Origin of the sequence: Thermofilum uzonense (assembly GCF_000993805.1) — an archaeon.
Classification (GTDB): domain Archaea; phylum Thermoproteota; class Thermoprotei; order Thermofilales; family Thermofilaceae; genus Thermofilum; species Thermofilum uzonense.
In genome coordinates this window covers 684,500-798,782 of the sequence record NZ_CP009961.1, presented here as the reverse complement: position 1 = coordinate 798,782, position 114,283 = coordinate 684,500, and the positions used below count along the sequence as shown (strand labels likewise).

The window sequence follows — 114,283 nt, the reverse complement described above, 5'->3', positions numbered from 1 at the left end:
CCGGGCTTGAGACATCGATGAGCATTCTCGGATACGCGTTCGCGAGAAAGGGGTACTGGTTCATAGCCGATAGAGAATACTTCTCAAATATCACTGGTAGACACAGCTATATTCACTTATGCGTCTCTACTCTCCCCGTGTCTTCTCTTAGATACCCAGTTGACATCCTGGCAGCCGCCGATGCAGAGACAATTTTCACGCACTTCGACGAGCTCTCCATAGGGGGTGTTTTAATCTATGACAAGGGGGTTCTTGGAAAAAAGCTAGAGGACATACCAAGCATCGAGGATACTACACGTGAAAGAATAGCCGGGAAGATAAAGGAGCTGGGGATACAGCCGACAGTGTCCTCCATTGTTAACCATCTTGAAAGCTCGATGTCTGTGAAAGCGGTCGGAGTGGATTACCAGGTCCTTCTCAGAGGGCTAGCCGCGAAATACACGATTGATCCAAAGCTGTTGTCCAGGTACGTGAGTGGGATAATTGTAGCTATGATTTCTCTCGTGCTAGGTCTGAGAAAGGAGGTGTCCCAGGATGCTGTCTCAAGATTCTTCCGCGGCAGGCCAATTATAGCCGAGCAGAACAACGCCCTGATAGATAGTATTTACGAGATGTATTCTGAGCTGGCCGGGATTGTCTCACTTGATACTCCAACGGCTAGGCCGGGGAAACTAATGGTTGTTACTGGTAACGACATAGTGGCAATTGGAAAGATAGTGGCTGGTGTTAGGCTCCAGAGCTATTATCCTATAACACCGGCGGCAGACGAGAGTTTCCTCCTGGAAAAATATCAGGTGATTGAAGCCGATGAGAGTGTTATAGGTCCCATAATTGTATTCCAGACGGAAGATGAGATCGCTGCAGTATCTTCTATAATTGGGGCTTCTCTCACCGGGGCTAGAAGCAGCACATCGACAAGCGGGCCTGGCTTCGACCTCATGGTTGAAGGCTTATCTTATGCTGGGATGAATGAAGCGCCAATAGTTATAACGTACTATCAGAGAGGGGGTCCGAGCACAGGACAGCCAACAAGGGGGAGCCAGAGCGACCTCCTCAACGCTGTATTCGCGGGGCACGGTGAATTTGCACGAGTAGTTCTCTCCTCAGGAGACCACGTTGAAGCCTTCTATGATACAATCGACGCCTTTAACATAGCCGAGAAATATCAGGTTCCTGTTATCCACATCTTAGACAAGTTTCTAGCAAACTCTTTAGTCACAATTACGCCACCAGACCCTGGGCGCGCGGAAATCGAGAGGGGCTTGCTTTCCTCTGGAGGCCCCAACTACAAGAGGTTTGACTCCTCGAAGCTAATCTCCCCGAGGGCATTCCTGGGTGCAAAGGACACAGTTATGTGGTATAGTGGTGATGAACACAACGAGTATGGGCACATTGAGGAGGATCCAGTAAACCGCATCAAAATGTATTCTAAAAGAATCGAGAAACTTGAACTAATAAGGAAGGAGCTCCCACTTGAGAAGAAGATCACTCTCCAGGGACATGACAACCCCGATTTTATACTGGTTGGATGGGGTTCCACTAAGGGTGTCTCGCTTGACGCTATCCGTGCACTCGGCAAGGAAGGCATGAGAGGAGCCTACGTCAACTTGAAGCTTCTATGGCCATTCCCAGGCGAGGAGTTTAGGAGTATCCTAGAGAGATTCGACAAGGAAAAGATCATCTTTGTAGAGCACAGTTACGGAGTAAGCCTTAGGCATCTCGTCGCGATGTCAACTGGCCTTATTATCGAGAAGAATATTGCGAAGTTCACAGGAAGACCCCTTACACGAGAAGAGGTGGTAGCGGGGGTTAAGAAGATCATCATGGGTGAAACTTTAAGGATGGTGGCGTTCCATGGAGCTTAAATGGAATTACAGGACAAACGTGTGGCCAGACTGGTGTCCCGGTTGCGGGAACTACGGAATACTCACAGCGGTCTACAAAGCTCTAGAAGAACTGCAGCTTGACCCATCTCAAACAGTGATTGTTTCCGGCATCGGTTGTTCTTCCAAGATTCCACACTTTGTAAACGTGAATGGAGTTCACACCTTACACGGGAGGGCGATTCCATTCGCGACGGGAATAAAGATAGCAAACCCGAGCTTAAACGTAATAGTGCACGGTGGGGACGGGGACTTGCTGGGTATAGGCGCGGGCCACTTCGTAGCTTTAGGTAGGCGAAACCTCGACATAGTCGTCATCCTACACGACAACGGCGTGTATGGCTTGACAAAGGGTCAAGCATCCCCTACCCTACCTTTAGGTGTAAGGACAAAGGCTCTCCCAAAGCCCAACGTCCAGCAGGCAGTAAACCCCGTCCTACTGGCGCTCGCATCAGGCTACACCTTTGTAGCTAGAAGCTATGCATTCGACACCCCCCACCTGAAGAACATAATAGTACAAGCTATAAGGCATAGGGGCTCAGCCCTTATAGATGTGCTCCAGCCATGCGTGGTGTTTAATGACGTATTCACAGCCGAATACTACAGGAAGGTGACCTATAAGCTCGAGTCAGACCCCTCCTGGGACCCATATGTGAGGAACCCTGAAGAAGCAGATGAGAAACGCCTCAAAGCCATGGAGTTAGCCTTAAAACTTGAGAATAAAATACCTATAGGAGTCTTCTATGCTAATCCATATGTTCCAACATTCGAGGACAGGCTTGCTGAATCCCTGAAGATCTACCCTCAATACAACCCGGCCAACTCGCCAATAGAAAGAGGCAAGAAGCCGTTGATGGACAAAGAGACGTTAGAAAGAGTTTTCAGTGAATTCATAGTAGAGGTTAAGGAGTAAATCCTCTAAATTACAACTCTCTAAGTGTTTATTGCGGGAAAATTAAAACTTCCATGATCCGGGAAGCCCTCCAAGGCCAGCTCACGATCCATGCGCCAAGCCTACTAGATCGGTGACCTTCTCGAACCCCTCCGCCACCATGTACTCCTCGATACCCTTTACCACCTCGCGGAAGATAGCTAGGTCCTTCGATGCAATGATCGAGCCTATGCCGACAGCGCTAGCGCCTGCAAGAAGCATCTCTACGGCCGCACGCCACGAGTCAACTCCGCCGACGCCTATAATGGGTACTTCTCCCACATACCTATAAACGTCATATACGACCTTTACAGCTATAGGCCTTATACCTGGCCCTGAGTAACCCCCAAACCTGTTGCTTAGGACAGGCTTCCGAGCGTAAATGTCGATAATCATTCCCCTGACAGTGTTAATGGCCGTCAAACCGTCGGCTCCCGCCTTTACAGCTAGCCGTGCCACTTCCAGGTAGTTGTGGTGAGGGGAGAGCTTGACTAAAACTGGTGCCTTGATCACCCCCTTGATAGCCCTGACGATATCCGCGACTAGCTGGGGATTCTCCCCTATCTCTGCACCCATCCCCTTTACGTGTGGACAGGAAACGTTCAGCTCGAGCGCCGGGGCTCCACACTCGACACCTTTCACAGCCACACGCAGGAAATCCTCCAGGCTGCTACCGCCAACGCTCAGGATAAAGGGTACCTTGAGTTTTTCACGCATGAGCCTCAGCTCTGAACAGAAGTCCTCTATTCCCGGATTAGCCAGTCCAATGGCGTTCAGGTAGCCGTGCTCAAGCTCGACAAAGGTAGGATTCTCGTACCCCTTCCTAGGCTCAGGCGTAATAGTCTTAGTGGTTATCCCCCCTGCTCCGGCCTCTTCCACGCGCCTTGCTAGTGCCGCACTTGTCCCAAGGATGCCCGACGCTAAAACCGTCGGGTTTAAGAGCCTGAGACCCGCGACCTCAACCTCTAGGGACAGCAAGCCTTCCACCCTTAGATGTCATGAACTGACCGGCGATATATACGGGTTCCCCTCGGATATACACCGCGTAAGTCTTCGTGGGGAGACGCCAGCCCTCGAAAGGAGAATACTTGGCCTTCGACTCGAAATCTTCTCCCCTGACAACCCACTCCTCCTTCGAGACAACGACAACGTCCCCCTCGAAGCCCTCCCCTAGCACACCCTTCTTAACCCCTAGAAGTCTCGCCGGCCTCCTCGAGTAGAGTTCTAGGACTTCGAGTCCCAGGCGTCCCTCAAGGATCTCCCTGAATAGCAGGTGTAGCGCCGTCTCAAGTCCTGGGAAGCCTGGGGATGGCTTCTCGCTAGTCTTCTCCTCTATCCTATGAGGCGCGTGATCTGTGACGATTGCATCTGGGAGCATGTTCCTCAGGCTAGTGTAAATGGAGGCTCTTTCACCCTCAGGCCTCAGAGGAGGATTTACCACTGCGATTCCTCTTTTTTCTCCCCTGTAGAGCTCATCCGATAACAAGCAATGATGAGGCGTAACATCGAATGTTACACGGCCTCCAGGCGTAACCTTAGCCTCTAAAACACTCATAAGAGCTCCACTCGTGCTAAGATGTGTCACGTGGAGCCATGCATTACTTTCTCTGCTCAGCATCAAGGCATGCTTTACAGCTGACTCCTCGGCCTCGGGAGGCCTAGCATCGCTGTGCAGCTTTGACTCCCTGAAAAGAGAGGGGTTTTCGGCGTGAACAACAACGGGTAAGCCGTACCGGCTAGCGTATGAAAAGACGTTACGCGCGCCAGGAGAGTACAAGTCCTCAGGGTAAAGCTTGAAACCGACAAATAAGCCCCTACACCGTTCGAGTTCCTCTACCAAGGGGTTAAAGCCTGCATAGAATGCGAAGTCGACTAGCGAGCGAGCAGAGGCACGCTGCAGCTTCTCCTGCAAGACGCTGCAGTTATTAGCAGGGGGCACATTGTTAGGCATATCAACAACCATCGTAACACCCCCCTTCACCGCAGCCCTTGAACCACTCCCCCAATCCTCCTTGTACTCGAGCCCAGGCTCTCGCATGTGGACATGAATATCAACCATCCCCGGCAGTAACAGGAACTTCTCCCCGAACTCCACTCGCGACACGCTGTTCGGAGCCAGGCTAGGCTTCGAAATCCCCACTATAACACCATCGTCAATCGCAACCGCAGCCTCCAAAAAAGATCCTTCAATCAACGCTTTACCTATGAGAACCAAATCGACAGTAGTATCCCCTGAGATGCGCATCATCCAGCTGTAACAATCCTCACTAATAAATTAATATGCGAGAAAACTTCCAAGTAAACTTGAAGAGAAACCATCTTAGCGTATTCCCAGTTCTCTGATTTTCTTGTAAGCCGTGTCTAGTCGCGTTCTAGCACCTGAAACAAGAAAGCGGTAATCACTGTTCGAAGGTTCTCTGAGTGGATAGATAGTTTCTCTAAATTCATTATGTAACTTATTTAAGAATTGCTCTAATTGGTCTTAGAACTCTTTTCAGGGGGTCGAGCATCAATCCAAATATTGCGAGCGTCACTGTGCCAAGCAAGTTTTCATCTTCAGATTCGCCCAGAATTACGGGTGTGTAGTATTCCCCGTAGGGAGGAAGCTCTATTATAACCTCGGAGAGCTGACGAGATATTGTCGAGCCATCGGCTAGGACAAGCTCAACTGATCTTTTTGGAGTAAGTCCTAATCGTTCCCATACGCTACGTTGGAGAACAGTGTAAGTTGCGCCGGAATCGACAAGAAACCTGACCTTCTCCTCTTTACCCTCCCACTTAACTATGCCCTCAACGTAAACTATACCCATATCCACTTCTCAAGGTCGGGTAATAACAGATAAACTTTATTTAGAAAAGAAGACTGAGTGACGTTGCCAGTACATATTTCTCGGTTACACTTTTGTCTGGTCTTGCCTTTTTATCGTAGATGAGAGGCTAACCTTAATAGACTAAAATTCTAAACCCCTTTAACCTCGAGTAGTCTTGATTGAAGAAAAAGTGTCCTTCAATTTTATTTCCAGCGAGTACGTGGGGGAGCCAGTGTCTGTCGTCCTCCCACATCTCCTCAAAGGGTATGGATTTCAGGGAGACCCATAGGGGCAAGGCCTCATCGGTCTCAATGGGTTGTCCCTCAAAGTTGTTGGTGGTGTAGACAAAGACTTCCCAGTCCGGTGTAGGGCTGGTCGAGTAAAAATAGAGGACACCAGCGTGTCTTAGATCATAGACGCTGACCCCGACTTCTTCTAGTACCTCCCTGGTAGCAGCCTCATAGGGGGATTCACCGTCATTTATCTTTCCTCCGATTCCGTTTATTTTCCCTGCGCCGAAGCCTGCCTTCTTCCTTATCAGGAGGAGCCTACCGGAATTAAAGATGAATGTTAGCGTCGCTCTTATCGTCAAGCGTGATCCTAGGAATTTTAACTTGTAAGGATAAAAGCTTTAGCTATGTGTTTGTGATGGCTTTCCCTCCTTCCCCACCGATAACAATGCGTCTACCGATTGTATTCATGTTTGCCATGAGGGCAATCCCTCCCAGAAAAAATTTATTAGCTTTGACAGAGTAAGCTGTAGCGGGCATTTGCCCAGGGATCTGAGGGACTTTGGGAAAAACAAGCAGTCATGGGTTATTCTAGCGCTAGACTACGCTCCCCGTGCTGACCCCCTATCCGAGTGGCAGGCGCTTATCGAAAAAACGATGCATCTTCTTGCAGGGGTCAAGCTAGGTCTCCCTGCCTTTCTAAGGATAGGTCCCGACGGCACAAAACAACTCATAGAAGAGTTCAAAGGAAAGCTATACTTCCTGGCCGACTTCAAGCTCGCGGACATACATGAGGTTGTCCAGGAGGAGCTCAGGCTGATTGAAAACCTTGGTTTTGACGGGGCTATTATCCACTTATTCCCCCGCTGCATCGAAGAACCCCTGCATACCCAACTGGAAGTCTTTGGCCTCGTCTCTATGAGCTGCAAGGAAAGCCTGGTAGATCACCACCTCGATGAGCTCACCGGCTACGCCACCAAGCTGGGGCTTAAGGGGGTGGTCGTTGGAGCTACGAAGCCAGAATCGATAAAGCGCGTCAGGAAGATGCTCCAGGACGCTGTGATACTTTCCCCGGGTGTGGGAGTTCAGGGCGCGGCTCCGGGCTCCGCTCTCGCCGCCGGAGCGGACTTCGAGATAATAGGGAGGTTCGTAATTTATTCGGTAGACCCCCTCTCGGAGCTAGAGAAAGTAGTGAGGGCTCTGAGGTTGGTGAGGCATGAAGGTTGAAGAGGCGTTGTTGAGGATAGGTGCCGTGCAGAGGGGTGTTTTTAAGTTATCCTCTGGTAGGACGAGCAACGTATATATTGATCTCCGGAAGCTTCCATCGCATCCCTCGGAGTTTCATCTTGTCGTCGATGAGATGGCCCGTAAAGCATGCATGCTTGAACACAAAGTAATCTGTGGGATAGCTGTGGGTGGCCTGCCGCTTGCAACTGGTGTAGCTTTAAGATTGGGTAGGCCCTTAATATACGTGAGAAAGGATAGGAAGGATCATGGCACGATGAAACAGCTCGAGGGTGACTATAACCAGGGGCAAAGGGTTCTGCTAATCGACGATGTTGCGACTACTGGTGGCTCACTTATAGAGGCTGCACGTATTTTAAGATCCTCGGGTCTCGAGGTTGCAGAGGCCCTGGTTGTCGTCGACCGAGAGGAAGGGGCACGGGAGGCCTTGAGGAGTGAAGGGATCGAGCTTTACAGTCTTACGACTCTTAAAAGAATATTAGAGGTGGCTGGGAGTGTTTAAGGGCCGGGATGTCTTATCAATACTTGACTTCACGAGGACAGATCTGGAAGAGTTGTTCGCCGAGACTGACAAAATCCTAGCCAGCCCCCACAGCTACGAAAATGAACTAAAGGGGTTCATCATGGCTACAGCCTTTTTTGAGCCCAGTACGCGTACAAGGCTAAGCTTCCATACGGCTATGCTCAGGCTAGGTGGTAGCTACATAGACCTGGGCGAGCTGGAGCGTAGCTCAGTTGCGAAAGGTGAAAACCTGGCGGACACTATCAGGATGCTAGACTCTTATGCCGACATCATAGTTGTCCGCCACAGGCTGGAGGGGGCTGCCAGACTCGCGGCAGAGATAGCCGAGGCCCCAGTTATAAACGCTGGTGACGGCAGGAAACACCACCCTACACAGGCCATGCTCGACCTCTACACCATCCGTAGGGCGAAAGGCGTCATCGACGGTTTAAACTACGGCGTCCTTGGGGACCTACGGTTCGGGCGTGCTGCGGCAAGCTTCATACTGGCGCTATCAATATTCAAACCTAGGAAATTATACCTTATATCTCCAGAAATCCTCCGGGCACGCCGCGAGGTCCTGGAAACACTGGTATCCTCAAAAATTAGTTTTGAGGAGGTGAATGACCTTGAAGCCGTGTTACCCGAGCTTGACGTCCTCTATGTGACCCGTGTCCAGAAGGAGCGCTTTCCCGATCCAGCTGAGTATGAAAAGGTCAGGGGGAGCTACATTGTTACGGCGAAGATGCTTGAGAAGGCAAAAAGGGATCTGATTGTTATGCACCCGCTCCCACGCGTCGACGAGATAGCCTATGATGTCGACAATACGAGGCACGCGCTCTACTTTAGGCAGGCGGAGCTCGGAGTGTGGGTGCGCATGGCTCTACTCAAACTCATATTGAAGGGGTGATCGATGTTGGAGGATAGGCTAATCGTGAGGAAGATTAAGGACGGCACCGTCATCGACCACATACCGGCTGGCAGGGCCTTCGACGTCTTAAAGATACTCGGTATAAAGGGTAAAGAGGATGTGACAGTAGCCCTAGTCATGAACGTTGAGAGCAAGAAGCTCGGGAAGAAAGATATAGTGAAGATTGAAAAACGCTTCCTCAAACGGGAAGAGGTAGACAAGATAGCTCTAGTGGCCCCGACAGCTACAATCAATATAATAAAGGACTACCAGGTCGTCGAGAAGAGAGACGTCCAGATACCGGACGAGATAGTAGGCCTCCTAAAGTGCATAAACCCTCTCTGCATAAGCAATGCCAGGGAGCCCGTGACTCCAAGGCTCAAGGTTGAGTCCAAGCAGCCCCTCAAGCTAAGATGCGTCTACTGCGATGAAGTATTCGGGGAAGAAGCCCTAGAGCAACTGGTGTCCAAGTAGTGCACATCCCAGCCGAAGTCGTTGAAGCTGAGCACAAAGGGAACAATGTAATCCTAAGGCTTCGCGTTAACCTTGCCGTTCCAAGCCCAGGCCAGTTCATAATGCTGTGGGTTCCAAACATAGGGGAAATACCGCTAAGCGTGGCGGACTATGAAGCAGGGGAGCTACTCCTAGCCATAACTCGAAGAGGGAAAGTGACAGGTCATATCTACGAGAATGTGAAGGTAGGTGAAAGGCTTTTCGTTAGAGGCCCCTATGGCAAGCCCTTCACTCTCCCACCAAGTGGAACCAGAGCACTTCTAGTGGCCGGCGGTAGCGGTATAGCACCCATTCACTTCCTTGCAAAGAGACTAGCTGAAAGCCACGTAAACTGTACAGCGGTAATAGGCTTCAAAACGCTTAGAGAGGCGCTACTCGTCGAATCCTTTAGGCGCAACTGCAGGACAATTGTCACGACCGATGATGGTACACTTGGAATCAAGGGCCTCGCGACCGAGGCTACAGAAAGGCTACTCGACTATGAGAGCTTCGACCGTGCTTATGCATGCGGGCCCGAACCATTAATAGAAAAGGCTCTCACGCTCTCATCATCGAAGAACATCCCCTTCGAAGCCTCAATGGAACGTTATATGCGCTGCGCGGTAGGTGTATGTGGCTCCTGTGTATTGGAACCAGTCGGTCTACGTGTATGCAGGGATGGCCCTGTCTTTCCTGATGAGGTGTTGAAGCAAATATATCATAAATAAAAAATTATGAAATCAATTTTAGAGAAGAGAAACATTTAGGCAGTGTTCTCTTTACTGCGCCTCGTCCTCGAACTCTATAGCACCCACTCCGTACCCCTTTATCGAGACTTCCACGCTGACTTTGTGTCTGCCCTTCTCGTAGGGGCCTCTTACCCGCACCTCGAGCTCGCTGCCCACCGGGACCTCCAGGGGGGCCTGGGGGGTAGGATCTGAGGTCACAGGTTTACCGTTAAGGAGGATTTCAACGCTTTGTTTCTCAACAACCTTGCCGTCCACCTGAACCTTTATAGGAGAGTCTACCTGCGCGGTTGCAAGATTGTTCCGAAGTTTAAACGACAAGACACCATCAGAAACCTTCATGCTCCCCTTAACGTAAAGCCGCCTGAGAAGGGCTTTAGGTATATAACCCATTTTCTCAACCAATTATCAGGCGTCTACAATCTTAATAAATCTTTATTTTCCAAAAAAGTTTTAAATCAACTACCCGGTGAAGAAGGTGTGCAAGACCTAAGAAGAAAGTTTATTCTAAGTGGACATAGAGGTGCTCGGGCACTCGCGCCTGAAAACACTCTCCCCAGCTTCCTGAAAGCCCTTGAGTGCGGGGCGACAGGGATAGAGTTTGACGTCAGGAAAACATTGGACAACATACCAGTTATAATCCACGACGATGAAGTCGACCACCTCACGGGAGTCAAGGCAAAGGTCAGCCAGCTCACCTTCCAGGAGCTTTCAAAGCTTAAGGTCCACGGGAAGGCAAGGATCCCCACGCTACGCGAGGTCCTAGCGCTGGCAAAGGGTAGACTCTACGTCGACATAGAGATCAAGGTCCCCGGCGTCGAGGAAGAGGTTGTAGAAGCTCTAAGAGAGCTAGACATGGTTCAGGACGCCATAGTAACATCCTTCCTACCCTCAACACTCGAGAAGATAAAACAGCTTGACCCCCGCATAGAGGTCGGTGTCCTCCTCGAGGAATGGGACGACGAGTACTTTGAGATCGCCCAAAAACTAGGGGCTACTGCCATCCTACCCGCATACGAGATCATCACACCTGAGCTCGCCAAAAGCATTAAATCTAAAGGATATGCCATCATAACCTGGACAGTGAACGAAACCTCAATAGCTCAGAATCTTTTGAGCCTGGGCGTTGACGGCATAATAACCGATGATCCCTGCTCTCTCCGAGACATTGTACTGTCAGGGCGGTTGGCGAGTAAATAGCATCTCAGGCATTTTGTCAGGATTCACTGCGAAATTAGCCTCAGAAGTCGCCAGAGCTCAGGCGTTTGAAGACCCTTTTTCTCGTTGAGCCATCTAAGATAGGCCTCGTCCACGTTCCTCGAATTAACTATATAATTGAAGATGTACTCAACATATTCCCTAACATCTTCCTCTGTTATGTTGTCGGGGTCAAGCCTTTCAGGAGGAGGATAGGGCAGACCCCATGTGTCCACAGCTCTAGGAGCCACTTTAAAAGAGTTCGCTACAGTTACCCAACCTTCCCTCGTCTCCACATAGCTATCTGTCAGAGTCTTCCTCCACTCTTCGAGATTTATTTTCCCGCCAACCCTGACCCGAAAAGCAAGAGAGACAAGCTGGGAGGCGTTAGCAATAGCATCGGCCGCGTCGCGTAGATAGCAGAGTATGCGCTTCACACCTATTCTAGGCAGGCTTAGGATGAGGGGTTCCTCAATCCATAACCAGCTTGAGGCAAACTCCCCTAAAACCTCGCGAACATACTCGAAAACCCTGTGTACTCCTAGAACACCTTTAACATATAAGTTCAGTACGCGTTCAAGCTCTTTTGGGTATGGTAATTGCAGTACTTCAGGACTGAGCTCTTCCTCTAAAAGCTTGTTAGCTAGCTTAAATCTCCCCAGCCTGATCCTAGGACTGAGGAGAACGACTCCGCTCATTCGCCAAGCAATTTAGCCTTTAAAAGATTAAAAGGATTTCTAGTAACTGGGGTTCCTTATATCTGTTAGAATTCTAGCTTGTCATTCTATGCTGTTTTTTCTCGTACTCTTGCATAGAGCTTAGTCTTCTCGAAAAGCTGTTCTAGAGTCATAATGCTGACTCCATACTTGCGTAGCTGGTTATATCGCTCAGGGTCAGCCGTTAGGATGATAAACTTCTTCTCGGAAGCTATTGCTACGTTGACGATGTCTTCAAAATAAGGAGTTAGGTTATAGTGAAGCAAATCGCTCTGTATCTGCGCGATCATCTCAGAGACTTTATCCTCGAATTGGTCTATGACCGTGTATATCTTGCGCAACTTGGGAAGAATTCCTGTTATCTCAACCTTCCTCTCATGCGATAGATAAGTGAGGAGCTCTATTATCGATATGATAGACACGTGTAACCCGCTCTGCGTCATTGGGGCGGGCTCCCGGTTACCCTTCTTAGGGGTTATTGTTTCTGGCCTGGTGGCTGTGTTTTTTCTTCTCGGTGAGTGGTATGACTCCTTGGTGTGTGGGGATGTAGGTCTCGATTCTCGTCGGTGTCGGCGGGGTGTATCCTGCCTTGTGGGCAATGTTTAGCGCTGCGTTTATGTCCGCGTTGGCCTCGAGGCCGCATCGATGGCACGGGGAGGCCTTGGAGGCTTACAGCCGGGCGTTGTCCCTCGCCGGGGGCCTCAACCTACACCCGGGGGGAGTCCAGGGCTATGCAGGCCTGGCAGGTTGACCACGCGGGGAGGGCGTACCAGGCCCTAAGCGAGGCGGTCGAGGAGGTAAACCTTCGACGCACACACATCGCCCCTCTAAGGATCTACGCTGACATCCTCCCAGAATACAGGAAGACACTCAACGGCATTGATGCAATGCTCAGGGAGCTAGAAGAACATCAAAGCAGGATCGAAGGCCTCCTCGAGGAATAGGAGACAGAGAAGACATACTAGGGATATTGAAAGGAAAACAAGCCGAGAATGGCAAGGTCACACCCACCGCTTCCATTCACAACAAATAATCCTTCAATCATTGTAAGAGAAAAGGGGTACAGGTCTATCTACTTCACGGGTCAGCTTGGTAGACTCTATTGGAGAACGGGGCTACCAGAGTACGGGTCACTGTTACTTAATTCTATTACCTGGGCAAGTTCACCTCCACTATAAGAGCATTGTCAGACGGGACACTTCTATTCGAGCCATACACGAGGAGCGGGCAACTAGTGCTTTACTTGTTGAATGAAACACGTGACAGGAGAGTTATACTTAGAGGAAACACCTAGGAACCTGGAATGCGGCACTCGAAATCTGAAGCCGTAACCCCTTAAGACTGCTTTTTACTGTAGGAGGTGTAAAGCGCCTCTATAACGCTTTTGCCCGAACTCATCATTATATTTTTCTAGATACATCGATATTTTCACTTAAAAATATTAAGACTTATACATAAATGCTAATAAATAATATTGCATATAACTATATTGAAAAACATGAATACACCCCTCAGCCGCAGAGATTTTATTAAAGCCGCAGGGCTCGCCGGGCTCACAGTTGCAGCGTCCTCACCCACGCTGAGGCTGCTAAGGCCCTCGCAGCCCCAGACTGAGCTTCAAGCCGAGCAAGAGAAGATTGTCCCAAACATATGCATGATGTGTCCCGCCGCCTGCCAGATCCTGGTCCGGGTAAAGGATGGAAAAATAGTGAAGATAGAGGGTAATCCCAAGGGGCCTACAAACCTTGGGAAGATATGCGCTAGGGGTCAGGCAGGGCTCTTCAGGGTTTACAACCCTGACAGGCTTAAAAAACCTCTCCTACGAGACAACCCTGCACAAAGGGGGACGTTTCAAGGTTTCCGGGAGGCCTCCTGGGATCAGGCTTTCGAGGCAGTGGCTTCTCAAGTTAAGAAGCTGATAAGCGAGGGAAGGGTCAAGGAGATATTCATGCTGGGAGGCTGGCCTACATGCCTATACCTGGAACCATATATGAAGGCCTTCGCCGACACTATTGGAACACCGAACGCTATCGGCATACCAGGGGGTGCCTGTTACTTCCCAAAGGCATTCGGATGGAGCACAGCACTTGGTGTCGGGGCTCATTCACAGATCTTAACGGACTATGAGAATGTAAAGTACCTTATAGTGATTAGGAGGAACTTCTTCGGCAGTCTAAGCGTCGTTCACGGCACGCGAGCAGGGAGAAAGCTAGGGAACTACAAGCTAGTGGTGGTCGACCCGAGGTTTAGTGAGACTGCAGCAAAGGCTGATGTTTGGATACCTATAAAACCCGGGACGGATCTAGCCTTCCTCCTTGCGTTGATCCACGTAGTGATAAAGGAGGGGCTCTATGATGCAGAATTCCTTCGCAAATTCACAAATGCACCTATGCTGGTTGCTGAAGACGGGTCACCGCTAACAGCTGGAACCGAGGGCGGCAAGACGAAATACCTTGTCTGGGATCTCGCCCAAGGTAAGCCCGTTAAGCACGAGGAAGCCATCCTACCGGCACTCGAGGGAGAATACAACCTAGACGGGAAGAAGGTAAAACCTGTCTTCCAGCTCCTCAAAGAGAAGGTGGAGGCATATACTCCTGAGTGGGCTGAGAGTATAACGGGTGTACCAGCCGCTACCATAAGATCTATTGGAATAGAATTCGGCAAGACAAGGCCAGCCGCGGTGGATACCGGGTGGCACGACCCTAAGTACAAGAACAGCGTAATGACGTGGAGGGCCGCCGCCATACTCAACGCTCTTGTAGGAGGACTTGTAAAGGATGGCATACTTATAACCGGTGCTGGGAGCATAGCGACGCCTCCACCCGATGTAAGCGAGGAGAGCGTGATGAGGATCTGGGGTACGAAGCAGGGCGTGGCTATGGCCTCGAAGGGCTTCACCTTCCAGGGATTCCTGGATGCTATCTTGAATGGTGACCCCTACAAGGTATCGATGCTCTTCATGTTCTCAACCAACATCGCACTGACGGGACCCGACGCTACAAAGTGGCGTGAAGCTATGAAGAAGCTAGAGAAAGTCGTCGCCATCGACATATACCCTGTTGACGCGGTTCTCTACGCTGACATAGTCCTACCCGAGTCCACGTTCTTGGAGCGCGACGACCCCTTATACGCCATAGCCTACGCTCCTGCCCTCGGATTCCAGACGCGAGTCGCAGCTGTACAGCCCGTTTACGACACTAAACACCTCGTGGACATAATCGTCGGGATCTTGAGGAAGCTTGGAGACGACTACTACACCAAGTTCTGGGTCAACCTCGCAAAGGCTCTCGGTGCGGCAGATCCCAACGCCATGGCTGCAAAGCTGAAGGACGCCTACGAGAAGAACGGGGTACGCGGAATACGCGCGGTACAAGCCTCTGCGAGGAACCTCGACCCAGCGAAACTCGAGTCTGATGGACTCATAGTCTTGAAAGACTCATCGACTCTTCGAAAAGAAATGATAAACAAGGCTCTTGCAGGTCAGCTTCTCACCCCTACCGGGAGGATAGAAATATTCAGCTTCGCTTTGAACAACATAAAGGCAAAGAAAGGCTACCAGCCCTACTGGGATCCGATCGTAGCCTGGGCCGAGCCTGAGGTACTAGGCAAGGCCGATGGGAGGCAGACCTTCTACCTAACCTATGGCCGCGTCCCAACAATGACCCACACCTCCACAGCGGACGAGCCATTGTTATCCGTCCTTACACCCGACTACAAGCGAATGGCCTGGATAAACAGGAAGGTCGCCGAGAGCCTCGGGATCAAGAAGGGCGACAAGATAAAGCTGGTTAGCATAGCGAACGGCGTGTCCGTGGAGGCCGTGGCTTTCCCAACGGATCTCGTCAGGGAAGACACGATATGGGTCTCAAGCGATTTCGGACATACTAGCGAGGCCTTGCACTACACTAAGTTTGGCGTCCCCTATCACTTCCTCACCTCTGTGAAGGCCGACCCCGTTGCGGGCGGCGTGATGTCGCAAGAGGTGATTGTCAAAGTTGAGAAGGCTTAGAGGGTGAGAAAAGATGGTAAGGTATAGTATGGTTATAGATCTGAACCGATGCATCGGTTGCGGTGCTTGTGTTGCTGCATGCATAGCTGAGAACAGGCGTGAGCAGGCGATGAGGGCTATAAGCGAGGGACTCACAGCTCTCGAAAACTTCAAGAAGAGGACATACGTCAACACCTACATACAAGGGACATTTCCCAACGTCAGCGTGTACTACACCCACATGATTTGCCAGCACTGCGAGAACCCGCCATGTGTCTCCGTATGCCCTACAGGAGCAAGCTACAAGACCCCAGATGGCGTTGTGCTGGTTGACAGCCAAAAGTGTATAGGCTGCGAGTACTGCGTTCAGGCCTGCCCTTACGGGGCCAGGTTCTGGGACGAGTACAAGCGCTCGATAGACAAGTGCACCTTCTGCATTCACAGGGTATCCGCTGGTCAAGAACCAGCATGTGTTTCAACATGTCCAACCAACGCAAGGGTGTTCGGAGACCTAGACGACCCTGCAAGCGAGGTCTCCAAGCTTGTAAGCTCGGGGGCCGCGGTTCCACTCAAGAGCGAAGAAGGAACGAAGCCCAAAGTCTTCTACATATTCCCTATTAGGAAGAGGTGATAGGCGTGATAGAGGTACAACACGCGTGGGATATAAGGATCGTCCTTGACCTAACGCTTGGAGGCATGGGAGTAGCCACGTTCATCTACGCCTTCCTATCATACCTCAAGGGCGAGAAAGAGTTCAGCCTCAAAGCAGCATTCGCTGGGATGGCATCACTCGTTCTGGGTCTCCTCATACTCGTAACCCACCTTGGAAAACCGGAGGCAGCCATATACACGATGATCTCACCAAACCTCTACTCAGTAATGACCTGGGGAGTATTCTTTAACATTTTAGCACTAGTCTTCGGCGGTTTATTCGCACTACCCGCAGTAGTCAAGCTCCCATACTCCTCAAACGAGAAAATAATGACTACGCTAGGAGCGATAGGGTCAATATTCTCGTTCCTAGTGATGTCTTACACAGGAACTCTACTCGCGAGGTCCTCGATCCACCTGTGGAGAAGCCCAGCCACACCCCTCTTATTCATACTTCTCTCTCTTTCCAGCGGAGCCGGTCTATACTTCCTGGTATCACATACTTTGAAGAAAGAAGCACCCCCAATACTGTTGGACTTCTCAGCCCTCACCACCCTCCTAGCACTAGTGACCACGACACTATACATCCTTCTCGCAGACATATCAAGCGAGGCCTACAAGTTCTCCGTGCATCTAATGCTCACCGAGTTCCTCCCAGTAACACTGCTTCTCTACCTTGTGGGCTACGCAGCACCCCTTGTCCTCTACCTGCTTTACAAAGGCAAACCCTCCAAGACACTCCTTATATCTATCGCTCTACTCCTAATCCTACAAAGCTTGCTAGCCAGGCTACTACTCGTATACACGGGCGCTATGGAGCTACCCTGGTGAAGAAAAAAGAAATAAAAATTATTTTTTTAACTCTAGGTGTTAAGATTGATACATGACATTCTCTTTAAAGAAAGAGGGCTAATCTACCGTGTTTTAAGCCTGGCGCTCTACACCCCTCTAGACCAGGAAGCACAGGAAGAGTTACGGCTCGCAGTAGGCCAGCTTAGCAGCATCACGAGCCTTCAGAACCTCAAGGATGCCGTAAACGGCTTTAGGAACTCCTGGCTAGAAGCCTGGAACATGCCTCGCGAGAAGCTCCTAGAAGAGTATACAAGGCTCTTCACAAACGACTACCCCGAGCTCAAGTGTCCCCCATACGAGACCTTCTGGGTCACAGGCGAGCGCGTAATATACGGCCCCACGATAAAGGACCTAGAGGAGATCTATAAAACTGCAGGACTCGAGCCACAGCCTGGAGTAAAGCTGCCCATCGAGCACGTGGCACTCCAACTTGAGCTAATGCACTACCTTGTATCCTCAAGCCTAACCCAGGAGCAATTCCTCTGCTTACAGGAAAAAATGTTCCAAAACCATATACAGCTGTGGGGCAAGCCCTACGCGGAATGCCTAGAAAGAACGGCACGTCTTAACTGCTATAAGGCCACTGCACTCCTCCTTAGAGACTTCATAAACCTCGAAGAGACTCTCTTTAAAAACCACTCGTTCTGCGAGGAGGCCTGACTCATCTGTTGTCCGTTTAGCTCAAAAGTCGAAACCTATCTGCCCATCACCCATATCCTATCAGAACAGTTGAGCTACTTTCGAAAAATATTAGTCTTTGTGGAATAGAATAACTATCATGGTTAAGATCGACGACCTTGAGGTTAAATACAAGGTCTGGCTCGCAAAGGACGGTAAACCCGTAATTGGGAGCGGTGGGGCCAGCCTCCTCAAGGCTATTCTAGAGACAGGGTCAATAAACGCAGCGGCAAACGCCTTAGGATACTCATACAGCTTTGCATGGACCTATCTCAAGAAGATAGAGCAGAGGACAGGACTAAAAGTTGTCGAAAAGACAAGGGGTGGAGAAGAAAAAGGAGGAGCCACCCTGACCCCAGAGGGCAAACGCCTGCTAGAGCTCTATTTAAGGGCTGAAGAGGCTGTGAGAAAAGCCCTCGAGAACATTTAAGACCCTCAACCGTTCAGAAAAATAGTAGTACGAATACTCCAAAGCTCTCTGACCTAGTGATTTTACGCTTTGTCCTCAGGCTCAACCAGAACCGCAGTGCCTGTAGCAGTAACAACGATGAAGCCCTCCAAAATCTCACTAGTCTCGAAATCAACCCCGATGACAGCGTTAGCTCCTAGCTTCAAAGCCTCTCTAACAAGGTCCTGGACAGCCTCCTCTCTAGCCCTCCTGAGCTCACCTATATATGACTCTCCACGACCCCCTACCACCGCCTCAAGCTCAGCAGCAAAACGCCCCAGAGCCCCCCTTGTCCTGACACTAATCCCTGTAACAAGCCCCAAGACACGCAAAACCCTGTAACCCGGGATGCCCGGAGTCGTTACAATTATAACTTGCCTATCCGATGACACGAATAATAATCACAGGGCCTGGCTTATACTTTGCTACAATAATAGAATCGACGACCTTCTCAACACTTCCTCCAAGAACCTATCCTCATCAACACGCTTTAACGACCTTGCCAAGATGAAGAGTGTGGAGATTTACCCCTGGACTAGCTTAACAACCGCATAAACTGATCCCGGAGGCTCAGCCCCAAATCACGGGAACTTTATCGGTTCAAGGGAGATTCAGCTACGGCCGCTCTCCTCACGCATCAGGGAGCTCCGGTTGGTCATCATTGAGGATAAAGGGTTAAAGGGCCCTATATTTATGTACCGTTTAAATAACAGTTTTTCTCTTATGGTGCAGGTGGAGTATTGCAAGAGTACCGAGCACTGCCTTACTGAAAAACACGCCTACAGTTTAATTATGGACAAAGGATAAACTTTGGGAGCTATGTTGACGTCGATGCAGGGACAGGCTCTCGACCGACGCCTCTACGCTATGCGGCTAGTGGAGGCGACCCTGAATTGGTTAAGATGTTTTGGAGCGCGGATCTTGATGCTCAATACAATGATGGAAAGAAGGCAGCCGAGCTCGCCAGAAAGAAAGGACATCTAGAAGTGCGGATCCCATAGCAGGCTGGAAGAATGCTAAGTAGAATTGTTAGAGCGTAAAATGACTTGAACTCCAGGTGACTGTGGTTTATTGAAACGGGTGGCTCCGCTAGAATAACCAGCCAAGAATAAACTTGGTGAGATAGGCTTTTTATCTACAGGTATTTTAGTGCCTCGGTGGGGTGATCCTCAGCCCTCTTCAGGCCTTTTACGATCGCCTTTATCTTCCCATCGTGGTCTATGACGAAGGTAACTCGTTGCGCGGTCTTCCCAGACTTGCCGAGGACTCCAAATAGCTTTATGATTTCTAGACTCGAGTCGGAGATAAGCGGGTATTGCAGGGAGTATTTCTCGGCGAACCGCTGCAGAGTGGACAGCTTGTCGGCGCTAACGCCTATCACTTCAACGCCTCTACTGGTAAACTCATTAAGAGCTTTGTTAAAGGCTTCAACCTCGCGTGTACATCCAGGGGTAAACGCCTTTGGAAAGAAGAATATTACTACTTTTCGTCCTTTGAGGTTTGAGAATCTAATCTCTCCCCTGGTCGACTGGGCAGTGAAGTCCGGAACATAATCACCTACATTTAAAGGCATGACAAACCCGGGAAAAAACCGTAGAGGCGTCAGATAAATGTTACTTGGATTGGCGTGAAAGTCATTTTTACATTTTTATGCAAGGAACCCTGTACTCATTTGTCAGGGCTCTGACAGTTCCCAAGTTTCCGGTGGACCTTCACCACCTCCCTCAAAACCCTGGATCGGAACTCTCTCGTCTTGGAACTGGTTGGAGTGTGAGCCACGATGAGGACGATGTAGTACTGCTTGTCTGATTGCTCCTCAATGTACAGGTTGAACTCCTTTACAAACGGAGATATCGCGCTTCTGAGCTCTGATAAGACAGTATCCGGATCACAATATATGGGAAACTCGTATCTTACTTGTATCGTTTTACTCTCCTCCAGCTCTTCCGCTACGATGCTCGAGTTTAGTAGAATAGAGTTAGGTATCTTTACGAGTTGCCCGTCAGTATCGAGCATCTTTGTGAACATGAACCCTACCTCGATTATTGTGCCCTTAAGGCTTGGAAGAAGCTGGTCTCTGCTGAAAAACTTATACGCGGGAAAGGCAAGCACCGAAATCGTAACTGGCCCCGTAATCCTAACGCTCTGACCAGGCTTCAGAAAACCAGAGGCTAGTATCAGGATTCCTGAGAAAAAGTTTGAGAGCACCGGCTGCAATGCGAGACCTATTATCAAGCCGGTGAATGTCGCGCTCGCAAGCAGTGACTCGCCACTGACGCCTAGAAGCGCGGCGTCGACGAAGCCTAGAATAATATATCCAAATAGGATTGTAACGTTCCGGACGTAATAGGCTTCGGGTCGATGCTTTTCCTTGAACCAGCCTAGAGTAGCCGTAGCGACTGACTGTATTATAGCTGCGCCCACAAGGGTGGCTATGGCCGCGTATACAAGGTGGCGGTGAGCCTGGTAGATGGGAGCAATATCTTTAAAGAGAGAGCCTAGTAGGCTCTCAAAGAGCCTCACAGAGAGTATGACGATTAAGATGAGGATGATAAGGGAGAGTATTCTTCTTTCAAGTCTCATACTGATTTCCTAAAAACACGGATTCAACTATAAAAATAAGACTTGTATATTGGCGTGTGCAGTTTTCTCTCGTATCGAACAGCTAGTTTTTATTTGGGCCCCTCTACCTACAATCTTGTGAAGCTGAGTATATTCTCGGTGCGAGACGTAGAATATTCTTACGGAGTAATAGAGTTCGAATCTCACGAGGAGATTCTCGGAAAAGTGCTGGGAAAGGACAGTGATAGGTTGAAGAGAGAGCTTGAGGAAGAAATGAACACCGTCTTCACCTCGTTTAGCTTGGCAACTGGTACACTTAACTATAAAGGAGAAGTCCTCGACCTGGCTTACATGAGGCTAGAACGGGAAGACGGCTCCAGCTTTGAAATCGAGATATACGAGAAGTCAGCCAGAAGCTTTTCAAACACAAGTCCCGAGGATCACTACGAGTTTGCGGCTAGGCTTATAAAGGCGTTGAACCCGGATGTAAGCATTAGAGGTCCGAGATTGATAGGCTTAGCATAGTGGTTGCTATGAGCGTTGTGGTGACCGGTGGGGCCGGCTTTATAGGTAGCCACCTCGTAGAGAAGCTGCTGAGCCTAGGTTACCAAGTGACAGTTGTAGACAACTTCTCCTCGGGCCATATCGAAAACCTCTCAGGCATTTCTTCAGAGATCAGATTAATCAGGGGTGATCTCCGCCTACCAGAGGTCTCTGAGGAGGCAATAAGAGACGAAGTGGACACCGTCTTCCACTTTGCGGCGAATCCGGAGGTTAGGGTTGGAGACCCAAAGGAACACTACGAGAACAACATTCTTGCAACATACAATCTCCTGGAGGCGATGAGGAGGAGAGACGTCAAGCGCATAGTGTTTGCTTCCACAAGCACAGTCTACGGTGACGCAGCTAGGCTTCCAACGCCCGAGGACTACTCCCCCATGAAGCCTATCTCGCTCTACGGGGCGTCCAAGCTTGCCTGCGAGTCAATGATCTCGGCCTATACTTACACTTATGGCTTTACAGCCGTCGCTCTGAGATATGCTAACGTAGTAGGCCCAAGGGCAAAGAGGGGAGTCGTAAAGGACTTTGTGGCGAAGCTCAAAGCGAATCCCCATGAACTTGAGATCCTTGGGGATGGGACCCAGCGTAAAAGCTACATCTGGATCGACGACGCGGTAGAAGGAACAATTACCGCTTGGCAGAAGACCCTTAGGGGGTTTGAGGCGTACAATGTTGGGAGCGAGGACTCAATAACCGTTCTCGACGTGGCAGCTATTGTAGTGAAGGAAATGGGTCTGACGAATGTCAAATACAAGATCACGGGGGGTGTAGATGGTGGCAGAGGATGGGTGGGGGATGTGAAATACATGCACCTCGATATTAGAAAGCTCAAGGCCCTGGGCTGGGCTCCAAAATTCAATAGCAGTGAGGCGGTCAGAAAAGCCGCCAAGGCGGCAATAGTGGAGCTTACACGTTAAGGCTTAAGAGAACGGCAAATGTCATCGTAAGTTTTTCCATGCTCATCGCGCCTTCATGCTTTAGACTCTTCTTCAACTCTCCGCCCTTCCTGATTAGAAAGACTATCGTAGGTGAAACGTGTACATCGAAGATCTCAAAGAGCCTCCTTGCGGGCTCAGAGCCACACTGCCCGGCAAACCAGTCACAGAGGGCTATCATGAAATAAGTGTCCCTTGCTTTTTCCGCGTTCTGTTCTACAAAGGTGAACCAGGTCTTGTCGAACTTTCTGCATGCGGGGCAGAGGGTATTGTCGAAATATATAACGTGTACACCGTTCTCGCTCAACCAGAACCTTTCAAGCTGGATCCATCTCTTCTCGGTAGTCGAGTAAAGGTAGAGACCGTTTGGCGTTGCGGGACCAGGATAGGGATAGATGTTTGTCATACATGCGGATTCAAATAAATTTTGAATATATCTATTTTACTATGGTAGGCTAATGTAGAGCTTTAACATGGGTTGGTAAAACGCGTTTGCGACAACTCCCTTCAATAGGAAGTCTAGCGCAATGAACGCCAGAGAATACAGTAGCATCTTCTTCACATCATCCTCAATGATCAACTTCCGCTTCTTGAAAAACAGGAAGGAAATTCTAGAGAGGCTCGTCCCTAATAGGACGTACCCAACAACGCGTAGTATCGCGTAGATCTGCCAGGAAAGTAAAGCAACTTCAAGGAAGTGTCCAGGCATAGCATGGAGCAGCAGTATACCCACATAGAAGTTCATGTAGTCTAGAAGGTAGGCTCCCATGAAGAGCCCTGCAAAGCCAACCGTTAGAAAGGATGCCATTGAAAACACTACGATCTCTATTATCTTAGGAACGATGAACAACGAGGGGTCACCTTCGGCTCCCTTACCCGTTGCTATCCAGGAAAACATTTCTTTAACATAGTCAGCCCCCTTGGCCACAAGCCCTGCTCCCTCAAGCCCATTCGAATAAGCGTAGTGTATCATCAGAAGAGAGGCTAGTATGGCCCAGGAGAACACTAGCAGGCTTGCCGTCCACAACTTTCCCTTATACACTTGGTAGGCAAAGCCTGGGTATACCGCTAGAGTAAGAATTAGAGGTAGCAGGATCGGATTAAATCTAGCTAGGACAAGCCCGACGTAGAAGGCTATGGCTGTAGCCGATAGAACAGATATGAAGCATATAAGGGTGTTCCAGCAGAATTTTTTAGGGTCTTCCAAGCTCTTGCCCCCTAACAAATCTTATATTTTCCTATATATTTTTTCATTTAAAGTGTGACCTGTTCATGCATGCCGTCCTGGTCAAAGGACTCGTGAAGGATTATGGCTCCTTCAGGGCTCTCAATGGTATAAGCTTTGAAGTCCAAGAAGGCGAAGTCTTCGGCCTCATAGGTCCCAATGGCGCCGGCAAGACAACCACGTTCAGGATACTTGCAGGCCTGCTCCAACCCACCTCCGGTGAGGTTCTAGTCCTCGGCGAGAAGCCCGGGACATTGAAGGTTAAGAGGCAAATAGCATACCTCCCCGAGGACGCAGGCTCATACAGGAATCTCACAGGCTACGAGTTCCTAAGGCTCGTCGCAGAGCTCTATTATGGGAGAACAAGGGAAGCGGAGGAGGCTGTTGAACTCGGGATTAAGATCTCGGGTCTAGGTGAGAAAATACACGAGAAAATGAAGACCTACAGCAAGGGTATGAAGAGGCGTGTACAAGTTGCACGGGTATTGATGCTGAGGCCTAAACTAGCCATAATGGATGAGCCTACCGCGGGCCTAGACGTGATTCAGGCAAAAGAGATACGCGACCTCATCAAGGAGAACGCTAAGAGCTTCGGCGTCACTATACTTCTCTCAAGCCACAACATGCTTGAAGTAGAGGACGTCTGCTCACGCGTGGCAATGCTTAACAAGGGCCTCATAATAGAGGAGGGTCCCGTTAAGGAGCTCATCTCCAAGCACGGGGTCAGGAATCTAGAAGAAGTGTTCTTCAAGCTAGCAGGTGGTGTCACGTGATCAGGCCCCTTCTTATCAAAGAGGTAAAGGACACGCTTCGCGACCCTAGAATCTTAGTACCTTTCATCCTAAGCGCCCTAATAATGCCAGTGGTGGGCCTTGTGATCATGGTTCCAATGCGTACGGCAGTGCAGGAAGCAGTACAGATGACTCAGAACATAGGTGTCTTAAACCTTGACAACGGGTACTACTCGAGACTGCTCCTCGAGTGGTTATCACGCAAGGGCTACACTATAACCTACCTTGAAAAAGGGGGTAACAACATATATTCGGAGGCGTCAGCCAAAGGACTAAAGCTTATACTAGTAATCCCTAACTCGTTTTCATCGTCAATTGAGAACGAAAAGCCTCTAAACGTCACGCTTATCGCGATAGTAGACGAGATCTCCTTTACCTCGGGTATCCAAACCGGGCGTCTACTCGAATCTTTGAAATCCTTCTACCTCGAACTACTGGCGAACAACTCAGGGATCAATCCTCAGCTTCTCCAGAATCCCGTCGAGTCGGTACCCCAGACCTACATCTCAAGCAAGAAATTATTCCTACCAGCCGATCCTGGATCTCTCTTTGGGCTAGTAATGGCAGCCCTCTTCATTCCTATAATAGTTATGTCCATAGCCATGGTGGTCATGCAGATGTCAGCGACCTCCATGGCCGTAGAAAACGAGGAAAAGACTCTAGAAACCCTTCTTACGATGCCCGTACCTGCGCGGGACATACTAACGGCGAAACTGCTCGGAATGTTCGTAGTCTCTCTCTTAGGCTCACTCTTTGAGATGATAGGGATAGGCCTTTACTTTTTAATAGTGCTTACAAGCTTTCCTACGGAACCACAAATCACGGCTCAGCAAGCTGCTCCTCCATATTCCCCAGCTGCCATTGATTTACTACCCTCAGGGAGCCTAGTCCTCCTGGTACCCAGCTTACTTATTTCACTATTCTTTGCAGCAGCCCTAGGAGTAGTAATAGGCGCCCTAAGCAAAGACGTTAGAATAGCCAACACAATCCTAGGGCCTCTCTCCATGCTAATCTTCCTCCCAGGATACTTTGTTATATTCGCTCCATCCCAAATGCTAGGCCCCGTTGTTAAGGCAATACTCTATATCTTCCCACTAACCCAGCCAACAATACTAGCCAAGGATATCGTGGCCTCAGTTCCACCCGCACAGACTCCTCTCTACCTAGTCCTCTCCATAATCCTCACCATACTTCTCGTCTACCTAACTTCACACATCCTCTCCCTAGAGACTCTCTCGAGAATACAGTCTGCCGTTGAGCAAGTCACAGCTAAGCTCAGAAAGAAACGTACTAGCATATAAAACTAAAGCTTTACAGCTATATATTCTTCTTATAGAAATCAATACTTTCTTTTAATCTTATGTTTATGTATTTAGACTTTTTATTCTTATTTTACATAAACCTTTAAAGCTTACGGGAAAAAGATTTATAGAGTATAAAGTTCAGAAAAAAATGAGCAAGCATGCAAGCAAAAACTCAGAAATCAATTGCACTGCTTCTCATAGTAGTTCTCGTCCTTGGTTTCGCTGTCGGCTATCTTGTCCACTGGGCTACAGCTCCACAGCCATCCGCTCCGGCAGGAGAGGTAGTCCCTAAAAGTGAGTATGACAAGCTAAACCAAGAGCTACAGACTCTGAAAAACCAGCTGCAACAACTACAGCAGCAACAAGGCGGCAAACCCGTAGAGATAGTGATAACAGCATGGACGCAGGGACCTGAGCGAGAATCAATATATCGTCAGCTGAACCTGGTAGAGGCAGCAAACAGGCTTAACACTATATTCAAGGTCGTCGGCGTCCCAGCCACTGTAAAGGTGGAGGGCGACTTCTCTACAGCGAGCTGGACGGACTACAGGAACAAGGTTTTCCTCGCGTTGCAAGGTGGCACTGGTCCCTGTATCTTCCAGATGGAGCATCACTACTCAGCCTTGCTTAGCGAAAATGGCTGGATTATTCCTTTAGACGACTATGTCAAGAAGTACTGGAACTGGACATACTATGACATAATAAGCGGTCTATGGGACGCCGTTACATACAAAGGGCACATATGGGGTATACCTCAGGACACCGAAGCCCGACCAATCTTCTACAACAAGCTACTACTAAAACAGCTCGGCTGGACCGATGACCAGATAAACTCACTCCCCGACAAGATCAAGAGCGGACAGTTTACTCTACAAGACCTACTGCGCGTAGCTGAGGAGGCTGTCCAGAAGGGCGTGGTACAGCCAGGCTACGCCATATGGCATAGGCCCAGCGCTGGACCCGACTGGCCTATAGTATACTTGGCATTCGGAGGCACGCTCCAAGACCCCACCACGGGCAAGCTTGTCGCTGACATGAAGGCTTGGAAGAAGACCTTCGACTGGTTCTACGAGGCCTCCATGCAGAAGGGCAAGGCTATTTCAGACAAGATAACTTCCCTAGACTTCAACAGGGACATTCACCCCACAATAGTCTCTGGGAAGGTCCTCTTCTGGATGGGAGGCATATGGAACAAGGCACAGTGGGTAGGCTCCTTCAACTTATCAGAGGATAGATTCTGGCAAATGTTCGGCTTTGCCTTGTACCCCGCCGGTGAGCCAGGCTTAAAGCCGGTAACACTCTCACAGCCTCAAGCCTACTTCGTATCAAAGTCCTGCAAATACCCCGAGATAGCCTTCCTTATAATCACCCTCGCCACCGATCCATACCTGAACTCGCTGCATGCGGTTAAAAGTGCACACCTAGCGATACTATACGACCAGCTCTCAGATCCCGTATACACTAAGGACAAGTTCCTAGCCGCAACGGGTTACATGGTACAATACGCCAAATACCAGCCTTTACACCCGAAGTGGAGCGACTACAACACCATAATCTTTAACGTCATAAAGGGAATAGAGACAGGGCAGTTCAACTCTGATCAGGCTCTCCAGGTCTTCAGACAGAACCTACAGAATACTCTAGGTGACAGTGTAATCATTAGGGATTAAAAAATAAAAATATTTTTTTCTGGGTGGTTCTCTACATGGCTTTTGGTAGACGCTGGGTTCGAATCGCGGTTCTAGCATTAATGCTGGTGCCGGCTACAATCGTCATCGTGCTTTTCATGCTTATCCCGGCCGTTCTCACAGTGCTTATATCTCTAACAAACCTTGACTACCGCTTTATATGGGAGTGGATCGGCCTCGCAAACTACCAGAAGTTTATAACTGACATCAACACTCCAATATTTGTAAAGAACACTATAATATTCGTGACAGGGACCTTGACTTTTAACGTTCTAGTTGGACTATTCCTCGCCCTAGTATCCACACACGTCCACGACACCCTGGGAACCCTCATGAGAGCATTATGGTACCTTCCCAGGGTTATGCCCTCCGTCATCTACGCGTTTATAATGATGTGGATCTTCTCTCCCATGGATACCGGCTTCCTAAACACAATACTGAGGGGTTTGGGAGAGCGTCCAGTGGCGTGGACCTTCCACTACTACTGGCCCTTCCTTATAATAGTTAACGGCTTCATAGGCTGTAGCTTCGGAATGGTTATATTCAGCTCCGCTATAAAATCCATACCTCAAGACTACATCATCGCGGCCAAGGTTGACGGGGCCTCACAGCTCACAATTGTTAGGAGGATAATACTCCCCCTTATCAAGTGGCAGATAGCATTCGTAGTAGCCTACCAGACTCTCTCGCTACTCGCGTCCTTCGAATACATACTGCTCACCCTTGACGGCGGCCCTGGATACTACTCCACAGAGGTGATGATACTTCAAGCGTATCATCTCGCCTTTGGTCAATACCTTGCGAGTATGAGGTACGGCTATGCGACGGTCTTTGTCACCATACTGCTTGTCATCGGCCTAATACTTTCGGTGGTTTACTGGAAGGTTTTCAGGCTAAGGGAGTTGATGGCGGAGCCTAAGATGGAGTAGGTGGTGGATGTGAGGTTGAAATTATCAACTGTACTCCTGTATTTTACGGCTATAGTATTAACACTCATAATAATTGTACCTTTAGCTCTACTCATAGGATTAGCCTTCAGCAAGAGCCAAGTTACGATAGAGGGATTCACGCTAGACAACTTCAACTTCATAAGGAACGGAATATTATTCCAAGAGAACCCTGTCTATAGTAAGCTCTACCCCAACGTGTACACCGTTACAGTTAACACAATGATACTTGCATTCGGAAACATGCTCCTCGTAGTATTGATATCCTCCATGGCGGCATACGTTATTTCGCGCTACAGTTTCCGGGGCAGGAGCACCCTTCTAGGAACCTTCCTCGTGATTCACGGCGTCCCCGCATCGGTTCTCTTAATCGCCCTCTACTTCCTATTGCGCCAGCTTAACCTCCTCAACACCCTAGCAGGGGTTATATTGGTCAGGATGTCCGTCGACCTACCCTTAGGTGTGTGGGTTTTAAAGGGCTTCTACGACAGCATACCATGGGACATTGAGATAGCAAGCCTTGTAGACGGGACCAGCAGGCTGGGCGCCTTCTACCGTGTAATGCTACCACTGGTCACACCGGGAATCTTCGCTGTAGCCCTCTTCTCTTTCCTGAGCGGGTGGGGCGAGTACATTTTCGTGTACACGTTCATACAGTCCCAGACAAACTGGACCCTCTCCCTTCTCATAAGGAGCCTGGTGGGGGAGATGGGCGGCATAAACCTCGCGCTCATAGCCGCGCTCTCAGTGTTCTACCTCATACCCGTGATCGTGCTCTACGTCGTTGGTGAAAAGTATTTGGTTAGGGTCACAATAGGTGGTGTAAAGGGGTGAGTTTGAATGGTTAGGGTAAGACTGGAAAACGTGTCCAAGATCTTTAAGGGAGGCGTCGACGCAGTTAAAAACCTAAACCTAGAAGTCAAAGACAAAGAGTTCGTTGTCCTGCTTGGGCCAAGCGGCTGCGGAAAGACGACGACACTCCTGATGATAGCAGGAGTCTACAAGCCCACAACAGGCTACATCTACTTTGATGACGTAGTGGTGAACGACCTTGAACCAAAGGACAGGAACATAGGAATGGTTTTCCAGAGCTACGCGCTCTATCCGCACATGACAGTCTACGAGAACATAGCTTTCCCCCTGAAACTCAAGAAACTATCAAAGCAAGAGATCGATGAGAGAGTAAAGGAGGTCGCAAAGACACTCCACATCGAGGATCTCCTTAACAGGAAGCCTGGACAGCTCAGCGGTGGCCAACAGCAGCGCGTCGCTCTAGCAAGGGCAATAGTGAAGCGTCCACAGCTTTTCCTGATGGACGAGCCCCTAAGCAACCTCGACGCCAAGATAAGGGTAGAAGTAAGGGCGGAGCTCAAGAGGCTCCAAAGGGATTTAGGCATAACCACGATATACGTCACCCACGACCAGGCAGAGGCAATGAGCCTAGCAGACAGGGTTGCAGTCCTCAACAAGGGTGAGCTCCAACAGTACTCGACCCCCGAGGAGCTATACAGGAACCCGGCGAACACCTTTGTGGCAGGCTTTATCGGAAGCCCGCCAGCGAACCTGCTCCAGGCCGACGTAGTCTTCGAGCCACAGCCAAGGCTAGAGGTTGCTGGAGCCGTATTTCCACTGCCACAAGACATAGCACAAGTTCTACGCGAGAAGGGCGAGACAAAAGTAACCCTAATGGTTAGACCAGAACACCTCGTCGTACGTAAAGGTAAAACCTTTACTGTCTACTCGGTGGAGTGGCTAGGACGGGAAGAGTTCGCTTTCCTCTCAGCCCCGGACGGGACACTGATAAGAGCTGTCCTCCCACCCGAGGAACGTTTCAACATAGGGGACGGCGTCGAGGTATCCTTCGACTACGGAAAGGTACACTTTTATAGGCGGAGCGGCGAGTTGATAATCTAACACGTCCTCGAAAAATAACCTTTATTTTTTGATAAAAAATACCTTTATACGATGCGTAGAGTCTTACTCCTGTTAACGCTCTTTATATTCCTTTTTTCACTCAAAACCTTGCTTGCACAGGACAACTGCGTAAGCTTATCATACATGATTCACGACGCCATACCCCCGAACACCTATCACTTCTATGAGGTCTACTTTTCTCGCCCCGGGATCGTCGACATAACAATGTATCCTGAGCTAACCTCGACTGCCCCTGTACAGATGGTCGTTCTGGACACGGAGCAAAACAGCCAGATAGCGTCCACGAACCCTCAAACGTTTCTATCCCAGATGCTCTCGGCGAGAACAACCACGCCCAGAAGGATAGGGCTTGCAATACTAAACCCGTCAAGTTTAACAGCAAGGATAAGCGGCAGGCTCACAGTTCACCTTTGCGGCGCGCCAGCCCTAGCCTGGGCCCTCGAACGCATGACTTCCACATCCCAGACCAGCCTCGGAGCGGCAGCCCCCATAGGAATAATAGACACGGGGATATCCTTTATAAACGGAACATACACAGCCTATGCCTACAATTTCACCGCGGCAAGAGCTGAGATCGGCTTCACAGACGGCTTCGCCGCAACCAGCTTCAGCACCTCAGGTACAAGCCCCGGTGCTAGCGTCCAGCTCAACCTGAACCTTGAAGTGGTTACACTTTCAGGTTCTCTGCAAAGGTACTGGTTACAGGAGGTGCTTGTAATTGAAGGGAATAAGGTCTACGTCAACATAAACATATGGAACATAACGATGGTGCATAAGGACGCCACGTGTACACTATCCCCGTTGCTCGCAACAGCTATTACCGGTAAGGGCACAGTCCGCTTTTATAGCGGCGGATCTGGGGGCTGCGAAGGCTACCTTTACGCTTACGCAGAGCCGACAACCAAACCCTTGGGCCCTACAAGCCTCGAAGTCAGCCTTGCGAGAACAACAGGTACAATCACAATCATGTTCCTGAGAGATGGAGTATTAGTCGACCAAGTGTCCTTAACACCCTACTCTGGTGCCTATAAGGCAAGCCTTACAGTAAAACCCCTCCTATGGGAGTGGAGCCCAATAGACGCTGAGCTTGTATTCGCGGGAAAGTCAGCAGACTATCCCTTAGCCCTGCTCAACTCTGGCCAAGTAACCCTAAAACTAGAATACCTACGCGATAGCCAGTGGTCAACCCCCCTCACAGCCTGGTCAACCGGGGGAAACACGTACGAGAAATCAGTTGCCTCAGCATCGCTTGTAAGGCCGGGAATAATGATTGTGAAGCCAGGATCTACCGAAGCCAAGCTCCTCTGGTCCTCCCTTGTACTCGTCAAAACACCCCTAGGGTTAAACTTCTCAACCAGCACCGATATCTCGCGTTTCATAAAGCCCATAATAGACCTGGGCAACGGTACCAGGCTCGTCCAGCCCACAGTTTTCGTCGAGGGTAAGCCCTTCAACGCCACAAGGGTTTGGCCTGGGGCTGTCGTTGAGATCAAGTATCTTATACAACATCTAGTTTATCTAACACTTCCACACAAGAGGAGTGAGCTCTGGGTCTACGATGGAACAAGGGTCGCCTCCCTGATTCCAGAGGTTATTGATGCTGGAGAAGGAGTAAGGTACAAGCTCGAGAAGATAACATTCTCGGGCGCCGAGGTCAACAGTAGCTACGAGATCAAGAGGCCGGGCGAGCTCATAGGCTACTATCGTAAACAATTCCTAGTAACAATAAAATCCCTCAACGAGACCACCCTATGGGTTGATGAAGGAACACCACTCAAGGCCATGTTACCTGAAGTTATTAATCTAGGGAATAATACTAGGCTCGCAAAGCCCGCGGTAAGATACAAGGCAAACACCTGGAATCTGAGCGAAGCCAAGATCATAGGTCCCGGAACATATGAAGTCACCTATACGAGGCAATACTTCTGCACAATATCCCTCCTAGCAGGCGTCACAGCCGAATGGGTCGACCAGGGCTCCACAATCCTCCTGCACGCCTCACCCACCGTCATAAACGGCGTACTTTACGTGCCAACTACGTTCATCATAGACGGTGAGAAAACAAGTAGAAAAGAAGTCGTGGTTGACAGGCCTTTAAACATCAAGGCTCTTTACGAAGCCGTAGCAGATCTGGACGTATCAAGCCTAGGCTTCCCGGCACTCTACGCTGAAGCAAGCCTCAGCTGTGCTTTAAAGTCGTCCCGGAACTCCTCCCTACTCGTATACCGGTTACGCGTCGTTATACCTGAGACCTCTACAGCTGACTGCAGCGTATCGTCAATCGTAGTGCCATTATGGCCCATTCTGCTCGCTTTAACCTTCTCAAGTATAGCGGTCATCCTATTCCGCAAGAAAAAGAGGCTTGATAAATAAAGCCTTGAGTTAAACCCTCAAATCTAAGCGTTAAATTTTTAATAGACATCATTAAGCATTATTTGAGCAACCATGCCGTGCAAGTCTAAAAGTAAACAGAAATCTGAAAATGATAAGGGAAAAAACACTAAAACCAAAAAATTCTCGAATTCCAAATAAAATCCATTTTTCTCCTCTTTAACCTCCGGGCGTCCCGTGGAATGGTACCTCCTTCCAAAGCATATCCCATATCTCAGACTCTTTTATGACCTCTCTCTTAACAATAATCTCGAGAATGTTTACAAGCATTCTGTGATGCTTGTACTCGTCATTCAGGATGTAGCGGAATATATTCTCAACCCTAGGATCCTTCAACTCACCCATATAGGTTTTAAGCTCCTTTATCATCTCCTCCTCCAGCTTTATGTGTGTCTGAACAATAACCCTCAACTTCTCAAAGTCCTCCTCGCTGATAGCAGGCGAGACATTAGTCAGGATGTTAAGTATACCCTTATACATCTCGGCGTGCTTGCGAGAGTCAAAAGCTATACTCCCCAGAATAGTCCTGATAACCTCGCTCTTCAAACCCTTAACACCACTCTCGAGATCCGAGGCATTCTTGTTCTCAAGCTCTATGCTCTTCCCCAGGCTTTTGACAAGCTTCTCGCTCATCACTTAAATCTTGGAAAAAGCCTTTTATAAATCCTAACAGTCCAGACGACTTTAACGCCAGTGCATGTTTTACGCGTTAAGACTTCAGTCCTCCCTGCGCAACCCTATATGCTTGACCGCTAGCCTCAATATACAATACAAGCCACGTTATAGGCGCGAACACCGGGATAAGAGACGAGATAAGAGCGAAAGCTCCTCCCAAGGTGAACACGCCGGAACCCAAGTATGTTCCAAGCTTCAAGGCTGTAATACCCAATCCAATATACCCCATCACACCCAATATAAAGGAAAGCCATAGAGCGATAAACCTCCCCGGAAGCTGCAAAACAGTTAACAAGGCGAAAACCCCGAGCAACACGTAACCAAAAGCCAAGCCCCAGACAGCCAAAGGCACAAGACCACTCAAGTCCTGCCTCCACCGGCCAAGAGACGCAAGCCCAGGCTGAATCTTCGAGACAAGCCCATAAATAGCTATAACTAGGAAGACCAGCATTACCACGAGAGCTATAAGCCGTGGATATGAAACCTCATATGGAACTTCACGCATATGCATGGGCATGTAGAAAGGCATAAACATCCAAAAACCTGCAAGCCAGGCAAGGCCCAGAAAAACAATATAAGCTACAAGCATTAAAAGCGAGCCCTCAGCAAGACCCCTAAGCCCATCCGCAAGCTCTTTGTCAATATTCTGAGCCATAATGGTGTAATTCTAAGCCAGAATAAAAAACCTTATGACTCGTAATCAGCAAACACACGGACACTGTGCAATAAAGCTTCATTAACCCATGTGTCCAGACTCCTATCTACTGCCCTCTTCCACTTCAACATGAAACTCGCAATAGGGGTCTCCCCTAGCTATACACTTCACCTCCCTGGCAGAAACCTCCTTCACATTCCACCGACCCGCTAGGAAGCCTGCTATAATGCCCCTGACAAAACCACTCCTTATATCACCAGCCCCCTTGAACAACTCGCACTCAAAGCTATCATAAACCCTGACGACAGCCCTATGGGCATTGTCGTCAACCCTGACAAACTCTAGGACACCGTAGCCAAGCATCTGGAACACCGCGCTCACAGCCTTGAGCTGGGTGTTAGGATCACGGAAAATACTATAATAGTCTACGAAAGCTTTCCGTCCAGCCTCGAAACCCATAAGGTAGAGCATAGCGGCGAAGGCAGAGCCAAACCTCTCCCATCCCCCCTTTATAAACCCTTCATAGACAGCTCTCCGCATTATAATCGAGCGTTCGCCCATAAAGGTTAACGGGAAGCTAAAGGTGTCGAAAACAACGCCCTCCGCTATGGGAGGTGTATACGTAACTTCTTCAACAAACCTCAGCCTTGACAGTTCGCCTCTCAAGCCCTCTGCGAGGTCTTCCCGGCCTTTTAAATCAACTATAACAATGATCCTGACCTTCAACCTGGGCGGAGTGGAAACCTTCAACTCTAGGATCGGGATATTCCTGGAAGCAAATATCATTGAGACTTCCTCGAGCAGCCCTGTAGCCTTCAAAGCCTCAGGACTAAGTATCAAGTGGTAGATGTAAGGCCGCGTACCAGGCTCGATAGCATATCGGCCCATCTCATAAGGTAACGTTTTGTTAAGCATAATTTCGAATTTAATTATAATTCATATTTTTATATACTTAACTTTTTAAAATGAGTATTATCCAATCAAAAAATAAAAACATTATCAATACCTTTTTCTTTATATCTCTGCCCCCTTAGAGGGATTCTATAACTTACTTAGTGGAATTCGCCCCTGCTGAGCAATAGGATAGCCATCACTACCGTAAAAACATTAAGGATCAACCCGAAAAACGTACCCTCCCACGACAACGTCATAAGTCCTGCTCAGAACGATTGCCCCCGATCCATCCTTTACCACGAGGGTGGCAGGCTGAACTATCGGATACAACTTCACGTCCAGCCTTGCAACGCCAGTGGCGTCGGCCACACCACTAGCCACGAGTGTAGAGCCCCTCCAAATCTCAACAGACCAGCCTGGATCAAGGCCCGTGACATTAACGTACCTCGGATCCCCAGTCGCGAGAACGAGGTCGTCGAAGAACGCCGTGCCGCCGTCAACTAATAAGCCGAAGTAGTTCGGAGACAGGGATGAATCGCTTACCTGAAGAGTCGCTAGCCCAACGCCACTCTGATCATAGAGTGTTGCGCTAAAGGAATTAACGCCGCCGCTCCGCGAATACCCGCAGTACAGGATGTACCAGCTCGAAGAGTAGCCTGCCGAGACTTGGTTGAGATCGGATATTCCACTTGTGGTTCCGAGCTCCACCTTCAGTATCACGTTCCCTTTGCTAGGCTGGATAACAACGCCATAGAACCCTCTGGTAGTCTGGGAGATATCGAGAAAGGCGAAGCCCCTATCAATCCCGTCGTTTTGGTTTACCCCTCCAAGCACGACGAGAGTCCTTATATGTGAGTAGCCGCCTATCGCCTGCGACCAACTATAAATGGAGGTACGGGAAGGACCTTTGTTGTCGTCTACTCCCTGCAGAGCGTTGGAGCCAGCCCAACCCTGACCTGTGGCTATTCTCCATTTGCCTCCCATTGCTTGCCAGCCGCTGGGCGGTGTCTCGAATGGTGTATAGAAGAGAACGGCGCTCGTGTCCGGGAGGATGTCTAGGGCGCGCACCGTGAATGTCTTAGAGTCGTCGTACCTGCCCGTGTAGCTGTTGTATGCCTTTATGGTCCAGGTATATGTTCCCTTGGTTCCGGGAAGAGTTAGAGCCAGCCTCACGGTTACTGTTGAGCCTGCTTGTATGGTTGTAGTGGTGGAGGCTGCAAGGCTACCAGCCTGGTCGTAGACCTCGACCCTACATGCCCCGCTCGAGTTCTCAGTGTTGGAGACCCCCACTACGAGGCTCGCAGTGCTGCCTGGCTGTCCGTAGATTGTACTGTTATAACTAGTTATCACGAATACCGGAGCCCCTCCGGAGGGTGGAGGAGGTGGAGGTGGCGGCGGTGGGGTTGTAGGAGTAGTAAGGGATGAGTTGAACACTGGGAAGATCCAGCAGTTTCCTCTCGCAGAGCACACCTTTACCCATAACAATAGGTTGTCCCCCGGCACAGACAAGCTTATCTCGGCCGGCTGGCCTGGGGCTAAATCGAGCTGTCCCTGCCACGCGGGGGTCTCATTCACGTATATAGCCCTCACGCGTATCCCGACACTACCTGTATTCACGAGAGTTAGCTTGACCGTCGAGGAGGAGAAAACTGCGTTTCCAATCACGATTTTCTCAGAGGCCGCAAGCCTAGACTCCAGGGCCGTGTTTGAAGCCTCATGCTCCCAGGAAAGGTAGCTGGGGAAAAGATAAGTCCAAGTAATCGCGAATCCTGCCAATACGATGACGGTTAGAAGTAAGGCTGCGATGATTTCCGCCTGTCCCAGCATGGTAGCCTTAACCATATTTAATTTCGAGGTACCTGCTATTAAATCCTTATTTACAAAAATAGTATTTTTATAAGAGAGATAAAAATTTAAGGTGCGACAAATGTGTATGTGGCCTCTGAGCCTTGCTTAGCCGTAACCTTTGCTATATATGTTTTACCAGATGTGAGAGTGCATGTTCCTTGTACTGGTACCTGTGTGGTTGAACCTTTAGGCAAAGCATAGTTGTTACTTCCACCACAGACAACTGTATAGTTTAATGTAAGGACGTAGGCTCCCACAATACTTGTGTCTACGTCACCTACATTAGCCACGTATATGTAGACCCCAGTAGTATTAACTTTGACGGCGTCAATCTTTACTCTTTCCTGTAGCTGTGTTGGTGCCTGGTGGGGGGTTATTGTGCCCATGTATCCTGTCAGCCAGATATAAGTCAGGACTGCCGCTGCTACAGCAATAACTATTAAAAGGAGCGTTGCTATCACAGGGCTTATAGCCCTCCTTTTCATACCCATCAATTTATATAATTTAATCAATGGATATAAAATTAACGTTTATTATGATAAGCGACCGATTCAGTTAAAAACCCTGAACACACCATATTATTTGTGCTGCGTAGCGGGATCTCAACTGCCCTTGGAACCATATTCTTCATAATCATAGCCTCGATGTTCCTAGCACTAATGTTCCGTATGTACACGACGTTCACATCAACCCTGAGCGAGATAGCCTCGCAGAGCTCCGAGCAGCTCGCGGAGGGACAGCCCAGCATAAGCCTGAAATACGCAGGCCTAGTAGACACGACTACTAGTATAAGAGTCATTGTCGGGGATACTACACAGTCTGGCCCTGTGTTAACTGTTTCATGCCTTAACCTCTCCTCTCGTAGTATTCCCGGGGGCGTGGTCTTCCCTTTTCCTAGAAATGCTTGTGTCGCCCTCGTCAATGTCAGTGCAACTTCAGGCGTCCTGGGATCCGTGGGAAACTTCTCGCTCAGCTCTCAAGGTCCATGCTTCGTGGAATTATTCGAGAGAGTAGGCGGGTCTTGGAGGATGACTGAAAGATTCTTCTTGAACAGCAGCAGCGTGGAGGTGAGCTTCAAGAACACGACCCTGGTATTCGCATACGACTATAACTCTACAAGGAGTTTCAGCGTTACGTTTAGCAATGTCAAGGGCTACTCCCTCCAACTGCTCCAGCAGGCCCAGGTTGTTGTTTCTAATACCGGGTACCTGCCCCTCGAGGTCTACGCGGTCTACGTCAACGGGCCAACGGGGCCCCTACCCGTGGTTCAGCAGCGCGTGGTTATCCCGCCTGGAGGGGTTCAGGTTTTCCAGCTGAGCTCTGGGTTGGTGCCCGGCTACGAGTACGAGGTTCGGGTAGTATCCAAGCTTCGAACTTACATTGCAAGGATACGGGTTGGGGGGTAAGCCTTGGAGGGCATTATAAGCGAGTTTGCAAGGAGGATTAGGGCCTTGTACCTTTTGAGGGGTGTTGCGGAGGCACTCGTCTACTTGGCTCTTGGATTACTGATGATTGTCTTGCTCCTCACGGTGTTGGCCTTTATTCACTCATTTACGGAGAAGGCCTTATCTTTTCTCCATGTGGCGCGCCTCCTAGTGGAGTGGCCCTAGATTCTCGGGGTTATAGCTGGGGCAAAGTATAGCTCCTGTAGGAAAAAGTAGAGTACGACAATTGTGAGCATCACTACTATATGGAGCAGGCTAGCCTTGACAGTCCCCCTAGCGATTTTACCCGAGACGATCCCTCCTGCAAAAGCTTGCATGCAAGCCGAGATATAGAAGATGCTCTTGAAGAGCTCGGGTGGAGGCGGAGACACGAAGCCTGGTAGCCTTACCCTGTAGAGCGGCTCGACGAATACCGAGGTTATTATAGTGGCTGTTAAAAGGAAGACGACGAGAGCGACATAGGAGACCCAGACGTACGGCGACATGTTAGCCCTCCTCTCCTCCTCGTAGCTGTTCAGAACCCCGTTCATCTCGGCTGCAGCGTCCAGTACGTCCGCTACACGGCCACCCGACCTCTGAGCCACCACCAGCAGGCTTGTAGCCCTTTTAAGGGCTGGCTCCGGGATCTTCACAGTTAAACGTTCTAGGGCCTCCTGTAGGCTTAAGCCTAGAGCTGATACGGAGAGCGCGTCAAGTATCTCTCTACCGAGGGGGTTTCCCACAGCCCTTGCGGCGACCTCGAGTGCTCTTGGGAGAGGCATGCCTGCCCTAACCCCGTCGGCCGCGCCTTTAAAGAAGGTGGGGAGCTGCCTGTTAAGGGAGTCAACATACCTGAGGTTAAGCCAGAGGATGACTGCGACGGGCGCCAGGCCGAGCGGAACTGAGATGCCTATTAAGGTGTAGAGCGTTATAGACCAGGGCAGGACAATTTCCCGCGTAAGCTCAACATAGACGAGCTCCCGGCCAACATTTCCCCAAAGCGTTGCAAGTACAATGAGCGGAAGGGAGCCTAGCGTTAGCGAGAGGAGTGCGATGATGGCAAGTCTTCTTCCGCGTAGGGGTAGGTAGGGCATAGGCTACACCTTTGATAACGCAGAGTCCAGCATGACTAGTGTAGCTGCAGCGAACGTTGGAGTGCCGATCAGCACGAGGACAGAGATGAGAAGGTTTACTGGTAGGCCTGCAATTGTTCCTCCAAGCATCCCTATAATTGCCAGCATAACTATGAACATTAGGGGGGCGGCTACCATTAGGGTTACATAGGTCTCTGAGATCGCTGCCACTGTATTCGTAACCCTGCGTAGCTCGCTTCTCTTAAGCTCGAGGAGCCTCTGAGTAGAGAAGGACGCATAGCTGTACAAGTTGCCCCCTGTGATGTATGCATCCCTTAAGCCTGAGAGAAACAGTGATAGCGCAGCTGAAGGACTACGCCTCGCCGCTCTCTCCAGGGCTGTCAGGACATCATAGCCGAGAAGCTCCAGGTCTGTGAGGAGGAGGTCTATCTCCCGTCTTATCTCCTTGTTCTCCTCGAGCTCCCTTACAGTCCTGAGTGCCTCGGTAAACGTGAGGCCTGAGGAAGCAAGCACCGCGAAATTAGCAAGCGTGTAAGGTAGCCTCGCCGTTATAGTCCAGCCCCTCGAGTGCCTCCTGTACAGGGGGTAGTAGAGGGTGAATGCAAGGAATATCAAAGTGTAGGGGATGAGGAGCACCAGCGTAAGGAGAAAGGCTACAGGTAAGGAATATCGGAGAATGTACTCGTGGATAAACAGGGAGATAGTCATCGCAAATGGTGTCGAAAGAAGGTATGCTAGGAGCCACTTCCCCAGGTATACTTCCCATACGTCAGTGAAGCCTGCAGTGTAGTATATGTCCCTGAAGGCTTTTAGCCTTTCACCAGTCAACCGGGTAATGGTTTTACCTAGAAGGTAGGGTAGGCTCAAAGCGTGTACACCCCTCTCTCGATAGCGGTGTAGACAGTCGTGGGACGCAGGGCATAGTCCCTCACAAGCCTGCTGACACGCTGGAAGTCGGTTATCTTCCTCTCAACGAGCCATTTGATTATCTCTTCTCTCCTCTTCAGCTCCTCGACCAGCAAGCTTAACGGGACACCCTCTTCCTCGGCTATCCTCGCCAAGACGGTGCTTTCGCCAACCCTCATAATCTTGTCGCTGACCTGGTCATACCTGTAAACAGGGTTCCAGGCAAGTTTATCCCCCGTTAGGATCTCGCTGACCTCCACAACCCTCCTGAAGATCTTATCCTCCGTGACAAACCTCCTAACCGTAACGAAGACATTCATCAAGGGGATGAGCGGGACAGGTACGTTCATGGGCTCAGATGTAAGCCGCTTCACCGCGTAGTCCGCGTTCTCCGCATGCATGGTGCACATTCCCGCATGCCCCGTCGCGATAGCTTGGAACAGCGTGAAGGCCTCCTCGCCTCTAACCTCCCCCACGATCACGTAGTCCGGGCGCATCCTCAAAGCTGACTTCAACAGGTCGAAGAGAGTCACATCACGGGCCCAAGGGTCGGAAGCAGGCCTCGCGACGAGTGGAACCCAGTTCTCATGAGGGAGGTTCAGCTCCGGGGTCTCCTCGATGGAGACTATCTTAGCCTCTGGACGTATAAAGGTGGCAATGGCATTTAACAGAGTGGTCTTCCCACCCGCTGTGGCCCCTACTACGATAAGGCTCTTCTTGTGCTCGACCAGGAGCCATAGGAAGGCTGCAAGCTCTGGAGACAATGTACCGCTCACCACGAGGTCCACGATCGAGAAAGGCACCTCCCTAAACTTCCTCACGGTGAACGTGCCTCCCCTGCGCGCCACCTCCGAGAGAGCAGCGTGAAGCCTATAGCCCTCAGGCAGCGAGCCCTCAACTATTGGCTGAGCCACCGATATTTGTTTCCCGGCCTTCAGGGCCAGTCTTACCAGGACGCTCTCCATCTCGGATGCATCCGCGAAGACGATGTTTGTTGGAAGGGATTCGAACCTGCTGTGCCACACGAAGACAGGCAAGCCTATACCGTCGCACGAGATATCCTCTATCTGCGGGTCCCGTATCAGCAAGTCTATCTTGCCGTACCCTAGCATGTCTCTTCTCACATAGTAGAAGACCTTGTCGAAGGCCTCCCTTGGTATCGGAAGCCTATACCTCTTTATAATCCTTTCAACGCGCTCACGCAACACCTCTTCTGCTCCACGCTTCCTGAGCTCCTCCAGGCTAGGCCTCTGCTCCTCCACAAGAATCCTCTTGAGCTCTTCTATCACAGCCTGATCCTCCCTAGTTAAAACCGGCTCTACAACCCTATACATTAACCGCCCAGTCCTCTGGTTTCTAGTTATAACTGCGTAGCCTAGCGGCGGGACAACCTCGTAGAAGTCCAGGATAATCTCCTCAGGCGGTACAATTATGGCACGTGGAGCCGACCCGGATTCAGTACTCGACACAAATTATTATATGTCGTACGTGTTAAAAACATTAACTTATATGAAAGAAGCTTGGTTTCCCATCAATACTTATTGCTATTATACTTTGGTACAAAAACATTAATCTAAGTTTCCTAAATAAGACGTTAAGAATATCAAAGTGATATTAAATAATGTTATTTAAGTTGATTATACATGCTGAGGAAGGAACAGGAGGGCACACCCCACTCCACATCTTTAGGATCTAGAGGCGTGCCCCGAGAGGCAGTTGTAGCCTTGCTATCCCTTATCCTCCAAGAGAGGATCGATGAGATAAAACCCTCATATTCCAGCGAGCTCGGCTATCACTATCCTGATATCCTCCGCGTAGCTGTAAGGTACAAGGTTCAGGACTCGGAGCTCCTCGAGGAACTCGCGAGGATGGGCGTGGTCGAGAGAGAGTACCAGGAACAGGCAATCCTTTGCCCCAAGTGCCGGTCCCACATGGTGGCTCCTAAGCTCAAATGCCCACAATGCGGCTCGGAGAGGCTTATCAAGACGATAGCTGTCAGCCACGTGAAGTGCGGCACCGTAAACGTCGTTGAGAAGATAGAGGGATCCGCATGTAAAAAATGCGGTGAACCATTATCAAAGGACAACGTTGTACTCCTAGGAATAATGTATAACTGCAGCGAGTGCGGGGCACGCTTCGAGGTTCCACACCCGCTCTTCAAGTGCAGGGCTTGCGGAGCACTATTCGACCACAGGGACGCAATCGTCCTCCCAGTCTACGCCTACAAAGTCAGGAAGGATGGAATCCAACAGGCATTAAAGAGCCTCATGATGATGGAGGTTAAAAGCGTCGCGGAAAAAATGGGTCTCACGGCTAAACTCTCCCAAGCCGTCCCAGGTAGAACGGGTTTCACCCACCGCGTGGATATTCTAGTCACAGATGGCAAGAAAAACATATCATTCGACATCGTGCCCGAGTCGCCAGAGTCTATGTCAGAGGTGCTGGCGTCAGTCGCCAAGGCCCAGGATATGCGTGACGACCACGTGGTTCTCGCGCCCTCAGGGCTGATAAGCAAGCTCGGATCACAAACCAGCAACGTCGAGGGCTACACCAGCATCGAGGATCTAAAGACAAAAGTTGCTAAAAAGCTGGAAAAGCTGAAATAGTTAAACTCTACCAGAACTACCTCCCGATCCGAATCGAGCAATCCGAGTAATTATTCCCCGAGCAGATCTTCTAGACTATATCCTCTAATTCGAGAGTATACAAGTAGCTCCTTGCTTCAAGTTCTTTGAGAACCCTCGTAATCCTTTACATGTCTCACCACTCCGAGCCCTCGAACAGCGTGGTTGCCGAGAAGCCTCTCGTCCGCGGTGTACATCAAGGCACCCAGAGAGTCGGCTAAGACTATGTAGGCGGCGTCATACACAGTCACCCCAAGGTCAAGGCTTGCCTGCAAGCTCCTGGCGATAAAACCAGGCTCTAGATTGTGTAGCACCACCCCGCTCTCCGCTATAAGCCCAAAAGCCCTCTCAGCCTGGCTTCTCCGGACTAAGCCGCGGATAACGTATTTCCTCAGCGCGCTCGCCACCTCGACCAGGAAGAAGGCGGGAGCATGCACCTCCACTAGCCCATCCAACAAGTCGTCCCTCAGCTTGAACGCATGATCACTGTAAGCCTCCAAAATAACCCACTTGACAGCTACACTCGCATCAGCCACTACAAGCCTAGTGGGCATCCCGTTCCTCTCTTATGAACTCAGCCGCGAGATTGCCCTCAATCCTCCCAATGTCCTCCCTCAGACTGTCCATCTCCCGCCTCAAAGCCTCAGCTTTTTTCCTCCTAACAAGCTCCTCAAGGTAGGCGCGTAGCTCGCTGGCATAATCTAAACCTAGCTTCTCGATCTCCTCCTTTAGCCTCCTAGGGACTCTAAAGCTGATTACAGCGCTCATCCTCCTCATGTTTACATTTTTGTGTAGACAATTTAAAGTTTACGAATTCTTCGCTACAAGAGAGAGGCATTACTTTGGACCTTTACGGTCAGGCCAAGCTCAAAAATTGGGAAGAAAAGCTTTTGAAATTGGGGCAAGGATCAGCACTTAAGACTTGTCTCTGACCAGGATTAGACCAGTATCTATACCATGCCTGGTCTCGATACCCTTGCCGACCTCCACTATTTCTCCGCCCTTGAGCCTGACCTTCAACCCCTCGAGCGCCTCGGCTGCTGAGGGCTTAAGGTCGAGGCAGATAACGAAGGCCTTGTCCGAGGACTCGAAAATTATTCTCTCGAGGATCTCGTATTCGAAGATGCGGTCAGACATCGAGACAAGGAAAGGCGGTCCGACTTCTCGCATAGCTGTATAGACCGTGTACAAGTTCCCAAACTCCTCTAAATCCACTGTTAGAATCCTTACCCCTTTCACCGACTTGCCGAACTCTTCCCCTCTCTCCTTTCTCGCCACAATATATATGGGTGACAACCCTGCCCTCGAGAACCTGTCAATTATAAACTGTTATAATTGTCAAGCCAGGCTCCAGCTCCATTAAACTTTTAGGCCTCTCCAACGAGAAAGGACGAAGCCTACTCGCAACCCCCGCAGCCACAATCACGACGGGAAGCATTACCCTCTCCTAACCCGGCGCACCCCTGTTATAAATGGCTTTAGATGCAAAACGAAGACTCTGAGCCCAAGGCCTCACAACTCTTTCAACCCCCTTCACCCGCCTCTCCATCATCTCCCACCCGTATCTCCATAGCTCCTCCAAGTCCCCTCCAGGGAGGGCCTTCATGTTGAGAACAGGTATCCTCGCTACATCCCCGGCCTCCAGGGCTACCTGTTGTCTTAGAACGTACGCACTAACTTATTGCATTATTTGTGTTTATAGGTATAGCGAGATTCTGTTTTATTCTTCCGTTTCTCCCACCCCTCCTTCTGGAGTAATAGCTTCTGCTACGTATTCGTTCAGCCACTCTCCATGCTCCACAAGCCTTCTATAGTCCTCTTCCGAGATGCCAAGAGCCTCTATGAGCTCTCTTTCCAGATGATCTTTATATTCGCTGGCTATCCTCCTTGCCAGCTCATTCAGATCGCTGTTTCCCTGCAGATGCATTCCATCAATAAACCTCCAGATGCCAGCTAGATTTGGTATCGGCAGGTGCCCCATGTGGTATGCGTGATGCCTATAATACCCGCCTCTAGCAGTCCAAGCCCACAGCTTGATCAGGTTTCTCGCCAATCTACTGTTAAGGTATAGGAGAAGCTTAGCAGCTCTGTGGATGTTCTCCTCTACCAGGAAATATACCGTTATGGAAGGCACCAGCAGCCTATCCACCTCCTTCCCGCACAGGCTTATCCTGACCCAGACGGGCAGGTGGCAAGCCTCTATGTATCTCGCGATCTCCTGCCACGCAATTCGATACTCCCTAAACTTCTCCTGGCCTACCCTGAAGATCGCCCAGGGAGGCAGGCTAGCCCTATAGTCATCCCTTCTCAGCAGGCGGCTAAGGTGCTGCGTGAAGTGCTGCGTCGCCCTCGGATAGTTAGGTAGCTTCAGGCCGGATATGGTGTATTTAATACTGATTCCTTTATTAGCAGTCGAACTCTCCAGCGGCCCTTAAGCCATTCCTAAACACTTCGCTCTTAGTAGAACCAGAACCACTCACATCAAAGTTGAAGAACAAGGACAGCACTCCCCCCCCCCACCCTGACAGTGCTTGCTAGACGTGAAACGTTTTTTGGACGCCGAGGCCAAGACATGCCTGAAGGAGTGTCCCGTAATCCTCCGGGTCTTCTCGATAAAGTCAACAACTTCCTCATTCACCACGTACTCACCCCGCTCTAAGAGCTCCCAGTACCGCTTATTCTTCAGGTCACCAAACTCCAACGCTAGCCTCTCCCTTTCCTCCTCGCCGAGACCTCTCAACATTCCAAAAGCCTGGAGTATTGCACGCGCCCCTCGTAACGCGGCCTCCCAGACACGTATTCGTGGTAAAACTCACTCGTGAACCCCTCTATCCGGTACTTCTCGCATGCAAGCCTCCACGCCTTCTCGTGGGGGTAAGCACCACAACACCGTCAAAGTCCCAGAGCACTGCTACAATCATATATAACTGGATAGTAGTATAAAGCTTTAAATAAATAAATTTAATTTTCATAAGAAACGTTTATAACTAGAAATCGAGCAACGCTGTCATATTCACCCGGGAGACCCTCCATGTCAAGCAACCGACGCTCATAGAAGCCCTATAAACTTAATCAGGTTATCTTGCCGTCCAGAGATCAGAACATATGCCTAATCCACGGCGCGCTCCTCGACTAATTCTAGAATATGAAGCGTTAACGCCCGGCCCTCTGCGTTAGCCAGACAGACTGGTAACTTTTTAATACGGAGACACCCCCTCATGAATGTGGGCATTCGAGAATTTCTAAACAAGTTGACGCTAGAGGAGAAGGCCGGTGTTCTCGTGGGAGTAGGAGGCACGCACATGTTTCCCGGCTCACGGGTCCCTGGTGCGGCAGGCGAGACACACCCTGTGCCGAGAGTCGGGATTCCAGGCTTCGTGCTTGCCGACGGGCCCGCGGGCGTCAGGATAGAGGGGGGATGCTGCACCGCAACCGCTTTCCCCGTCGCGGTCATGCTGGCGTCAACATGGAGTCCCGAGATCGTCGAGAAGGTTGGCCGGGCGATCGGCGAGGAGGCCCTCGCCTACGGCGTGGACGTGCTCCTAGCGCCGGCGCTTAACATACACAGGAACCCTCTTGGTGGCAGGCTTTTCGAGTACTTTTCCGAGGATCCTCTCCTCTCCGGCGTGATGGCGGCCGCCTACGTGAGGGGGGTACAGTCCACGGGCGTGGGTGCATGCGTTAAGCACTTCGTCGCGAACGAGCAGGAGACTGGGCGTTGGGGCCTAGACACTGTTGTCTCAGAGCGTGCGCTGCGGGAGATATACCTCAGGGCTTTCGAGATAGCCGTAAAGGAGGGGAGGCCCTGGGCTGTTATGAGCGCGTACAACAAGCTAAACGGTGTTCACTGCTCTGAAAACGAGTGGCTTTTGACGAGGGTTCTCAGGGAGGAGTGGGGATTCCAGGGCTTCGTTATGACGGACTGGGGCGCGGGCGAAGACGTCTCGAGACAGCTACGGGCTGGGAACGACATGATAATGCCCGGCGGGGAGGATAAGGTGAAGGAGCTCTTGGAGGCGGTTAGATCGGGTAAGCTAGGCATGGAGGTGGTTGATAGGAGCCTCGAAAGGGTTCTAAGAGTACTCGCAGACTCCCCAGCCTTCAAGGGCTACAAGCCCTCGATGAAACCAGACCTAGAGGAGCACGCTAGGATAGCATACGAGGCCGCCGCCGAGGGCCTAGTACTCCTGGAAAACAACCAAGCCCTCCCGCTCCCAGCCGATGCCCGGATAGCGTTCTTCGGTACGGGACACGTGGCAACGGTTAAGGGTGGCCAGGGCAGCGGGCACACTCATCCACCCTACGTGTCCACCGTCCTCAACGCGGCTAGGGAGAGGGGGCTCAGGATAGACGAGGAGGTCGCAAAGACTTACGAGGAGGCCTTGAAGGATGAAATGCCGAATATCGAGCAAAGCTTCAAGGACGAGCCCGACAAGCCCACGCTCTCCGAGAACTTCCTCTCGGAGAGTATCATAGAGGCCTCAGCCGCGAGGAGCGACGCCGCAGTCGTAGTCTTCTCACGAGTCTCAGGGGAAGGCTACGACCTAACCCCGGAAGAGTTCTACCTAAGCAGCGACGAGCGATGGCTGCTGGAGAAAGTCTCCAATGCGTTCAGGAGTGCCGGCAAGAAGGTCATCGTGGTCCTCAACATCGGTAACCCCGTAGAGGTCGCGAGCTGGCGCGGTCTAGCCGACGCCATACTGCTTGCATGGCAGCCGGGGCAGGAGGCTGGCAGGGTCATAGTGGACGCTCTAACGGGGCGGATAAACCCATCAGGGAAACTCCCAGTAACTTTTCCTAGAGACTACGCTCACGTGCCATCCTGGACCTTCCCAGGGGAGCCACCAGACAACCCGAAGAGAGTAGTATACGAGGAGGGAATATACGTTGGCTACAGGTACTACGACACCTTCGGCGTCGAGCCCGCATACCCCTTCGGCCACGGGTTGAGCTATACCACCTTCGCGTACAAGGACCTTGACGTCACGCTCACACGGGGCGAGGTGAGGATACGCTTCCAAGTCACAAACACGGGGAAGCTTCCCGGGAAGGAAGTAGCACAGGTCTACGTAAGGGCGCCCAAGGGCAGGCTCGACAAGCCGTTCCAGGAGCTTAAGGGCTTCAAGAAGACCAGGCTCTTAAACCCCGGCGAGTCAGAGCTAGTAGAGGTAACGGTGAAGCTGTCCCATCTAGCAAGCTTCGACGGCAGCCGCTGGCTCCTCGAGAAGGGAACCTATGAGGTAAGGGTGGGCTCCTCCAGCCGGGACATAAGGCTAACCGGATACTTCACTATACCGAGCGAGGAGAGGCTCACAAGGCTCGAATGACCCGGTTTTGATCAAGGGTTTTTGAATGGGCCTCCGCATTCTCAGGTCATCTAGCACTTCCAGCTTCAAAACTCTAGCAAACGGCAAACCGATCGCTCGGATGTCGTGTTACGTTTAGGCAGGCTAGGTGGAAAGGTAGAGGCTCCCATATAAACAAGTTGTAGTTCTATGATTCTTGTGGCCAGCCTGCCCCCGAGTCTCTATAGAGAATTGTCTAGCTAAACTAATAATTACTAGAAAGGCGATAGATCTAGATGTGTCAGCCGAGATAAAGCTCAAGCCCATAGGCTACGTTAGGCACGCCCACACACAGGAAGAAGTCAAAAGCACCTGGACGGGCGTAGAGGGCTACATCGAGCTGCTACCCGAGTACGCCGAGGGACTAGCAGGCCTGGAAGGCTTCTCGCACATCATCGTGATATCCTACCTCCACGACGTCAAGGACGAGCAGAGGAAAGTCTTACGCGTCAGACCCAGGAGGCTGATAAGATTCGGCATCCCGCTCGAGGAGCTGCCCGAAGTGGGGGTCTTCGCGACAGACAGCCCTCACAGGCCAAACCCCCTAGCCCTGTCAATACTAAAGCTGAAATCAGTCCAGGGCAACAGGCTAATCGTCGAAAACCTGGACCTCTTCGACGGCACCCCGGTTCTCGACATCAAGCCCTACGATGAGGGCAGAAGGATAGCCGACCTAAAGCTTCCCGAGTGGTACATCAGGCTAAGGCAAAGGCTCCACGAAATCCTCGGGGACAAGGCCCCAGCCACTATATAGCCAGCCCATAGCACGTCTTTTACGCCCGCGTGTACATCTCTCCACAGGAATCCAACGCTGGATGAAGAAAAATCCAAGAGATAGATCGATAGTGCCCTCAGAACATTGGAATCCACCAGGATAGACCATGAACACGGATCCCACCACTGGTCCCGCTTCAAATCCCACCAAGGAGCCGAGAAGGCCCTTAAAGCCCTCCTATGGGAAATATGAGCCCCAACGACAGGGCACCCCCATCCCTCGCAATGAAGCTACAAGAGATTCAGGGTATTATTCCAGAATCGTTCCCTGAGCTTTCCTCTAGGCTCAACAAGTACTAGATACCGACAAAGTATCCGCACGCTGGAGCGGGGTTCCGTGATGAGCACTTCACGGAAAAAGAGTTTCTAAAAACCCTCAGGATGTAGGAAGAGCCTCTTAAGTGGACTTAGGACACATGGGGGTCCTTAAAAGGAAGATAAAGAGACGCGAGGAGCTACTCGCGCTAGCACGGGAACTCGACATCCATTACGTGCCTTCAAGATACCCTAATGCTCACCCAGCCGGGACACACCACGAAGCATACGACGAGGAAGTATCCTCGAGAGCTTTAAGGGCAGCCGAACACATATTAAAGGTGGCCGAACATGAAGTCAGAGGACGCTGAGGAGCTTGAAAACATCGTGGAGAGACTACGGGCAAAGTACAAGCTACATGCAGTCATACTCTTCGGGTCACGCGCTAGGGGGGACTGGGGGCCTTGGAGCGACTACGACTTCCTTTTAATAGCGGAGTTCGACCAGCCGTACCTAAGACGGATGGCTGAAGTACTAGAAGCTGTAGCCGACACCGAGCTTCCGGTCGAGCTACACCCCTACACCCCCGACGAGGCACTATCAATGCTCGAAAAAGGAAACCCCCTCATAGTCGACGCTCTAGAGGAGGGAATAGTGCTCTACTCGAGCCCCACACTCCACAAACTCAAAGACAAGCTGGAGGAACTCAAGCAGCGGGGCCTCTCCAGGACAAATACAACAATAAGATTCCCACCCTGAGCCTGTAAAACAGATCCCCACGAATAGACGCCTGAAGCCAGGCTTATCGTAGCAGTTCCACGTGCCAGTCGTGTAATCCTGCTAGGTGAAAGCAGGTCCCGCCCTATGATTACTAACCATGGCAGGTCTCATTGTTACCTATTATGAAATATCAGAAAAACCATGAAAAATTAAACCATAAAAAATTTTAAGGCAATGCAGCAAGGCGGCATCATTCAAAAATTTTTTATGTCTCAACTTAAAAATCTTAAATATGGGCTACTGGGCCCTGGTAGGAACCATCGAAAACTGGGAGCTAGCCCTCCAGAAAGGAGTATGGGGAGTAAGCGAGAAAGCAAAACCCCTCTGGCAGCGAGTACAGCCAGGAGACAAGGTAGTCTTCTACGCCGTCAAGACGGGAATACTCGGCTACGGGACAGTACAGCAAAAATTCATCAGCAACGACCCCCTCTGGCCGCGCGAAAAACAGGAAGGCCGAGCCCTCTGGCCCTACAGGCTCACGATAAAAATCGAGGAAAAATTTGAGAAGCCTAAACCAAGGCCCAAAAACATGTTCGTGGCCTTCGCCATCAACAAGCTAACAGAACAAGCATTCAACGAGGCAATACACTAGGGGTTCCCGTTGCCTTCCCAGTCCTCAGGCATTACGGGACACCCCGTCGTCTTCTGCTCGAGCTGTGGGAAGCTTTTAAGGCCGCCACTATTCTGGTGCGACGATTGTAATCGGGGTTTCACGGGCCTAAGCCGGTTAAGGTTAGAGAGCATGGGTATTTAATAACATATACAGCATTGTAACGTCTGGCATGACGCGCGTCCTTAAGGAGTAAAGCTATTATAGCAGAGTTTGACTCTTTAACCTATGAGTACGGTCAACATTAAATCCGAGTTTAACAGGCAGATGAACCAGGAGCTTAGGAATGCGTACCTCTACCTGTCAATGGCCGCCTACTTCGACTCCCTCTCCCTAAACGGCTTCGCCAACTACTTCAAGGTACAGGCGAGGGAGGAGCTAGAGCACGCGATGAAGCTATACCAGTTCATCATAGACAGGGGATGGGAGGTAGAACTCGAAGACATACCCAAGCCCAAGACAAGGTGGAGCAGCATACTCGAGGCAGTCGAAGACTTCCTCAAAGCCGAGCAAGAAAACACGCAGAGCATATGGAGAATGGTCGACCACGCCCGCCAAGCCGGCGACAAGGCCGCCGAAAACCTACTCCAGTGGTTCGTAAGCGAACAAGTAGAAGAGGAGAAAATCGCCAGCGAACTACTAGCCAAGGTGAAGTTGATCAAGGACAACCCAGCAGGAATCATAGCGCTAGACCGCGTCCTCGCCGAGAGAAAATAAAGCTAGCCCCCCAACCTTTCCCCTAGCTTCCCAGAGCTCAGACTGAAAGCTCACAATGTGCTGTGGTCTCGCGGCCACCGAGCAAGCTTCACGCGTCACACCTGAGCGTATAGGCCTCCCGAAAAATCCTCTGCTACTTCCATAAGGAGAGTCCTAAGCTATCCGTATGGGTGAACTTTACATTAGGTTTGCCGATTCCGTTAGATGAGCAGACATCTAACAGTCTCCGCAAAGATACCAAGAAAGGTTGTAGAGGCTATGAGAAGGTATGGGATAAGACCAGGTCCAATCATCAGGAAGGCTTTGGAGGAGGCTGTCAAGAGGAGGATCTTGGAGGAAATCGACACCAGGCTTGAGAAGTTCTCAGAGTTACTCGACAAGATCCCAGACGAAGAGGTAGCCAGGCTGATAAGAGAAGACAGGGACACCCGTTAAACACATCAGTGTCTCCGTGTAAAGCCAGGAGGGGACGGCACTAGGAAGAAAACTGAAAAATTCTCTGTGAAAGCACTCCGCAACGAAATCACGCCCGTATTTTCCAAGACGTTAGATAGATGCTTGTAGGGGAGACTATCTTCTTTATGGACAGGAATCCCTAGAGGTCAGAATAGGCTAACTCTAATAAAGACAATAAAAATGCCTGAGCCGTTTACAGCCCTTTGGACTTTCGACACACTAGAACACTCACTCTTGTATTTCAATAGACTATATTAAGTTCGAGGTCTGGATATGCTTCGATGAGCCCGTTTGTTAGGCTTTCGAAAGCTTTCCTCTCAATCTCTTTATCTATTTTAAAGCCTAACCTAATTGAATGTTTCACAGCATTCTCAAAAATAACGGTGGCTGATTCCCCCAGATCTTTTTTCAATACTATTAAAAACATTCCTTTAATACTCGACGCGGTTAATCCACTCGGTGTTTCTCCTAAAACCCAATACACAGCTGTTGGTGACAAGCTGCACTCTTTGAAAATCTTGAAAAACGCACGCCACTCATCTAGCTCTGTGGAGTTATACATTAAGACGAGGCGCCCATTCTGAGACAAGGCTTTAGAGGAGTTACATATCACACGATACATTCCCTCAAAAAACTCCTTTTTCTTGTAAGGAGTCACCTCTGATGCCTCTACTTCCTTCAAGTCCCCGTTGTTTGCGAGCTGTGAGCCCTCCAGGGCTGTATAGAGCTTCAAGGCGAAATAATGCGGGAGGCTTAGGGCTGCATAGCTCTTTATTCGTCCATAGGGAGGATCCACCACCACTAGATCTACACCCACGGGGGGAATCATTGAACGTGCATCGCCTACTTCGACCCTCCAATTCGAATAGCTGGGACCGCCGTGAGCCTGCACGTAGTTCCATGCCTTTAACTGGGCATTGATCGCCGACGCGATGGTCCCTCTGGCTAGAGTCCTCAGTTTTCCCGGCATGTGAGCTAGAGGATTCACAACCGCTGTATATTCTGGGACCCAGAGAGCCTTAATCCCTCCTGAGGGTACAATCTCGCCGAGTTTCGGGTACCATCTAGCCAGGAGATTAGAACTCTGGGTGGCTTGGCTCAGGGCAGCTGTGACTAACTTCTTTTCAAAGGTATCCTTTATTTTTTCCCTGGAAAGCTCGAGAAAAATCCTGAAGGAAGCCAACTGTCTACCAGAGAAAAGCTCCTTGGCGGTCTTAATACCGGCTTTTACCAGGCGTTTCGACTCTAAAACATCTATTTTTTCATTCAGAGCATCCACGACATCCTCGTTAGATTTCTCGGCATGCTCTCTAGTCGACTCCAGCCATCTTTTAAGGGAGGGGTTTTCAGGCACGCTTATGTACTTTCGAGTGTATTTGCCGTTGCTTATCCATCTAACCTCAACGGCGAAGGCCTTCCAGCCTGTTATCTCCTCTGGGAGGCTGAGGCGAGGCTTTATCGTAGGCTTATGGCTTACCTTGTACGTGTGACCGCACCTCCCGCATTTAACAACCTCGTCCTTACTCTCATTTATGGTAAAGCACCTCGGACAAATAGTGACGTATGTGTTGCTCATCCTTGAGAGTAACACCGGGATTCTACTCCTGGAGACAAATATATGCGTGACAAGTCCTCCCTCGAAGAACCATAACTGTGAAACCCTTCTCAAAGATTCATCTAGGAGCCATAAAGCCTTATCCTTAAACCCACTTGGAACACCACTACTAACGATTCCAACACTGGTACCCGCCGCCAAAGCCGCGACAGGATTAACATCAAAACCATATACATCCCACCCGGCCAAAGCGGCCTCTGCTAGACCAGTCCCTCCACCCGCTAACGGTTCAAAGAACACTTTCCCCCTGGTAAACGGCCTCATAAGCTCAGGCTTAACTAGTGCTCTCTCTACATAAGAAGAATCCTCGAACACGTAAGAGGCAAGTATTAGCCTATATACCGCAGAGTATCTACGTGACCACCATTTATGAATACCATGTATGGGTATACGGCGACCCTTCTCGTGCAAACACGCCTCTAAGGCCAGACTGATAAGCCTCGGAGGAAGCGAGTCTAAAAGCACAACCTTAACCCCAATAACAACAAGATAAAATTAACTTATAACTTCGCGACAAAGAGTCATAAAATGGTTCAAGCTCTAAACACAGTGATATTATCTGATTCTTGCATCGACCCTTTAAAACGTTTCAGAGTGTTCCATAAAGAAATATATAATAATAACTTTCTGAAAATAAATTGTAGATGCTTTCACCCGATTACTTTAACCAAATTATAAAAGTATCTACGGAGAGCTTACAACTCACTCGGAATCTAGACAGAATCATTGAGAGTGATCCTCCGTTTTCATATCACTGTGTTCAAGTTTTCCCAGGTTTTGTACCAACACTCAAACATGATAGTATTATAACTAGGAAGTTAGGATATGATGTTTATACGACTTATTACGATTACTATATAGTTCTTTTATCAGAAATAGGTTCAGTAAGGGCTATAAGGTTTTCCGGTAGAGTTCAAAGGTTAAACGTTAACGAATCATTTCGTGTAGAAAGGCTTGAGCGAAAGAAAGATGATAGGTCAAAGATTGGAGAGGAACTTACAGGCACCTTTATAACTTATGGTAACATAGAAAATGTTAAACTGGTCGAACTGCAAATTTACATAAGTCTTCTCATGGGATTTATAAGACCGCTCGTACTAGATGAGGGACATAGAACCGCCATAATTCCTTCCCCTCTATCCTTGATAGCTTATGAAGAGCATAACTCTCATAAGAGTTCTCTTGTATACTTATCTCCAGCATCTGTTATTGTTCAGCTTGACGAAAAGGTTCAAAAAACAAGAATTGAGTTATTTAATAAGTATGTTAACGGAATAATGACTAACGGCTTCATGTTCAGTTTTGATGGATCTTTCTTTTATAGAATAGGACCCTTTAGGATCCTGATCCCGTTAACTTATAACGAAACAAAAGATATGTATCAGGCGAAGGCAGTAAAGAATTTCAAAGGAATTTTCTTTTTTAAACGTTCTCCACCTTATATGATCCCAGGTTCAGAACCCAATGCTTATTTCTTGGCTCTGGAGGAGGCTCCGTTTAATTTTGACTCTAAAATTCTAGGCATTCTGGGAAAAGTACTAGAATTTAAAATAAAAACGCCAATCCACTCGCCAAAGAAGTCTGATGTGAAAATGGAGATTATGAAGGAAAAAATAATCTACCCTTTCATCTCTATCAACTCAAAAGCGCTCCAAGAGGCTCGAAGTAAATTTCATAGCTTTGAACGTAAACTAACAGGCTCGAATGCCGTAGAGCCTATAAATAAGCCGACTATTTCAGATCATGTAGAACACGATAAGTTTTTTTACAAAGAACCTACATCCAATGAACTTTTTTATTTAACGCCTCCTTTCATCTCAAAACTTGTTCACGAAAATATACCCTTAGATGCAAAGAATTTATTGGTTAAAGTTAAAGAGACTGTTGAATTACAACTCCAGGATTTATGGGAAATTACTAATCCCTTCAGCGAAAAGAGTGGGATTCACGAGCTAAAAGTCATTCTTGAAGCGGGTCTATACTCAAACAAATGGCGGAAACTATACTCTGAATACATTGATTTTGCAAAAAAACATAAATTGAAGTTTCTATTATAAAAAATGGACGTGCTTTGAATATGAGAAACGCTCTCATAGCTACAGATGAGCTTGTGAATGCATATCACGCTATTATTGAGGGGCTTGAAGCTCCAAAGATTGCCGGTGTTGATCGTCCTATCAATACAGGTCAATGGTACCCTATAAACGACGTTGAATACATTCTCACAAAGGACGAAGTCACAGAGTTCTTGCTCGCGAATGGCTACGAACAAGGGAAAGCCCAAACGATATTCAACGAGCTCTTAGCAAGGGGCTTCCTGGTAGAGTTAAACTCCTACGATGGAAGAGAAACAATAGGTTATAGAAGCCTCCATATGGACGTTCTGGTCAGGAGTTCCGAGATTAGAACCGCCCCTTGGGCTAGCCGTTACCTATTATCGACGCGTTTTGCGCTTGTTTTCACGCCGATGCCTAGCCAGACCGACAGGCAGATCCAAGTATCCGCGAAGCGGGACTTTTCTAACGGGCTGAGCCGCGACCTCTACGAGGCAGCGCTGCGCTTCTTTAATGGTGATGATTCCCTTACAGAGATGTTCTTCAGGGCTCTCCATGAGCACGTGCAAGGCCTAGATGCTTACCAGGTGTATGCGCTCAGAGAGCTCCTAGCCTCAGGTGAGAAAGACGATGTCTTCGTTATCTCGGCTCCCACGGGAAGTGGCAAGACGGAAGTGTTCCTTCTCTTTGCACTAGCCTGGTTACTCAGAAAGCACTACATCGAAAAGAGCAAGGACAAAGTGCTGCTGATCTACCCAAGGAAGGCGCTAACCGTAGACCAGGCTTTTCGAGTGATCAGCCTTCTCGACAAGGCTGTGAGCCTCGGCCTTCAGCTCAGGGTTGGTATAAGTGACGGCGATACTCCTAGGAAGGCCAATTTAAAGGAAGAGATTAATTTTCGTGGGATCAAGTGCCCGAAGTGCGGCGACCCCCTCAAGTTAACGTCGCAAGGGCAAGTGAAGTGCGATAACTGCGGGCCCTTCAGCTTCGTGAAGGCAGTTCGCGAGGAGGTAAAGGACGCGGATATCATTGCAACGAACCCCTGGGCACTCGAGGTGAGGACCCTCGACGGCAATCCTAACGACCTCAACGCGCATGCGCTAAGGGACGTAGGCCTTGTTGTGGTAGACGAGGCTCACGAGTACACCGGCATAAGAGGCGGAATCTTCGCGGCACTGATTAATCTTCTGAGGTTCATAAGGGAGCAAACTGATGGAGGGCGAGGCCTCAGGATAATCGTGTCGTCGGCGACGATACCGTCGCCGGAGGAGTTCGCCTCAAAACTCACCGGAGTACCTGTCAGCAAAGTGCGCGTGCTCACCTACGAAACAGTTCTGGGAGAGTATCCAAGCGCGATCTCAGGAAGAAGATTAGTGATTCTAGGTCTCTTCTCTATGAAGCCACAGTACTCATGGAACACGTACTGCCAGCTTTGGGCCGTGCTGACGACCTTCCTGAGTCACTCGTATGAGCAGCGAAAGCACGCTGCAGACGTGCCCACCCTGCAGTCCGTGATCTTCGTCAACAACATCAAGGAACTGAGGCGGGTTAAAAGCGGATACCTTAACAATCTCTCGCTGGGAGAGCCTAGGGACCACTTGGACCCGCAACGCGTGGAGGAACCAACGAATCCCTTCTGCTATTGGCACTATGCTCCCGCAGGAGCCAGAGATCAGTTAAGGCAGGCAGCAGGAAGCGGAGATCTGCAAAAGCATCTCGAAAAGCGTCTAGCGGAGATCTACAGCGAGCTGGGCGAGCAGGAGAGGGCCTCAGTGATAAGGAGACTGAAGGGCCAAGAGGGGCTCACCGTTCTGTCGACATCCTCGCTTGAGATAGGAGTCGACTATGAGGGCGTCGCGTTTATCCTCAACGCAGGCCTCGAAAACCCCATCTCACTCGTCCAGAGAATCGGCAGAGGCGGCAGGAGCGACAGGACCCTAAGGACGGTCGCAGGGATCATCCTGGGCAGGCCAATCATAACGGAGGCATTCCTCCTTTCCAGCAAGGATTATCGCGAAACATTGGCTTCGCTAAGCGTAGCAGGCGATAAGTACAAGCTACGAGTAACCACCAGTAACCCACGCGTCCAGGAGAGAGAATTGATTATGAAGTGTGTGGCGAAGCTGGCTCTAGAGGGTGAGAGCACCTATGCCAGTAAAAAAGCCATCGGTAATGAAGAGGAGCTAATAGACTTCCTCGAGAAGATACTGAACTGCCTCGAAAAAAATAGAGAGTGAGAAACATGGCTAGCACAGGGAGAATTATCGAGACATTATCTCAGATCATATCTCACATCAAGGAATCCTTAGGGACAGACCAAGTAGACATCTTCGAATCTATTGAAAATTCGCTAAGAGAGCTAGACTATCAATGGAATAAAGTGAAGGAGTTATCTGAGGAATTAGAAAACGACATTAAGGAGTACAGAGAAGAACTTGAGAAGATGGGGCTTCTTGATAAGCTTCTCAGTCTCTCACGCGAGGTCGAGAAGCTTCTAGAAAAGTTTCGACACCTAATCGAAGAATACTGCCCAGGCTTGGATGTGGCTCCATTACTAGAAAACCGGGATTCTCTGAACAACTTTAAGAAGTCTATGATAGACATCGAGGACGAAGTAGACAGGCTTTATGCATATGTAAGTAACATTCGCAGAGAAGTGCGTAAAAGCATTGAAAAAATTTCTGAGTCATTTGAAGGGCGAAAGAGTACACAAACAGAAAAGATTCTTCGCAGCTTGATCGATAAGCTAGAAAACCTAGAGGGCCTCATCCGTGATCTACTAAAAGTAAATCGAATATTGGTTGATCAGCTGACCGATGCTGGGCAGTACCGCGGTGGTGGGCACTCTGTAGCTCTCGAGATAGCAAGAATTCTTCGTGAGATTCTCAGAGCAAAGGGGTTATGGGTTCACGACATGATTTCAAAGCTCACTGGCTTGAGAAGTCTAGCTGGCATCTCATCAGCCGAGGAAGTAGACTTCGAAATTGAAGGCTACACCAGAGGGAGTGAGGAGGGAGGAGAATCGAGGCTCCCGCTTGACGACTTTCTTGCAAGGTATCCACCCTTTGAGCCCATACACGTCGAGGTAGACGGAGTATTTGGCAGTAATGTGTGGTTCATAAAGGCTAAGAATGTAACCTTCCGTGATCATAAGCTGAATAGAATAATAAGTGAAGAAAAAGTCCTATATGGTAAAGTGCAGGAGGGGGGAGGATGGCTTAGACTCACGAAAATCAGGCCAGTGAATCTGAGAAGGGTCCATGATAATAATATCTTTATTGAGATAAGAGTTCCCATTGGAAAGACTACCAAGAGGGTATTCGTTAAGTATGGTTCGGGAAGGCTGTTCAGAGAGCTCGAGAAGAAGAGTATTGATGTCGTCCAGGAAGATTACAGAAAGTTGATTACAAAAAGCAAAGCAGGGGACAAAGCTTACAGGGTTAACGACCTCGGCTACGTCTGGTACTGTAAGCTTGGGCTAGCGCTTTCGACAGATCCCTATGATTTCCGAAATTGTCCCTTCGAGAATGACTGCCACATAGGTAGAACGTTACGCAGTAAGGGGGATAGGTGTCCCAACTGGCACTACAGCAGAAGGCTCTTCCCAAAAGTTTACGTTAAGGCAGAAAGGAGCCTCCCTAGGCTGCCCAGGAGCTCATCGGAGCACCAGGACGCTGCGACACCTTTCATACCGGTTAGCGTTCGAGAGGCAACGATAGTCGAGCGCTTCACCAGCGCGCAGTGGTTCATGCCTAGCCCGGTGGCCTACGGAGCCCTGGTCGAGGTAGAGTTCGAGAAGCCCATTATTAGGAAGCTTACTAGGACGAACGTCGTGGGCTTTAAGCTACCTCGCGGACTTGTCGAGGCGGCCTTGTCAGAGCTGATAAGCGAGGAGGTAAAGCCAAAGCCGAGCGTGAGGCTTTCAGTAACGGGCGACAAGATAAAGGAGATAGGTTTGGACAAGCTTCTCATCTCGAAATTCGCATTTTATAGGCTTACAGATGGGGGTCGTCGCCAGTTAAGCCTCTTAGAAATGAAAACAGAGTCAATAATTAAGACATTTGAAAAGTTCTATAACGAGCTTCGATCAAATGAAAAGTTGAAAAAAGAGCTAATAAAGTACCTCACCAATGTCTTCGCGCATACCCTTGCTCACCTTCTGTATGCATTTGTGTCCAGCGAGCTCGAAATTGAGTCGCAGGACTTGATCTACGTGTACGGCGTTCAGGATGACTACATAGTGGTTCTTGTGGCCGAGAACAGCCCCCACGGCGCGATAGACCTACCAGGCCACGTGGAAGCTCGTTTCGGTTCCGTGGAGAAGCTGGTTCAAGAGTTCCTCGAGAAGGCGTTATGGCATCTAGATGGACACGAGAAAGACCTGATGAATGCGTTCAAGGGAGGAGCAGCATCAGCCAAGTACCCCGATAAGCAGGATCTACGCAAGGTGGCGAAGGCTATAAGGGTGCGGTATTCCCAGCTCATACAGCACGGCGTTGTAATGGATCTACCCACCTTTGCATATCACCTGCAGCTAAACGATGAATCTCAGAGCGAGAAGATCGCAAATGAAATAGGACTTAGCCAGGATGAGGTTCAGGAACTCCTGGAGAGGTTCCTGGAGAACATAGTATACGAAGACATGGGATTTGTTCAGTGCATTGATGGTTGCACAATGTGCGTGATGCTTGACAGGGGCTGCACCGAGCCGCTAATCCAGAACCTCCTGCTTTCCAGGAACTTGACGAGGTGGCTTCTGAGCGTACTAACGGGAAAGGAGAAGTTGTACGGAAGAGGGAGATCCCTGCTTGAGCCCCTTCTCAGCCTCGCCGAGAGGGAGCTTGTAGTGCTGTCCCCGTACGTTGATGATGACGGGGCGAGGATCCTGGAGGAGGCGGCCCGTAGAGGGGTTAAAGTGAGACTCGTCACGCGCGCAGATACTATTCAGATGCTGGGCGACCGCTACAAGGGGTTAATCGAGGTTCGCCAGCTAGATCAGCCAAGGCATGACAAGTGCATCATCATAGACGAGAGCTTGGTGGTGTACACCACCCAGAACTTCACCGGCCTCGACTCCATCAACTGGTTCGAGCTTAAGGCTAATAGGGCTGACGCTGCCGCTCTCAAGAAGGAACTCATTGGCAGCTAGCGGCGGGAGCCGCGCTTCACAAAAACAAGACCGCGATTTGAAGACCCCTTGTGTTGCGTCAAGGTCTAAGTGGCTACTCCACTGACACATTCTGCGGGGCGACGTGGCGCACCAGCCGTCAACCTGAATACCATCAAGCACGGGAGGAGATACTGCGAGCTCGCACGACGTAGATAGTGAGCCAGGCGAGCTTGAGTCGCGCATCACTTAGCGCGTAGCCTCAGCCTAATAAATTCTCCAGCATAATCACGTATAACGATAAGATTCTATGATCGTTAGACCTCTTTGATCCTCTCTTTAAGAAGTCTCTTTACCTTCTTAACAACTTTTTCATCCTTCACGTGCTGTAAACTGCTCCTAACGTAGTTTTTTAAAAGCCTTGTGAGTTCTTCATCACCGCCTTTTTCATCAAAGGGGGAGAGCCAAAGAATCTTCATTTTAAACCTGAATGGGAACTCAACATCTCCTGAACTTTTTTCCTCCGGCCAAAATAGATTCGAAAAGTCGAACTCGAAACTCGTTACAAGTCCAGCCCCAACTATACCAGTTTCGCTAACATAAAATAGGACAATTTGAGGTTTTTTCCCATGCATTAGTTCTTCAAGCATTTTATTTAGGGAAGCAGCATGAACATTTTTTATCTCTCCGCAGAAATCCCTTAAACTACTGATATTAAGACGTGTACCCCAATACGTATAGCCATTCTCGACATACTCTGAATATTTGAGACTCCACTGCCAGTGTTCAGGTTTACCTGATGAAACCCATAATTCAGCCTCGTCGACAGTTTCATCGATATTCTGTAACCAATGCCTTAATAGCCTAGATGGTTTCGTAGAATTAACGAATACCATAGCAATATTTTTTATTTATAGGTCATTATAAGTTTTTTTTCGCTAAGTTAAAAGATGGATATGATAATTGATAAATCTACAAGAATATTACATTACTAGAGACCACAGTTGTTCATTAGCGAACAAGTAGAAGAGGAGAAAATCACCAGCGAACTACTAGCCCGGCATAAAGCCACTGTGAAAACCATCATCAGCGAGGTAATTAAAAAGTCCCTAGAGTTAATTACTATCGCCTACCACAAAGCCCACCTTGACATTTGCCAGGATCAACCCAGCCCTAGTTACGGACGACTTGAAGCTATGACTCATAGCGAGTTCAGCCATGCTCACGCTTACCGTGTACTCTTACCACCTAATCTACGAGAAAATAGAACTTGAAGCCTCCAAGCAAAAGACATAGACAGCTTAAATGCCCCCGAACCCTTAAGCCAGACTAAAGCTACCGCTCCCTCATCGTAGCTCACAAGCGGTTAACACATCATATCGCTTTGAGCTGCAATAAGTGGGAAACCTAGTTTGAATCGCGCGGCTCTATTCTTCAAAGCCATGCATAGATCAACATAGATGCGCAACCCTCCCCTCCTCGAAGAGCAAGACCACTGTCGCTGGCATGCATACCCAGCAATCCTATACTGTTTAATTTAAGAGTCTAATCAACCCTTAAGTTTACATAAAAAATAAATGACTCGAAACCTTTAAATTACCAATGTCTAAGCCAGAAAGATTTATCGAGTCGCCAAGGCTCCCCGTCAGTATTATAAACGAGGCCTCCGCCAAGGAGAAGCAAGGAGGAGGCAGGCCCCCACACTGGGAAATGGTCTTCTGGTGGACACGCAAACCCCTCGCAAGCGCCAGGGCCGTTCTAGCCGCAGCAGCCCTCCCAGCTGACTTCGACGAGCAATCCTTCACCAGGTATATACTACGCGTCAAGGTGGATCTCAGAGACAAGAATGTCGGGAATGTCCCACACCGCGAGAACCCTCAACTCCCCGAGGAGATAAAGGACAAGATATCCAAGATGAGGGTGCTAGACCCCTTCGCGGGCTACGGCTCAATCCCCCTAGAAGCACTAAGGCTTGGCTTCGGCGAGGTCGTAGCCGTCGAGCTCCTACCCACAGCCTATGTGCTCCTTAAGGCGGTCCTCGAGTACCCAAGATGGGCCGTCGAGGAAAAACTAGGCGACAAGCTTGTAAAGGACGTCGAAGAGTGGGGCAAACGGGTTGCCGAGCACCTCAAAGAAGACCCTGACATAAAGGAGCTTTACGAGCCAGACGTCGCCGTCTACATCGGCACCTGGGAGGTAAAGTGCCCCCACTGCGGCAAGTACACCCCCCTGGTCGGCAACTGGTGGCTCGCCAGAGTCCGCAAGGCCGCCGAGCAAGAGGCCGGGCCCGAGGGGGAAGAGGAGGGTGCTAGGAAAGGCCTCTTCACCAGGCTCGCCTGGATGGACTGGGACCACTCGATCAAAGTTGTCGACCTGAACAGAGAGCTAGGGGCGAAGGCCCTGAAGGCAAAGGTCAACGCGAAGCAGGGCTACGTGGAGGTCGGCGGGAGGCGCTACACGGTCAGGAAGCCCAACGTCGACGCGAAGCGCGAGGTTGCGACGTGCCTCCACTGCGGGAACCAGATCCGCTTCATCACACCGGCCGGCAGGCACACCGTCGAGAGGCCCAAGGGCCAGGACTACGAGTGGTACGTCAAGTGGGCCCTCAAACAGTGGAACACCCTGCTCGAGCGCTACCTGGAGGGCAGGGCGAGCCTCGAGGAGGTCAGGGCGGCGCCCGCGAGGCCCATCCTCCTCGTCAAGGTCAGGGTCGAGGGGGGCGACCTGAGCTTCGAGCCCTGCAAGCCCGCGGACACAGAGAAGTTGTGGAGGGCGCTCGAGAAGCTGAGGAGTATGTGGGGAGACCCAGATATACCAACGGAGCTATTTGCACCATACCAAATGGGCACTGCAGGTACCTTTGGAATCACTCTTTGGGGTTTTGACAAGTTTTACAAGCTCTTCAACCCGCGCCAGCTCCTGACCCTGGTCAAGCTCGTCAAGCTGGTCAGGGAGGCTGGGAAGAGGGTCGAGGAGGAGAAGCTGGCAGAGGGCTGGAGCAAGGAGGAAGCGTTCGAGTACTCCGAAGCGGTGACAGTGTATCTAGCAACGGCGGTATTGAAGCACACAGTGTACAATACCATGATGACCTGGTTACACTCAAGCAATCCTTGGGGTGTAGATGTATCACCTTCTCTGGCTGATAGAGGAATTGCCATGCAATGGAATTGGTGCGAAATACAGCCCTTTGCTGAGAAGAGACTGTCAGGTGTTCTTAAGACACCCGTTTCATTCGCTAATGCTGTCAGGTCAGAAACACGAGCCTTAGCTTACCTTATTACCGCCGTTTCTCGCAGTCCGGGTAAGATTAGGGTTTTGCTCGATGACGCTGCTGTACTCAGCGGGCTTAAGGACGAGAAGATCGACATCGTGGTAACCGACCCGCCTTACCGTGATGATGTACCCTATTCTGAGCTGAGCGACTTCTACTACGTGTGGCTGAAGAGGGCGCTGTGCGACGTGGTGGATGGGAGGCTCGCGCCCCGCTTCCTTGGCGAGGCGTTCTTCAGGGAGGTGGGCGGGGGCTATAGGGAGGTGAGGACGCAGTGGGAGGAGTTCGCGATGAGGGAGGTTGGCCTGAGCCCGGGCAGGCTCAGCTTCTTCGAAGGCGGCAGAGCAAGTAAGGAGGCGGCTCGTGAGCACTTCATCGAGCTGCTCCGCCGCTCGTTCTCCAGGATGCGCGAGCTGCTCGCGGACGACGGGCTGCTGGTGACGTACTACGCGCACACGAACCCCGAGGCCTGGGAGGAGCTGATCTCCGCCGGCTGGCGCGCCGGCTTCCGTGTCAGTGCAGCGTTTCCGGTGGCGACGGAGTCGGCGCAGCGCGTGACGGCCAGGGGCAAGGCGGCGCTCGACACCTCGATCGTGGTGGTGTGGAGGCCAGGCCGCGCCGGCGAGGCGCTCGCGGACGAGGTGTACAGGGAGGCCGTCGCGTCGGCGGAGCGGCGAGCCGAGGAGCTGCTCAAGGCTGGCTGGTGGGGCGTCGACCTGTTCGTGGGCACGCTTGCGGCCACACTGGCCCCCTTCACCTCGAGGAAGAAGGTGGTAGGCGCAGAGGACATCGGCAGGCTGGTGGCCGAGAAGGCCTACCCTGCGGCCGCGAGGGGCCTGGCCAGGGCCCTAGCCAGAGCCGCGGGCGAGGAGGGCGGGGTGGAGGAGGTGAGGAGCGGCGAGGCGCTGTACTATATGCTAGCGAAGCTCCTGTTGCCGCGCAGCGCCAGGGCCGGGAGGAGGGTGATGGATCGGAGCGCGGCGCACATTCTCGGACTCGGGACGGGCGTCGACGACAAGCGGCTTGCTGCGTTGGCGATCGTTGAGAGGGGCGGCGAGGACTTCCTCCTGCTGGAGCCGAGGGGGGGCGGGAGGGACGACCTGGTGGAGCTCTTCCGCAAGCGGGGCCTCGACCCGGCGGAGCCCTCGCTGAGGAGCCCTGTCGACGCGCTGCACATGCTCGAGTACTACGCCGTGAGCTACGGCGTCGAGGAGTTTAAGAAGCGCTACGAGCGGCTGAGGGCCCTGGGGGCCCACCACGTCGGCGAGGCCGTGAGGCTCGCCAAGGTTCTCCACAGGCTGCTCCCCCCGACGGACCCCGAGAAAGAGCTATGCGGCCGCGTGCTCTCCTACCAGACGGGCACTGGCACGCTCGAGGGGTGGTTGCATGGGGCTTAAGGAGTACGCGAGGGCCCGGAGCGATCTCTTCGACGAGGCGCTGGACGCGCAGCTGGCGCCCTCGCTCGCTGACGCTTACCTGGGCCGGGGCCACGAGCTCTACAGGGATCCGGAGCAGTTCTTCGCGGCAACGTACCTCTCCGACTCGATGAAGGGGATCCTGCGCGAAGTAGCCGAGGCGGCGCTGGGGAGGGGGGCGCGCCGGATCTTCCCGCTGTTCTCGCTGTACGGCGGCGGCAAGACACACCTGCTGCTCGCGATCGTACACGCGGCAAGGAGGCACGAGGCGCTCGGGAGGCTGGACCCCGAGCTGGGAGCGCTGTACGCCAAGGCCCGGCCAAGGGTCGTCGTGCTGGACGGGGAGTCCGACGAGCTGTGCCCGAACCCCTCGAAGCCGCTTAGCCTCGCCCCCTACCAGGTGAGGACGATCTGGGGCTCGCTGGCGCACCAGCTGGGCCGCTACGCCCAGCTCAGGGAGGAGGACGAGAAGGCCTACGCCCCCACCGCCGAGGCCCTGCACAGGCTCCTGGGCGAGGAGCCCGCGGTCATCCTGGTCGACGAGATCGCGAAGTACGCGACCAGGTTCCTCGAGTCAGGAGACGAGGGGCTGAGGGGCTACGGGAAGAACGTCATCGCCTTCGTCGAGAGCCTCGCCAAGGCGGTAGAGGGGACGAGGGCCGCGCTGGTTGTGACGCTCCCACTCGAGGTGAGGGAGGGCGAGGAGAGGTACGTGGACGCGTACAGGGAGGCCGTCGGGATGATCCGGAGGGGCATAGGCAGGGTCACGGCGGCCTACGACGTCCCGCTGCGGCCCGAGGAGATCATGCACGTCTTGAAGAGGAGGATCTTTGAGAGCATTGACGAGAGGAGTGTGCAGGAGCTCCGCAGCAGGTACTTGGACCTCTACAGCAGGGAGCAGGACGTCTTCGGGAGGAGCGCGGTCGACGCGGCGTCCAAGCTCGACGCCACGGCGCCGTTCCACCCGAGCTACCTGGAGACACTCTACGACATCGTGACGAGGAATCCCGAGTTGCAGCGGACGCGGGACGCGCTAAGGATCTCCAGGCTCGTCGTGAGAAGGATCCTGCAGAGCGGCGAGGACCCTGACTTCGTAATGCCGTGGCACATCGACGTGGCGGACGACAAGATCAGGGGCTTCCTGCTCACCCAGTCCTTCGCTTCCTTCGCCCCTGTAGTCGACAAGGACCTCCTCGGCAGGGCGAGGCAGCTGGATCCGACGGGCCTCTTGTACAGGGTCGCGCTCTCGATCTTCTTGAGGACGTACGTGTACGGGACGGCGCTGACCCCGGAGAGGGTGTTCCCGACGAAGGAGGACGTGGCGTTCATGGTCTACGAGGAGTCCCTCGCCAGGGGCACCGGGCGTAAGCCCGTGGACGTGCAGAACCAGCTGAACATCGCGGCGAGCGAGCTGCTCTACCTGCAGGAGAGGGATGGGCGGTATTGGTACAACCCGATGCGCTCGGTCATCGAGATTGTCGAGGACGAGGCCAAGCGCGTGAGCCCTGTCACAGCCCGGGAGAGGCTGGTCGACGCCCTGAGAAAGCTCGCCCGCGAGCCCCCACCTGGTGCGCCGAGGGAGGGGGCGCCCCGCCTCTTCGACGCGCAGGTGAGGGACGAGCCGCTGCCCCTCGACGAGCCAGCACACTACCTTGTAATCTCCCCCAGGAGGCTAAGCGACGACGAGGTGAGGAGGATAATCTTCGAGCGGAAGGAGGGCGGCGTCAAGGTCTACAGGAACACGGTCGCCGTGCTCTACCCGAGCGACGAGAGGAGGGTTGAGCACCTGCTGGGGCTCTGCGCTAAGCTTGTGGCCTGCAATAGCGTGGAGAAGCAGCTGAAGGAAATTTACCTGGACAAAGACTCTAGAGAGCTGCAGGGCAAGAAGCTCAGGGAGCTAAGCAAGAAGCTTGAGGAGCAGCTGTACAGCGAGATAATCTCAGCCTTCGACACGGTGGCGTTCCCGAGCGGCGAGGAAGTGGTCAAGGCCAGGGCCAGCCCCCGCGCCACGTCGCTCGCTGTCGTAGCCGAGGACACCTTGGCGAGCCCCGACGTGGGCAAGGCGAAAATCGACGCGCTGAGCTTCGACGAGCTCGACCACCTGCTGAAGAGCACAGGGGTTGCGCTGTCCGAGGGCGAGAAGGAGCTGACGGTTGGGAACATCCTCAGCTACTTCTTCACGAACCCGAGGCTCCCCTTCGTCAGGAGGGAGCTCGTGTTCCAAGCCCTGATGGAGGGAGTCAGCACGCTGAGGATCGGGCTCCAGAAGGACGGTAGGCTCTTCTGGGCCCGCGTGTACAGGCGCGAGGAGGCCCCAGAATACCCGTCAGGCGAGGTACCCGAGAGCGTGCTGGAGACCGACATCGTCCTCCCCCGGAGGCTGGCCGCGTCCAGACTGCTGGAGAGCTTGAAGCCGGGCGTGGCCGAGAGCCAGGGTAGGAAGGTGAGGGTCAGCTACGCCGTGCTGGTCAAGGGGCGCGAAACGCCGCTGGACCAGCTGCCCCCCGATAAGGTTGTGGACGTGCTCCTGACTTCCCCGTTGGTAAGGATAGAGGAGGAGATCGGGGACAGGGTCTTGGTCACCGTGGCGAGGAGCGCGGTCGAGGCGGCTCCAGGCGAGGAGGTGGCCGTCGAGGTCTTCGTGGAGCCCGTGGAGCCCCTCAAGCAGCCTGTGTCGCTGCGTGTTAGCGAGGGCTCCGTGGAGCCGAGCAGCGGGGTACCGCCCTTCAAGGCCACGTGGAGGCTCAGGGCCCCCGAGGCGGAGGGAGAGTATCGCTTTGAGGTCACCGCCACCTCGCCGGAGCTCGAGCGCCCGGCTCTTGGCGCGCTCGCCGTGTTCGTGAAGGCCGAAAGGGTTCCCCTGATCAGGAGGCTCGTCGCCAAGGAGCTCGAGGGGCTCGAGGATCTGCTGAGGAGCGGCGAGTTCGGGCCCCTGGAGCTGGAGGAGGGGCATGTCCGCCTGGAGCGTGGCGATCTGTCTGTCGAGCTTACCGTGAGGCGCGTCGACCCGGCGGTCTTCCCCGCGCTCGTGAGGGAGCTGATGAGGAGCACGGGAATCTTCGCGCCGAGCGAGCTCAGGGCGCTGCTCAAGCTGGGGAAGCCCGTCGAGTACACGGATGAGACGGAGAGGAAGTTATCGAAGTACAGGGGTGTGAGTTCGCTATGAGCGAGGCGGAGAGGCTTATTGTGTACGCGGAGAAGCGGGTCAAGCGCCGCAATAGTGTCGACACTGTGCAGGTGTGCCGCTTCTACCCGAACGTCTACCTCGGGAAGCCGGAGCTCGCCGCTGCGTGCCCGTGGAGCGAGCTGGTGCTGCTGGCTGAGCGGCTTGGGGGGCTCGTGCGGCCTAAGAAGCGCTCGTTGAGGGTGGGGGAGGGTACCTACAAGAGGCTCGCGGTCTACGCGGCCGTCCGCGAGACGCTGAGGAGCGAGGCGAAGGTGAGGGAGCTGGAGGAGGTGGTGAGGGGCCTGGACGAGTACGAGCTGTTCTTCTGGTTCACGAGGTTCTTAGCGGCCTTCGAGAGGGGCAGGGTAGCGCTTCGGAGGCCGGCTCGGGCGTTCAAGGTACTGCACGGGTTGGACTAGGATGGCTGTAGATCTGGTCAGGGAGGTTTTCAGGGTTTACTCGCATTATAACCCTGTATTCTTCTCGGCACTGGTTAAGGCGAATCCTCCGGTAACGCCGTATCTTCATCAGGCGGAGTTTCTCGCCAGGGTTTTATTCCGGCAGCCGCTGAGGGTGTTTGTAGCCGACGAGATAGGTCTAGGTAAGACGATTACTGCTATCCTGGCAATGGAAAGGCTCATGGAGCTCGGATACGCTGAAAGGGTTCTTGTTCTTGTTCCAAGAGTGCTTGTTAGGCAGTGGATCCTAGAGCTTGAGAGGTTTAATTTAATACCTAGGAGGATCGAGAGGTCTAACTTCAGGGGTCTTAATGAGGGGAGCTTCTCTAGAGGAGTTTATGTCGCATCCCTCGACCTAGTTAAGAGGTCAAGGTATCGGGATGAAGTACAGAGGGTGAATTGGGATCTCGTTATAGTCGACGAGGCGCATAGGCTCAGCTTACCCTCTACTGGTCGTGAGACGCTTAGGTTAAGGTTTGTATCCAGTATATCGTCAGACGTTAAGAGGAATATGCTTTTTCTATCTGCGACGCCCCATAGAGGGGATCCGAGGGACTACTTGAATAGGCTCCGTCTCCTAGATCCTTACCTTGTAAAAGACTTTAAGGCCCTAGATAGACCAGAGTTCCATGCGAGTGCCCGCAACGTATTGATCTTTAGGCGGACGAAGATTGACGTCAACAATGTGTATGAGGGGAGGGAGGTTTTTCCCCCGTGTAAGGTTGTGGCTGTCGTTGTGCAGGCCACAGGGGACGAGGTCGAGTTTCACTCGAGGCTTATCAAGTTCCTCAGGACAAAGATACTTGACTATCACAAGCTTACAGGAACCGATCAGAGGGCCTTGGGCCTACTGAACGCCTTGATATTCAAGAGGGCTTCATCTAGCCCTTATGCCGCGATTAGCACTATGGAGAAGATCCTAGCGAAGAGGGCGGCCTTAATCAATTTGGGGCGTCACGACTTCCTCCGGCCTGGAAAACTTAACATGAAGCAGTTGAGACTGGCTAGGGCAGTCTTGGGTCTGGGTTTTGAGGAGCTTGAGAGTGATACTGACCCCGACAAGATAGTGGAGGATTTCGCGGAGTCTTGTTCAGCATACTTTTCCGAGAATGATGTCAAAGAGATGAAATCGCTGGTAAACCTTGCGAAGAATATTCTAGAGAATGACAGTAGGCTTAGTGCCGTGATTGACCTTGTAGAGCAGCACGTGGGTTCAGGAGAGAAGGTTATAGTGTTCACTGAGTTCCGTGACACCGCAATGCATGTTTCAAGGATCTTAGCTAAAAGATTAGGACAGGAGAAAGTCGGGCTTCTTACGGGTGACGACGCTCGGAAGGAGGACAGACTATCAAACGTGAAAAAATGGCTTGAGAAGCCCGGTGGGAGGGTCTTGGTTGCAACGGATGTCGCCTCTGAGGGCCTAAACCTCCAGGTAGCCAACATCCTCATTAACTACGAGCCACCCTGGTCTCCCGTTAAGTTAGAGCAGAGAATCGGCAGAGTGTGGAGGCTAGGTCAGAGGAGAGAGGTGAAAGTGTACACTGTTTTTCTTGCAGTGGATAGTGACATGGACGTTTTGAAAGTTTTGTACAGCAAGCTCATAGCGATGGGGAGAGCTTTAGGCAAGCTTGACAAGCCCCCCGTAGGGGAAGAGGCGCTTGTGATAGATCTTGAGCAGCGCGCACAGCTTCCCCCACCAGTGGTTAGGCGTGGTCAACGGGTTTCAAGGGTTACCGAGTATCGTCTCAGGAGCGAGTACCTAAAGGGTGGTGAAAAGGCTTTAGAGAGGCTTGTCGAGCAGATCTACAATACTATAGTTCAGCTCCAAGAGGATCTCAAGAAGGTTGGAGGCTTAGAGAGGCCAGACAGGGATCTAATAGCAGAATTTATGTATAAGGGCACGGGCTTTGCCACTGTGCAAGAGGCGAAGGAAGCCGCAGGAGATCTTATAAGGTCTCTCTCGCGACTTAGACCCGACCTTGTCCACGAGTATGGAGGCGATTATGCTGTTAAATCGATTGGCGGGACTCCAATCCCATTATCCGAGACGTGGAGGGCATTGTCCGCTCTCATGAGGGCTCTGGGGGAAGTCTCCCTGCAAAAGCCGGTTTTTCTCGTTGCAAAAGGGGAGGCGGAGCGCGAAATACGGGTTTACGAGTTATCGTTTAAGGATGTAGAGGGGAGGGTTGTTTACAGTGAACCAGTTGCTGTTGATGATGCTGGGTCTGTGATCAGGGGTGCTGAGCTGTTAAAACTCCTGTCTTTGACATTGCGTGAACTTGTCTTGGAGGCCCAGGAATTCCAATCATCAGAACATAGCGATGATGTGAAATTAAGGAGAACGGCTCGAGACGTCCTTGAGACCCTTCTAAGCGACTACAGGAGGTATCGGGAAAGCCTCGTCAAAAGGGGGCTAAGGGTGGGTAAGGATACTGATCCCTTCAATAAGTATACTCTGGGTGACCCTAGGCTTATCGGTGTGATACGATTCACTAGCCCCGGCGCTCTCGCCGTTGAAGCGGAGATGAGTATGGAGGAGCGCAGGCAGGTCGAGCAGGAGGCGATGAGGGTGGCGATGGAGTACGAGAGGAACCGGGGGCGGGAGCCTGTGGACGTGAGCCAGCACGAGCACTACGACATCTACAGCAGGGACCCGGGGACTGGCGAGGAGCGGTTCATAGAGGTGAAGGGTCACAAGGGCCCCTCGCTTCTCGCGGAGCTGACGGAGGAGGAGTATAGGATGGCCGAGTCGCAGAGAGAGAAGTACTGGCTTTACATCGTGACAAACATTGGAAGCGGGAGGCCCCAGCTAGTGGCGATCCAGGATCCCCTCTCGAAGATGCGTGTACAGCAGAAAGGCGTTATAAAATACCTTCTGCTCCCGGGTGAAGCTAGTGGTTGAGGTAGAGGTTTTACAGGGTCAAAGGGAGATAGGTGGGAATTGCGTCAAGATACGCGACGGGGACAAGAAGCTGTTGTTCGACCAGGGCCTGCGTTTCTCCCTCTTTAAAAAGTTCTACGGGGCACGCCTGAGGCCTTCAGGCCCCATGGAGTTTAGGGAGATTGGGGTGCTTCCACCCTACGGTGAACTGGAGGATGTTGATGCACTCTACGTGACACACTACCATCTGGATCACCTTGGCCTCCTGGGCGACCTCCCCTCAGGCCTCGAGGTCAGGGTTCCCTCACGCTTAGGGCTTACATTGCTGGAAGAGTGGTATAGAGACTCCCCGGACTGGTTAGCCTATATTCCTCCAAGATATGATCTACAAGTCCATGAGGCAGAGCCACTTGTACATGACGTGAACGATGTTATTGCTCTCCCGATCAGCCACAGCGCGTACCCGGCCTCATCCTACCTTTACCTCGGGAGTGATGAGACAGTCCTGTACACAGGGGACTTTCGCTTTGAGTCTTTCTCACGTGTGGGAGAGGAAGGCCGTGGCTTCTTCGAGTTCTTTGAACGGGAAAGCGACATGCGTGTCGATAAACTGATAATTGAAGGAACGAATATAGGTAAGCCTGTAACTCCACTGGGCAAGGATGAGCTTATAAACATATTGCGGAGAGTGTTTTCGCTAAACGCTCCACTTCTAATTGCTCTTCATAGGCTTGAACTAGATCTCCTAGCGTTCATCCTAGATGAGGTAAAGGCTTTTGGGAGGCACGCTATTCTAGCTTCATCAAAGCTTTTAGATGTCTTAGAGGCATGGGCTCCCGGGCTAGGCATCCCCATGGATAACGTTTCCAGGCCTCTCAGCCTAGCCGATAAGGTGTCAAGGATTCACCTCATAAGCCCTGATGAGATTCGGGATCTCTCAAAGTTCGTAGTGATAGCTGATCTCCTCGATCTTGTCGACTTCGCGAGGGCCATTCCAAGCGAGTTGAGTCTGAAGGGCGGCTTTGCACTGCTTATGCTTTCTGAGCACGAGTCGGAGGAAGCGACAGAGGAGGCTGCGGCGCTCAGGTGGCTTGGCAGGCTGGGCGTCCAGACGTATAGGTTAAGGGTCTCAGGCCATTATTACCCGCATGAGCTGGTGAAGCTGTTTAAGCTGGTCAAACCTAGAGAGGTGATCCCGGTTCATACGGAGGCTCCCGAGCTCCTCATTGATTTATGGAAGTCTTTAAAGTAGTCCCCCGATGTCTCTCAATATGCTGGGAATTCAGGATTATAATGGAGTTTTATTCATTTAGAAGATAGTTATACTACAATATAACAATGATATATTCTAATATAAGATGAATATCTTACCTTATAGCTTCGTTATAATTATTTTGCTCTCGTTTGTTCCTGTACTGACCTGTTTGATACGAGCGGGCACAATGGGTCGGGTGCCGTTAGTCTTCCTGTGGATATGTATGCTCTTGCTCTGCAGCCCCCGCATATGTCTCGGTATGGGCAGGACCGGCATGGTTCTTCCAGGTTTTCGCGGTTTTTGATCTGGTTGAATAGTTGTCCGTGCCATATGGCGGCCGCGGGCTTCTCCAGCAGGTTGCCGGCTTTTAGTGGTAGGAACGCGCATGGCCATACGTCACCGTTGGGTTTTATGTAGAACATTCCTCGCGCGGCTATGCAGCCTGAGACCCATTTCTTGGCTATTTGTGGGTTGAGTTTCGCCTTGTCGGCTAGGAGTGCGTAGTACCAGGGCATTGCTACGGGTATTATGAGGCTCTGGACTTCTTCCTGTGTCTTAGCTGCTGTTAATGCTAGGGTGTAGAATTGTCTTGGCGTCAGGGAGAGCCACTTGTTTTCGGTGCCTCGGCCTGAGGAGACGAACGTGTAAAGGAATACGACGTGTGCTCCCAGCTTGTCTGAGAGCTTGAGTAGTTGGGGGATTTCGTCGAGGTTGAGCTTGTTGGCTGTTATGTTTATCTGGACGTAGAGTCCTTGTTTTTTGAGGTTTATTATCCCCTTGACGGCTTTCCTCCAGGCGCCCGGGACGCCCCTGATCTTGTCGTGGATTTCGGGCCTGGTGGAGTCGAGGCTTACCGCGGCTCCCAGGACGTCGAGCTTGGCCATCCTCGCGGCTGTCTCCTCGTCTATGAGGGTGGCGTTCGTCGCGTAGACTACCCCGAAGCCTAGCTGCCTCGCGTAATGGGTGAGCTCCCAGATGTCTTTCCTGAGTAATGGTTCTCCGCCCGTGAACACGAGGGTTCTGAATTCCCTTACTGTGGTTAAGCTTTCGATGACCTTCATGGCCTGCGGGGTGTCGAGCTCGCCGGGGCTCCGCCTGCCGGCCGCGGCGTGACAGTGCGCGCACCTGAGGTTGCACATCGTTGTAACCTCGTAGACTGGGTGTGGCGGGTAGCCGAAGCAGCCTATCCCTGTGGCGCCGTTGGCCGTCTCGACTAGGGGCTTCGCGTCCCTTATCCAGCGGGCGTTGAGTCTCCAGCCGGTCGCCTTTGCCACCGTGGCCGCTGAGAGGAGCTGCTTCGCCAGGAGGGTTGGGGGCACGTACCAGGGTAGCACGTGGCGTGTCATCTCAGTGCAACCCCTACGGCGCTAAGCAGGCTGAAGAGGATTGTGTGCCTGGCTACAAGGGGGTCGGCGTCTGTGGGTGGCGGCTCACGGAGTACCTTTAGGGCGCCGGCAAGCATGGGGGCCGAGAGGAGGGGGAGGAGCAGGGTGGGGCCGAGCGATAGGGATAGGGCTGACTGGATGATGTAGGCGGCGGCTATGTAGAGGAGGAACAGGGCTCGGGAGGCTTTCTTGCCGATTATCGTCTCGAGCGTCTTGACGCCCGCCGCACGGTCGGTGTCTATGTCCCGGATGTTGTTGGCCATGAGCACCGCTATCGTGAGGAGGATGGGCGGGAGTGAGACTAGGAGGGGTTGGAGGGATAGCTCGCCGCAGGCCATGTAGTAGACGCCTGGAGAGCTTGTGAGCCACCAGCCGAGGAGAAGGTTGAGGTGCCCCAATCCGCGGTACTTCAGCTTAAAGGGCGGGCCTGTATACGCGTAGGCGAGTAGGACGCCAAGGGAGGCGAAGAGGGGCGTGTAGGGTCTCCCGAGGAATGATGCTGCGAGCGACATTGTAATGGCTCCAGCCGCGAGGGCTAACCATTGGGCCGCGTGTCTTCTCAGCGAGACACCCTCGACGAGTGGGTGCTTCCTGTAGGTGGCTGTGCCGACCCCGGGCCTGTCTACACCGTAGACGTAGTCGTAGTAGTCGTTGACCATGTGGGAGAAGATCTCAATAATGGAGCCGCCGAGGAGACCGTATATCGCCCAAAGGGGGTTGAATCCGGGATGGGGGGCGGCTAGGGCTAGGACTGGGAGGCTGTAGATGATGTACATTATCACGGCCCAAATCCTGATCGCGTCTAGCAGCATACTGGTGTCGTTATGGTTAAGGAGCCCTCTCATTATATCTCTTGTGGATAAGCCTCTCACGGGTCAAGCCCTAAGGGATGCATCCTTCTGGGTAGTATCTATGGTTGCCTCCAGAGGATCGGGGTCGCGTCTAATAGGATGAAGAGGGCAACGCGAATTGCTGCTCTTGAGAGGGTATCCGGTACGGGTTTGTTTTGAAGTATTTTAGGTGTGGGCGGGAGTAGGGGTGCGGCGCGAGTGTTAGTGCTAGTGCTGGCTGTGTAGTGTAGCTGACGGCGTTTTCTCTCCAAGGATTGCTTCAAGCGTCGATCCCTCCTAGCCTGGATTGTGGCAGATGTCTCTGAGGTGCTTGCCCATGAGAGCGGCTGTTGAAAGGAGGACGGGTGGCAGCGAGACGGCTATCGGGGCGAGACTTAGCTGGCGGAGGCCTAAACAGTACTGAAGCCAGGGGTCACACTCCAGAAGCATGCATGGCCACCAAGGAGAAATAAAGACTTACGCTCCATTCCCTACAACTTAGGTATCTCTACCAGGCGGGCTAAGTGATGAATACATTCCTTAGCTGCTTCCCAGCCCCGTCGTGTAGACGACAGCCTAAACTGGGTTATGGTGGACGCAATAAATCGTGACACACCGGCACCTTCTTGTTTGAGCGGCACAGCGACAATGAGAGCCTTGCTCACCGCTCAACACGCCTGCCATCAAGCTGAGTAGGTTCACCGTCCGACTGGTGGTTAGCCACTTTTTAATTCTCCTTCTTTCCAGCGCTACCCACGTACCAGCGGCAGACACGGTAGAGCTCGCGTGCCCCCTAAAACTGCTATTCGGGCTGAGAGCCTGGTCAAGCCTGCTTCACACGGTTCCAAGCCCCAGCAGCTCCTCCTCGACGCTAACCAGGCTCATACTAGCCTCCTAGACATGTACTGTTTAGCCTCCGCAAAACTGCATGCTGTGTCTCGGAGCCACAAGCGCGAGGATCCTCCTAGTATTGTTTAAGGGGGGCTAGCGAAGGCTCAGGTACACGTCAGGGAAGGCTAGGGCGTTCCCAAGCACGCCTACCCTCTGCCTTCGCAGCCATCTAACTGCTCCTCCTTGCGGTTCTCGCATACTTGGATGCCAAGCAATGGTGAAGCTGAAAAGCCACCACAGCCGGGGGGTTTGTCTCCCCGCTACACCGCCCCTAATCAAAAACTGATTGTGATACAGAAAAGAGAAGGGTCCTTAGAGGAGTTGCTGGCTGGCTTTTCTGACGGCTTCGAGGCCCTCGGCGACGACTTTGTACCCGGCGGAGAAGCGCCTTGATCATATTGAAGTTTCCCTTAGCGCCTCTTGTTCCGCTACTTTTCTCAGCTCCCTACTAAACGTCAGGTCTCCTAGAAGCCTCTCCAGGATTTCTTCGGGATCGCTGGCCCTCTTAATTAGGAGTCCATCCTTCTCGGGCACAAGGAGCACTTCCTCGCCCTCCCTGAGGTTAAGTATTTCTCTCAGCCTCTTTGGGATTGTGACTCTCCCCTTACCATCAATTCTAACTCTTTCCACAAAGGCTGTTAGTGGGACCTACCTTATAATTTTATCCAACCAAGATTTAATGGCATGGACGTGAGCAAAGATAATCGAAGCCTCTGCCACTTTCTCGACTACACGTCGAGTGATACCTCAAGTCCATCTCCGCCGCCTCCATGGGCTTAAGAGTGGAATCTGGACAGATAGCTCCTAGTGTTGTCGCTGCTGCAATGTAAGGGGTATATCTTCGAAACGCATGGTGAAGTTAACTCCTCGAGTACTCTTGAGACTTTCTCAGAGGATGCTCCGGCCACGTGGAAGCCCCTTACGATGAAGGGCTTTATCTCCAACCACTTTTAAACGTTGATCAACTGCCTTAGCCCAGTAGCGACTCTAGGGCTTAACGGTCTTTGTTTTGGAGAACTTTACCTGGACGGGGAAGAAGAGGACTTTAATTGTTGCTGTCCCGTTAACGGTTATGTCGATCTTGCCCTGGGTTAAAAGGCTCATGAGGGCTTTCCCGAGCTTAGCGTAGTACAGGGTTAGTGTAGAGCTTTGACGTGTGGTTCCAGGCGGTATTTCTAGGTTTGTAATGGTGCCGTTCCCGACCTTCACGCCCTCAATGTAGACGTCATAATTGACGACTTCCGCAGTGTATTTGTGGTTTGAGGGGTTGTTGAAAGCCAGTGTGAGGTTAACGTTGGCGGCTTGAAGCCCAACGCTCACGACGCTTATTTTCTCCACGTCAACGCTTATACGCTCAGCCGACGAGACGAGGTCGTTCAAGTACAATGCGGAGGCTATGAGTACCACTGCTATTATGGTTATTGCCTTCCATGCCACATGTAATCGAGTATGGTACCTGAATAAAAAATGTCTTGCATTGAAGCAGACATGGCTGGTGAGTGAATCCCGGTTGGCCGGCACAAATTGTGGATTTTTCGGACTTGTAGGGTTGTTGAAGGGGCCTTCTCCTCACTGGGGAGGCGTTGGGTCACACCTAGGATTGTACACTAATAATACATTGATAAATAGATTAAAACGAGAAAACCGTAATGAACGAGTCCCTCGCTTGAGGGCGTCTATGCCTATGTTCTCGTGTAGATCTCTACTCCGAGATTTTTCGCGGCCTCCAGAGCCTTATCCGTTGGGAAAGGCGTCACCATGACAAGTCTAGGCTTTACACCGGTCTTTTTCTCGTAAAGTTTTCCAATTCTCCATAGCTTAAACACGTCGCTCTCTGACGCGCTGGACTTTACCTCTATCAGGATGTGCACTTTATCCTTGATGAGCACGTCTACCTCCACTTCAGCCTTGTAGCCGAGGACTACCCCCTCCTCATCGAGGACTCTCCACTTTTCCACCTTGCCAGCGCCAAGTATCTCCTCAACTATATTCTTCATAGCCTCCCTGAAAGTCTCCTCGCTTTCAACTCCCCACCTAGCCCCCATGGCTATGAGACGCCTCTCGAATGAGTCGAGCCTCTTGCTGAAAAGCTCGAACTGCCTGTTGAAGTCCTCCCGAAGCTTGTTGTGGTCTTCCCGCAGCTTTTTTAACTCTGCCTCAATAGCTTCGAACCTCTTATAAGCCTCCTCCCATCTCCTGTTGTTTTCCTCCCATCTTTTGTTGTTTTCTTCCCACCTGCGATTATTTTCTTCCCACCGCTTATTGTTTTCTTCCCACCTCTTGTCATTTTCCCTCCACCTCATCTCCTCAAGCTCGAGGTGGCGCTGGAAGTCCGCTCTAAGCATTCTTAGCTCGTTAAGGATTGTGTCGAGCCCTAGTAAGCCTGCTACAGCGTACCTAAACTCTTCATCCTCTCTCAAGGTTCTTAGAATTTTCTTTTTCTCCTCCTCTGAAAGCACGCCTACCATACAATAATGTATTATAATGATATTTAAAAGCCGAACGCACTAAAAGCAAGATCCAGGGCTGCTTGTTTAACGAATAGTTTCTCGCAAGAACACCTTATAGTTCTCCACGCCACTCCTTCATGAATCTCTCAAGGAATAGGAGCATGAACCTATGCCTCTCCTCTGCTATTTTCTTAGCGGGCTCGGTGTTCAGGGTGTCCTTTATCTTCAAAAGCTTCTCGTAGAAGTGGTTTATAACGGTTTCAGAGCGGCCGTCATAGTTGTTCTTCGGCGGCTTTGCTGGATCATAGAAGGGCGTGTTGGACCAACCGCCCCTCGCGAAGGCCCTGGCTATGCCTATAGCCCCTATCATGTCGAGCCTGTCAGCGTCCTGTAATATCTGGGCCTCGATTAGGTCTGGCTTTACACCGTTCCTGAACCTGTGGGAGGCGATGCTGTAGGCAACCTTCTCGATCTTCTCCTCCTCGAAGCCAGCCTCGCGGAGAATCTCTCTGGCGAGCTCAGCGCCTTTAGCTGCATGGTCATCTATAACACCCTCGTCCTCCATCGACCTCGCTATGTCGTGTAGTATCACAGCAGCTCTCAGAACGTCTAGGTCGACCGGCTCTCCGATCTCGCGTGCTATCCTGAGGGCTAAATTATAGACGCGTTCAACGTGGGAGATATCGTGGTGTGAGTGCCTATAGTAGCCTATGGCTTTCTCGATGACTTTCTTAAACCTCTCATCGCTCAGTGCATCATCAAACATTTTGTCTCGAAGATCACTTGTTTTATACGTATATAGTTGTATCTTGTATCAGTGTGGGATCTAGGCCTGTGCTGCCCCGTACCTTGCTATAAACTCTTCCAGCATTCTCTTAGCCTCGTAAGGCGACGAGACAGGTCTCGGCGGGTGTTTAAAGTAGTATGCACTGGCCTCGTGTATGGGCCCGGATAGTCCGTTGTCAAGTGCCAGCTTCGCCAGCCTTATAGCGTCTACCATTGAAGCGGCAAACATGCTCTTATCGTCTACCTTGAGCTTGACGTCGAGCTCCACGGGTAATCCGAGGAATGATGTCGCCTTGATGTATATGTAGGCCACCTTGGTATTCCCTAGGAATGGTACCCAGTCGCTTGGACCAATCCTTATTCTCTGTGACCGGATAATCTCCTCTGCGTTGAAAAGCGTGTATGCGACAGCGCTAGTCTTGCTCTCCCTCTTGCTCCGGAGCCTTTCTTCCTCCTTCATGTTGAGGAAGTCCGTATTACCCCCTATGTTCAGCTGGTAGGTCTCCTCTACGAGAAGGCCTCTCTCACGCATCAAAGCTGTGAGAGCTGAGTGGAGAATCGTGGCCCCAAACTGTCCTTTCACGTCGTCTCCAAGTAGAGGTAGCCCGGCTCGCCTGTACTTCTCCTGCCATTCACCCGTAGGGTCACTTGCTATGAAGACAGGGATGCCGTTTATGAAGGCCGCGCCAGCTCTGAGCGTAGCCTCGGCATAGAAGCGTGTAGCAAGCTCAGAGCCCACCGGCAGCATATTCACTACGACCTCGACCCCAGCGTCTCTCATGGCCTTAACAATTTCGTCCATTGAGACGTCTCGCGAGTGCGGCGCGAAGAAAGGCCTCATGTGCTCTGCAACTCCATCAAGGACAGGCCCCGCTGTGACCTTTACTCCCGTCTCTATATCTTCCACCAACCGGGGGAAGAGGTTGGAGCCCTCGAATATTGCCTGGCCAAGATCTTTACCTATCTTCCTTGTATCCACGTCGGCAGCGAAAACAAAGTCAATGTCCTGTACCCTGTAGCCTCCTATCTCTTCGAAAAGGATACCCCTTAAAGGCCTTTTCTTCGCGAGGAAAACGCTTTGAACTATGGCTGAGGCACAGTTCCCTATCCCTACAAGTCCCACCCTTATCTTTCCCATACGAATCACGTATGAATTTTTTTATACAGAAAACCTTCTAGAAGAGTTATTAATAAGCTTTTGGCTTTTCTCTGATCGTGGCTTCAGAAGTGTCTTTGAAGGCTTTCAAGAGGCTTAAGAGGAAGCTTGAAAACGAGGTTCTATGGATATATGTGGCTAATATCCTGCTACACGAAGATGGATTGAGTGTTACAGAATTAAAGAAGAGACTTAAGGAAAAGTTCTCCATAAAGGTTAACACTGTTTACCTTTACACTGTTCTATACAGGATGGAGAGAGAAGGGCTAGTCAGGCGTAAGACAAGCGAGGAGGGTAAGAGCATGTATTGCCTAGAGGAGGTAGGTAAGCAAACGTACTTGAAGGGCCTGGAATACCTGAATAGGATAGTAAAGCTTCTCGCTGAGTGACCCTCTAAAGCTTCTAAATATGTTTTCCTATAGGCGTGTTCGGCGTCAGCGTTTTATTAGTTGATATCAAAATTGAATCGGGGTTGAGTTATGCAGGTTCTCCAGGCCGACGACTACAGGTATGGATTGAATCTTCTCAAAAAATATTCTGAGATAAGCATCATATCTTATGTTCTAGAAGTGATATCTTCGATCTTTTTAGCTCCATATACTATGTTGCTTTACTCCCTGACCGCGTACGCGACCTCCCAGCATATTCTCGAAGAGATTATGGCTTCTCTGCAAAGATATCTAGTATTGTCGGTTATCGGGGGCGTTTTAGCCCTCGTCGGATTTGTTCTAGGGCTTATCGCTATCCTCTTCTACCTTATACCCTCAGCGGGTAGGCTGGCCAAGTGGAGCAGCACCCTTTCAACTCCCTCAAAGCTTCTGAAGTATGGTTACTATGCCGGCTTCATTTTTGGAGCGATCTCTGCTACGCTAATCATCCTAGCTGTTATAACCTCCAACGGGACGACGCCTTTGCCAGGGATGATTGTGAAGCATCCTAGTGCACGAGAGGGATACCAGGGATTGCTGGTAATTATCATACTCGGGCTAGTAGCAACGCTACTCGTGATGGGTTTAGGGATGCTGCTCGGATGGGTGGGGATGATAATGTTCCTCTTAGAACTGGGCTCGCTGACGAAGGAGGGTCTCTTCAAGGCCGTTGCGATATTAGATGTTTTATCATCGGGTCTTTCCTTTGTTAATATACGTGTTCGTCCCCCATATGCTAATCCCGTTGCTATAATCTTATTTTTGCTGCTGTTCCCCGCTATTAGACTTACAACGCTCCTGTTGTTGAGAAAAGCAACCCTCAAGGTGCTGAGCGTCGAGGCTGTTCAGCCTTGATAATGAGACGGTGTAGAGTTAACGTTCCGCCTCTTAAAGACGCCTCTTAAAGACTAGTTCTTAATAAGAAAAAGTTATTTCTTAATACAATTTATGAAGTTGTGACAAAAGTCAAGATCGCCGTTATAGGCGCGGGAAGCATAGCTTGGAGTTCAACCGTGGTCCACGATCTTCTCCATACCCCCACCCTCCTAGGGAGCGAAGTCTACCTTATGGACATAGACGAGACCCGTCTTAAGAGAGTAGGCGCATTCGCAAGGAAATACTCCTCAGAGCTTGGCGTAGACTACAAGTTCCATCTGACTACTAACAGGAAGGAGGCAATCAAGGACGCTGACTTCGTCGTAAACACGGCCATGTATGGTGGGCACGGATACTACGAGGCGATGCGGGAGATCTCCGAGAAGCACGGCTACTACCGGGGTGTGAACAGCACGGAGTGGAACATGGTCTCGGACTACCACACCATATGGGGCTACTACCAATTCAAGCTGGCACTAGACATAGCAAGGGACGTCGAACAGTACGCCCCCGGAGCATGGCTCCTGCAACTGGCTAACCCCGTCTTCGAGCTCACTACGCTGATATCACGAGAGGTGAAGGTCAACGTCATTGGGCTGTGTCACGGGCACCTCGCCTATAAGGAGATAGCCGGCATACTTGGCTTTAAACCGGAGGACGTGGAGGCAGAGATGATAGGCTTCAACCACGTCATATGGTTGACAAAGTTTACCTCCAAGGGGAGGAACCTCTATCCACTCCTGGACGAGTGGATCGAGAAAAAAGCCCAAGAATACTGGAGGAAGTGGAGGCTCAGCCAACGCAACCCCTTCGACATACACTTGAGCCCAGCCGCAGTCGACATGTACAAGCGTTACGGCTTATTCCCAATCGGCGACACGGTTAGAGGTGGAACATGGGCGTATCACTGGGACCTAAAGACCAAGCAGTATTGGTTCGGTCCCACGGGAGGCCCTGACAGCGAGATAGGCTGGATGCTATACCTTGCCCACCACGAGTGGTACTCGAGCTACCTTGAGAGGCTAGCCGAGGATCCACGCATGCCTATAGCTCCCTTCTTCCCAGCCTCGAGGACAGATGAGTCCCTCATCCCAATCATAAGCTCTATAGCGAACGACGAGCCTGCGACCTATCAGGTCAATGTCCCCAACGATGGGGCGATTGACGGCATACCCAACGATGTCGCGGTCGAGATCCCCGCAGAGGTATCCGCGAAAGGAGTTAGGAGGCCTCAAGGGTTAAGGGTTCCCGGGAAGATCCTCAAGTCTGTTCTCTGGCCGCGCATGCTAAGAATGGAAATGACCCTGACAGCCTTCCTTGAGGGCGGGAGGCAGATCCTCATAGACTGGCTCATGCTGGATCCCAGAACGAAGTCCGAGAAGCAGGCCGAAGAGGTGTGGGATGCAATCCTCGCTATGCCTGGAAACGAGGAAATGGCAAAACACTATAGGGGCTGAAAAATCCTAGCGTACAAGTGGAGGCTCCAACTAAACAGGAGATAGGATTTTTGTTTTTCCTAGTTTAATCAGGATTATTGGGTTGAAATTCCTTCCACGCGGACATTTATAATCCTGTATACGCCGTGTCGTAGGATTTTAAGCTCTACAACTCCTCCTATGCCTATCTCTCGCAGAACCCGGGCGAGATGAGCAACACCCTCGAGCTTCTTCCCGTTGGCCTCGATTATCAGATCCCCGGCCCTTATTCCTGCACGGTGTGCTGGAGCACCGGGTACTACTCGGACTATCAAGACTCCTCCAGGTTCGGGGAGATTGAGCTGCCTGGCAACCATTTGTGTGACGTCGATTCCGAATATGCCGATCCAGGGCCTCACAATTCTACCATACTGTCTCACCTGCTCGAGGGCCCATTTGACCTCGTTGACGGGAATCGCGAAGCCGATTCCTTGGGCAAAGGGTATCATCGCTGTCGTTATCCCGATAACCTCTTCATCGAGGTTTACAAGCGGGCCACCGCTGTTCCCGGGGTTTATCGCGGCATCTGTCTGAATCATATTCTCGTAAACCTTCCCTTCTACCCGAAGAGTTCTCTTGAGGCCGCTGATGACGCCAAAGGTTAGCGAGGGTCCGCCGAGTATCTGGCCGAATGGATTTCCAATGGCTAGGACTATCTGGCCTATTTTCACGTTGTCACTGTCGCCGAGCTTCGCCGGCTTAAAGTCTCCTCCCTCGGCTTTCAGGAAAGCTATGTCCCATTGAGGGTCCTCCGCAACTATCTCTGCTGGGAAGGTATCGCCATGCGGGTCGGTAACTACTATTTTCTCAAAACCCTCGACTACGTGTGAGTTAGTGGCTATGAGCCCGTCGGAGTCCACTACGACTCCCGACCCGAAACCCGTGATGGGGGCTTGGGTAAATATGAGGTCTATGACGCGTAGAGTAGACACGCCTACGACGCTCTCAATGATCTTGTTGTAAACCTCTATTATTTTTTCCTGGATCTCGTGCGTCATGTGCTAGATATGTTGATCCAGATAAATATGGTCTTTGCTTCAAGGTGTTTTGCCTCAACTATAACCAAAGGGTATTTATTCGCCCTTTCCGTAAAGATATATTTGATATCAGATGCCGGAAGAATTTGAGCCTTATCCTGAATTCGTGAAGTGGGGGTACACTCCAGACCCAAAGAACGAGGTTATAGTTACTTTCCGTCTAACCCCGAGCGAGGGCTTTACCGTTGACGACGCAGCTGGCGGTGTGGCTGCAGAGAGCAGCGTCGGGACCTGGACGACTCTCTACCAGTGGTACGACCAGTCTAGACTAGACCGTTTGAAGGGTAAGGCCTATGAGTACAAGGATCTAGGGGATGGCTCATACCTTGTGAGGATAGCTTACCCTGTCGAGCTTTTTGAAGAGGCGAACATGCCCGCCTTTCTAGCGTCTGTTGCCGGGAATATTTTCGGCATGAGGCGAGTGAAGGGCCTAAGAGTTGAGGACATATATCTCCCGCCCGTTTTCCTAAAGGGGTTCAAGGGGCCCTCAAAGGGGATAAATGGGATAAGGGAAGTCATGAGGATTAGCAAGAGGCCGATTATCGGAACCGTTCCTAAACCCAAGGTCGGGTATTCGCCCGACGAGGTGGAGAAGCTTGCATACGATCTGCTTATAGGGGGTATGGACTACGTCAAGGATGACGAGAACATCGCTAGCCCCAGCTTCTGTAGGTTTGAGGAGAGGGCCAAGGCTATCATGAAGTCCATTGACAGGGCTGAAAAGGAGACGGGTGAAAGGAAGGCTTGGTTTGCAAACATCACGGCTGACGTCAGAGAGATGGAGCGGAGACTGAAGCTGGTAGCAGACTACGGGAACCCGTATATAATGGTGGACGTGGTTATAACGGGGTGGTCGGCGCTCACATATATCCGGGACCTGGCAGAGGAGTATGGCCTCGCTATCCACGGCCACAGGGCGATGCATGCAGCTTTCACGAGGAACCCCTACCACGGCATCTCCATGTTCACCCTCGCCAAGCTCTACAGGATTATAGGTATAGACCAGCTACACGTCGGAACCCCCGAGGTCGGGAAGCTGGAGGCGAAGACGGTGGACGTTGTTAGGAATGCAAGGGTTCTAAGAGATCCCGTTTACACGCCCGACAGTGACGACGTCTTCCACCTTGAGCAGCCCCTAAACGAGTTCAAGCCCTCCTTCCCCGTATCGAGTGGAGGACTACACCCCGGCACGCTCCCAGAAGTCATAAGGAGTATGGGTTTGGATCTAGTCATACAGGTTGGGGGAGGCGTCGTCGGGCACCCAGATGGACCGAGAGCTGGCGCTGCAGCTGCTAGACAAGCCGTCGAGGCAGCGATTGAGGGCACAGACCTCGCAGAGTACGCGAAGACCCATAGAGAGCTCGCGCGAGCTATCGAGAAGTGGGGGTTCGTGAAGCCGGCCTAGGGGAAATGTCGGATTTTCTCATACTAGCTCACGGAGACACTGACGGCGTCACCTCGGCTGCTATTGCACGCTCCGTCGTACATGGTCGAGTTGTTTTTACGCACCCCGTAGGCATCCTGGGTGACCTGGACGAGTTCAGGGGGGAGGCTGAAAGCGTCATAATACTTGACATATCCCTTGACGAGAGACTGTGGAGAGAACTAGCCTTAAGGCTCCACGAATTTAAAGAAGCCATTTATATAGACCATCATCCGCCGCCCGAAGGCGCACTCGACCTGCTAAGGGCCTCAGGCGTCAAGGTCTTCCATGAGGAGGGCCCCTGCACGGCAGAGCTAGCTTACAGGTTCTTCAATCCTCCCAGCGAGATGAGTAGGGTTGCACTCTACGGGGCCATAGGCGACTATGCCATAACGACCCCGTTCTTCAAGGAGAAAATCAGGGACTGGGACATCAGATCCCTTTTCCTCGAGGCCGGTACTCTGACGCTAGGCCTCGAAGCCATAAGGAGGGATCACGAAAAGAAGAGGCTTGTTGTAGAAGAACTTGCATTGAACAAATTGCCATCCCAGTTGGACTTCCTGGTTGAGGCTGCCCGAAAACAAGCCCGCATACTCGAAGAGGCTCGTGAGAGGCTACCCGAGATTGTCCAGAGCCTTGAAAACATCGCCTACGTTATCGACCCGGGAGCCAGCCTCGGAGTCACAGCTTTTTATGCCGCGGTGTTAAGAGGGAAGAAGGTTGGAGTTGCCGTTGAGGTTAGAGGAAACTGGGCAATCATGAGTCTCAGGGCTCGCGATGAAAGGGTAGACTTGAACAAGGCTCTCAGGATTCTTGCACCCAAGTATGGTGGGCACGGGGGCGGGCACGCGGCTGCAGCAGGTGCTAGGATACCGCTTGACGATTTAAAACAGTTTCTAGAAGATTTAGATAAAGCCCTGAGATTGACCGTTTAGCTTCCGGGCAGTGATAAAACGAGCCTATCGCTTCTCCTAATCCTTTCCAATCCCTCTTGGATGCTCGAGACTTCCTCTATCCCCTCTATTTTGATGCTGTAGTACTCGGCGGCACCACTATCCAGTATCAGCCTCTGGACGTTATCGTTATCGCCCAAAATGAGGTAAACCCTACTCCCTAACACGTGTACGGCCTGCACGCTAGGAATCCTCAGGAAGTGCTCTTTGACTGGGGCAACACAGCTGGCGCATCCTATCCCCGAGACACGTAGCGTTACCAGCTTCATAGGGGCACCGAGACCTAAAGCCACCTTTGATTTAAAAGGCTAATGTAATAGTAAATATATGGTTTTAGGGTAGTAAAAGGTGATGTCGGGAAAAAGCGGGATTTTGGCAGACTATGAGTTCACCGGTGACGCTGGTCCCGAGAAGCGTCTCGGCTTCCTTTATCTCCTCTTCACCGTTCCTGAGAAAGCGTGCACGATAGAGGTTGAGTACGAGTATCAGGGAAAAGGTCCTGGAGAGACCACGGTGGACATCGGCTTGTTCCAGCCGGGCACCGTGGACCTCATCACAGGGATGAAGAACCTAAGAGGGTGGAGCGGGTCCAATAAGAAGTCTTTCACCGTTTCAAGAGAGGCGGCTACGCCGAGCTATCTCCCCGGGGATATCCCTCCAGGAGAATGGAAAGTCATACTAGGCTTATACAAGATCCCAGACCAAGGTTTAAGGTACAGGGTCAAGGTAAGGGTCTACGAGGGCTGCCTGAAAACTTCAAGCCAAAGCCTTCCTGAAACAAGTGAATTAGTACAGGGAGACAGTCCTAGAGGCTGGGTTAAAGGCGATCTACACATGCACTCCGTCCACAGTGACGGTGACTCGACGCTTGACCAGATAGCAGAAGTTGCGGGCTCGCTAGGCCTTGACTTCGTCTCCGTGACCGATCACAACGTTGTTTCCCATATAGCAGAGCTCGGCTTTCGTAGCAGGTTCTTGGGGAAAGTCTTCTTCTTGAGGGGTGTAGAGCTTACAACATATAGAGGTCACATGAACGTTTACGGGGTCTCGGAGATTCCAGAGTTCCGGATACGATTGGATGAGGAACTCAAGGAGGTTGTAGCCTATCTCAGGAGCCGTGGCGCCTTCTTATCAATAAATCATCCTAAGCCCCTGGGTCCCGATTGGGAGTTCGGGAATCTCTCTTTCGCGGACAGCTTAGAGGTCTTCCACTCAGTCTGGGAGTTTAACAATTATGTCTCGCTCCGCAAGTGGGATCAGCTCCTGAATAATGGTTTTAGGATAGGCTTGGTCGGTGGGAGCGATGCCCACGAGATGAGGGGTAAGACGAGTATTCTACTACCTGGTACTCCCACCACGTGGGTTTACGTGGACAAGCTCAGCGAGGAGGGGCTCCTCGACGGTTTAAGGAAGCAGAGGGTATTCGTATCAGAGTCTCCTTCAGGCCCCCGCATCACTTTGGAGGCTTACGCTGATGGGAAGCACTACCCTCTAGGTGGGATTGTTAATTCAAAGGAAGTAAAGCTACGTCTACGAGCTGAGGGTGGGAGAGGCCAGAGCTACAGGGTAATAAGCGGCGGAGAAGTCGTCGCAAGCGGAGTGTTGGACAGTGATGTATTCGAGAAGGTTTTCCAGATCCACCTCTCCTCGCCTTATGTCAGGGCCGAGCTGGTGAGGGAGGCCCAGGCCATCGACGACCCATACCATATGGAGAACATAATATCCGCTTTAACAGCTCCTATTTACCTAAAGGTATAAATTAATATACCTCAGTATTCTTCATGTGCTCACAAAGCTCCAGAAGTTTTCATACGGTATTGCCAGGCTAGGCTCCACAACCCTCTTAAGTGCTTTCAGTTTCGCGGGATTCTACGTCTACTGGGATGTTTTCAAGCTCGACCCCGCACTGAGCGGTGTAGTCAACGCCATCGGTAAAATCGCAATCCTTGTGAACTCTATAGTGATGGGTTACCTTAGCGACATAACCAGGACGAGGCTCGGGAAAAGGAAGCCCTTCATCATCACAGGAGCCCCGATGCTGGCCTTGTCAGCCCTCCTATACTTTACTCCATTCTACTTTATATCCATCGACGACAAGACGGCGCTCTTCTATTGGGGTGCCTTCTGGAACGCGGCCTTCAACTTCTTCTACGGCTACCTGCTTACACCCTTCCAGGCCTGGATGCCCGAGATAACTGAGCCTGGCGAGAGAATAACCATAACAACTCTGCAAAACATTTCTAATATGCTGGGCAATACTGTGGGTGTAGTTTTCAGCTTCCTTGTCCCTACACTCTACAAGGGGGGTCTACTCTTACCGGTCATGGCGGCTTTCGCAGTGCTCGAGATAGCCCTCTATATGCCCAGCGTATTCCTCATCCCGGTTGAGCAGAAGACAGCTCTAACACCCAAGATAACTAGAGATATACTTGACATTTTTAGATTCAAGGAGTATATAGGATGGGAAACTGTCCGTATGCTGATGTCGGCCGCAGAGACAATGGTCGTAGCCCTCATAGTTAAATACGTGAGTGCCGTGATTGGACTAGGCCAAAACCTAGCTTCAGTGGTTTTCGGTATTGTTATGGTCGTATTTGTAATGGGTGCGTTTCCGTTCTGGGCCCGCCTCGCCCGAAGGATGGGTAAGGGCCAAGCTCTGACGAGGGCAGCTATAATTTTAATGGCAGGGCTTCTCATGGCACCCCTACCAGCCCTCGTAACGAGTGAGGCCATCAGGATAACCATGGGAATGCTCGCCATCATCCTAGGCGCTATAGGGATTTCAGCCTATGAGCTCTTCCCTTACGCGGTTATGGCGGATCTCGTCCACTTGAACGAGATTAAGACGGGCTTGAACAGGGCAGGTCTTTTCACGGGTTTTGAGGGTATACCAATCAATATCTCTCAATCCCTAACGTATCTCTTCATAGGATACCTGGCATCTCTCCCACCATTCGATGGATACGAGTACACGACAGGTCTTGTGGTCTGGGGCCCTATAGCTGCTGTCTTCACGGCGCTTGCCGTAATGGTGCTGAGGAGGGTTAATATAGACCCCTTTAAACAGGAAGTGGTCAGTTAAGGGTCTTATAGAAACATTTTTCTTTAAAAGGGGGTTTTGGACGCGTGGTTGATTGGCTTGTATCGCTTTTCGAGAGCATTATCGGAGGAAACTTGATAATGGGAAGCCTGCTAGCCGGCCTGTTCGTGGCTTTCACTACAAGTCTAGGCTCTCTAGGGGTATTTTTCTTTCGCGGGAAAGACCTAGACATGTCTCTCTCCCTTGCCTTTGCAGCTGGCGTCATGCTGGTCGCAAGCTTTACCAGCCTAATATTGCCGGCGATAAGTCTCTCCGGGTTTCCAACCGTGGCACTGGGAATTGCTCTTGGCGTAATAGCGATCCACCTAACCGACCGACTGGTCCCTCACGAGCACCTGGTTAAAGGCTATGAGGGGCCTCCAGCTGGGAAAAAGATCCTAAAGAAGGCCTGGCTCATAGCTCTGGCCGTGATAATACACAACCTGCCCGAGGGGCTGGCTGTCGGCACGTCGATCGCTTACTCTATCCCTGTGGGTCTAGCTACGGCGATTGCTATAGGCTTGCAAGACATCCCTGAGGGTTTGGCTGTAGCCTTACCAGTTTCTGCCTCCAGGGGGAAGCGATACGGCTTCTTAATTGGAGTTTTAAGTGGAGTTAGCGAAACAATAACAGCGCTTTTGGGAACTCTCATGTTTACAGCGGCAAGCTGGCTTCTACCAGTCGGGCTAAGCTTTGCGGGGGGCGCGATGATATACGTTACTTTAAAGGAAGCGATACCCGAGATATACCGTGAGGAGGAACCCCCTCTAAAGATCACGCTGGGCTTCCTAGCAGGCTTTTACCTCATGCTCTTCCTAGACTCTGTCTTGTAATACTGCTAGCGTAAAGCTTTATCAAACTCCAAGTCTCTGATAACCTTATGCAGGAGGATTACTCTGTGATATTACGTAAGCCCAGGGTTGAGAAGGAACTGGAGGACTTCGAGGAGTGGTTTAAAAGATATGGCGAGTACATTCTTACCTACGAAGAGTCGAAGCTCGTGGTAAGGGTTGCCTGGGTCGCAAGGATTATGCTTGACGAGGGTTACGCAGCCTTTCCGGGCCACGAGAAAGAGGTAAAGACATTCGTGGCAAACTTCTTGTCACAGAGGCTAGCCTCTCTAGGAGTAGATACGCTGCTTGTCTCTAAGGGAGAGCTGCACGGTACACGGGATGACGTCGTGGAAGTCGTAACGCGTATCTTTCCCAATGTTCAGCAGATGGAAAGGCCCTCGCTTCCCAGGATAATAAAGGAGGATGAGTTCTCGCGTAGGGGGGCACAAGAGTTCCACAGGGTTCAAATAGCCTATGAATTTTCCCGTATAAGGCCTCTCATAGCGCTGGCGACAACCATACTTTTGGCTTCTCTGATGATTATACTTTTGTCGCACTAGGCAAGAAAAGCCTCACGCATACCTGGCACAGCTCTGGCTTTATTCTCTTGTTAACCCTAGCGTGAAGCCTACAAAACTTTTTCTCTGAGGCGAGTTTCAGAGTCTCTTGCCACAACCTGTACTCTACATCGTATGGCCCAATACTCGTGCCTTCAATTTCATCAGCAATGCTTTTGACGTATTAAAAACATCTTCTGGAATATCTCCAGCTCTCGACCCTCTGCTACCGTTTAGATACCGCGATACAAGGCTCCTGGAGACTCCAAGGATCTCTGCTATTTCACCTATTTTAAAACCCCTATTGTAAAGCTCCACAGCTAACGCGCGCCTCATAGCTGGCCCCACGTACTTGTCGAAGAGGCCAAACACTGTTGACATGTCAAAGCACCACTATCTTCTTCTCAAGGATCTCCCTTGAGTTCATTAAGATTTCAGTGAAGTCCTCCACGATCTCCTTATTTATGGTTGACATATGTCACAACATATTCTATGTATTAACCCCCCCTCTAACGAGAACACTCAAGAATCGAAAAGCTCTTAACAGTCCTTCGAGGCAACTAACCAATGTCGAAGGTAAGGGTGCACGTAGCACTCAGGTTGAGCGAATGGGAGAAGAGCATAGTGGAAAGTGGACTCCGTAATCTTGCGGATGTTGTTTTCCCTAAAGGAGACGTCTTCGAGGACATTGAGAAGGCTGAGGTTGCAATAGCCTTCAGGATTCCCAAAGAGGTCGCCCTTAAAGCAGAGAAGCTAAGGTTCATTCAGGTTCCAGCAGCAGGAGCCGACGGTATTGATCTAGAATTGTTCGCCCGGCAAGGTGTAATCGTGGCATCAAGCAAGGGCTGTAATGCCCGTGCAGTCGCGGAACACGCGTTCGCCCTCCTCCTAGCTCTGGCTAAAAGGGTTGTTGAGCAGGACGCGGAGATGAAGAAGGGTGGTTGGAGGAGTCACACCGAAGAGAACTTCCTCTACGATATCGAGGGCTCTACACTCGCGATTATAGGCTATGGAGAGATTGGCCGCGAGGTTGCAAAGCTGGGAAGGGCTTTCGGGATGAGGGTTCTGGCTGTGAAAAAGACCCCTGTCAAAGACCCGTACACCGACCTGGTCGTGGGGCCCTCTGAAACACTTAGCATACTAGCTCAGGCTGACTTCGTTGTCGTTGCTCTACCACTTACACAGGAGACAGTGGGCTTTATAGGCGAGAGGGAGCTGCGAGCTATGAAGAAGACGTCATTCCTAATAAACGTTGCCCGGGGCCATGTCGTGAATGAGGAAGCATTATACAAGGCTCTCACGGAGGGCTGGATATCGGGAGCCGGAATAGACGTGTGGTGGCGCTACCCGCCTGAGGAAGGATGGCCCTCCAAGCTCGGCATACACAAGTTGCCCAATGTTATTGCTACAACTCACAAGGCTGGATGGACCCGTAGGGCTAGGGAATCATGCTTACGATTTGCGGTTGAGAACGTGGCACGATTTATTAGGGGTGAAAAACCGCTGAACGTTATTAATCCAGAGAAAGGCTACTAGCAGTTTATGAATGATTAATATGGTTCTCCTCCAAAGCGCAAAATACCGTGGCCAGGTTGGTATCATCCGCCAGCACTGCTACTCATCATTGTTTTTATCATATTGGCGAAGCCCTCCTTGTCTATCACCGCTCTCTCGTGCAGGGCATATCCTATAAGCAGTTTTCCGCTCCAGACTTCAACCCAGAATCTGACACGCTTCTCATCCGCGTAGAGAACACTCGCCTTAACCTCCAGCTCTGATCCCACTAAGGCAGGCTTCACGTGTGATACGTCTACACGAACACCCACGGTGGTCTTGTTAGGGGGTAGCCGCTCATCCCAGAAGATCCTGCATGTCTCCTCGATGAAGCCTACCATTACGGGGGTTGCTAGCACTCTTATGCCCTCGGTTTCCAAGTGTCTTGCGGCATGCTCAGGTCTAACTGTGTATCGTCTTGTAAAAGAATTAGTATTGTTGCCCGACACAAGAAGGTAAAAATGCTCTCATAATTAAATATTCCGAGTGGTCATTTTCACCTTATTCTGCGGAAACAATATATCCATCAATAATGTAACAACAGGCAGCAGATGTCTTCACGCGTAACAAACATGTGTTTAAAGTGCAGGGGGGCCAAGAACCTTTGCGGGCTTCCCACCTGCCCCTTCATGTCCATTTGGAAGTCTCTAGGCCAGATAAGGCCACCTACTAGCAGCGAACTGGAGGCACCATCACCTCCATCTGTATTTGTAGGGAGGGTTGGTTACCCTAAGGTCCGCGTTGCTCCATCTGTTGCAACTCTGGAGGGCGACCCCTCGGTGTACGATTCACCCGAGAGATGGCTGGACTATAGCCTAGACGAGATACTCAAGTTTCGGTTTGGACTAGTCATGGGTAACCTCCACTTCGACGTGAGGCGTCCAGACCTCGTAAATGAAATAGCGCTCCTCTCCGCATCCTCTAAGCCTCTAGACGTCATGGTCAGGTTTGTCAAGCCCCCACGAGGCCTAAGGCTTGACCCGCATGCACCCCCCTTCGGACCCTCAGGGGTTGCCGAAAAAATCAGGGTTCTGGATAACCCTAAAATTCCTAGACCCGTAGAGAAGTTCCTTGGAGATGACGGTGTGCGTTCAGAGGAAGCTGTTTGGTCCTTATACGAGTCCGGGTTGCCCGTCTCTACGATACAGAGGGTTTTCTCTGTGGGGCTCCTTGGTAAGACTCCTCTTAGGAGGCTTGTGCCTACGAGATGGTCCATAACAGCTGTGGATGACATGGTATCGCGGAGAATTATTCGGGAAGTCAAAGGATACCCTACAATCGACTCCTTCCTATTCTTTGAGAGAAAGCACTCTAATAACCTGTTTGTCGGGATACTAGCTCCCTATTCGTGGAGCTTCGAGTGGATAGAGGCCTGGTTCCCGCACACCACCTGGAATCCGGGCACAGCCGTGGAGGTAGAGGCGGACTGGGAGGGCTTTAAGGGGCGTACAGAGTACGCTTCTCTAGGAGGATGCTACTACGCCTCAAGGCTTGCCAGTGCTGAGTACCTGAGAAGGGAGAGGAGGCAGGCTACAGTGCTTTTGATAAGGGAGATTTATGAGGGCTTCTTCCTACCCATAGGAGTCTGGTTTGTACGCGAGAACGTCCGGGCCCTCTTCAGAGGCAAGCCGGAAAAATATGATAATCTTCGTGACGTGATCGAGAGATTAGGTAAGACGACAAGGCTCCCGGTTAGAGTATGGCTTGAGAAGTCTCGAATTCTAAGGGATCTCTTAAAGCAGGCAAGGCTAGAGGTGAGCAGCTCCTGAACATCACCTATAAGAGGATACGCGTTACCCACGCTTTATCTAAGTCCGGGCTACCGGATTTAGATTACTCCTTTAATCCTTATGCTGGGTGTGCGCATGCCTGTATCTACTGCTACGCTAGGGCTTTTACCCGCTACGAGGAAGTCTCCAGGAACTGGGGTAGAATTGTGTACATAAAGGAGAACATAATAGATGTTTTAAGAGACGAGATCGTCAGTTTAAAAAAAGGGGTGGTAGGAGTCTCCACTATAACAGATCCATACCAGCCAATCGAGTCCGTCGAAAAGCTTACAAGGCTTGGAGTCGAGCTACTCCTGCGTAGCGGATTCAAGGTAAGTATTCAGACAAAGTCACCCCTAGTGACCCGGGATCTCGACATTTTAGAGCGTTATCGTGGACAGGTCAACGTGGGCTTCACTATAACCACGCTAAACCCCAAGATAGCATCTTTAATAGAGCCAAATTCGCCTTCTCCACTTGCTCGGGCTGAAGCCCTTAAAAGAGTCTCGTCGAGGGGGCTTGATACATGGGTATTTCTAGGACCGATAATCAGGGGGGTAAACGATACTCGATCTTCTCTCGAGCAGGTCATCGACCTTGCCTTCGAAACAGGCTCGAAGCTATTCTACGACTTCTACCATCATAGACCAGAGCTGGCCGAGAGTATGAAACCCTTGCTCGTTGAAAACCCGCTGGCCACAGGTGCGCCTAGAATTTGGCGTGAGAGAGTCCAGGAAGTTATCCGAGCTTTATGTGATGAGAGGGGTATTGAATGTATACCCGAGTTCCAAGCCCAGCCTGTTGAGAGGAAAATAGATGATTTTCTTGGATGATTTTTACAACTAACAAGCATTAACTTTGAATTGTTTTATCATTTTCTGGAAATCTATTAATGAAATTTTACAATATATCAAGTATAAACGAAAAATTAGTTTGAGCCTATGCTTCTTTCAAGGCACTAGCTTAAAATATATTTACACGCGTGCTAGTAGACATGTCTCTGCTTAACTTACCTACGAGGAATTTCGATTAAATATGCGCCGGGAAAGTCGCAATACGTGGGGGAACAAGTCTGTTGCACTCTAAAAGGGGTAAAAAATCTCATATATGCGTGTACGATTTGAAATAACTTTTTTAACTGGCAACACTGGTAGATTCAGAGGATAAATTGTGATCACCGCGGAGCTCTATGAATTTATTGTCAGAGTGGTCGAGGAAAAGGTAAAGGACATTAAGGTCACACGAGAGGAATTCGACCAGTTAAGAAGAACTGTTGAGAAAGGCCTCGCTGAGCTTGCTAAGAGGGTTGATGAGCTTGCTGCGGCACAGGCTGCAACGGAGAGAAGGCTAGAGGAGCTCGCCAAGAGGGTTGATCAGCTCGCTGCCGCACAAGCTGCAACCGAGAGAAGATTAGAGGAACTCGCTAAGAGGGTTGATCAGCTTGCGGCTGCTCAGGCTGCAACGGAGAGAAGGCTAGAGGAGCTTGCTAAGAGGGTTGATGAGCTTGCTGCGGCACAGGCTGCAACGCAAAGACAAGTCGAAAAGCTCGCTGCAGCTGTGGATGCGCTACGGATTCAGGTTGGAAGGTTATCAGAGACTGTAGGCTTCACCTTGGAGGATTTAGCTAAGGATCTTCTACCCTATTGGCTTCGCGGCCGTCTTGGTGTAGAAGTTGAAAGCTTGGAAAGGAAAATCATAGAGCTTGAAGGAGAGGAGGTCGAGGTCGATCTGTACGCTTGGGGAGTGCTTGGGGACAAGAAGGTACTGGTGGTGGGAGAGGTAAAGTCGAGGATCTATGAGGACGACGTCAACGCTTTTTACCGGAAGGTTGTTGCCCCTCTCTCAGCAAAGATGGGCGTAGAGATTATAGGGATACTTTTCGGTTTCGCCATCCATCCAAGGGCGGAGACACGCGCCCGGGAATTGGGCATGCACGCAGTAACCGCGTATAAGGCCCGAGTCTAACACTGCTCGAAAAATAGCTTTTTAACAAGGAAAAGCCCCTCCTCTAATAATCCTTTTCCTTATCAGGTATTCATGGGTTTTTCCAGCTGCTAGTCTTCCGCCGCGCATGGCTAGGCCAATATTTGAGGGGCCGCGTGTTACGTCTCCAGCGCTAATCCGCCGAGAATAGTTGTCATAAAGTTTCCTTCAACCTTGACGGTTCCGTCCTTGTTGAACTCTATACCAAGGCTTTTCAAGTATCTTAGCATGTGCTTTGCGGGGCCACGCTCATAGGTCTCCTTTAGGCATGATGACGGAGGCTCCGTACTCCCTTACCGCGAGCTCAGCGATGTCCACGGCTGTAAGGCCTACTCCCACTATACTTACTCTACCAGTGAGCAGCGGAGTCGGAACTTTCATGAAGCCTAGCCCATTCATCACGAACTGCGTTATCCAGGTCAGTGCAGCGTATGCGTTCTCCTTATCTCCTCCGGGGATTTTTAGCCTTCTGCCTTTCCAGTTTCAAGTAGCTATAAGGGCGGCGTCATAGTCCTCGAGAAGCCTGTCGAGGACATCCACCCTATACCCCTTATAGATGAGAGCTCCAGCCGCAGCGAGAACAGCTGGATCAGAACCGATGATTGTAACTTTTCTGCCGCTAGAGGGTGCAGCCGTCTTACATGAGGTGAATCTTATCTAGATACGGAATAGAAGGTATCTGTTGTCAAATTTAAAGAAAATGCTGAATATTTTATATGAAGATACTCAATATTCATAAATAGATTATAAGGAGATGCATACAAATAAAAATCACCGAATAACTAAAGGATAGGCTACAAGTTTAAATTCATGGGAGGGAATCAACAGGAGATGCTTAGGAATATTCAAATAGGCTCTCTTGTGCTGTCACTCGGATACATTTTCTCATTCTTCCTTACGGTGTTTGGATCAAGAACACTGGGTGATCTCGTATTACTGATCTTTGTCTGCTTGTCTTGCGTACTAGTTGCCAGAGAGTGGGTTAAAGCCCCGCTGATCCTCATTTCTGGCTCTCTAATAGGCTTTATAGCCGAATATATAGGTCTAAGGCTCGGGGCTCCCTTTGGATCCTACACCTATAATGCTTTCAGAGCAGCACGGGTGCTAGGAGTTCCCATTCCCATAATATTGGCATGGGGGATATACCTATACACCTGTTATCTCGCCTCCGCAACGCTTGTAAAAGAACGGTGGAAACGAATACTTGTTGCAAGCCTTCTTATGGTTAACCTCGACCTTGCTGTGGATCCTGTCATGGTTAAGCTTGGATTGTGGTCTTGGAGTCAACAAGGCCCCTGGTTCGGAGTCCCCTTAAGTAATTATGCCGGTTGGTTCATTGTTTCACTGCTCTCCCTCCTCGTCTATGCAATGTTTTCAGGAAGGGAACCGGAAAAAGTGAGCATAATAGCATATATACCATATCTCTCCACTTACACACAACTCTTCTATCTTGCAGAATTAGAGGTTTTACCGGCGGTTACGGTGAGCTTCCTGGTTTCCATCATTCCTTTGACTCTAATATCCACGAAAAAAGGCTTAAATCGGAACCTATAGGAAGAATGAAGGTTTTGATGCGGAGGTACCAGCTTTATGGATTAGTGAATTCTTAGTCTCATGAATATTTTTCTTTATTTTTCTTCTGTTTTTTAACTTTTATCTCCGGGAAAACGTGATTACGAGTCGGTCTTTAAGTAAAAACCAGGGTATTTCTTGTACATCGAGATTCCCATTCTGTAAAGGTTTGCTCCATTGGACTGGGACAAATAGATCGAAGAGAGCTACTCTTTCTAATTTTTCATAAAGTTTAAATTAAAAACTTTTTAGGAATAGAGTAGAAAAAAATATAAATTATTTCTACGAGGATGCCTAAACCCCTCAGGGGTGGAAACATGGGTGAGTCATCGGCTACGAAGACTTCGGTAGTGAACGTAAAGATAATTGCTGTGGCAGTCATTGCTCTCCTTGTGGGTGTTGCCATAGGCTTCGCTGCCTCCAGCGCATTATCGGGAGGCGCAGGGGGATCTTCGGCGCAACAGCCTAAAAAAGTAATCCAGATAGGTTTTACGCTTCCCCTTACGGGCTCGCTCTCCTCCATAGGTAAAATATGGGAGAAAGTAGCCTACATGGCGATTGATGACTTGAATCAAGAGGTTCAAGCATATGGATTCAACGTTGAGTTCAAGCCTGTAATACTGGATGATGGCACTTCTCCTGAGAAGGCCCTGCAGAACGTTCAGACTTTCGCTCAACAGGGAATAAAAGTAGTTATTGGTCCTGCGGCCAGCTCACAAGTCAAGGCTGTGAAAAGCTTCGCCGACAGCAACCAAATAGTAATCATTTCACCCTCATCGACCGCGCCAACCTTAGCCATTCCCAATGACTTCATCTTCAGGACAGTTGGCAGTGATGCTGGTCAAGCTAAGGTGCTCGCAACCCTCGCATACCAGGAAGGCGCGAGGAAGGTTATAGTCTTCCATAGGAACGACGAGTACGGTAATGCTTTTGCTGACTTTTTCAAGAGGTACTTCAGCGAAATGGGAGGCACTGCTCTCGACATGCCGTACCAGTCTGACCTCTCCGACTACGCCGCTGAAGTTGCGAGTCTCGCTAACAAGGTTCAATCCGAGAAAGCTGACGCTGTCGTGCTCATATCCTTCGACACCGATGGAGGTAACATTCTCTCCCATGCAGCCGAGTCGCAGGTTCTCTCAAGCATTAGATGGTTCATCTCAGAAGGCCCCCACGGTGCATCGGAGCTTACCGCTCCCGCGGTAGGCGCCTTTGCGGCCAAGACAAAACTGCTGGGTACGAGGCCACTCTTCATAGCGAATCCACTCTACGAGGATTTCAAGCAGAGACTGAAAAGCAAGTATGGTGTTGAGGCGAGCGTGTTCTGCGACAACCTCTATGATGCTGTGAAACTCGCTGGATGGGCCATCCTTAGAGCTGGAAGCAACGACGGCAATGCTATCAGAAATGCACTCGTAGAAGTAGCCAAAAACTACTACGGGGTTAGCGGGTGGACTATCTTCGATGATGCGGGAGATAAAGCCTACCAAGACTACGGTGTATGGGCAATTGTGAAAGGAGCGACTGGCTACGAGTTCAAGGATGTAGGTGTATACGAGCGTGGATCGATAGTGTTCCTCGAGAAACCGTACCCATAAAAAGGTGTTTTTTGGTAATGCTACCCGGTTATCCTTTCTCCGTAATTAATTTTCTTTTATATACTTTCTTCTATCTTCTCTTCTCCATCCCCTTAACGCTCAGCTACAGGACGACACGTGTCATTAACTTTGCACACGCCAACTTCATCACCTACGGGATCTACACCGCTGTATTTCTCAACGGGATTCTAGGCAACTCTAGCCTTTTTATAGCTACTATATCGGCTTTCCTAGTCGCTGGCATAATTGCTGTGGCAAACCACGTGTTTGTGTTTAAGCCGCTCGAGAAGCGTGGAGCTTCAATGAACCTTATAATGATTGCTTCTATGGGTCTTTGGATCATGTATAACTACGTTCTCTACATGATTGCAGACATAGCACATGCGATGATAGGTATGAATTTTATATCCTACGGTAGAATAACATACAAGGATGTGCCGGAGCTAGTAGTTAACGGTGTTAGCCTTTCATCCACTTTCACAGCCGGCTTACTCTACACATCGGCAATACTACTCGGCCTGTACCTCTTCCTCGAAAAGACAATATTAGGAAAAGCGGTTAGAGCTGTCTCAGATAACCCACTTCTATCCGAGATCTCGGGGATTCCCCGAGACAGCATTGTTTTACTAACATGGTTTATCTGTGGGGGTATCGCAGGGCTTGGCGGCGCGCTCTGGACAAGCTTCTCAGGAACAGTGACCCCGACCTCAGGCGACGCAATGATACTCCAGGTCTTCACGGTAAGCTTCATCGGAGGACTGGTTTCTCTACTGAGGACAGGCATTGGTGCCGTAGCAATAGCCTTCATCGAGAACATAGGGATAGCGTACCTTAACTCCCTCTTCAACGTTCCTACAAGCTTCAGACCTTTCCTCACCTTCCTAACCCTCTTAACCATCCTGATAGTTTCCCCGCCTCTAGGAGCAGCTGGAGGGCTGCCCTACAGGTTCAGGAGTAAAAAGGTGAAAGAAAAATGATAGACCCGATAGGCTTTATGATAAGTTGGCTAACAATATTCGGGATATACTCTATACTAGCCATTACTCTAAACTTCGAGTCGGGAACAAGTGGTGTCACGAACTTCGGCAAGGTCTTCTTCTATGGCTTAGGAGCCTATACCACCGCCATGCTAACAGTGTATTTGTTTTTAATTCTAAACGGTATTGACGTTTCAAAGACGCCTCCCTATGACATTAAGGGAATAATATATCTTGGTGAATTAGCTAACAAGAACCCCCTACTAAACATGACGCTACTATTGTTGTCCTTCATGCTGGCTTTCATGATAGCAGGTATAACAGGATACATGTTAAGCTATCCAATAGTGAGGGTTGGCCCTGCCTTCGTAGGTTTTACGCTCCTAAGCACGGGGGAGCTCTTCAGGATTTTCCTACAACACTATGACCCAGCCGGTGGGAGCAGAGGGCTTATGAGCATCCCCAACCCCTTCGCATGGGTTCCCGATGCTAGAACCAGGGAGCTCCTCTTCCTACTCCTAGTTTTAGGCGTTTTAACTCTCACATACGTCACTATGCACAGGCTCGTAAACTCCCCCCTCGGTAGGACTCTGAGAGCCGTTCGAGACGACGAGGTCGCAGCACTATGCCTCGGAAAAGACGTGCCTCGACTAAAGGCGACCGTCCTCTTCATCGGCTCAGGCTTCACCGGTATAGCTGGCTCCCTCCTAGCATACTATATGACTTCCGTTAACCCCGACATGTTCGTGCCTGCAGTTACCTTCAACGTCTGGGCTATGATAATACTTGGGGGTATGGGGAACCTTCGAGGCGCCCTCCTTGGCTCAGCCATCTTTACCTTCTTCGACAGGGCACTCTCCTTCATAACACCGCAGCTGGGCGTGACGATCATATCGCCCGACTATGTGAGGGGCTTCATGGTAGGCTTCCTAATAGTAGCTGTCCTCCTATACAAGCCCCAAGGCTTACTACCTGAAGGACGTGTAGAGACCCCAGCATGGGAAGAACAGGCTAGCTTCAACAAGGGGTGAGGTCAATGGGCAGTATATTGGAGGTTCAGAGCGTCTCCAAGAGATTCGGGGGAATAATCGCGCTAGACAAGGTCTCGCTAAGCGTGCCTCAAGGAGCAGTCGTAGGCCTCATAGGACCAAACGGAAGCGGAAAGACAACTCTCTTCAACGTAGTCACAGGTTTCTACGTTCCCGACGCAGGAGAGGTATGGTTTAATAACAACGGATCATCGGAAAGGATAGACGGCTTAAACCCTAACGACGTCTTCGCGAAGGGCATAGTTAGAACCTTCCAGATCCCACGTCTCTTCAAGTCACTCACAGTGCTGGAAAACCTGCTCGTAACGCCCCTGCAACAGAAAGGTGAAAACCCGCTTAAAGCCCTTAACCCTGAAGTATGGGGCGAAGAGGAGAGAAGGCTAGCACGCAAGGCTCTATCCTTGCTGAAACGCTTCGGCCTACTCGAATACGCCCACGTAAAGGTATCTGAGCTCAGCGGAGCACATATAAAGCTGCTTGAGACCATGAGGGGTTTAATGACGGATGCCCGGCTCTTTTTGCTTGATGAACCAGCAGCGGGAGTCGAGGCGGGGGCAGCGCACGAGCTCTTCAGGCTTGTGAAGGGCTTGCAGGGAGATGGCTACACATTCTTTATTGTGGAGCACAGGATAGAGATATTGATGCAGTACGTGGAGTACGTCTACGTCATGCACAACGGGAAGCTCCTAGCAGAGGGTAAGCCTGAAGAGATAATATCAAACGAGAAGGTCATAGAAGCATACATAGGTGGTGGGAGTGCTTAGAATAGTGGACTTGTACTCGGGCTACGGTAAGATGAAGGTTATCCAGGGAGTCAGCTTCGAGCTAGGGAAAGGGGAAATAGCTGCCATACTGGGTCCTAATGGTGCGGGCAAGACGACACTTCTCAACAGCGTCTTCGGCTTAGCCGCCATACACCGTGGAGAAGTTTACTTTAACGGTACTAAGATAACCGGGATGAAGCCCTCAGAGATAGTGAAGAGGGGATTGAGCTACTCTCCTCAGCTCGACAACGTGTTCCCCAACCTTACAGTCGAGGAAAACCTTCTAGTTGGATCCTTTATCAGGGGCAGGGACCCCTCTGTCAGGGCGGATATTGAGGACGTGCTTGAACTTTTCCCAGAGATAAAGAGGCGTAGACACCAAAAGGCCAAAACCCTTAGCGGGGGTGAAAGACAAATGCTGGCTGTCGCAAGGGCCTTGATGACGAAGCCCAGTGCACTTCTACTGGATGAGCCTACCGCGGGCCTTTCGCCGAAGGCGGCTTCCACTCTGATGTCTAAAGTCAAGGAGATAAAGGAGACCAGGAGTGTGGCAGTGCTACTTGTAGAGCAGAACGTTGCAAAGGCTCTCGAGATAGCTGAGAGGGTTGCAGTCCTCGTCAGCGGTAGGATCGTCAAAGAGGGATCGGCGGAGGAGTTCAAAGCCGTACAGGTAGAATCACTCTTCTTCACTGGGAAATGAGAACTCGTAGAGGCATAGTATTTCCAATTCTCTAATCTATACTGGTAGGGAATCCACTACTCTAACGGTTTGTACATGTAGAAGGAGCCCGGCAAGACCTCATAGCCGAGCTTCCTGTAATACTCTCTTGTACCTACAGCTGAGATCACGAGCATCTTTCTAGCACCATAATAGTCATGCGCTATGGTTTCAGCCTCCCTTATCAATCTCCTCCCGAGCCCTAGGTGTTGCCACCACTCACTCTCTCGCCCGACAGGTGTCTCAGGACCGTAAACGTGGAGTTCCCTTATAAAAGCTGTATTCGAGTCGACCTCCCATCTATGAGCCTGCTCGCTCGGTATCCTCAACCTCAGGAAACCGAAGAGGACCTCCTGGTCGCTGCTCTCAAAAGAAATAAATTCCTCGAAGCCACCGTTCGCCTCGTACCTCCTTCTGGTGAGTTTGGCTTCACTTATACTGGGCTTCACCCCAGTCCAGAGGGCAAACCGGCCTACCTCCCTGCACCTTATGCATCGACACTTTAACCCCTTATTGCGCATGTAATCCCATACGATCTCGCGTAGGTTGTTGACTGGTGGTCCATCAGCAACCTCCTGTAAAGGGACATCACGCTGAATCCTTATTATCCGTACCCAGGGCGGGGTGATCGACTTTATACGGGCTATCAGCTCGACTAGGGTGTCCATATCGTAGGGCTTGTACTCCCCCCTCTTCCAGAGATTGTAAAGCCCGCTTCCAGGGATTACGAGTGTGGGATAAATCTTAACGGAGTCAGGCATGAACTCCTCGCTTGTATAGATCTCCTTAAAAGCCTCGAAGTCCCTGTCAGGGTCGGATCCTGGGAGGCCCAGCATCATATGGTATGTGACTTTATAGCCGGCATCCTTCAAGATTCTGGTTGCTTTGATGCTCTCCTTGACGCCGTGACCCCTGTTTACGCGTGCAAGCACGTCGTCATAGATTGTCTGGACGCCTAGCTCGATCCTCGTAGCCCCCAGGTGTAAAAACCAGTCGACGTGTTCCTCCATGCTCCAGTCAGGCCTTGTCTCTAACGTTAAACCTACGCATCTAATCCCGGCGGTCTCATTCCTTTTCATCGCCTCATCTAGGCTAGGGCTCCCTTCAGGATCCCCTGGGAACCTGTTCAAAGCTTCAAGCGCCTGGGCCACGAACCACTCCTGGTAATCCCTCGGCATGGCCGGAAACGTCCCACCCATCACGATCAACTCGACTTTGCTCGGCTCGTGGCCCATCGCAATGTACTGTTTGATTCGCAGCCTCACCTGGGCATAGGGGTCGTAGCCTACATGTAGAGCCCTGGCAACCGCGGGAGAAGTTTTAACATAGCTTTGCGGCGTCCCAGCCTCGGGTCCACCGGGGCAGTACAGGCATCGACCGTGGGGGCAAGGGTAGGGCTTCGCCATCACTGCTACTACAGTTACGCCTGAAAGCAGTCTCGTAGGCTTTTTTACTCCGCTGAAGAGGCTTAGACCTTTAGGAGTCTCCGGCATAGTACTCGACCACGATATTCCTTTTAAATAGTATAGGCTTATAGTCCCACAGGTAGAGTTTAAATCCCTTGTAGCCAGCCCTGCGAAGATCTTCCCTAAACTCCATGGGCGTGTATAAGTGGTAGTATCTCTCACCCTTTCCACCCCAGCGAACCTTCACGTCCCGGGATAAGGAGGTGATGATCCTGGCAATGTTGGAGGGGCTGAGGGCACTCCAAACGGTTACGAGAACAAACCCTCTTGAGACTCTCTTCAACTCAATCAGAGCATCAACTCTGGCCTCTCTCTTCTCCAGGTGGTGTATTACAGCCGTGGCTAGCGTTGTCCTGAAAACTTTGTCGCGGAAAGGAAGTCTCTCGATAGAACCCTGTATGAACTCTATAAAGGCGGTTAGGCGCAGTCGCTGTGCCCGCCTTTTACCGCTAAACAGCATTCCAGTGCTAATATCAAGACACACCACATGGGTCGCCCCTAGTTGAGCAAGACTGCAAGCGATATACCCTGTTCCGCAACCCGCGTCGAGTACGGGTTCATTAACCCTGGAAGCTACTAGTTTTAACAGCTCCTTATACCACTTGGTTCTCCCCCTATCATAGACATTAGCCACATTATCGTAGACGGATAACGTACTCTCGTTTGGCGCTGAGCCCGACAATAATCCTCAAAGTTAGATAATTTCTCAGACTTTTAAATCATTATTGGGATAGTATGCTTTGATGAACTCGTATATGAGGCTTAACATACTCCTGATATGTATCATCCTCAGTGACGAAGGTTAAAAACTGTAAAAGATTTTTATTGTTTCCTGATTTAGTCGTACGAGACAAATGTCCTCTTGGATCTTCATTGACGTTGACTGGACTCTTACAGACCATGAGAGGAAGATAAGCAGCAGGGTAGTTGGTGTACTGGAAAAGTTGGTCTCTAGAGGATACGTCGTGGCGCTTGCAAGCGCTACAGCCTACCCTATAGTCTATGGTTTGGCCAGGTATCTCCCCACATCGGAGATGATTGTCGCAGAGAATGGAGGTGTAGTAGGATATAGAACTGAGCTAGAGGTTTTAGGCAGGGTAGACAAGGATAGGATAATAAGGGTTGCCGAGGAAAAGCTCTCATGCTGTTTGAGGAACAGCTGGCAAAATCTTTTCCGCTTCGTAGACGTCACTTTCGTAGTTAGGGAAAACATTGTGCCCGAGGTTGCGATACGGGAAGCTAAGAGAGTTTTCGAGCCTATGAATCTGGAGGTCATGTATAGCGGGGTGGCTCTACACGTGCATCCTCCAGGAATAAACAAGGGCCAGGGAATTAGAAAGCTGTTTGAGCTGCTCTCAGAGTCGCCCAAGAAGATCATAGCCATAGGTGACAGCGAGGTCGATATCGAGATGTTCAAGCTGGCAGACTTCTCAGCATGTCCATCCCACTCGCCGGACTATGTTAAGGAGAGCGTAGACTACGTGGCGTCAAGACCTTACAGCGATGGCTTCATAGAGATAGTCGAGAAGTTCCTTTTATGAAAACCATTTTATGAGATGATTGGTTTCTCTATTTTTTCAAGCAGAAAAACTCTCAGCCAGTGACGCTCACCGTCTTTAGACTCCTAGCTATACTCTGCATTAATCCCCGGAACCATGAGTCGATCAGATATAGCGTTGCAAAGTAAATGGCTCCACCCAGTAGAACTGCGAGTAGAGCCTCCCTTATCCTCCACGGGTCAATGACCAAAGCCACTAAAACCATGGGGATTGAAGACGCCACGTACCTCGAGAGACCTGAAGCAAGGCTTTTTAGATCGAGTAAGCCCCTTGTCATCGTATACAAGCCAAGTGTTACGAGGATTTCAGCAAAAAGCCAGGCAATCCTGGCGTAAACAGCAGTTGTTAAACTGTCCCCGAAATACAAGACTGCTATAAAAACACCCGCGATACCTATGGCTGCCTTAGCGACTCCAAGTAGGGTAGTCTTAAATATTGCTGTCTCAGCTAACATCCTGGGATGTACTGCGACTGTGTCTCTGGACTCCAAGCCCTGGACGGTGTCGCTGAGTATGGCGTTGAATACTCCCAGTAGGGCCGTCAGAGAGGCGACCCTTAGGACTGAGGATGCTTTCATGTAATCTGGGTTGAGTATATAGAGGAGGTTTGGAGCCAGGGCTATAGCCCCAAACATCGCGGGGACTCCCATTAGGAAGGTGAGTCTAAGTGTATCGTCTAGCTTCGCCTTTGCGTTTTCGGTGTTTGAGAGAAGGCTAGGGTATAGCCCTCTACTTAGAACGTAAGAGTAGCTTATCATGTTCGTGTACGTCAGCACGACGGTATAGTACGCCACTATCCTGTTAGAGGCAAGGTGCGATAGTATGGGGATATCCGCTAATGCGATGAGAGAGGCAGGGACTCCAATGAGATTTACCCACGAGTAAAGTATTATTCTTTTAGCTGTTTCGAGGCTGGGTTTATGTTTTAGATCTTCCCTCGTGAATAAGAGAAGGATTAGTGTCTGACCAGCGTGGCCCCCAAGCACTGCCAGCATGGCTGTGTAGAGGGTTACGTGAAGTGTTGTTGCAAAGACGACTGCCAGGATGAGCTTGGTTGTTTCAAAGACGAACTCTGTAATAGCTGAGAGGGTGGGGTTCACAGCGTAGAGTGAAGAGTATAGGGCAGAGTTTATGTAGTAAAATGGGATGTATAAAGCCGAGAGCAACACTATCTCATACGGAATTTTGAATGCATTCGTGATTCCATGCGAGAGAGATAAGAGGATAATAATTGATAAACTCGAGAAGAACACTGCTAGAACGAGTCCGCTGCTCGTAGCCGTGCCATCTCCACGAGCCCTGAATCTTGTAACCCAGTAGTTTACAATAGTCGCCAAACTCGCATACGACAAGATGGACGAGACAACACTCCAAGCTCCAAACTCGCTCGGGGTCAAGTTCCTTGTAATCAAGAGTACGAATAGTGCTCCTGTAACAACGCTATAGACGCGTTCAAGGTAAAATACAATTCCGGCCTTCTTCAACCCCATTTAGCACATTCACCTTAACCGTGACACTTTACAACTCATAGACTAGAGCCTCAAGTACCCCTTTTTCATGTTCAAGTAAAGGAAGACCCCTGTCATTGTTTTTAAATCTCCGAATCCCTTGGATGCTTGAGATATGTACTCTTCAGGAGTCATCTCAACCGTCTCCACGAGCTCCCCTATCTCGGGATGCTCGCCAACATATCTAAGGTTTTCCGCTAGGAAAAAGGTTAACACCTCGTCGCTATAACCAGGAGCTACACTGAAGCTCCCGAGAAGCTCCCATTTCTCAGCGATGAAACCCGTCTCCTCCTCAAGCTCGCGCTTGGCAGCTATGAGCGGCTCCTCGCCCTGCTCCACCCTCCCAGCTGGCAGCTCGATAATCCACCTCCTTAAAGGGGCCCTCCACTGCTTGACAAAGACAAGTCGATTCTCACTTTTTACAGGTACGATTACAGCCGCCTCGCCGAAAGCCACAACGTCTCGTGAGATGAGTTTTCCCTCGTATTCGACAAGCCTCCTGTAAAGCTTCACGCGGCTCCCTTGACACAGTAACTCGTCGCGAATACTGATAGGTTCACTTGCCACGAGCCTCTTAAGGTCTCGTTAATTTAAATATAGTTTTCAGTTGTTAGATGAACGTCCGGTTTTCTCGGAAAGGGAGCTTACCAGTGCTCGAAACGGCCCGTAAGGTTATCGAATAAGTTAAAGGCAAACACCGAATCTTTATAGAAATTAATATAAGTTCTAAAAGCCTTTAATAAATTATGAGTGAAACAAGCCTAGGGATCGACCCGAAGGTTGAAGCTGCTCTTTCATATGTTCTTGGACTTATTACCGGGATAATATTCTTACTACTTGAAACCAAGAACTACTTCGTGAGGTTCCACGCGATGCAGTCCACGCTAGCCTCCGTGACTTTAGCTGTTCTCCACTTAATCTTACCCTTCTTTGCGATGTTATGGTGGCTGCTAGAGCTAGTCGTTTTGATCGTTGGCATCGTGAAGTCCCTGCAAGGCGAGCTTTACAAGTTTCCGTTAATAGGGGATCTTGCAGCACAGCTTCTCCCTCCTCCTCCCCCACCTCAATGAAAAAGGTATAAACCAGGCAGCGAAACAGAAACATTTTTCTTTATATTCAACGGGAAAATTTAAGTTCACTATCAATATTTGGTGTCGCGTAGGTGCGAACCTTGCACGTGCAAGACATCCTAAGGCTCACAACGAGGGAGCCTGCTGAGGAGCTCCTCACTCCTGAGCGCCTAACAGAGATGGTGGAGCAGGGGGTCAGGCTTAAACACTACATTGGTTTTGAGGTCTCAGGACTCGTCCACCTTGGAACAGGCCTCATCTCAATGCAGAAGGTCGTAGACCTGCAGAAAGCGGGCATTGAGACGACCGTCTTCCTAGCGGACTACCACAGCTGGATAAACAAGAAGCTTGGAGGAGACCTCTCGACGATAAGACGCGTGGCTGGAGGATACTTTAAGGAGGCCCTCAAAGTGTCGATTAAGATAGCGGGCGGCGACCCCGAGAAGACGAAGTTCCTTATGGGATCGGAGGTGTACGAGAAGCTTGGCTTGGAATACTTTACGAATGTCGTCAAAGTCTCAATGGACACCACGCTTTCACGCGTACGAAGGTCTATAACTATTCTAGGCAGGAGGGAGGCTGAGTCGTTGAGCTTCGCCCAACTCCTGTACGTCCCAATGCAGGTGGCCGATATATTCTCGATGGGAGTCAACATTGCACACGGAGGCATGGATCAGAGAAAAGCCCACGTCATAGCCATAGAGGTGGGGGAGAGAGCCTTCAGCTACAAGCCGGTAGCGCTACACCACCACCTCCTCCCTGGACTGGCGCTAGACCAGGTGACTTGGGAGCGCCTTGTCGAGGCTAAAAGAAGGGGTGATAAAGACGAGTTCTCGGATGCGATAGCGGATGTCAAGATGTCAAAGTCAAAGCCCGAGACAGCAATATTCATTCATGACCGCGAGGAGGATGTCAGGAAGAAGATTCTAGGGGCTTTTTGTCCCGCGGGCGAGACCGAGCTAAACCCCGTCCTGGAGATTGCAAGGTATATAATATTCCGGGATAGAAGCGAGCCCCTTGAGGTTGTCAATAAAAAGACGGGGGCGAGGCTGATATTCTCAAGTTATCTCGAGCTTGAGGAAAGTTACAAGCAAAGAAAGGTCCACCCGTTGGATCTGAAACACGCTGTAGCCGACGAGCTTGCACGGATTCTAGAGCCAGCACGGAGACACTTCACAGAGGGACCGGGTCGAAGCTACCTGGAGGACCTCGAGTCAATCACAATTACCAGGTGATAACAACTGCTGGGCCCCGCCGACCTCGAGGCGTTCCTGAGGCGTAACGGGCTGAGATTCCAAATCGTAGAGGTTCCTGCTGCAGCTACCTCTGAAATGGCCTCCAAGAGTCTAGGTATATCCAAGGATAAAATTGCGAAATCTGTCCTTTTTCTTTCCGAAGACAACAATGTTGTATTGATTGTCCTTAGGTCTGACCGACGCGTGGACCAGTCAAAACTGGCGAAGATCCTAGGGTACAAGAAGTTGAGGCTTGCAAGAGACGAAGAGGTTTTAGCCTATACGGGTTACCCTCCTGGAGGTGTACCTCCGATCGGCCATTTGAGAGAAATACCTGTTTTTCTTGATGTAGAAGTATCTACTGGCGAATACTGGTGCGGTGGGGGTGACGATAAACATCTCCTGCTGCTCGACTTTAGCGAGGCGTCAAAGCTGAAAAACGTTGCTGTAATCGAGGTTCCCAAGAAAGAATAAATTATTTCAAGGCCAAAGCTAAATATACTCAATGGTGATTTCCTCTGAGACGGGTCTCGATTACTCTCCCTGATGACGCATATAGGGCCCTAGAGGAGCTCGTGTCTAAGACGGGCATATCAAACAGGTCGAGGATTATGGCTGATGCCGTCATGCTGCTGCGAGGACAGGAGCTCGAGGACAACAGGTTCTATGCTGGCAGCCTGGTGTTAATATATGATCACTCGAAGGGGGAGACGGTTTACGCGGTTACCGATGCCCAGCACGACTTCAATGATATTGTTAGAGGGACCACACACATTCATCTTTCGGAGGAGAAATGTGTGGAAATAACAACAGTTGTGGGCGAGGGGAAAAGAATAAAGGAGCTTGTCTCCCGCCTGCGAAAAGTAAGCGGCGTGATAACTGTACAGACTTGTTTTGTAGTACCTTAGAGGATGCAGTGGGCTAGCCCTGCACTATAGATACATTCATTGCAGCCCACGTCGTTCCCATAACAATCATACTGGTTGCTCTCAGTATACCAGCACCTCTTCGTAGCGAAGGGGCAGTCACCGCACCAAGGCACACCCTTCGAGAGGTTCTCACGGGTTTTTCTAAACTTGACGTATTCGGGTTTGTTCCATATTTCCTCTAGGCTTTCCTCAGCGACGTTGCCGAAGCGTACCGCCTTTATAATTTTAGAGTGAAGGTTAGTGTAGGCAGGGTGTTCGTATGCTAGATCCATGCACGGGGTTACACTACCGTCCCGCAAGATCATTGTGGCCTTTTCATCGATGTAGGGGCAGCTCCGTTGCAGTGAATCAGCGTACACGCTGGGCAGACGGATCTCTATTCCTGCATTTCGAGCGATCTCCCTGGCAGCCTCTAAATAGAGTTCAACGTCCCTCAAAATGCTCTCACGTGCCACAGCATCTCTAGCTATATCCGCGTTTACACTATACCCCTTCTCGAATATCTTCTCGACAAGCTGAATGTAGAGCTGCTGCTTCCCAGAAGAGACCAGTTTGTGGTGGGTAAGCATAGCATCATATATGGCTTCCTTGGCCAACGCGTCTAGCCTCCCTCCTGTAGACTTGTAAAACTCTACGGCTTCACGGCTAGCTGTTGTATAAACAGCCTCGCCGACTAGCATTGGGTGATATGGCACAACGTGTGATACCACTACGAAGTCGAGCTCTAGCTGGACAGCCTTCTCAACTAGCCTTGGGAGAAGCCTATAGTTGCTCTTCATAAGCACCGTAGCTATTCCTAGCTTAGATCCATACTCGCCCTTGAGCCTAGCCGCTGACTCGAGGTTATCCAGAACGCTGTACTGTTGTGAACCTATCCGAATCCTTGAAAGCGTTCCGAGCTCGGGGGCGTCTATGCTGAAAGCCACCTGATCAACTCCCGCCTCGAAGATGTTCCTAGCCCTCTCCGGGTCAAAAAGCGTTCCATTCGTGACAAAGTGGAGGAAGACGTTGTCGCCTAACCGCGTCCTAGCGTACCGCACAAAGTCTGGGAAGAGAGGGTGTGCTAGGGGCTCGCCAAAGCCGTAAAGGGCAATTCTCCGCACTTTCCCCACGGATTCATCGATAACTTTCTTATACAGAGAAAGGTCCATGTGACCAAACCTTTGTTGACCCCAGGTTCTCCTCACACACATGATGCAAGAGAGGTTACACACGTTGGTGGGCTCTATTTGTAAAACCTCCGGATAAGCCATTTGATAGTCATTGAGGCTGGCAGATATATGTTTTTATGAAATCCGAAGCTTTATAGGAAAAGTCTCTCTTAACTATTAATTTTAGATATAGGGGTATCTGGTAATAACACGATATAAAAAAGTTGAATAGGGCCTCATTAAAGCTTATAAATAATCTCTCTTTCAATCTTCAAGACATCAAACAGGTGCACGTGGTGTCCACTAAGCTACTCAGGGACCAGATCCGTGATATATACACAAGTATTGTGGAAAGGTCAGGCGCCTCATGTGTTGTATTCTCGAGTTCGGGGCTAAAGGAGGCTACAAGAGCTCTACTTGAATCCACCACCGCGGAGAGGTGCCTCGTGAACATACAGCCTGCTTTTCCCGAGACGACATTTTTCGAGCCAGCCGGGTCCTTGTCGGTCGACATCATGAACGGGGATCTCTCAGCTCTTCCTATCAGGGAGTCGTCGCTGAAGTTGATCTTATACGCCTTCATCATTGAAAGTATACCAGAAGTGAAATCCGTGTTGGCCGAGGCGAGACGGGTTTTAAGGGAGGGAGGCTATATAATTGTCGTAGAGTGGACTTCCTCTTCTAGATTACGACCTGAACCGGGTTTTTCTCTTGAAAGCCATATTGACGAGTTCAAAAAAGAATTTTCACAACTGTACAAGGTCGTTGACCTGAGGATTTTCAAGGACTATTTTATTGTAGCAGGGAGGAAGGAGCTCTCGGATTAGGAGAATTTTACTCCCCGGATTTCACTTTGAGCTGGGGTATTTTTCTCCGCAGGAGGCGGGTGTAGACAATCCAGGATGCGCCGACAAGGGCTATAATGGGCGTTAGGCCTATCAATGCAATAATGATCATTGAGATAACGTTTAGGGCTAAGGACACCCCGTCCCGTATCCAAGCAGTCGGGTTGATGCTGGGCCATTCTAGGGGCTTCTGACTTGGAGATATAGAAATATTGATCGTAGCGTATGTAATAGATCTTTCAAGATTTTTCAGCTGTGCCTCGTAGAACTCTATCTGATACCTCAAACTTGAAAGTCTATCCTCTATCTGAATCATGTCTGAGATGGTGGTCGCCCTCTCCAATAATTAGAGGAGTCTGTCCTCCTCAGCCTTTAGATTCCTAAGCCTTGCGTTGAGGTCTACCCATTGGTCGGTTACATCAATTGCGTTCTCCTGAAGCTTATCAAGTCTTCCTAATGAAGATATCTCTTTGACGGCCTCTTTATAGATTTGCGCGGGCACCTTGATCGTAACGCTAGCCCTTTGACCCGACTCCTCGCTGAAGTCAGTTGAAGATACGTATCCTCCCAGTTTTGCCGCAATGACAGTGATACTCTGCACCGTACTCTTCACGTCCTGAACACTCAAGCTCATATAGACAATATAGCTCATGTTTCGCTGACCCTCAATAAGGGCTGATGTTGGGAGCGTGGACGAGGCCTTTGAGACGGTCAGCGCCGGAGAAGCGAGCGGTGTCTCCGGAGTGACGGTGCTTCGCGTCGGGTATACTATGGGAGTAGAAAGCCTAGAACCGGATTGTTGGAGTTGTGTGCTTAGGAATGGTGCTAATAATAGCGATGCCAGAATACCCAGGAAAAATCCAGCTAGAAACAAGATAATTCCTCTTGGATTCATGGTCTTTCACTCGGGCTTTCCCGTTATATGGTTAACGTACTCGCATTACGCACCGGCTAGACGTATCTATGCAATATTAATTTACCCCCAGCTATGATGAAGCATCGTGAAGGGAGTAAGCTTCGATGTCTGGTCGACCCTCCTGAACGTGGATGTTTTCTACAAAGAGATAGCAAAGGCCCTCTCCGAGCTCAGCGGTAGGCAAGAGAACGAGGCGTTTTCATCCATCAAGAGGGCTTATACAGCTGTGAAGAATGCCCGGCGGCGTGGCGCAATCATTGGGGAGGATGTAATCTCGAGCTCAACAAGCATATTCCTTGAGTCACTTCCCGGCCTCACCAAGTATGAACTATACTGGGCTACCGCGAGGGCCGCAAACACGGTCGACCCTAAGCAACTGTTACTTGATGGAGCTATCGAAACCGTTGAGGAGCTTGACAGCAATGGTTATCAGCTAGCCGTTACAAGCAACGTCATATTCTGGCCAGGCTATGTGACGAGGATACTCCTCGATAAAGCAGGTCTCGGCAAATACTTTAAGGTACAGGTATACGCGGACGAGGCTAAATCCCTTAAACCCGACGCTAAG

Annotated in this window: 120 protein-coding genes and 2 pseudogenes (2 of these 122 cut by a window edge); 72 read left to right on the top strand and 50 right to left on the bottom strand. The window is 50.7% G+C overall.

All coding sequences use genetic code 11. The annotated features are described in order from the left end of the window. A protein-coding gene (locus tag MA03_RS04020) for a 2-oxoacid:ferredoxin oxidoreductase subunit alpha (RefSeq protein WP_350339220.1) crosses the window boundary here: on the top strand, positions 1–1,865 show its 3' portion. The gene continues 49 nt to the left of window position 1, outside the view; only the last 1,865 of its 1,914 coding nucleotides appear in the window; the start codon falls outside the window, past its left edge; its stop codon occupies positions 1,863–1,865. Continuing rightward, a complete protein-coding gene (locus MA03_RS04015) occupies positions 1,855–2,796 on the top strand; it encodes a 2-oxoacid:ferredoxin oxidoreductase subunit beta (protein WP_052884044.1) in 942 nt (313 codons plus the stop codon). The genes MA03_RS04020 and MA03_RS04015 overlap by 11 nt, the downstream gene beginning before the upstream one ends. Positions 2,797–2,877: 81 nt before the next feature. Here the strand turns inward: MA03_RS04015 and pyrD are convergent, their stop codons facing one another. The 4 genes from pyrD to MA03_RS03995 all read right to left on the bottom strand — a co-directional run bounded on the left by pyrD (position 2,878) and on the right by MA03_RS03995 (position 6,216). After that, positions 2,878–3,792, bottom strand: a complete 915-nt coding sequence (gene pyrD / locus MA03_RS04010; protein ID WP_236944929.1) for a dihydroorotate dehydrogenase PyrD — start codon at positions 3,790–3,792, stop codon at positions 2,878–2,880. After that, on the bottom strand, positions 3,773–5,062 hold the full coding sequence (locus MA03_RS04005) for a dihydroorotase (RefSeq protein ID WP_052884043.1): 1,290 nt from the start codon (positions 5,060–5,062) through the stop codon (positions 3,773–3,775). The genes pyrD and MA03_RS04005 overlap by 20 nt, the downstream gene beginning before the upstream one ends. A 208-nt stretch (positions 5,063–5,270) precedes the next feature. Then, positions 5,271–5,624 carry an aspartyl protease family protein gene (locus MA03_RS04000; RefSeq protein WP_052884042.1) on the bottom strand — a complete coding sequence of 118 codons (354 nt, stop codon included), beginning with the start codon at positions 5,622–5,624 and terminating at the stop codon, positions 5,271–5,273. Positions 5,625–5,757: 133 nt separating this feature from the next. Next, positions 5,758–6,216, bottom strand: coding sequence for an 8-oxo-dGTP diphosphatase (locus MA03_RS03995; protein WP_236944928.1), 459 nt, complete (start codon positions 6,214–6,216; stop codon positions 5,758–5,760). A gap of 178 nt (positions 6,217–6,394) precedes the next feature. Between MA03_RS03995 and MA03_RS03990 the strand changes: the two genes are divergently transcribed. From MA03_RS03990 to MA03_RS03970, 5 genes are read left to right on the top strand one after another with little or no spacing between them, the layout of a single operon-like run. Next, positions 6,395–7,081 carry an orotidine 5'-phosphate decarboxylase gene (locus MA03_RS03990; RefSeq protein WP_052884041.1) on the top strand — a complete coding sequence of 229 codons (687 nt, stop codon included), beginning with the start codon at positions 6,395–6,397 and terminating at the stop codon, positions 7,079–7,081. After that, the gene (gene pyrE / locus MA03_RS03985; RefSeq protein WP_052884040.1) at positions 7,071–7,601 is read left to right on the top strand and encodes an orotate phosphoribosyltransferase; all 531 of its coding nucleotides are present in this window, start codon (positions 7,071–7,073) and stop codon (positions 7,599–7,601) included. The genes MA03_RS03990 and pyrE overlap by 11 nt, the downstream gene beginning before the upstream one ends. Then, positions 7,588–8,511 carry an aspartate carbamoyltransferase gene (gene pyrB, locus MA03_RS03980; RefSeq protein WP_052884039.1) on the top strand — a complete coding sequence of 308 codons (924 nt, stop codon included), beginning with the start codon at positions 7,588–7,590 and terminating at the stop codon, positions 8,509–8,511. Before pyrE ends, pyrB begins: the two co-directional genes overlap by 14 nt. A 3-nt stretch (positions 8,512–8,514) precedes the next feature. Continuing rightward, positions 8,515–8,985 (top strand): aspartate carbamoyltransferase regulatory subunit, encoded by a 471-nt coding sequence (gene pyrI, locus MA03_RS03975; protein WP_052884038.1) that lies wholly within the window; start codon positions 8,515–8,517, stop codon positions 8,983–8,985. After that, on the top strand, positions 8,985–9,731 hold the full coding sequence (locus MA03_RS03970; RefSeq protein WP_052884037.1) for a dihydroorotate dehydrogenase electron transfer subunit: 747 nt from the start codon (positions 8,985–8,987) through the stop codon (positions 9,729–9,731). The genes pyrI and MA03_RS03970 overlap by 1 nt, the downstream gene beginning before the upstream one ends. Before the next feature lie 51 nt (positions 9,732–9,782). Here the strand turns inward: MA03_RS03970 and MA03_RS03965 are convergent, their stop codons facing one another. Then, on the bottom strand, positions 9,783–10,142 hold the full coding sequence (locus MA03_RS03965) for a hypothetical protein (protein WP_191118758.1): 360 nt from the start codon (positions 10,140–10,142) through the stop codon (positions 9,783–9,785). A gap of 87 nt (positions 10,143–10,229) precedes the next feature. Between MA03_RS03965 and MA03_RS03960 the strand changes: the two genes are divergently transcribed. Beyond that, positions 10,230–10,949: a glycerophosphodiester phosphodiesterase gene (locus MA03_RS03960; protein ID WP_052884035.1), complete on the top strand. Its 720-nt coding sequence runs from the start codon at positions 10,230–10,232 to the stop codon at positions 10,947–10,949. Positions 10,950–10,972: 23 nt separating this feature from the next. Here the strand turns inward: MA03_RS03960 and MA03_RS03955 are convergent, their stop codons facing one another. Beyond that, a complete protein-coding gene (locus MA03_RS03955; RefSeq protein ID WP_052884034.1) occupies positions 10,973–11,644 on the bottom strand; it encodes a hypothetical protein in 672 nt (223 codons plus the stop codon). 86 nt (positions 11,645–11,730) lie between these two features. Then, complete coding sequence (locus MA03_RS03950; RefSeq protein WP_191118757.1) at positions 11,731–12,084, bottom strand: PIN domain-containing protein; 354 nt, start codon at positions 12,082–12,084, stop codon at positions 11,731–11,733. Positions 12,085–12,239: 155 nt separating this feature from the next. Here MA03_RS03950 and MA03_RS08650 point away from each other — a divergent pair, with 155 nt between their 5' ends. The 7 genes from MA03_RS08650 (at position 12,240) to MA03_RS03920 (ending at position 18,261) form a co-directional block, all read left to right on the top strand. After that, positions 12,240–12,413, top strand: a complete 174-nt coding sequence (locus MA03_RS08650; protein ID WP_191118756.1) for a hypothetical protein — start codon at positions 12,240–12,242, stop codon at positions 12,411–12,413. Continuing rightward, positions 12,394–12,606: a hypothetical protein gene (locus tag MA03_RS03945; RefSeq protein ID WP_052884032.1), complete on the top strand. Its 213-nt coding sequence runs from the start codon at positions 12,394–12,396 to the stop codon at positions 12,604–12,606. Before MA03_RS08650 ends, MA03_RS03945 begins: the two co-directional genes overlap by 20 nt. Positions 12,607–13,160: 554 nt before the next feature. Continuing rightward, complete coding sequence (locus MA03_RS03940) at positions 13,161–15,671, top strand: molybdopterin-dependent oxidoreductase (protein WP_052884031.1); 2,511 nt, start codon at positions 13,161–13,163, stop codon at positions 15,669–15,671. 13 nt (positions 15,672–15,684) lie between these two features. Further along, positions 15,685–16,281, top strand: coding sequence for a 4Fe-4S dicluster domain-containing protein (locus tag MA03_RS03935; RefSeq protein WP_052884030.1), 597 nt, complete (start codon positions 15,685–15,687; stop codon positions 16,279–16,281). A gap of 5 nt (positions 16,282–16,286) precedes the next feature. Next, complete coding sequence (nrfD, locus tag MA03_RS03930; RefSeq protein ID WP_191118755.1) at positions 16,287–17,132, top strand: NrfD/PsrC family molybdoenzyme membrane anchor subunit; 846 nt, start codon at positions 16,287–16,289, stop codon at positions 17,130–17,132. Between the two features lie 45 nt (positions 17,133–17,177). Continuing rightward, the gene (locus tag MA03_RS03925) at positions 17,178–17,813 is read left to right on the top strand and encodes a TorD/DmsD family molecular chaperone (protein ID WP_191118754.1); all 636 of its coding nucleotides are present in this window, start codon (positions 17,178–17,180) and stop codon (positions 17,811–17,813) included. Positions 17,814–17,931: 118 nt separating this feature from the next. Beyond that, on the top strand, positions 17,932–18,261 hold the full coding sequence (locus MA03_RS03920) for a winged helix-turn-helix domain-containing protein (RefSeq protein WP_052884027.1): 330 nt from the start codon (positions 17,932–17,934) through the stop codon (positions 18,259–18,261). A gap of 62 nt (positions 18,262–18,323) precedes the next feature. Here MA03_RS03920 and MA03_RS03915 read toward each other — a convergent pair whose 3' ends face one another. From MA03_RS03915 to MA03_RS03905, 3 genes are all read right to left on the bottom strand, one after another. Further along, the gene (locus tag MA03_RS03915; RefSeq protein WP_052884026.1) at positions 18,324–18,671 is read right to left on the bottom strand and encodes a YbjQ family protein; all 348 of its coding nucleotides are present in this window, start codon (positions 18,669–18,671) and stop codon (positions 18,324–18,326) included. Between the two features lie 743 nt (positions 18,672–19,414). Next, the gene (locus MA03_RS03910) at positions 19,415–19,852 is read right to left on the bottom strand and encodes a peroxiredoxin (RefSeq protein ID WP_052884025.1); all 438 of its coding nucleotides are present in this window, start codon (positions 19,850–19,852) and stop codon (positions 19,415–19,417) included. A 95-nt stretch (positions 19,853–19,947) separates the two neighbouring features. Next, complete coding sequence (locus MA03_RS03905) at positions 19,948–20,862, bottom strand: mechanosensitive ion channel family protein (protein ID WP_052884024.1); 915 nt, start codon at positions 20,860–20,862, stop codon at positions 19,948–19,950. Positions 20,863–20,979: 117 nt separating this feature from the next. On the opposite strand from MA03_RS03905, the gene MA03_RS03900 reads away from it, so the two are divergent. Together MA03_RS03900 and MA03_RS03895 are read left to right on the top strand one after the other, a co-directional pair. Further along, entirely contained in the window at positions 20,980–21,366 is a 387-nt protein-coding gene (locus MA03_RS03900; RefSeq protein ID WP_191118753.1) for a hypothetical protein, read from the top strand. Positions 21,367–21,374: 8 nt separating this feature from the next. Continuing rightward, on the top strand, positions 21,375–22,319 hold the full coding sequence (locus MA03_RS03895; RefSeq protein ID WP_052884888.1) for an NAD-dependent epimerase/dehydratase family protein: 945 nt from the start codon (positions 21,375–21,377) through the stop codon (positions 22,317–22,319). On the opposite strand, the gene MA03_RS03890 is transcribed toward MA03_RS03895, so the two are convergent. After that, a complete protein-coding gene (locus MA03_RS03890; RefSeq protein ID WP_052884022.1) occupies positions 22,309–22,743 on the bottom strand; it encodes a hypothetical protein in 435 nt (144 codons plus the stop codon). The genes MA03_RS03895 and MA03_RS03890 overlap by 11 nt on opposite strands. Before the next feature lie 39 nt (positions 22,744–22,782). Further along, a complete protein-coding gene (locus tag MA03_RS03885; protein WP_191118752.1) occupies positions 22,783–23,544 on the bottom strand; it encodes a hypothetical protein in 762 nt (253 codons plus the stop codon). 65 nt (positions 23,545–23,609) lie between these two features. On the opposite strand from MA03_RS03885, the gene MA03_RS03880 reads away from it, so the two are divergent. The 7 genes from MA03_RS03880 to MA03_RS03850 all read left to right on the top strand — a co-directional run bounded on the left by MA03_RS03880 (position 23,610) and on the right by MA03_RS03850 (position 32,600). Continuing rightward, complete coding sequence (locus MA03_RS03880) at positions 23,610–24,335, top strand: ABC transporter ATP-binding protein (protein ID WP_052884020.1); 726 nt, start codon at positions 23,610–23,612, stop codon at positions 24,333–24,335. Continuing rightward, positions 24,332–25,654, top strand: coding sequence for an ABC transporter permease (locus MA03_RS03875; protein WP_052884019.1), 1,323 nt, complete (start codon positions 24,332–24,334; stop codon positions 25,652–25,654). The genes MA03_RS03880 and MA03_RS03875 overlap by 4 nt, the downstream gene beginning before the upstream one ends. Positions 25,655–25,815: 161 nt before the next feature. After that, complete coding sequence (locus MA03_RS03870; protein WP_052884018.1) at positions 25,816–27,327, top strand: ABC transporter substrate-binding protein; 1,512 nt, start codon at positions 25,816–25,818, stop codon at positions 27,325–27,327. A gap of 35 nt (positions 27,328–27,362) precedes the next feature. Beyond that, a complete protein-coding gene (locus tag MA03_RS03865; protein ID WP_052884887.1) occupies positions 27,363–28,274 on the top strand; it encodes a carbohydrate ABC transporter permease in 912 nt (303 codons plus the stop codon). Between the two features lie 9 nt (positions 28,275–28,283). Then, on the top strand, positions 28,284–29,126 hold the full coding sequence (locus MA03_RS03860) for a carbohydrate ABC transporter permease (protein ID WP_191118751.1): 843 nt from the start codon (positions 28,284–28,286) through the stop codon (positions 29,124–29,126). 6 nt (positions 29,127–29,132) lie between these two features. After that, positions 29,133–30,206 carry an ABC transporter ATP-binding protein gene (locus MA03_RS03855; protein WP_052884016.1) on the top strand — a complete coding sequence of 358 codons (1,074 nt, stop codon included), beginning with the start codon at positions 29,133–29,135 and terminating at the stop codon, positions 30,204–30,206. Positions 30,207–30,257: 51 nt separating this feature from the next. Further along, positions 30,258–32,600 (top strand): thermopsin family protease, encoded by a 2,343-nt coding sequence (locus MA03_RS03850; protein WP_052884015.1) that lies wholly within the window; start codon positions 30,258–30,260, stop codon positions 32,598–32,600. 177 nt (positions 32,601–32,777) lie between these two features. Here the strand turns inward: MA03_RS03850 and MA03_RS03845 are convergent, their stop codons facing one another. The 5 genes from MA03_RS03845 to MA03_RS03825 all read right to left on the bottom strand — a co-directional run bounded on the left by MA03_RS03845 (position 32,778) and on the right by MA03_RS03825 (position 37,181). Continuing rightward, positions 32,778–33,251, bottom strand: a complete 474-nt coding sequence (locus MA03_RS03845; protein WP_052884014.1) for a ferritin-like domain-containing protein — start codon at positions 33,249–33,251, stop codon at positions 32,778–32,780. Between the two features lie 76 nt (positions 33,252–33,327). Continuing rightward, positions 33,328–33,948, bottom strand: a complete 621-nt coding sequence (locus MA03_RS03840) for a DUF973 family protein (RefSeq protein WP_052884013.1) — start codon at positions 33,946–33,948, stop codon at positions 33,328–33,330. A 102-nt stretch (positions 33,949–34,050) separates the two neighbouring features. After that, positions 34,051–34,863 carry a V4R domain-containing protein gene (locus MA03_RS03835; protein ID WP_052884012.1) on the bottom strand — a complete coding sequence of 271 codons (813 nt, stop codon included), beginning with the start codon at positions 34,861–34,863 and terminating at the stop codon, positions 34,051–34,053. 192 nt (positions 34,864–35,055) lie between these two features. Next, positions 35,056–36,684, bottom strand: coding sequence for a hypothetical protein (locus MA03_RS03830; RefSeq protein ID WP_052884011.1), 1,629 nt, complete (start codon positions 36,682–36,684; stop codon positions 35,056–35,058). A 71-nt stretch (positions 36,685–36,755) separates the two neighbouring features. Then, complete coding sequence (locus MA03_RS03825) at positions 36,756–37,181, bottom strand: archaellin/type IV pilin N-terminal domain-containing protein (RefSeq protein WP_052884010.1); 426 nt, start codon at positions 37,179–37,181, stop codon at positions 36,756–36,758. A gap of 93 nt (positions 37,182–37,274) precedes the next feature. On the opposite strand from MA03_RS03825, the gene MA03_RS03820 reads away from it, so the two are divergent. Then, positions 37,275–38,096, top strand: a complete 822-nt coding sequence (locus MA03_RS03820) for a hypothetical protein (protein ID WP_052884009.1) — start codon at positions 37,275–37,277, stop codon at positions 38,094–38,096. A gap of 3 nt (positions 38,097–38,099) precedes the next feature. Then, entirely contained in the window at positions 38,100–38,300 is a 201-nt protein-coding gene (locus MA03_RS03815) for a hypothetical protein (RefSeq protein ID WP_052884008.1), read from the top strand. Here the strand turns inward: MA03_RS03815 and MA03_RS03810 are convergent. Genes MA03_RS03810 through MA03_RS03800 form a run of 3 tightly spaced genes read right to left on the bottom strand, consistent with a single transcriptional unit; the run spans position 38,297 to position 41,583 of the window. Further along, positions 38,297–39,208, bottom strand: coding sequence for a type II secretion system F family protein (locus MA03_RS03810; RefSeq protein ID WP_052884007.1), 912 nt, complete (start codon positions 39,206–39,208; stop codon positions 38,297–38,299). The two genes, MA03_RS03815 and MA03_RS03810, sit on opposite strands and share 4 nt — an antisense overlap. A gap of 3 nt (positions 39,209–39,211) precedes the next feature. Continuing rightward, positions 39,212–40,075 (bottom strand): type II secretion system F family protein, encoded by an 864-nt coding sequence (locus tag MA03_RS03805; RefSeq protein WP_191118749.1) that lies wholly within the window; start codon positions 40,073–40,075, stop codon positions 39,212–39,214. Beyond that, a complete protein-coding gene (locus MA03_RS03800) occupies positions 40,072–41,583 on the bottom strand; it encodes a type II/IV secretion system ATPase subunit (protein ID WP_052884005.1) in 1,512 nt (503 codons plus the stop codon). Before MA03_RS03800 ends, MA03_RS03805 begins: the two co-directional genes overlap by 4 nt. A gap of 174 nt (positions 41,584–41,757) precedes the next feature. On the opposite strand from MA03_RS03800, the gene MA03_RS03795 reads away from it, so the two are divergent. Beyond that, complete coding sequence (locus MA03_RS03795; protein WP_052884004.1) at positions 41,758–42,720, top strand: TackOD1 domain-containing metal-binding protein; 963 nt, start codon at positions 41,758–41,760, stop codon at positions 42,718–42,720. 116 nt (positions 42,721–42,836) lie between these two features. Here MA03_RS03795 and MA03_RS03790 read toward each other — a convergent pair whose 3' ends face one another. From MA03_RS03790 to MA03_RS03775, 6 genes are all read right to left on the bottom strand, one after another. Next, positions 42,837–43,292 (bottom strand): type II toxin-antitoxin system VapC family toxin, encoded by a 456-nt coding sequence (locus MA03_RS03790; protein ID WP_191118748.1) that lies wholly within the window; start codon positions 43,290–43,292, stop codon positions 42,837–42,839. Beyond that, positions 43,282–43,515 carry a hypothetical protein gene (locus tag MA03_RS03785; RefSeq protein ID WP_236944926.1) on the bottom strand — a complete coding sequence of 78 codons (234 nt, stop codon included), beginning with the start codon at positions 43,513–43,515 and terminating at the stop codon, positions 43,282–43,284. Before MA03_RS03785 ends, MA03_RS03790 begins: the two co-directional genes overlap by 11 nt. Before the next feature lie 138 nt (positions 43,516–43,653). After that, positions 43,654–44,034, bottom strand: coding sequence for a hypothetical protein (locus tag MA03_RS03780; RefSeq protein ID WP_191118747.1), 381 nt, complete (start codon positions 44,032–44,034; stop codon positions 43,654–43,656). A gap of 19 nt (positions 44,035–44,053) precedes the next feature. Then, the gene (locus MA03_RS08990; RefSeq protein WP_257719669.1) at positions 44,054–44,176 is read right to left on the bottom strand and encodes a hypothetical protein; all 123 of its coding nucleotides are present in this window, start codon (positions 44,174–44,176) and stop codon (positions 44,054–44,056) included. Between the two features lie 9 nt (positions 44,177–44,185). Next, complete coding sequence (locus MA03_RS08645) at positions 44,186–44,344, bottom strand: hypothetical protein (protein ID WP_191118746.1); 159 nt, start codon at positions 44,342–44,344, stop codon at positions 44,186–44,188. 114 nt (positions 44,345–44,458) lie between these two features. Next, positions 44,459–44,872, bottom strand: a complete 414-nt coding sequence (locus MA03_RS03775; protein ID WP_191118745.1) for a hypothetical protein — start codon at positions 44,870–44,872, stop codon at positions 44,459–44,461. On the opposite strand from MA03_RS03775, the gene MA03_RS08640 reads away from it, so the two are divergent. Then, the gene (locus MA03_RS08640; RefSeq protein ID WP_191118744.1) at positions 44,862–45,035 is read left to right on the top strand and encodes a hypothetical protein; all 174 of its coding nucleotides are present in this window, start codon (positions 44,862–44,864) and stop codon (positions 45,033–45,035) included. The genes MA03_RS03775 and MA03_RS08640 overlap by 11 nt on opposite strands. A gap of 179 nt (positions 45,036–45,214) precedes the next feature. On the opposite strand, the gene MA03_RS03770 is transcribed toward MA03_RS08640, so the two are convergent. Continuing rightward, entirely contained in the window at positions 45,215–45,481 is a 267-nt protein-coding gene (locus tag MA03_RS03770) for a hypothetical protein (protein WP_052884001.1), read from the bottom strand. Between the two features lie 475 nt (positions 45,482–45,956). On the opposite strand from MA03_RS03770, the gene MA03_RS03765 reads away from it, so the two are divergent. From MA03_RS03765 to MA03_RS03735, 8 genes are all read left to right on the top strand, one after another. Then, positions 45,957–48,065 (top strand): glycoside hydrolase family 3 N-terminal domain-containing protein, encoded by a 2,109-nt coding sequence (locus MA03_RS03765; protein ID WP_052884000.1) that lies wholly within the window; start codon positions 45,957–45,959, stop codon positions 48,063–48,065. 256 nt (positions 48,066–48,321) lie between these two features. Beyond that, the gene (gene tsaA / locus MA03_RS03760) at positions 48,322–48,837 is read left to right on the top strand and encodes a tRNA (N6-threonylcarbamoyladenosine(37)-N6)-methyltransferase TrmO (protein ID WP_052884885.1); all 516 of its coding nucleotides are present in this window, start codon (positions 48,322–48,324) and stop codon (positions 48,835–48,837) included. Positions 48,838–48,921: 84 nt separating this feature from the next. Next, entirely contained in the window at positions 48,922–49,050 is a 129-nt protein-coding gene (locus MA03_RS09060) for a HEPN domain-containing protein (RefSeq protein ID WP_350339221.1), read from the top strand. A gap of 208 nt (positions 49,051–49,258) precedes the next feature. Next, entirely contained in the window at positions 49,259–49,483 is a 225-nt protein-coding gene (locus MA03_RS03755) for a HEPN domain-containing protein (RefSeq protein ID WP_052883999.1), read from the top strand. Beyond that, positions 49,464–49,871 carry a nucleotidyltransferase domain-containing protein gene (locus MA03_RS03750; RefSeq protein ID WP_052883998.1) on the top strand — a complete coding sequence of 136 codons (408 nt, stop codon included), beginning with the start codon at positions 49,464–49,466 and terminating at the stop codon, positions 49,869–49,871. The genes MA03_RS03755 and MA03_RS03750 overlap by 20 nt, the downstream gene beginning before the upstream one ends. Before the next feature lie 253 nt (positions 49,872–50,124). Further along, positions 50,125–50,484, top strand: a complete 360-nt coding sequence (locus MA03_RS03745; RefSeq protein ID WP_052883997.1) for an EVE domain-containing protein — start codon at positions 50,125–50,127, stop codon at positions 50,482–50,484. Between the two features lie 246 nt (positions 50,485–50,730). Beyond that, entirely contained in the window at positions 50,731–51,219 is a 489-nt protein-coding gene (locus MA03_RS03740; RefSeq protein WP_052883996.1) for a ferritin, read from the top strand. 204 nt (positions 51,220–51,423) lie between these two features. Further along, positions 51,424–51,654, top strand: a complete 231-nt coding sequence (locus MA03_RS03735; RefSeq protein ID WP_052883995.1) for a hypothetical protein — start codon at positions 51,424–51,426, stop codon at positions 51,652–51,654. A gap of 262 nt (positions 51,655–51,916) precedes the next feature. Here the strand turns inward: MA03_RS03735 and MA03_RS03730 are convergent, their stop codons facing one another. Beyond that, a complete protein-coding gene (locus MA03_RS03730) occupies positions 51,917–53,755 on the bottom strand; it encodes a hypothetical protein (protein WP_052883994.1) in 1,839 nt (612 codons plus the stop codon). A 179-nt stretch (positions 53,756–53,934) separates the two neighbouring features. Between MA03_RS03730 and MA03_RS03725 the strand changes: the two genes are divergently transcribed. From MA03_RS03725 to MA03_RS03715, 3 genes are read left to right on the top strand one after another with little or no spacing between them, the layout of a single operon-like run. Next, a complete protein-coding gene (locus tag MA03_RS03725) occupies positions 53,935–55,347 on the top strand; it encodes a hypothetical protein (protein WP_052883993.1) in 1,413 nt (470 codons plus the stop codon). A gap of 20 nt (positions 55,348–55,367) precedes the next feature. Continuing rightward, the gene (locus MA03_RS03720; protein WP_052883992.1) at positions 55,368–57,581 is read left to right on the top strand and encodes a DEAD/DEAH box helicase; all 2,214 of its coding nucleotides are present in this window, start codon (positions 55,368–55,370) and stop codon (positions 57,579–57,581) included. Between the two features lie 5 nt (positions 57,582–57,586). After that, positions 57,587–60,493: a phospholipase D-like domain-containing protein gene (locus MA03_RS03715; protein ID WP_191118742.1), complete on the top strand. Its 2,907-nt coding sequence runs from the start codon at positions 57,587–57,589 to the stop codon at positions 60,491–60,493. A gap of 275 nt (positions 60,494–60,768) precedes the next feature. On the opposite strand, the gene MA03_RS03710 is transcribed toward MA03_RS03715, so the two are convergent. After that, on the bottom strand, positions 60,769–61,347 hold the full coding sequence (locus tag MA03_RS03710; RefSeq protein ID WP_052883990.1) for a hypothetical protein: 579 nt from the start codon (positions 61,345–61,347) through the stop codon (positions 60,769–60,771). A 108-nt stretch (positions 61,348–61,455) separates the two neighbouring features. On the opposite strand from MA03_RS03710, the gene MA03_RS03705 reads away from it, so the two are divergent. The 6 genes from MA03_RS03705 to MA03_RS03680 all read left to right on the top strand — a co-directional run bounded on the left by MA03_RS03705 (position 61,456) and on the right by MA03_RS03680 (position 72,894). Continuing rightward, positions 61,456–61,725, top strand: a complete 270-nt coding sequence (locus MA03_RS03705) for a hypothetical protein (protein WP_052883989.1) — start codon at positions 61,456–61,458, stop codon at positions 61,723–61,725. A gap of 328 nt (positions 61,726–62,053) precedes the next feature. Beyond that, a complete protein-coding gene (locus MA03_RS03700; protein ID WP_052883988.1) occupies positions 62,054–65,119 on the top strand; it encodes a DUF1156 domain-containing protein in 3,066 nt (1,021 codons plus the stop codon). Then, the gene (locus MA03_RS03695; protein WP_052883987.1) at positions 65,109–68,303 is read left to right on the top strand and encodes a DUF499 domain-containing protein; all 3,195 of its coding nucleotides are present in this window, start codon (positions 65,109–65,111) and stop codon (positions 68,301–68,303) included. The genes MA03_RS03700 and MA03_RS03695 overlap by 11 nt, the downstream gene beginning before the upstream one ends. Then, a complete protein-coding gene (locus MA03_RS03690) occupies positions 68,300–68,722 on the top strand; it encodes a hypothetical protein (RefSeq protein ID WP_052883986.1) in 423 nt (140 codons plus the stop codon). The genes MA03_RS03695 and MA03_RS03690 overlap by 4 nt, the downstream gene beginning before the upstream one ends. 1 nt (position 68,723) lies before the next feature. Next, positions 68,724–71,663 (top strand): protein NO VEIN domain-containing protein, encoded by a 2,940-nt coding sequence (locus tag MA03_RS03685; protein ID WP_052883985.1) that lies wholly within the window; start codon positions 68,724–68,726, stop codon positions 71,661–71,663. Next, positions 71,656–72,894, top strand: a complete 1,239-nt coding sequence (locus tag MA03_RS03680) for an MBL fold metallo-hydrolase (protein WP_191118741.1) — start codon at positions 71,656–71,658, stop codon at positions 72,892–72,894. The genes MA03_RS03685 and MA03_RS03680 overlap by 8 nt, the downstream gene beginning before the upstream one ends. A 137-nt stretch (positions 72,895–73,031) precedes the next feature. Here the strand turns inward: MA03_RS03680 and MA03_RS03675 are convergent, their stop codons facing one another. The 5 genes from MA03_RS03675 to MA03_RS08620 form a co-directional block, all read right to left on the bottom strand. After that, entirely contained in the window at positions 73,032–74,243 is a 1,212-nt protein-coding gene (locus MA03_RS03675; protein WP_191118740.1) for a radical SAM/SPASM domain-containing protein, read from the bottom strand. After that, positions 74,240–75,094 carry a prenyltransferase gene (locus tag MA03_RS03670; RefSeq protein WP_191118739.1) on the bottom strand — a complete coding sequence of 285 codons (855 nt, stop codon included), beginning with the start codon at positions 75,092–75,094 and terminating at the stop codon, positions 74,240–74,242. Before MA03_RS03670 ends, MA03_RS03675 begins: the two co-directional genes overlap by 4 nt. Positions 75,095–75,192: 98 nt before the next feature. Next, positions 75,193–75,396 (bottom strand): hypothetical protein, encoded by a 204-nt coding sequence (locus MA03_RS08630; RefSeq protein ID WP_191118738.1) that lies wholly within the window; start codon positions 75,394–75,396, stop codon positions 75,193–75,195. A 13-nt stretch (positions 75,397–75,409) separates the two neighbouring features. Continuing rightward, positions 75,410–75,562 (bottom strand): hypothetical protein, encoded by a 153-nt coding sequence (locus MA03_RS08625; RefSeq protein WP_191118737.1) that lies wholly within the window; start codon positions 75,560–75,562, stop codon positions 75,410–75,412. A gap of 41 nt (positions 75,563–75,603) precedes the next feature. Continuing rightward, positions 75,604–75,777, bottom strand: a complete 174-nt coding sequence (locus tag MA03_RS08620) for a hypothetical protein (RefSeq protein ID WP_191118736.1) — start codon at positions 75,775–75,777, stop codon at positions 75,604–75,606. Between the two features lie 121 nt (positions 75,778–75,898). Between MA03_RS08620 and MA03_RS08615 the strand changes: the two genes are divergently transcribed. After that, positions 75,899–76,090, top strand: a complete 192-nt coding sequence (locus MA03_RS08615; RefSeq protein ID WP_191118735.1) for a hypothetical protein — start codon at positions 75,899–75,901, stop codon at positions 76,088–76,090. A gap of 306 nt (positions 76,091–76,396) precedes the next feature. On the opposite strand, the gene MA03_RS03665 is transcribed toward MA03_RS08615, so the two are convergent. The 5 genes from MA03_RS03665 to MA03_RS03645 all read right to left on the bottom strand — a co-directional run bounded on the left by MA03_RS03665 (position 76,397) and on the right by MA03_RS03645 (position 80,377). Continuing rightward, entirely contained in the window at positions 76,397–76,633 is a 237-nt protein-coding gene (locus MA03_RS03665; RefSeq protein ID WP_052883981.1) for an AbrB/MazE/SpoVT family DNA-binding domain-containing protein, read from the bottom strand. A 357-nt stretch (positions 76,634–76,990) separates the two neighbouring features. Next, positions 76,991–77,440, bottom strand: coding sequence for an LEA type 2 family protein (locus tag MA03_RS03660; RefSeq protein ID WP_052883980.1), 450 nt, complete (start codon positions 77,438–77,440; stop codon positions 76,991–76,993). Between the two features lie 245 nt (positions 77,441–77,685). Then, the gene (locus MA03_RS03655; protein WP_052883979.1) at positions 77,686–78,471 is read right to left on the bottom strand and encodes a PD-(D/E)XK nuclease family protein; all 786 of its coding nucleotides are present in this window, start codon (positions 78,469–78,471) and stop codon (positions 77,686–77,688) included. Between the two features lie 94 nt (positions 78,472–78,565). Then, positions 78,566–79,219 (bottom strand): HD domain-containing protein, encoded by a 654-nt coding sequence (locus tag MA03_RS03650; RefSeq protein WP_052883978.1) that lies wholly within the window; start codon positions 79,217–79,219, stop codon positions 78,566–78,568. 60 nt (positions 79,220–79,279) lie between these two features. Further along, a complete protein-coding gene (locus tag MA03_RS03645) occupies positions 79,280–80,377 on the bottom strand; it encodes an inositol-3-phosphate synthase (RefSeq protein WP_052883977.1) in 1,098 nt (365 codons plus the stop codon). Positions 80,378–80,454: 77 nt separating this feature from the next. On the opposite strand from MA03_RS03645, the gene MA03_RS03640 reads away from it, so the two are divergent. From MA03_RS03640 to MA03_RS03630, 3 genes are all read left to right on the top strand, one after another. Continuing rightward, on the top strand, positions 80,455–80,784 hold the full coding sequence (locus MA03_RS03640) for a helix-turn-helix domain-containing protein (RefSeq protein WP_191118734.1): 330 nt from the start codon (positions 80,455–80,457) through the stop codon (positions 80,782–80,784). Between the two features lie 90 nt (positions 80,785–80,874). After that, on the top strand, positions 80,875–81,678 hold the full coding sequence (locus MA03_RS03635) for a hypothetical protein (protein WP_052883975.1): 804 nt from the start codon (positions 80,875–80,877) through the stop codon (positions 81,676–81,678). A gap of 101 nt (positions 81,679–81,779) precedes the next feature. Further along, positions 81,780–83,156 (top strand): alpha-glucosidase/alpha-galactosidase, encoded by a 1,377-nt coding sequence (locus MA03_RS03630; protein ID WP_191118733.1) that lies wholly within the window; start codon positions 81,780–81,782, stop codon positions 83,154–83,156. Positions 83,157–83,230: 74 nt separating this feature from the next. Here MA03_RS03630 and MA03_RS03625 read toward each other — a convergent pair whose 3' ends face one another. Beyond that, a complete protein-coding gene (locus MA03_RS03625) occupies positions 83,231–84,172 on the bottom strand; it encodes a S1C family serine protease (RefSeq protein WP_052883973.1) in 942 nt (313 codons plus the stop codon). 112 nt (positions 84,173–84,284) lie between these two features. On the opposite strand from MA03_RS03625, the gene rbcL reads away from it, so the two are divergent. Then, on the top strand, positions 84,285–85,616 hold the full coding sequence (gene rbcL / locus MA03_RS03620; protein ID WP_052883972.1) for a type III ribulose-bisphosphate carboxylase: 1,332 nt from the start codon (positions 84,285–84,287) through the stop codon (positions 85,614–85,616). A 5-nt stretch (positions 85,617–85,621) separates the two neighbouring features. Then, positions 85,622–86,569 carry a DHHA1 domain-containing protein gene (locus tag MA03_RS03615; protein WP_052883971.1) on the top strand — a complete coding sequence of 316 codons (948 nt, stop codon included), beginning with the start codon at positions 85,622–85,624 and terminating at the stop codon, positions 86,567–86,569. On the opposite strand, the gene MA03_RS03610 is transcribed toward MA03_RS03615, so the two are convergent. Beyond that, the gene (locus MA03_RS03610; protein WP_191118731.1) at positions 86,566–86,856 is read right to left on the bottom strand and encodes a heavy-metal-associated domain-containing protein; all 291 of its coding nucleotides are present in this window, start codon (positions 86,854–86,856) and stop codon (positions 86,566–86,568) included. The genes MA03_RS03615 and MA03_RS03610 overlap by 4 nt on opposite strands. Positions 86,857–86,938: 82 nt before the next feature. Between MA03_RS03610 and MA03_RS03605 the strand changes: the two genes are divergently transcribed. From MA03_RS03605 to MA03_RS03590, 4 genes are all read left to right on the top strand, one after another. Then, positions 86,939–88,345, top strand: coding sequence for a CehA/McbA family metallohydrolase (locus tag MA03_RS03605; protein WP_052883969.1), 1,407 nt, complete (start codon positions 86,939–86,941; stop codon positions 88,343–88,345). A gap of 25 nt (positions 88,346–88,370) precedes the next feature. Then, a complete protein-coding gene (locus MA03_RS03600; protein WP_052883968.1) occupies positions 88,371–89,669 on the top strand; it encodes an MFS transporter in 1,299 nt (432 codons plus the stop codon). Positions 89,670–89,767: 98 nt separating this feature from the next. Next, on the top strand, positions 89,768–90,499 hold the full coding sequence (locus tag MA03_RS03595) for a ZIP family metal transporter (RefSeq protein ID WP_191118776.1): 732 nt from the start codon (positions 89,768–89,770) through the stop codon (positions 90,497–90,499). Positions 90,500–90,546: 47 nt separating this feature from the next. Beyond that, complete coding sequence (locus MA03_RS03590) at positions 90,547–91,059, top strand: hypothetical protein (RefSeq protein WP_052883966.1); 513 nt, start codon at positions 90,547–90,549, stop codon at positions 91,057–91,059. A gap of 123 nt (positions 91,060–91,182) precedes the next feature. On the opposite strand, the gene MA03_RS03585 is transcribed toward MA03_RS03590, so the two are convergent. After that, on the bottom strand, positions 91,183–91,437 hold the full coding sequence (locus MA03_RS03585) for a transcriptional regulator (protein ID WP_052883965.1): 255 nt from the start codon (positions 91,435–91,437) through the stop codon (positions 91,183–91,185). A 186-nt stretch (positions 91,438–91,623) separates the two neighbouring features. Here MA03_RS03585 and MA03_RS03580 point away from each other — a divergent pair, with 186 nt between their 5' ends. After that, entirely contained in the window at positions 91,624–92,592 is a 969-nt protein-coding gene (locus tag MA03_RS03580; protein ID WP_052883964.1) for a 2-hydroxyacid dehydrogenase, read from the top strand. Between the two features lie 62 nt (positions 92,593–92,654). On the opposite strand, the gene MA03_RS03575 is transcribed toward MA03_RS03580, so the two are convergent. Beyond that, on the bottom strand, positions 92,655–93,059 hold the full coding sequence (locus MA03_RS03575) for a thioesterase family protein (protein ID WP_052883963.1): 405 nt from the start codon (positions 93,057–93,059) through the stop codon (positions 92,655–92,657). 102 nt (positions 93,060–93,161) lie between these two features. Between MA03_RS03575 and MA03_RS03570 the strand changes: the two genes are divergently transcribed. The 3 genes from MA03_RS03570 (at position 93,162) to MA03_RS03560 (ending at position 96,344) form a co-directional block, all read left to right on the top strand. Further along, the gene (locus tag MA03_RS03570; RefSeq protein ID WP_052883962.1) at positions 93,162–94,379 is read left to right on the top strand and encodes an Nre family DNA repair protein; all 1,218 of its coding nucleotides are present in this window, start codon (positions 93,162–93,164) and stop codon (positions 94,377–94,379) included. Continuing rightward, on the top strand, positions 94,376–95,212 hold the full coding sequence (locus MA03_RS03565) for an SPL family radical SAM protein (RefSeq protein WP_052883961.1): 837 nt from the start codon (positions 94,376–94,378) through the stop codon (positions 95,210–95,212). Before MA03_RS03570 ends, MA03_RS03565 begins: the two co-directional genes overlap by 4 nt. A 337-nt stretch (positions 95,213–95,549) precedes the next feature. After that, positions 95,550–96,344 (top strand): hypothetical protein, encoded by a 795-nt coding sequence (locus MA03_RS03560; protein ID WP_052883960.1) that lies wholly within the window; start codon positions 95,550–95,552, stop codon positions 96,342–96,344. A 267-nt stretch (positions 96,345–96,611) separates the two neighbouring features. On the opposite strand, the gene MA03_RS08985 is transcribed toward MA03_RS03560, so the two are convergent. Further along, positions 96,612–96,743: a hypothetical protein gene (locus MA03_RS08985; protein WP_257719668.1), complete on the bottom strand. Its 132-nt coding sequence runs from the start codon at positions 96,741–96,743 to the stop codon at positions 96,612–96,614. Positions 96,744–97,193: 450 nt separating this feature from the next. Between MA03_RS08985 and MA03_RS03555 the strand changes: the two genes are divergently transcribed. From MA03_RS03555 to MA03_RS09100, 6 genes and pseudogenes are all read left to right on the top strand, one after another. Beyond that, on the top strand, positions 97,194–97,916 hold the full coding sequence (locus tag MA03_RS03555; protein ID WP_191118729.1) for a carotenoid biosynthesis protein: 723 nt from the start codon (positions 97,194–97,196) through the stop codon (positions 97,914–97,916). A gap of 335 nt (positions 97,917–98,251) precedes the next feature. Next, positions 98,252–99,529, top strand: coding sequence for an ABC transporter substrate-binding protein (locus tag MA03_RS03550; RefSeq protein ID WP_052884884.1), 1,278 nt, complete (start codon positions 98,252–98,254; stop codon positions 99,527–99,529). 17 nt (positions 99,530–99,546) lie between these two features. Continuing rightward, positions 99,547–100,506 (top strand): branched-chain amino acid ABC transporter permease, encoded by a 960-nt coding sequence (locus MA03_RS03545; protein ID WP_052883958.1) that lies wholly within the window; start codon positions 99,547–99,549, stop codon positions 100,504–100,506. After that, entirely contained in the window at positions 100,503–101,537 is a 1,035-nt protein-coding gene (locus MA03_RS03540) for a branched-chain amino acid ABC transporter permease (protein WP_052883957.1), read from the top strand. Before MA03_RS03545 ends, MA03_RS03540 begins: the two co-directional genes overlap by 4 nt. 5 nt (positions 101,538–101,542) lie before the next feature. Continuing rightward, positions 101,543–102,319 (top strand): ABC transporter ATP-binding protein, encoded by a 777-nt coding sequence (locus MA03_RS03535; protein WP_052883956.1) that lies wholly within the window; start codon positions 101,543–101,545, stop codon positions 102,317–102,319. A gap of 31 nt (positions 102,320–102,350) precedes the next feature. Next, positions 102,351–102,797: pseudogene (locus MA03_RS09100) on the top strand (ABC transporter ATP-binding protein); the annotation flags it as partial. Positions 102,798–103,075: 278 nt separating this feature from the next. On the opposite strand, the gene MA03_RS03525 reads toward MA03_RS09100, so the two are convergent. Together MA03_RS03525 and MA03_RS03520 are read right to left on the bottom strand one after the other, a co-directional pair. After that, positions 103,076–104,530 (bottom strand): tRNA uridine(34) 5-carboxymethylaminomethyl modification radical SAM/GNAT enzyme Elp3, encoded by a 1,455-nt coding sequence (locus tag MA03_RS03525; RefSeq protein ID WP_052883954.1) that lies wholly within the window; start codon positions 104,528–104,530, stop codon positions 103,076–103,078. Continuing rightward, a complete protein-coding gene (locus tag MA03_RS03520) occupies positions 104,514–105,185 on the bottom strand; it encodes a class I SAM-dependent methyltransferase (protein WP_052883953.1) in 672 nt (223 codons plus the stop codon). The genes MA03_RS03525 and MA03_RS03520 overlap by 17 nt, the downstream gene beginning before the upstream one ends. A gap of 172 nt (positions 105,186–105,357) precedes the next feature. Here MA03_RS03520 and MA03_RS03515 point away from each other — a divergent pair, with 172 nt between their 5' ends. After that, positions 105,358–106,044, top strand: coding sequence for a phosphoglycolate phosphatase (locus MA03_RS03515; protein WP_052883952.1), 687 nt, complete (start codon positions 105,358–105,360; stop codon positions 106,042–106,044). Positions 106,045–106,096: 52 nt separating this feature from the next. Here the strand turns inward: MA03_RS03515 and MA03_RS03510 are convergent, their stop codons facing one another. Together MA03_RS03510 and MA03_RS03505 are read right to left on the bottom strand one after the other, a co-directional pair. After that, positions 106,097–107,551 carry an MATE family efflux transporter gene (locus MA03_RS03510; RefSeq protein ID WP_052883951.1) on the bottom strand — a complete coding sequence of 485 codons (1,455 nt, stop codon included), beginning with the start codon at positions 107,549–107,551 and terminating at the stop codon, positions 106,097–106,099. 42 nt (positions 107,552–107,593) lie between these two features. Beyond that, positions 107,594–108,136, bottom strand: coding sequence for an NUDIX hydrolase (locus MA03_RS03505; protein WP_052883950.1), 543 nt, complete (start codon positions 108,134–108,136; stop codon positions 107,594–107,596). 179 nt (positions 108,137–108,315) lie between these two features. Here MA03_RS03505 and MA03_RS03500 point away from each other — a divergent pair, with 179 nt between their 5' ends. The 4 genes from MA03_RS03500 to MA03_RS03485 all read left to right on the top strand — a co-directional run bounded on the left by MA03_RS03500 (position 108,316) and on the right by MA03_RS03485 (position 110,782). Then, the gene (locus MA03_RS03500) at positions 108,316–108,639 is read left to right on the top strand and encodes a DUF4870 domain-containing protein (protein WP_052883949.1); all 324 of its coding nucleotides are present in this window, start codon (positions 108,316–108,318) and stop codon (positions 108,637–108,639) included. A 101-nt stretch (positions 108,640–108,740) separates the two neighbouring features. After that, positions 108,741–109,874 (top strand): tyrosine--tRNA ligase, encoded by a 1,134-nt coding sequence (locus MA03_RS03495; protein ID WP_052884883.1) that lies wholly within the window; start codon positions 108,741–108,743, stop codon positions 109,872–109,874. 6 nt (positions 109,875–109,880) lie between these two features. After that, positions 109,881–110,348, top strand: coding sequence for an aminoacyl-tRNA deacylase (locus MA03_RS03490; RefSeq protein ID WP_338034403.1), 468 nt, complete (start codon positions 109,881–109,883; stop codon positions 110,346–110,348). A 44-nt stretch (positions 110,349–110,392) separates the two neighbouring features. Next, positions 110,393–110,782: a CopG family ribbon-helix-helix protein gene (locus MA03_RS03485; RefSeq protein WP_338034402.1), complete on the top strand. Its 390-nt coding sequence runs from the start codon at positions 110,393–110,395 to the stop codon at positions 110,780–110,782. On the opposite strand, the gene MA03_RS03480 is transcribed toward MA03_RS03485, so the two are convergent. Further along, entirely contained in the window at positions 110,779–112,056 is a 1,278-nt protein-coding gene (locus MA03_RS03480; RefSeq protein ID WP_052883946.1) for a radical SAM protein, read from the bottom strand. The genes MA03_RS03485 and MA03_RS03480 overlap by 4 nt on opposite strands. 194 nt (positions 112,057–112,250) lie before the next feature. On the opposite strand from MA03_RS03480, the gene MA03_RS03475 reads away from it, so the two are divergent. Next, positions 112,251–112,781, top strand: a complete 531-nt coding sequence (locus MA03_RS03475) for a class I SAM-dependent methyltransferase (RefSeq protein WP_191118727.1) — start codon at positions 112,251–112,253, stop codon at positions 112,779–112,781. A 7-nt stretch (positions 112,782–112,788) separates the two neighbouring features. On the opposite strand, the pseudogene MA03_RS08925 reads toward MA03_RS03475, so the two are convergent. Next, positions 112,789–113,451: pseudogene (locus MA03_RS08925) on the bottom strand (DUF4349 domain-containing protein). A gap of 349 nt (positions 113,452–113,800) precedes the next feature. Here MA03_RS08925 and MA03_RS03460 point away from each other — a divergent pair. Continuing rightward, positions 113,801–114,283, top strand: the 5' portion of a protein-coding gene (locus tag MA03_RS03460; RefSeq protein WP_052883942.1) for an HAD family hydrolase. Its footprint extends 222 nt past the window's final position; only the first 483 of its 705 coding nucleotides appear in the window; the start codon lies at positions 113,801–113,803; its stop codon lies beyond the right edge, outside the window.

Excerpts from the sequence above, each read along its gene's own strand:
- MA03_RS03625 (WP_052883973.1), bottom strand. The coding sequence starts at position 84,172 with ATGACGCACGAGATCCAGGAAAAAATAATAGAGGTTTACAACAAGATC.
- MA03_RS03810 (WP_052884007.1), bottom strand. The coding sequence starts at position 39,208 with ATGCCCTACCTACCCCTACGCGGAAGAAGACTTGCCATCATCGCACTC.
- MA03_RS03570 (WP_052883962.1), top strand. The coding sequence starts at position 93,162 with ATGTCTTCACGCGTAACAAACATGTGTTTAAAGTGCAGGGGGGCCAAG.
- MA03_RS03855 (WP_052884016.1), top strand. The coding sequence starts at position 29,133 with ATGGTTAGGGTAAGACTGGAAAACGTGTCCAAGATCTTTAAGGGAGGC.
- MA03_RS03585 (WP_052883965.1), bottom strand. The coding sequence starts at position 91,437 with ATGTCAACAGTGTTTGGCCTCTTCGACAAGTACGTGGGGCCAGCTATG.
- MA03_RS03500 (WP_052883949.1), top strand. The coding sequence starts at position 108,316 with ATGAGTGAAACAAGCCTAGGGATCGACCCGAAGGTTGAAGCTGCTCTT.
- MA03_RS03725 (WP_052883993.1), top strand. The coding sequence starts at position 53,935 with ATGCTTTCACCCGATTACTTTAACCAAATTATAAAAGTATCTACGGAG.
- MA03_RS03555 (WP_191118729.1), top strand. The coding sequence starts at position 97,194 with ATGCTTAGGAATATTCAAATAGGCTCTCTTGTGCTGTCACTCGGATAC.
- MA03_RS03865 (WP_052884887.1), top strand. The coding sequence starts at position 27,363 with ATGGCTTTTGGTAGACGCTGGGTTCGAATCGCGGTTCTAGCATTAATG.
- MA03_RS03890 (WP_052884022.1), bottom strand. The coding sequence starts at position 22,743 with ATGACAAACATCTATCCCTATCCTGGTCCCGCAACGCCAAACGGTCTC.
- MA03_RS03545 (WP_052883958.1), top strand. The coding sequence starts at position 99,547 with ATGCTACCCGGTTATCCTTTCTCCGTAATTAATTTTCTTTTATATACT.
- MA03_RS03655 (WP_052883979.1), bottom strand. The coding sequence starts at position 78,471 with ATGGTAGGCGTGCTTTCAGAGGAGGAGAAAAAGAAAATTCTAAGAACC.
- MA03_RS03845 (WP_052884014.1), bottom strand. The coding sequence starts at position 33,251 with ATGAGCGAGAAGCTTGTCAAAAGCCTGGGGAAGAGCATAGAGCTTGAG.
- MA03_RS03675 (WP_191118740.1), bottom strand. The coding sequence starts at position 74,243 with ATGACACGCCACGTGCTACCCTGGTACGTGCCCCCAACCCTCCTGGCG.
- pyrE (WP_052884040.1), top strand. The coding sequence starts at position 7,071 with ATGAAGGTTGAAGAGGCGTTGTTGAGGATAGGTGCCGTGCAGAGGGGT.
- MA03_RS03685 (WP_052883985.1), top strand. The coding sequence starts at position 68,724 with ATGGCTGTAGATCTGGTCAGGGAGGTTTTCAGGGTTTACTCGCATTAT.
- MA03_RS08625 (WP_191118737.1), bottom strand. The coding sequence starts at position 75,562 with ATGCTTCTGGAGTGTGACCCCTGGCTTCAGTACTGTTTAGGCCTCCGC.
- MA03_RS03595 (WP_191118776.1), top strand. The coding sequence starts at position 89,768 with ATGGGAAGCCTGCTAGCCGGCCTGTTCGTGGCTTTCACTACAAGTCTA.
- MA03_RS03895 (WP_052884888.1), top strand. The coding sequence starts at position 21,375 with ATGAGCGTTGTGGTGACCGGTGGGGCCGGCTTTATAGGTAGCCACCTC.
- MA03_RS03765 (WP_052884000.1), top strand. The coding sequence starts at position 45,957 with ATGAATGTGGGCATTCGAGAATTTCTAAACAAGTTGACGCTAGAGGAG.
- MA03_RS03740 (WP_052883996.1), top strand. The coding sequence starts at position 50,731 with ATGAGTACGGTCAACATTAAATCCGAGTTTAACAGGCAGATGAACCAG.
- MA03_RS03745 (WP_052883997.1), top strand. The coding sequence starts at position 50,125 with ATGGGCTACTGGGCCCTGGTAGGAACCATCGAAAACTGGGAGCTAGCC.
- MA03_RS03550 (WP_052884884.1), top strand. The coding sequence starts at position 98,252 with ATGGGTGAGTCATCGGCTACGAAGACTTCGGTAGTGAACGTAAAGATA.
- MA03_RS03850 (WP_052884015.1), top strand. The coding sequence starts at position 30,258 with ATGCGTAGAGTCTTACTCCTGTTAACGCTCTTTATATTCCTTTTTTCA.
- MA03_RS03870 (WP_052884018.1), top strand. The coding sequence starts at position 25,816 with ATGCAAGCAAAAACTCAGAAATCAATTGCACTGCTTCTCATAGTAGTT.
- MA03_RS03615 (WP_052883971.1), top strand. The coding sequence starts at position 85,622 with ATGTCGGATTTTCTCATACTAGCTCACGGAGACACTGACGGCGTCACC.
- MA03_RS03715 (WP_191118742.1), top strand. The coding sequence starts at position 57,587 with ATGGCTAGCACAGGGAGAATTATCGAGACATTATCTCAGATCATATCT.
- MA03_RS03480 (WP_052883946.1), bottom strand. The coding sequence starts at position 112,056 with ATGGCTTATCCGGAGGTTTTACAAATAGAGCCCACCAACGTGTGTAAC.
- MA03_RS03965 (WP_191118758.1), bottom strand. The coding sequence starts at position 10,142 with ATGGGTTATATACCTAAAGCCCTTCTCAGGCGGCTTTACGTTAAGGGG.
- MA03_RS03935 (WP_052884030.1), top strand. The coding sequence starts at position 15,685 with ATGGTAAGGTATAGTATGGTTATAGATCTGAACCGATGCATCGGTTGC.
- MA03_RS03945 (WP_052884032.1), top strand. The coding sequence starts at position 12,394 with ATGCAGGCCTGGCAGGTTGACCACGCGGGGAGGGCGTACCAGGCCCTA.
- MA03_RS03590 (WP_052883966.1), top strand. The coding sequence starts at position 90,547 with ATGCAGGAGGATTACTCTGTGATATTACGTAAGCCCAGGGTTGAGAAG.
- MA03_RS03525 (WP_052883954.1), bottom strand. The coding sequence starts at position 104,530 with ATGCCGGAGACTCCTAAAGGTCTAAGCCTCTTCAGCGGAGTAAAAAAG.
- MA03_RS03835 (WP_052884012.1), bottom strand. The coding sequence starts at position 34,863 with ATGCTTAACAAAACGTTACCTTATGAGATGGGCCGATATGCTATCGAG.
- MA03_RS08985 (WP_257719668.1), bottom strand. The coding sequence starts at position 96,743 with ATGAAAGTTCCGACTCCGCTGCTCACTGGTAGAGTAAGTATAGTGGGA.
- MA03_RS03540 (WP_052883957.1), top strand. The coding sequence starts at position 100,503 with ATGATAGACCCGATAGGCTTTATGATAAGTTGGCTAACAATATTCGGG.
- MA03_RS04000 (WP_052884042.1), bottom strand. The coding sequence starts at position 5,624 with ATGGGTATAGTTTACGTTGAGGGCATAGTTAAGTGGGAGGGTAAAGAG.
- MA03_RS03650 (WP_052883978.1), bottom strand. The coding sequence starts at position 79,219 with ATGTTTGATGATGCACTGAGCGATGAGAGGTTTAAGAAAGTCATCGAG.
- MA03_RS03940 (WP_052884031.1), top strand. The coding sequence starts at position 13,161 with ATGAATACACCCCTCAGCCGCAGAGATTTTATTAAAGCCGCAGGGCTC.
- MA03_RS04005 (WP_052884043.1), bottom strand. The coding sequence starts at position 5,062 with ATGATGCGCATCTCAGGGGATACTACTGTCGATTTGGTTCTCATAGGT.
- MA03_RS08990 (WP_257719669.1), bottom strand. The coding sequence starts at position 44,176 with ATGCTTCCCGTCGTGATTGTGGCTGCGGGGGTTGCGAGTAGGCTTCGT.
- MA03_RS03790 (WP_191118748.1), bottom strand. The coding sequence starts at position 43,292 with ATGCCCACTAGGCTTGTAGTGGCTGATGCGAGTGTAGCTGTCAAGTGG.
- MA03_RS03670 (WP_191118739.1), bottom strand. The coding sequence starts at position 75,094 with ATGCTGCTAGACGCGATCAGGATTTGGGCCGTGATAATGTACATCATC.
- MA03_RS08645 (WP_191118746.1), bottom strand. The coding sequence starts at position 44,344 with ATGAAGGCCCTCCCTGGAGGGGACTTGGAGGAGCTATGGAGATACGGG.
- MA03_RS03920 (WP_052884027.1), top strand. The coding sequence starts at position 17,932 with ATGGTTAAGATCGACGACCTTGAGGTTAAATACAAGGTCTGGCTCGCA.
- MA03_RS03720 (WP_052883992.1), top strand. The coding sequence starts at position 55,368 with ATGAGAAACGCTCTCATAGCTACAGATGAGCTTGTGAATGCATATCAC.
- MA03_RS03635 (WP_052883975.1), top strand. The coding sequence starts at position 80,875 with ATGCAGGTTCTCCAGGCCGACGACTACAGGTATGGATTGAATCTTCTC.
- MA03_RS03510 (WP_052883951.1), bottom strand. The coding sequence starts at position 107,551 with ATGGGGTTGAAGAAGGCCGGAATTGTATTTTACCTTGAACGCGTCTAT.
- MA03_RS03735 (WP_052883995.1), top strand. The coding sequence starts at position 51,424 with ATGAGCAGACATCTAACAGTCTCCGCAAAGATACCAAGAAAGGTTGTA.
- MA03_RS03795 (WP_052884004.1), top strand. The coding sequence starts at position 41,758 with ATGCTGAGGAAGGAACAGGAGGGCACACCCCACTCCACATCTTTAGGA.
- MA03_RS03700 (WP_052883988.1), top strand. The coding sequence starts at position 62,054 with ATGTCTAAGCCAGAAAGATTTATCGAGTCGCCAAGGCTCCCCGTCAGT.
- MA03_RS03535 (WP_052883956.1), top strand. The coding sequence starts at position 101,543 with ATGGGCAGTATATTGGAGGTTCAGAGCGTCTCCAAGAGATTCGGGGGA.
- MA03_RS03840 (WP_052884013.1), bottom strand. The coding sequence starts at position 33,948 with ATGGCTCAGAATATTGACAAAGAGCTTGCGGATGGGCTTAGGGGTCTT.
- MA03_RS03710 (WP_052883990.1), bottom strand. The coding sequence starts at position 61,347 with ATGGTATTCGTTAATTCTACGAAACCATCTAGGCTATTAAGGCATTGG.
- MA03_RS03830 (WP_052884011.1), bottom strand. The coding sequence starts at position 36,684 with ATGGTTAAGGCTACCATGCTGGGACAGGCGGAAATCATCGCAGCCTTA.
- MA03_RS03825 (WP_052884010.1), bottom strand. The coding sequence starts at position 37,181 with ATGGGTATGAAAAGGAGGGCTATAAGCCCTGTGATAGCAACGCTCCTT.
- rbcL (WP_052883972.1), top strand. The coding sequence starts at position 84,285 with ATGCCGGAAGAATTTGAGCCTTATCCTGAATTCGTGAAGTGGGGGTAC.
- MA03_RS03605 (WP_052883969.1), top strand. The coding sequence starts at position 86,939 with ATGTCGGGAAAAAGCGGGATTTTGGCAGACTATGAGTTCACCGGTGAC.
- MA03_RS03645 (WP_052883977.1), bottom strand. The coding sequence starts at position 80,377 with ATGGGAAAGATAAGGGTGGGACTTGTAGGGATAGGGAACTGTGCCTCA.
- MA03_RS03695 (WP_052883987.1), top strand. The coding sequence starts at position 65,109 with ATGGGGCTTAAGGAGTACGCGAGGGCCCGGAGCGATCTCTTCGACGAG.
- MA03_RS08640 (WP_191118744.1), top strand. The coding sequence starts at position 44,862 with ATGGAAGGCACCAGCAGCCTATCCACCTCCTTCCCGCACAGGCTTATC.
- MA03_RS03610 (WP_191118731.1), bottom strand. The coding sequence starts at position 86,856 with ATGAAGCTGGTAACGCTACGTGTCTCGGGGATAGGATGCGCCAGCTGT.
- MA03_RS03580 (WP_052883964.1), top strand. The coding sequence starts at position 91,624 with ATGTCGAAGGTAAGGGTGCACGTAGCACTCAGGTTGAGCGAATGGGAG.
- MA03_RS03690 (WP_052883986.1), top strand. The coding sequence starts at position 68,300 with ATGAGCGAGGCGGAGAGGCTTATTGTGTACGCGGAGAAGCGGGTCAAG.
- MA03_RS03910 (WP_052884025.1), bottom strand. The coding sequence starts at position 19,852 with ATGCCTTTAAATGTAGGTGATTATGTTCCGGACTTCACTGCCCAGTCG.
- MA03_RS03770 (WP_052884001.1), bottom strand. The coding sequence starts at position 45,481 with ATGTTGAGAGGTCTCGGCGAGGAGGAAAGGGAGAGGCTAGCGTTGGAG.
- pyrI (WP_052884038.1), top strand. The coding sequence starts at position 8,515 with ATGTTGGAGGATAGGCTAATCGTGAGGAAGATTAAGGACGGCACCGTC.
- MA03_RS03955 (WP_052884034.1), bottom strand. The coding sequence starts at position 11,644 with ATGAGCGGAGTCGTTCTCCTCAGTCCTAGGATCAGGCTGGGGAGATTT.
- MA03_RS03750 (WP_052883998.1), top strand. The coding sequence starts at position 49,464 with ATGAAGTCAGAGGACGCTGAGGAGCTTGAAAACATCGTGGAGAGACTA.
- MA03_RS03785 (WP_236944926.1), bottom strand. The coding sequence starts at position 43,515 with ATGAGGAGGATGAGCGCTGTAATCAGCTTTAGAGTCCCTAGGAGGCTA.
- MA03_RS03905 (WP_052884024.1), bottom strand. The coding sequence starts at position 20,862 with ATGAGACTTGAAAGAAGAATACTCTCCCTTATCATCCTCATCTTAATC.
- MA03_RS04015 (WP_052884044.1), top strand. The coding sequence starts at position 1,855 with ATGGAGCTTAAATGGAATTACAGGACAAACGTGTGGCCAGACTGGTGT.
- MA03_RS03880 (WP_052884020.1), top strand. The coding sequence starts at position 23,610 with ATGCATGCCGTCCTGGTCAAAGGACTCGTGAAGGATTATGGCTCCTTC.
- MA03_RS03515 (WP_052883952.1), top strand. The coding sequence starts at position 105,358 with ATGTCCTCTTGGATCTTCATTGACGTTGACTGGACTCTTACAGACCAT.